Source organism: Niastella populi, from assembly GCF_002078015.1.
GTDB lineage: Bacteria > Bacteroidota > Bacteroidia > Chitinophagales > Chitinophagaceae > Niastella > Niastella populi.
On the sequence record NZ_LWBP01000196.1, the window covers coordinates 1 to 90,576 of the forward strand.

The following is a 90,576-nucleotide window of genomic DNA, read 5'->3' on the forward strand; positions in this document are numbered from 1 at the left end:
ATGTAAAGGCTGCTTTAATATATAAAGTAAGGCATTTGGTATATATAAAATATACGGGGTCATCAAAAATATACTTTAGCCGAAAGTATTAACGTGTAATGAACGTAAATGTTATTGACAATTATTCCAAAGTCAAACCATCTTTATTTTCCTTGCCCATATCCCTGTTAATTGCAATAGTTTTATTTTTATTCAACAGGGATTCTTTACATACCGATAAATATGTACAGATTCAAAAGGACAGTTTCCTTTTTATTAATTATCATTTAGGCCAATTCTCAGATATCATCTACAATATTACCCAATTAGGGGATGCTTCAATTATTTTGTCGTTTTTAAGTATTTTCATTTTGTATGCGCCTAAAATATGGGAGTCATTAATATCTGCATCGCTGGCTTCTCTTATATTTTCTGTCGGTTTAAAAAATATATTCCGGGTGCCCCGACCTGCCGTGGTATTTGATAATAATTGTTTTGTTATCATCGGAAAAAAAGCTGTTGGACATGCCAGTTTACCCTCCGGACACTCAATTACAGTCTTTACAACATTTACTGTTTTGTTGTTTGCATTTATGCCCGAAAAGCTGCCTTCTAAAATTTTATGGGTTCTTTTTACAATCATAACAGGATTCACTATTGCGTTTACAAGGGTAGGCGTAGGAGCACATTATCCGCTTGATGTTATTATTGGCAGTATTATCGGGTATATCTCGGGACTGGCAGGAATCTTTATCAGCCGGAAATATAAAATCTGGTCCTGGGTTAACCATAAAAAATACTATCCGATTTTTATTTTTTTAATACTGGCTTGTTGTGTGTCATTGATCAACCAGATAATCTGCAAAAATTTGATAATATTTTATTTGGCATTAATCGGCTTGATTGTTCCATTTTATAAAATAGTTTATGCGTTTATTAAAAAATAATATAAACATCGTTCACTTTTCTTTATTAATAAGTTGTCTTAATTTCTTATTCTTTCATTTTCCATTTTTCAAATTTGTTTTTAATAATATCGATCATAAAAGTCTTAACGGTATTACCATTATTATTTGTTTTATTATTCTAATGCTGGTTGCAAATTCCTTTGCCTTTTTTTTGATTTTCTTTTTATTCCGCTTTGTAGGAAAAATTATCCTGGTATTATTCTTTATTGTCAACGCAACTGCAGTTTACTTTGTCAATACTTACGGTGTTATAATAGACGAAAGTATGGTCGGTAATGTACTGAATACCAAATATGCTGAGGCGGCTGGTTTTTTTTCGCTAAAATTACTATTCTATGTAATTCTGCTTGGTGTTATTCCTGGCATTGTTATCATTAAAGCCAAAATAGTAAATGTAACATTCAGGCGATTTTTAATTATCACTTCAGCTGGTTTATTATTTATGTTAATTGTAGCGTTTGCCAATTCAAAAAACTGGTTGTGGATTGATAAAAATTCAAAAACATTAGGCGGGCTTGCAATGCCATGGAGTTACACAGTAAATCTTTCTCTTTTGTTTGTACATAAACAGCAGGAAAATGAAAAAGAAATATTATTGCCAGATGCTGCCATCAAAGATAACCAGAAATCGGTTGTAGTCTTAGTGATAGGAGAATCCGCCAGAAGTGAAAATTTTTCTTTATACGGGTACAGTAAAAATACAAATCCCCTTCTTTCAAAAACCCCTGGTATATTTCATTTTAATGCTACCTCTTGCGCCACCTACACCACTGCAGGTGTAAAGTGTATTTTAGAACATAAAAATACCGGCAAGTTGTATGAGATTTTACCCAATTATTTATATAGAAATGGCGTAGAGGTTGTGTGGAGAACTACAAATTGGGGAGAGCCGCCCGTTCATATAAAAAACTACCTGAACAAAGAAGCGCTGATGAAAGATTGTAAAGGCGATGGATGCGAATACGATGAAGTTCTTTTGAATAACCTGAAAGCGCAAATAGCAGCAAGTACAAAAACTAAGGTATTGATAATATTGCACACAAGTACAAGTCATGGACCTGAGTATAGCAGGAAATATCCACCTCAGTTCGAAACTTTTAAGCCCGTCTGCAATAGTGTTGAATTAGCAAAATGTTCTAATACTGAACTGGTAAATGCTTATGACAATACGATTGGGTATACCGATTATATTTTGCACAATGTGATAGAAGATTTAAAACAATTAAAGGAATATAAAAGTGCAATGATTTTTGTTTCCGACCATGGCGAATCTTTAGGAGAAAAAAATCTATACATGCATGGTTTGCCTTTGAGTCTGGCGCCGAAAGAACAATATGACATTCCTTTTATAGTTTGGACATCTGATAACAGTTTAAAACAACAGAAGACAGAAAATTCATTGTCACAAAACCATGTCTTTCATAGTGTTTTAAATTTTTTGGGCATACAAAGTCCTGTTTATAATGAGGAATTGAACATTTTTAAATAGCGGACGCAAACTAAAAACCCCTTCAGATCCAACGATCTGAAGGGGTCCTCTTTCAGCTTATTCTACATTTCATTTAATTTCTTAACGGCTTCCAAACCGCTTTGCTAAATTTCGACTTCCTATAAATACAGAAAAACCTTTTACCAAAAGGTAAAAAGTAAATTACCGGATATTTTTCCGTATTCTGCTTAGTGATTGCTGTGTTACGCCGAGATATGAGGCAATATACGACAAGGGAACACGATTAATGACCGAGGGATAATTTTCCAGAAACTCTACATATCGGGTGGTAGCATCCTGCGATATTACAGGACCTTTTCTTGATTTTTGGTACATACATAGCTGTACCATTTTATTTTTTATATTGTCCCACCCCACGATAATATGGGAGAGTTCCTCCCAATCTGTTTTGGAAAAAACAATAAGGCTGCAGTCTGTAGCGGCCTGAAGGTACTCTGAAGACGAAGTGTTTGCCTCAAAGTTCACGTAATCACACACCAGGCTGTTTTCCATGATAAAACAACGTGTAATTTCTTCTCCCTTATTGTTATAATAACAGCCCCGGATAACCCCGTCAACAATAAAGCCAACCTGTTTCGGAATTTTTCCGGCTTCAGAAAAGTAGTTGTCTTTCTTTATAGTTAGTGCTTTTCCTTTATTTACGATAAGTTCAATTTGTTGTTTGTTGAGGCTGCCAAATTTCAAAATGTATTGAATCAGTTCTTCCATGAAAACAGGTTAAAATGATGGTGTTCCTGCGAATTAAATCCTATCTGGTTATCTCTTTCCAATTTGTCATTCCGGCCTTCAGATCTCTTGTTCGACATCCAAAATTCGGGTATTAAACAGAGGAGCTATTTACCAAATGGTAAAAAATAATTTATGTGACTACCTTTGCGCATTGTGCTCAGGGGGCCCAATTCCCAAAGTTCGTATAGAATCTTATTTACTGACCTACCCTCCCCTGGCGGATCGCAGGATTCCGGGATTTAAGCGGCAGGGAATATTTTAATAGATGACACTAAAATACATTTCAGGACCTGGAAAAGAGAATTAAAATGAATTAGCCTTAATGAACTTTAGTTGAGAGCCTGTTAGAACAAGAGAAGAAGACCGGAAAAAGATAGTTATAGATAGGTTGTTCTCATTTCTTGGTCAATTTATATCTCACATGTGTTGTTAGGTCGGAAGGTATTACTTCAACAATTTGAATATCATAAATGTTTTGGTCAATACCATCAAATAGCCGGATGCCACTTCCTAAAAAAACAGGCGCAATATGAATGAAAAATTCATCGATAAGCCCTGCGTTGAGAAATTGTTGAATAGTATTGGCGCCTCCTTGTATTCTTATATCTTTTTCTCCGGCTGACTGTCTTGCTTTTTCTAATGCACTTTGTATTCCGTCATTGATGAAATAAAAAGTTGTTGTTCCCTTTTGAACCCACGGTTTCCGTTTTTCATGTGTTAGCACGTAAACATCTGTTTTGTATATATTCTCTTTCCAATGCACTTCGCCTTCTTCAAACATTCGTTTTCCCATGATATAGGAACCTGTTCTTGCAAATACGTCATCAATTAATTTACTGTCGGCACCATATTCATCGCCGCCTTCCATATTGATGTGTTTCCAAAATGCCTTTTGTTTAAACATCCAGGTATGAATTTTACCTGACACACCCCCCATTGGATTGCCCGGCCCCCTGTTTTCGCCGGCCAGAAAACCATCAAGCGATATTCCGCTATCAAAAATAATCTTACTCATATGCTTATTTATTAATTAGTGCTTTAATGTAGTGCTGAAGTCTGTTTAACGTTTGCTTACCCCCTTCAATGGCATTTACTTTTCTGTTAAGTTCATCAATGATCTCTTTAGACTTGAATGTTGATTTCATCGTGAGTAACGTTTTTCCCTCCACCTCTTCAAATGAAACCGTGACCTCAAAATTATATTCTGCGTCACTACCGGAATGTTTATAAGACAAAAGTGACGGTTTGATCACTTCTACATACGTTATCTTGTTATCCCAGTCCTTCCCCCATCCATGCATCAGAAAATCCCATGTTTTACCGGGTTCTACCTGCATCGATATGGTAGTCAGCGAGAAACCGTCTGGCCCCCACCATTCTTTAATATGCTCAGGGTTTGTCCATACTTCCCAAACCAAATCTCTTGGTGCATCAATAAGTCTTGTATGTATGAGCATATTTTCTTCTTGTCTGAATGTGTTGTATTCCATCTTTCTATTTTTTCTTTTTTTGAATTTTTGCCAGATAATCCTCTAACGAGTCAAATTTTTTGTCCCAATATTTCCGGTATTGATCTACCCATGCTGTTACTTCATTTAATTTTTCCAGCCTGGCTTCGCAATATCTCTCTCTGCCTTGTTGCTTAATCACAATAAGACCACATTCATTAAGGAATTGTAAATGCAGCGAAACTGCTTGTCGGGTAATATTAAATTCTTTGGCAATAGCGTTAACATTAAGAGATTCACGAGCCAACATATCAATAATTTGCCTACGGGTTGGATCTGCTATTGCCTGAAAAATATCTCTTATTGGCTTCATAATGCGCAAGGGAATTCTTGCAAATTTATGTGCAAGCGTTGACTTGCGCAAATTTTTTTGATATTTTAATTGTGTCGAAAATATCGAGCAGCTTGATTAGGTATGATAAATATATTCTTCTTTATAAAGAGTCCATGTACCCATTCAATATATTCCTGTGGGTATTCTCCTTTGGCAATGTAACCATTGAAATTTCCCATTCGTCTTCAAAATGGCCATTTATCAGTGTGCCGGAATAACGAATTTCTGAAGCTGGCTAGTTTTTGTCTATTACGGCGATATTGGGCCATAAAGGGTAACACCAGCTGCATCAATAGTATTTTTCGCTTTTTGGGGCCAATACAGAAAGGTTGCAGTATTTTGCTTAATAAACGCTATTCCAACCATGTCTAATATCGCACATCAAACAGATTGGAAAACCGAACCAATGCCCGATGAGACTGACAATTTACATTTTCACCGAATATTTTCGTCAGAAGAGTTCGAACGTGTAAGACTGGGCTTAGTTCCAAGAGAAATGGAAGATAAATGGTTCATTTATTACGAAAACCACATACTAAATATTCATCGTAGCTGGACAGGATTCCATATCTATAAAATTATCATGCAACCCCAGGAAGATAACACGTATGTGGTTACTAAAACAATAGTCAACAGGAACAAGGCACAGTATAATCAGCAAAATAATGCGTACGATGTTGCTTTCCTGAATTACCTTATTGCCCGCCTACTACTAGGAAAAGATGTTCCTTTTCCTATGCCAACGAATATATCCGAAGAAAACAACGCAATTTATAAGCATTCAATGGTTGGCTACGCAACGCCTGATACCACAAACATTGCAGGAAATGAACCGGTACAGATCAATTCCGGTGACAGACTGAGAGGTTGTCTGGCTGGCGGCGCCATCGGTGACGCCATAGGTAGCTTTTATGAAGGCCAATCGAACATAGAAAGGATAAATGCAGAGATGGTTCATGGTATAACTGACGATACGCAACTTACATTGGCTACCTGCGAATCCATTATCGAATCCGGACAGGTATCTGCAGCCAGCATTGCACATTACATGATCACCTGGTATAATAAAGGAAAATTGACCGGGCTTGGCGCCAGTACTCTGAAGGCACTGAGGGATTTACAGATGGGAGCTCATTGGGCGCTTGCCGGTCGGTCGGGAGAGTATGCTGCAGGCAATGGAGCCGCCATGCGCATCGCCCCACTTGCTTTTTTTATCAACCCGGAAACAGATAGAACACTTATTCGTGACGTGTGTAGTATCACGCATAAGAATGATGAAGCGTATGTTGGAAGTCTGGCAATCCTCTATTCTTTACATTACATTATAACAAACAAGTGGTTGCCTGGAATTAGTCTGCTGGAATTAATTACGCCCCAACTGCCGGATACCGCGGTACGGGATAATCTTTTAAAATTACAGGCAAATTCCTCATTAGGTATTCGCGAAGCGGCAGGTTTAGTGGGCACATCCGGACATGTTATTGAATCGGTACCTTTTTCCATTTTTGCGGCTGATAAGATCAGGGAAAGCAGTTTTGAAGAGGTGCTTACTGAAATCATACTTTGTGGCGGAGATACAGATACCAATGCTTCGCTTGCGGGGCAGATCATGGGCGCATTTATTGGATTGTCAAATTTTTCCAGGAGCGCATCCGGTATGTTCGCGAATATCAAGGAGTGCACCTATATTCTCGATACTGCACATAAATTGTCGAAAATGTTGAAAAAGCAATAACTCCGTTGAACGATGGACACCCTAAAACGAGACAATTGTTAATTTGCTTATTATTCACGCAGCTCAGAAACTACTTAATACTTCCCGACTCACAGCGTCCTTGCATATTTCACAAGCAACAGAGGGACAAATGCTTCATAGTTGGTATTGCAGTCTGTTGTCAACTGGTTTTACCGGGAAGTTGATGGTAATGTATGTTCACGAGCCATCTCTGCTCTCCATAATCTGCCGTGGGAAAACCATTAGTGGCACTTGGGAAGAGTTCAAGCACCGGCTGCCCCTGTTATTGAAGAAATTTGACTTCCAATCTTCTTTTATAGAGTCGGAAACGGGTCTTGCCGATGAGTATGTAGTATCTAAAACGAACAGCAGGTCGATGCTTGCTTATATAAATCAAATGAAAATTCATCTGGAAATTCATCTGGAAATTCATAGTCGCAGATTTGAAACTTATGAAAACATTTCACAGGATCTTTTGGAAGAAAGTATGATGAATTATCTCTATCAAACAGGCAACAAAAGTAACCCTTATAGAACTGCTATTGAATTTTGGAAAGATCAAAATGTAATATTATAAGCATGCGACATGTAACCAACAAAAATATATGGATCTGCTACTTTGTAGATTTCAGAGGCACCACCTACGTGCTGTATGGAACTGTTGACAAAACGAACAACACCTTATCGATTAACCTAAACAGTAACTCCAGCGTTGACATCGGCAATAGAGAATACAATTTCTAATGTCAAGCATATTTATATGGATACATTCAATGTTTGCAAGCTTCAACGCTGGATTAATAAGAATAGGGTTGACCACTTGATTTTGAACGACAAAATGGCAAAATCAGATCAGGAAGCTGAAAAGCATTTCCTTTTATATAGTTTTACAGCTGCCTTGGTAAAATATCAGTCATTGTTGAACGAAGAAAATAAAGGGAGATAAACAGACAGGAGGAAGCCGATTAAAACACATAGCATGCTTATCTGTCTTTATAAATTCGATTTCCTTCAATTGTGCGATAAGCAATAACCTTCATATATAGAACAGATGAATATTATATATTATGTCGCAAACCTCCTTGTGTTGCCACCTGCAATGTTCTTTGCCTATAATTTTTATAAATTCAGGGGAATGGAAATAAATTTTCGAAAACTTTGGATAAGTATAAGCATAATATCTTTAACGTTTATCGTAACAAGTCTTCAATTTGTTTTTCCTGAAATAATTAATACATTAGACCGCAACAAGGACGCTTTATTATCAGGTGAGGTATGGCGGTTGATTAGTCCTCTTTTTATCCAACCAATGGGAATATGGCAGTGCCTGTTTAACGGTGTTTTCTTTGTTGCATTTTTGCCGGTTGCGGAACATTTTTACGGTCGGCGTGTCGTGCTGGTCTATTTTGGGGCAGGCTTAGCGGGACAAATCGTTAACTTCTACTGGAATGCAGGCCGCGGCGGTTCATCGACAGCCCTATATGGAACCATGGGCTCATTGTTTATGTATATACTTCTTAACCGTAAAAATTTTCCACGGGGTTATATTTTAATACCAATGGCCGGTTTTTTGGGCGCAACCGTATTATGTTTTTTTGAAGACGGTCATGCTCCATCTTTATTGGTTGGTGGAGTTCTATCTTTAGCAATTCACCGAAATAGCCGCGTGATTTCGAACCAAAAAGAGCATTCAAATTTAACGACTTGAAGACTCCTGTAAATTTTTGTCGGGTGGGCTGGACAATTTCTAACCTGTTTATAAAAGATTTATTAGAAATTTCAGGAGCTTACGCATGGATTAAATATTTAACATAGGTAGGAGTTGTGCTCGCGCAAACGAAAAAACTTATCCATACTATTTTGACTTGGTGATACATTTAGCATTCCCAAAAAATTTTGTGGAATGTTCGTTTGCGATTCATTAACTTAGAAATAATTAAATTAATTAAAAGAAAGAATATGAGAGATAAAAATTCCATGAGTCAACTTGTGAAGTATTCTGGGCTCGGATTAGTCATTGGCGCCGTCGTGGGAATGATTATCGGAATGGTGTTTGGTTTAGAGAATGTTGGCCAAGGATTAATTTTTGGGTCGTTGATTGGAATTGTGTTCGGTCCTGCTGTAAGCATAATGATAGATGAACTCGGCAAGAAATAGAATGTTTTTCTTCTAATATTAATTATTGTTTATTTTAATGACTTTTATTGATTCTGTCTCAGCAGACATCGACGTCAGATAATCACTTATTTTATCAACCGTAGACAATTTAGAATCCGACGAAACTATATTGCCAGTGTTACCTATCATTATTTAAATCGAAAAGGATTCGAACTTTCACAACATTCACGGGTTTTCTTTGACTATGCGAGAAAGGTGATACAACTGCTTATCAGGCAATTGAGCAGTAGTCAAAGAATGGAGTTCAGAATCTGTTGATAACATAAAAGCCTTTTAAGCCATTAAACTTTATTTCGGGAAGCAAGAAAGCTCAATGAGGAAAGTAAGCAATATGATCCTGAAGATTATGTTCCTGATCTGGAAGAAAGAATCATTCGAATAACTAAACAGAAATGATACGGCCATGAATGAAGCACATAAACAATTTCAGGAAGTCTTCGATGAACTCTATGCGCTTACAATACACAAGAAAATGAAGTTCCTGGAAGCCCTAATGTTTTATTTTACAATTACCTCTCGTGGAATATGGTCAGATGATAAACCATCTGATGCTGAAAAAGTAGAAGCATTCAAATGGTTGAACGAGTTATCGCATAGAATTTGGAATTTACTGTTTGAGCTCCAACGAGGTGAAGACAGCGATAGTATCACCCGACTGCATGATAACATAAAGTTTTACGGGGAACAGTCTGGTTTATTGAGAAGCCATTTGCTGCCGACAACTTTAGCTGCATTCGAAAATTTTAAAGCAAGGATGTAGTGCCTGGCTGTCAAGAATGGAGAGATAATAACTGCTCAACAAACGTTTTTTATATAAAAATATAAGGATTCCCCAGGATACCGTTTATGATGTAACCTCTCTACCAATGCTCAGAATGAAATTTATTGTTGACACAGATGGGCAAATTCTTCGGGAGTATAGAATGCTATATAAAAATGAAAAAAGCCTTGAAACTCTTATCTGTAAATAATTTCAAGGCCTTTTAATTATGCTGGACAACTTAATCACCTACCAACCATAATACGTTGCAAACCCATTCCATCTATCCCGTTTTACTTTAATAAAACGCTTTTTCATCCATTGCTTTCTGTTCCTGGAAACAAGTTTCCAGTTGGCAGGATTCTTAACCTGGCTTGTGCCATCCGCCAAATACATATGTATATATGGATTGTCAATACAGGATTTCCAGAAGTTTGGATGCCATCTACAGCGGGGGCAAATTGCATATAAGTTTTTCCTTACCAGATTATAGGTCCGGCGGTGGGTTGTCTTTTTCAAACAATGGTGACGTTTCATGTGTAGTTATTTTGGTAACTACAAGCCGTCGAATTTCTTTTTCATGGAACTTATTATGATTGATTTAATAAAAAAAGGTCCTGATTTTTGTCAGAACCTTTCTTATTCGTCGGGTGGACTGGATTCGAACCAGCGACCCCTTGCACCCCATACAAGTGCGCTACCGGGCTGCGCCACCACCCGAACTTCAATGCACCAGTATTAAAAAATGAGCTTCTGGGCTGATTTTCAATACCCTTACATCGCTTTTGGGGTTGCAAATTTAGCTTAAAAAATTGATTTCCTGAAAAATATGGTATAAAATGATAAAATTTTTTATCTCTCTCCCCCGGTGGATCGGATTTTTTACGAAGATTAGATCTGCTACACTCCCACCCTTATCAACGGTATGCTGTTCAATTTACTTTTTCCAACATAAAAGCCGGCTTAATTCAATTCCTGATCCAGGTCTATGACCTCAAAGAGTTTTGCCGTGGGCATGCCCAACTGAAAGATTGCATGGGCTCTTGTTTTTTCCACCACAGGTTCTTTGCCCTGCAGGTTGTCGTTATAAATACTGTCCCACGTTGGTTGAAATTTGGCAGAAAATTCCGGGAAGATCTTATCGGGATGGAATTGGGCGAGTTTTGTAACCATCTCCCCTATTTTCTTGCCTGGAAACACATGGGCATACCGACTTTTTTGTAGCTAAATGGTAGCTTAGCCGCCTGGGTATTGTACACGGACCCTCCCAGACCACTACACGACTTTACTGCGGCATGACCAGTCGCATACAATACCCGGACTGGTTTTAGACAATGCGCTGAGTGGTCCCCTGCAAGTCTGCTACCATTAAGGTAGCGAAAACATACCTGTAATAATAGTTCAGAGAGGATTCCATGACTATTCAATACGGCTTTGGATGCCTTTATACCAGGGTTTCCTTCCCGTAAATGTCCCGTAAAGGTCTCGTAAATGTCCCGTAAAGGTCTCGTGAATGTCTTGTGAAGGTCTCGTGAATGTCTTGTGAAGGTCTTGTGAAAGTCTCGTGAATGTCTTGTGAGGATCTGGCGATATCCTGTGTAGTATGGACGAAGAGCAGATCAATAAATGCTTGTATAACCTCGTGTAATATACTAAAATTAGTTTATGATGCGTTCCATCCGCCATAATGTATGCAAAGGTTCGAATTACCTGCTGAAAGCGAACTTTCTGCCGGCGATAGCAGTATATGAGAAATCACCTGATACTATCGCTCAATTTGATCGTATTCACTGCCTGGCGTGCTGTTGCAGGCCGCGGTCACTGCTGATCGATCCTGCATTCACCTATACATCTTTTGGGTTTGAAGAAGCCGGTAACCAGTATCAGCGCTCCAAACAAAATAGCGGGCCAGCCTCCCTTATGGGCATAAACGATACCTGCCCCCATAAAAAATGCTCCCAGCAGCCACCGCAGCAGCCTGCTGAACCAGGTGATCAGTTTTTCATCTTTATTCATTGCTGATCGTTTTTAATATGTAACGTGAAGATAGCGGTTACGCAGGCCAGGCATGGTGATAAAGGTCACTGTAGCCACCAGGTAACACCCTGCCATTTGCAGCATCAGGGGTTTGCAGGGGTTCATCGCTCTTTTATACTGAACCGGGAAAAAATTGAAATACGACTACACGCCATGCTTTTGTAAAAGGGAAGATGATCGCGGTTTATCGAGAGGCAAACGCAGAAAAATGATTTGACAAATAGTTTTTAAAAATTCGCCCCCGTCAATGCTTGCAGGGGCGCACCATATATCCCTTTGAAGGGAACCCCATTTCCCCGATTTGTTTGTCCTTTGTAATTTCTATAACTATCCGGCCTCCCTGGCAGTAACTTTTAGCAGCACATATCAAACAAAGGAATATTAATTGAAAACTTTTCATGCCCATTTTTTGATGTGAGGTCGCTTAGAACTCAAATATAGGCGATGTTTATCTTTCCCGATGCAGCATGAAGGAAACCGGATAATAAGTTATTGAAACAAAGAAAAATCCCCGCTGCTTTTAACAACGGGGATGTATTTTATATTTCAAAAACTCAAAAAGCTACCACCTTTCTACCGCCAGCTTATGCGTGCTTACCAGGGCATTTTTTTCATTCAGAATGCGTATATAGTAAAAAGCCTGTGCCGTAATGGTAGGGATCTGTAATAGTACGGTTTGTCTTTGTGTTGTCAGCAATACTTTCTGTTTAACTACTTTTCTTCCCAGCGGATCTGCCAGTTCAATCGTGTATTTACCGGTGGGCAGGTCATTGAACTGAATATTTACTTCATCGAACAACACAGGATTGGGATATACCCTGATGTTGCCGGTTTTTAAAAGTGACTTGCCAAATAACATGACAGATGGGATGAGTTTTTTAGTGGCGAGCACATTACTGCTTGCCAGGTCGGCAATGCCATACAGGTCCTGTATGGCGGGCGAAGGCGAAGCCTTCCAGGTTGTATGGTCAACAATAAAGGATGCCGCTGTGTAAATCGAACTGCTGACAAGCAGTTTCCCGTTTTCGTTTATTGCAGCTCCATTGGTTGTAAATGCAGCCGGTAAACCTGTAATGGTTGCAAGGTAGGTTGCCAGCCTGGTTTCGATCTCGATCTTATAAACGCGGTTGCTGGCAGTAATTAGATAAAGGTTGCCTGCATCATCGGCAACCATATCGCCGCCAAGGTTGCTGCAGGTATTGTATACTGAGTTTTCCTTGTTACCGGGATCGTCTTTCAACCCGCCCATGTCGGTAAGAGATGGGTTGTTATTTGTTGTAAAGCGAATCAGCCGATTTTCGGAAGTAATAGTATAACCATACCCATCAGGCGTTATTACCAGCCTGTTAACAGGATCGTTGATCTTAAATGTATAATTCCCTGCCTTGCTAAAAGACAGGTCGGGCCCGGCAAAAACTTTCATGGTGGAAAGATCGATATACCTCAGCATGTCATCGCTCATAGACACATAAAACAGCCGGTTCGTTCGTTGGTCGAAAGCCATGGCTGCAATTCCGGAGTTTCCCCTGGGTGCAGCAGGATTATTGACCACAAAAGCGATGGGCAAAACCGGCGAGGCTGTTTTATCGCTAAACCTTTTGGCTGCCACATCATAATGAAGCAGCCCCCGGTCGTTCATGTTTAACAGCATCTGGCTTAATTTCCCCGTTCTCATATTCAGGGATCGCAAGGCAACCCAGTCGTTGCTTCCCTTACTGGCAGATGTGATGGCATAGGTGATCTTATCTGACTGACCGATAACAGCGGCCGGAAAGACAGCAAGCATCAGCATATATCTGATCATTTTGCACATAATCTTCTGTTTTAGACTTTATGTTTTAAGATGAGGCCGTATGGCAAACCGGAAATACGTTCTTTTTATGACAGAGGTGTTCTAAATGGGAAATATGACCTGAATTGGGAAAAGAATAAGGAACTAAAAGCTGCCGGATCAATTAAAGGATAATTGAATCAGCTGATCATATGGCTTCGCCACTCACGATCACAGTAACGGTAGATCAGCTTCTTACAAATTTAAATATTTTTATTTCACTGAAGCAAAATAGTTAATATGATCAGAAATAATTGGTTACAAACAATCCTGTCATAAAAATGATATCTTTAATCAGTTATTCAACATAGTTTCATTACCAACCAGACAGATATGAAATATTGGTGTTCGCTATCTTTCATTTTAATTTCATTTATTGCCTGCCAAACAAATACTACAGAAAGCTCCTTTATAGCCATTGAAGGGATCGATTCGACATACAGGCCGGGCGATAATTTTTTTAATTATGTAAATGCCAAATGGAACGATACGGCACAAATACCCCCCAGCCAGTCGGGCGTTGGCGCCTACCGGTTCATGAACTTTCAGCAGCGCCTCAGGTTGCAAAGTATCCTTGACAGTGTATCAAAAAGTAACAATGCGCCGGGCAGTCTTGAACAAAAGATCGGTGATTTCTATGCTTCAGGGATGGATACGAACAATATTGACCAACGCGGTTTTGAGCCGCTCAAAACCGGGTTACACCGGATCAATGGCATCAACAGTATTGCTGAGCTGATGACATTCATGGCAGAGCAGGCTAAATTGTCGAATGTATCTCTTATTGCATTTCATGTTTTACCCGATCAGGAGAATAGCAGCATGAATATGGGGCACATTTACCAGGCAGGTATCGGCATGCCCGACAGGGACTATTATTTCAACAACGATTCGGCCACCGTTTCCATCAGGCAGGCTTATAAAAAATACATTGGTGATCTTTTTACGTTAACCGGAAGCGATCCGGCTCTGGCAACCAAAAATGCTGAAATCGTTTATGATATAGAAAAGCAACTGGCTGCTTCGCATAAAACCAATATTGAAACGCGTGATGTAAAAGGCAATTTTCACAAAACAGCCCTGGCCGATCTGAATAAACAACAGGCGAATGTAGGCTGGACAACCTACTTCAACACCCTGGGAGCCACCGTAGATTCGTTGAATGTGGCCCAACCCCGTTATTACGATAAAGTGAACTCGCTCCTGAAAACGATCCCTCTTGCGAACTGGAAAATATACACGAAAGCGAATTATATCAATAATTATGCAGATTACCTAAGCAGGCCTTTTGTAAATGCATCCTTTGAATACAACAAAGCACTAACGGGGCAGGCTTTGCAAAAACCTCGTGGCGAGATGATGGCCAGCGCGGTGGATAGCTACCTGGGTCATGCTTTAGGCCAATTATATGTGAAACTGTATTTTTCCGATTCGGCTAAAAAGCGGATGCTCGAACTTGTGAATAACCTGCAGAAGGCTTTTTCCAACCGGATCGACCGGTTGAACTGGATGAGTGACAGCACCAGGCAAAAAGCTAAGGAAAAATTATTTGCCATTACCAAAAAGATCGGATATCCCGATAAGTGGCGCGATTACAGTCAGGTAACCGTTGTGAGAAATAGATATTTTGAAAACGTGGTATCGGCTGCTGCAAACAACGTGCGGTATAATCTTGCCAAACTGGGAAAACCGGTCGATAAAACCGAATGGTTCACTACACCATCTACTGTAACCGCTTATAATAATCCATACGCCAACGAAATTGTTTTCCCTGCCGGGATACTGCAGCCCCCCTATTTTGACAATAACGCCGATGACGCGCTTAACTATGGAGGTATCGGTATGGTTATAGGGCATGAGGTAACGCATACGTTTGATGACCAGGGTGCCCAGTTTGATAAAGACGGGAACGTAAAAAACTGGTGGACAAAGCGGGACTACGAAGCATTCAGGTCAAAAACGCAACAGGTGATTGACCAATACAGCAAATTCACCGTGCTTGACAGCATTCATGTGAAAGGTGAGCTTACCGTAGGAGAAAATACTGCGGATATAAGCGGCGTTGCCGTGGCGCTCGATGCTTTTAAAATGACCAAACAGGGACAGGATACCACAAAGATCGGCGGGTTTACTCCCATTCAGCGATTTTTCATTTCAGTGGCCAGGATCTGGCGGGTAAAAATGAAAGACGAATACCTTCGCTACTGGATAAATAATGATCCCCATTCACCACCCATGTGGCGGGTAAATGGCCCGCTCATGAACAACCCCGATTTTTACCTGGCTTTTAATGTGAAACCTGGCGAGATGATGTACCTCGACAGTAATAAACAGATCAGGGTCTGGTAATATGGAGATCCGGTTCATTTGCTCGTCAACTATCTGTTGCAGGCAATGCATCCATCGTAAAATGATGGTGATCCAGAATTATACTTACTGAGGCTTTCGGGTTATCTGACCACAGCCGGCAAAATATATTCTGTAATAATTCTGTTTACCTGCGGATGAGCATAGGACTGTCCATAGGCGCTGGCTGTTACTACAATAACCAGTGGCTGGTCTTTAAAAATTACGATGTGGTTTCCTCCGTTACCTGCACAATAAAAAGCCTCAAATGTTTTATTTTTAACCAGGAAAGTTTTATTCCAGAACAGGTAGCCATAATATTCATTGTTTCTGCCGCTTATGTGCCTGTGTTTTGTAAATGTCTTATTTACCCATTCCTTTGGGATAAGTTGCTCTCCATTCCATTTTCCCTCATTTTTATATAACTGCCCATACTTTGCAAAATCCAACGCGTTCATTTGAATGCCACCGGCTGTATTAGGCACTTTTTGCGGTGTATATTGCCACTTATAATTAGTAATGCCCAAAGGTTTAAACAGCTTCTCATTGGCATATTTTTCGAGTCCGCCGGGTACCCGCTTATTTAAAATATCACCCAGGAGAACGACTCCTGCAGTAAAATAATGCCAGCCTTTATTAATGGTGTCCTTTTTAATAGGTAAGTCTAATGTAAATTTTACCCAGTCACCTGTCGGATACATATTTTCTTCATTGCCGGGCGATTTACCATCCGCATCGTTACCATCAAAAACAGCACTCATCGTAAGCAGATCTTCAAGCGTTTCATTTTCTTTTTGTAAGGAATAATTTTTATAAGAATGTAAATTGTAAAATTCTGCCAGTTTTTGATCTTCCGATTGTAAATACTTTTCATGGATGGCTATGCCCGTTATGGTCGATGCAAACGATTTGCCCACCGACCTGGGATTATGCAGGGTATTACGGGTTTCGCCATTGAAATATTCCTCAATTAACAGTTTTCCATTTTTGATGACAATGATGCTATTGATTTTCTTAAAAACACCTTCCGCTATATTGCCTTTCAATTCTTTGATCCTGTTTTTATCAAAATCATCGTTTGCAACCTCAAAACCGTTATATGCTTTAACCCGGCCAAGCCTGATTTTTGATATATCAATAACCGGCTTTCTTTCAACAACCAGGTTGAGTTCACCCGCGGCAATTAATTCACCCGGTTTAACCTCATCCATTTTCAGGTAAGGTCTTATTTCCATCTTCAGGGTATGGCTGCCCTCCGTTAAAGCACTGTCGCCGCCGTAATGCATAAACCTGTTCCAGGAAGATTCGCTCCATAGTCCATATCCATTGTCGTTATTGATAAGGGGTTTGTTAATGACAGTTGCACTATCCTGAATTTTGGCATAAGGAGCTCCGGGGTATAGGTTAGTTGTATAGATCAATTTGCCATCGACAAAGAAAGCAAACTGATAGTTACCGATCTTAACAAGTGAATCGGCCGGTAAAGCAGGGGCTATACGATGTAAATAGTTTGTTATTGAATTACCCATAAAAGCAACAAAATAAAGATCGCTTTTATTGGTTAGCTTATAGGTATTTGCAAAATCACCCTTTTTCAGATGAGAAAGCGGGATGTGCTTTGAAGTAAAAAAGATCTTACCTATATTATCACGGTGCAGCCCGGAAGTTATGCCCTCCGTTCTTACTATGTTTTCCGTTTGGGCATATATATGTGATGAACTGATAATAGTTAACCATGATATTAAAATAAAATGATTCATGTTAAAGTATGTAGCACAAATCTACCTTTGCGGCTGCAACAAAAATAGAATGAAATTAACATCAGCCGGGTTTAGTGCTGTATTAGTTTTTTGTATGTAAGCGGAGTAACGCCCATTATCTTTTTAAAACACCGGTTGAAATGACTTTGGTCGGCAAAACCGCATTCAAACGCTATTTCGGTCAAAGGCAATTGTTTATTGGACAATAAAGCCAGGGATTTTTCTACTCTTAATTTTCTTACATATTCTCCCAGCGTACAATGAAAGTATTTTGGAAAATACCTTGAAAGGTGAACCGGATGGATGTCTAAGGTTTTCACCAGGTCTTCAAGCGTGTGACTTTTACAACACTCATCGTGCAGGATCTCCTTTACTTTACCTGCCCATGCGGGATCATTGTTAGGTTTAACCTCATAATTGCGAAACAGCAATGATAATACCTGCAGAAGCAAACTTTGGATAGAAAGGGACGCTACGTCGTCGTAGCTCTTTGTTTCTTTGAATATTTTATAGAATAAAAACCGGGTATCAGGATCTGATATCTTAATGCTTCCCTCCAATGCAGCTATATTGAAAGAAAAATTCCTGAACCAGGTGTTTTTCAATTCAAGATGAAACCCTCTTGTAAAACCTTCCGGTTTTATATTATAATGAGCTTCCTGCCAGTTATGAAACAGTAAGCTGCCTGCCGAACAATTGTAGATCTCTTTTTTATTGCCTTCAATTACATTTCCCTGGAGAATAAAAGTAAAGTAAGCGTTTTCGTGATAATGCCAATCTACTTTGGGAAGTGTGTATTCGGTATCGGTTAAAGTAATACCATTCAGGTGAATAGTCTTATTTGTTTGCCCGTAAAACTGTCCGGTGTGTAAAAGGTTCATTAAATTTAATTAGTTAGTAGCAACTTAATAAATTGAGGTACCTACAAAATACGTGATAAAATTGTATGATGATTATTTCTCTGCCCTGATGAATTGTTGGCCCCGTAAAACGTAAATGCCGGGTTGGTGATCGGGCATTGAAAAAGAGCAGGCATTTTTTTCTTCTTTGATCCTGTTGACCGTTTCGTTGTCATACATAACGGAATTATTTACTTGTAACCGGCTGATAACTACCTTACCCTCATTTGTTACAGAAAAGGTATAACGGTAAGAACAGGTTACTTTCCGTGTTCTTAAATCAGATGAATATGTACCACTGTAGAAGCCTGTGTGTTCCTCATTGTAATAAACACTCTGTGCTGCAAACAGTTTCTTGCCCGTATTCAAATTCCAGATCTCATGTTTGGTAAATTTATTACTGAAACTTCCTCCCGGCGACCCGCCATAACTGTGGGAGAACTGGGTGGACCAGCTTAATACCACTTCTTTCAAACCCTTTTTGTCAATTTGAACAGTTTGAATGAAACAGGTATCCCCGATATAACTATCTCCCTCTCGCGCTATGGACAACGTATCCCAGCTTTTTCCATTTCTGTAAATAAACAACTCCTTCCCATCGCCGTTGTTATCAACCAGTAAACAGACTCTTACCGAACCATCGGTTGACCTGCCAATTTGCGTTAAAAAGCCGGGGGTGCCTGTTTGTTGGCTGTAAAGGGAAACGGATATACTGGTTAGCAGGAATAAAATTACAGGTTTCATATAAGTTAAATGCGTTATGCAACAGGGTTATAGTTTCCGGTTTCCAAAATGCGGAAAACAACAGAGACTATCAATAGACAACCTGTTATAAAATATCTAATGTTACAGGCAATACAATTTACCGGTCTGATTTTAGTTTACATTAAACCAGACTCATACCGGTAGCAGCAAAAAAAACCTATTTCTATTACTTCATAAATTTCCTGTTTATAACTTTCTGGCCGTTATGTATTTTTAACAAATAAACACCAGGTAAAAAGCCGGTCACATCCACTGTGGTGCGGTTACCGGTAAGTGTAGAAGTCAATACCAGTCTTCCCAGGTTATCAAAGATCAACATCCCGGCATCTTTGTATTGTCCGGTTTCAATATTCAGAAGTTTACTTATTTATTGCCAATTTCTTCTGCCAGGCCAATAAGTATACCTTCTATGCCGCGAATGTAGCATAGCCGGTATACATCCTCATATTGAACCACTTCACCAACGAGTTGGGCGCCATGTTTACTTAACCTGGTTACCATTTCATCGATATTTTCAACATTGAACATTACGCGCAGGTAGCCGAGTGCATTCACTGGTGCATTGCGGTGATCTGAGATGGTTGAAGGGGTGAGAAACCGGGAAAGTTCGAGCCGGCTATGACCATCGGGGGTAACCATCATGGCAATCTCAACTTTTTGAGCGCCCAGTCCGGTAACGCGGCCAGCCCACTCCCCTTCTACATTGCCCCGCCCTTCGAGCTTTAGTCCGAGCTCAGTGAAAAATGATATGGCTTCATCGAGTGATTCTACAACGATGCCTACATTGTGCATACTTAGCAATTTGCTTTTTGCCATTATGTTATATTTTATGCGTCAGGTATTTTTCATTTTTGTACCGGTAATGAAACCCGGGTAAAGATAAAAAAGCCCGGAAATTTTTTCCCGGGCTTTTTTATAGCCAATTAACCCAACTGTAAATGTTTTTCGCTGCGGGTTATGCTTTATCAGTTAACTATAAAAGGATTGAATGTTTCCATTTTTACGCCCCTGTCGCGTAATACGATGGTATCTTTAAACATATGCGCCGTTGTACCAAAATCTGCCTGGTACTGCAGGTATATCACATCGCGCTTTTCATTCCCCCACATATCGCCCTTCTTTACCAGCGCACCTGCGCCCGTGATGGCATAAGATGCTGCCGCGGGGCTGGAGATCGTGCATTTGCCCTGGCTATCGAAACGCAGGATCAGCTGGAACGGCACATTGACATTACCCCGGTTCTTTGCATTCAGGGATACAGTTACTTCGTTCATGGCTGTCGTTACCAAACTGCATAACTCATCTTTTTCAACATATTGGGCATGATACATTACCGTTGTATCCAGCGCGGTATTGCCGCCGGTTCCTTTTACATTATCCAGGCCCCTGCGCAAATAGATGCCATGGTAAGGATTGATATATTTGATTGCATAAAGAATATAATCTTTTGGCGGGGTTATCCATTCGCCGGGGTTTCGCCTGTCGGCATCCTTGTTGCTGCTTTTACCACTGAGTACTGAATCCGCATTTTGTACACCGGTTATGCGCAGCGGAATAACAAAGGTGTTTTTTACAGCACGGGGATCCTGAAAAAATGCATCTGTTAGCTGAACTTCCAGTGCGCCCATTAATTCGCCTGCAGGAATGACGATCTTTTGATCTTTCGCTGCCGGCAGCCTGTAGTAGTTATCTGGCATGTACAACACATTATCGCCTGTGGCCGCATCAAATTTAAGCTGGCGTGCTAGGGCCGTATCAACCACCACACTCAATGTAACGTCTTTTTTGTTTTCATACACGCCGCCCATCGCTGCCATGATAAGGCATTTATGGTCGTTGTCGAGTGAGTTATCAAAGATATCTTCCCCAAGCACCAGGGTTTTAACTGGTGACTGATAGGGAAAATATACGGTTGTGTATTTATAATCGGGAAACACGGAATCTTTATTCGAACAGGAATAACAGATCACCAGAACAATGCATAACAACAATATTATCTTTTTCATCTGAAAAATTTTTAATGGTTTTTGGCCAGATGCCCGCCTGCCCGGCCGGGCAGGGAACTTACCATCCCCGGTTTTGTATCAGGTCTTCTTTCAGGACATCGTTATAAGGCAGCGGGCCGTAATACATATAGTCTGCATACTGCCTGTTTTCAACAGCACTTATTGTATAGGTATTATTATCAATGCGCACTCCTTTGGCTGGCTCCGTAATGTTTTCCTTCCACCGGCGAAGGTCCCAGAAACGGAAACCTTCAAAACACAGTTCGAGGCGCCTTTCGTTATGGATGAGGGTTCTCATTTCTTCTTTGCCGGTAATGGATGACAGGAAATTGTCGGGCTGCGTAATGCCTGCCCTTTTTCGTATTGCTGCAATGACATCGCGGGCTGAATAATTGTGTGTTCCTTTACCATCAGGGCCCCAGGCTTCATTGGCTGCTTCGGCATATGCCAGGAACATTTCGGTATACCTGATGTATGGTACGTAATGGCGCTGGGTGTTTGTACCTGCAGGATTCAGATTTACATCTTCACGCAACAACTTGCGCATATAAAAACCGGTGCGTGTGGAAGTGGAAATAGCATTTAATCCGTCATTCGAAGTACCGATACCGGTATAAACAGATGCGCCGCCGGGTCCCATCTTACTTCCATTTACCACAATGTAAAGTGCCAAACGGGGGTCGCGGTTGTTATAGGGATTGTTTGCATCATAGCCGCTGTTTGCATCGGCAATAGGATAACCATTGGCCATGGGGAAAGCATCTACCAGGTTCTGTGTTGGGTTCACCCGTCCATTCCCATATAACGTAGGTGGATAATTGTCTCTTTCGAGGTTATTGCCATCACCGACGTTCCCGCGCCACAGCACTTCTTTTGGATTAATGCCTGCCGCCAGTCCGTTTATTTCACCTGCATTGCGGCTTGCATACCAGTATACGCCGTTATTTGCCATACCTGCTATACCGCCGATCAGATCGAGCACCGCTGCGGCATCGCCGGCAGCCTTTGCCCATGTTACGGTCGTTGCCTGATTGAATGCTGCACTGGCAGCCAGTAACGATACTTTCGCCCTGATACCCCTGGCAATACGCGCTGTCATCCGTTGCGCATTATACGCCCCAAATACGCGGTTGTAATCGGCCAGCGTGGTTTTACCTGCGTATTTTGCCGGGATACTAGCGGCAGAAGCAATGTTCTCGTAATCGAGCGGCAGATAACTTTCTGCCATGCCCAGGTCGGTATAGATCTGTTGCACGCATTCTTCAAATGTATTTCGCGGCAGTTTGAAGTTTGATTTACTATCGAGCGGCTCCGTGATGATGGGCACGCCCAACAGTCTGTTATCCGCCGACCAGCCGCCATGCGCCTGTAACAGAAGATACATAAAGAGTGCCCGCAACCCATGTGCTTCTCCTTTAACCCGGTCGTTGAACATTTCTTTGGTGAATTGTCCCGATGTTGCCCAGTTTACTTTGTCGGCTTCGGCTAAAATTATATTCAGGTACTGGATGGCGGCAAAAGCGCCGGTATACTGGTCCATCGGATTGTTGATAGATGACCAGTTACCGGTTGCCATCAACCGGAAATTGTTGTTTGGATTATTCGACACCGCATCGTCTGTGGCCACGTCATTGAAGGAGTAACTCCCCAAGGGCAGCCGTACATAGCCATTCAACAACAGGCCTTCTGCAAATGCAGCGTCGTTATATATATCGTTTAGCCCGCGGTTATTTTCATCGGCGGGAGAAAGTATTTTTTTGCAACCGCAGAGAAAAATGCCTAAGGCAAACAGGTAATTCAAATTAGCTTTCATAAAAATTAATTATTTGGAAATTAACCCTAGAATTCACCTTTAACACCAAAATTGAAAAAGCGGGTTTGTGGCAGTGTACCAATATTCAATTCCATAAGCTCCCTGTTCTTGGCGATCGTGAGCAGATCACTGCCGCTGACATACAGGCTCAATCCCCTTACAAATGACTGCTGCAATATTTTCTGCGGGAAAGCCCAGGTTAACTGCACTTTGGAAATATTGATTCGATCGGTACTGTACGTCCAGAAATCGGAAAACCGGAAGTTGTTACCGCTGCCGAGTGTCGACAACCGCGGATAACCGGCTGCATGTTTTGTAGCTTCCGTCCAGCTATTGCGCACAACCGCTGAATATTTAACGGCGCCGGTCACCCAGTGGTAATCGCCGCTTCTGATGCCTGTACCACCGAACGATGCGGTGCCCAACACAAAAAGAGTGAGGTTTTTCCATTGCGCGGTAACATGTATACCACCTGTAAAGGGACTGCCCCAGCGGCCTATCATCACTTCATCTTTCTCGTCAATTACCTTGTCGCCATTCTGATCTGCATACCTGATATCGCCGGGTTTTACCGTTCCGAACCTTTGTATTTCATGATCATCTATTTCATCCTGACCGGCAAACAATCCCCGGCTTTGCAGGCCAAAGATTGCATCAACCGGTTTGCCGGCCCGGTTGCGATAGCTATCGGGAAACAGCTCATCGCGTTTCAGGGCTTTTGTTGCAACATAGGTGCCGGCCGCCCCGATAGTAAGTTTTACTGCGCCCACGTTTTCATGAAAGTTCACCTGGAAGTCGAACCCCTGGTAACGGTTGGCCGCGAAGTTGGCATAAGGAACAAAAGATGTTTCGGGAAAACCGGTAAAAAAGTAGCCGGGATACAGACTGTAGTTCTGTACCGGCATTCCATCTTTCTTTATATAAAACAAACTGGCCAGGAAATCGAGTTTGCTTTTAAACAATGACCCCTCCACACTTACATTTATTTCCTTTCTTTTAGCATAGGTAAGAGCCAGGTTTTCACCACGCGATATGGTGGTTGTGCGGTTGGTGTAAGTACCATCTGCCCAGGAATAGAAAGCCGTAGGTGAATAAACGGCATTGTATAAATAGTAACCGTTAGCGGAAAAATCGAGATCGGTATTCACAATACCGGCAGCTGCCGTCAGTTTCAGGCGGTCGACCACACCTGAGCCTTTCAGAAAACGTTCTTCGTTCAACAGCCAGCCGAGGCTTACGGTTGGTGAAAAAGCAACGCGTGTGGCTGCAGGCAACCTGGTGCTATTGACAACCGCCCCGGTGAACTCAGCATAATACTTATGATCATAATTGTATGCCAGTTGCAAACCGGCATTGGCATTGGTGCGGTACTGGTAGTCGCCGGTCTGGCGGCGCCGCAAGCCATCAGCCATCAGCATGGCAGACAGGTTATGTTTTTGCCCGAAGGTATTTACATAGTCGAGGTGTACGTTGAAATCAATCAGTTGATCGCTCCACGTATTGCTCAGGTTCTGCGTGCCGGGTTTACTGTCTTTATTGAACATGGCCAGTTGAGCGATGGTATCTCCGGCTGCAGTGCTTGTCCAGGTGGGTACATAGATGGCATAACTATTATTTACAGATTCATTATATGTATTGGAATAATCAATGCTCATTTGTCCATGAAATGACAATCCTTTTAATACATTTTTAAGATCAACGTCGATGCCGCTTGTGTACTGGAACTGGCGGCTGGTAAAAATATTATACCCGGCGGCATACACATCGGAAATAGGATTCGTAAGGAATTGCTGTGTGCCGCTCAACAGGTATTGGCCGTCGATAATATTACGGCTGCCGCTCACCAGTGTTTGAGCGTTCTTTGAGCCGGCGCTAACGGAACTAACAGGAATAAGCGGTGCAAACCGGTGCGGTTGTAAACTATCGGCCCGTTGCCAGTAATTGCCCAACGCATTCCTGTTCGTGTAAAAAACGGTTGATACATTTACATAGGTGCTGATGTAATCGTTTAATTTCAGGTCGATATTACCGCGTAGATTAAGACGGGTATTATGTTCTTTTTTGCCTTCGCCAAAATTCAGTAATGAATTCTGATTTTGAAAACCTGCCAGGGCATAAAAACGGGCCCGCCCGGTACCGCTTGAGAATTCGGCATTGGCTGAATGGGTATTATAAACCTTGCGCAAATAATCTGATGAAAAATAGTTTACATCGGGATAACGGTATGGATTGGAACCGGCAGCGTGCCGTGCAATGGTTGAATCGGCATACAATGCAGGCAACCCGTCATTTTTCAAAGCCTGATTATAAAAGCGCATATACTCGGCCGATCCAAGGAAATCGGGATATGATTTCGGTACGTTGATGCCGCTGTTGGCGCGCACATTGATGATGGCTGCACCGGCCCTGCCCCGTTTGGTGGTGATCAGCATTACGCCATTGGCAGCGCGGCTTCCATACAACACGACCGCGTTGGCGCCTTTTAAAAAACTTATTTGTTCAATTTCGTTTGCGGTTATATCGTTAACAGAACGGGGCACGCCATCTATAAGCACGAGCGGCGCGCCGATGTTCCAGAAGTTGTTGCCTCCCACAAATGCTGCCGATCCCTCCAACGGATAGTTTCCGAAATTTTTGTCGAGGTATTGTGGCGGGTTTATAATCGAAATGGCGCCGGGCAGCTCTTTTTTATCAACCGTTCTGTAAGCTATATGTACTGCAGAGTCGCGGCCGGGGGTTGGTATGTTTGGGTTGGCTTCCGTTTGCGCCTGCCCTTTTACGCTAACACCGCTATACAACGCACCGCAAACGAACATTCCGGCCAGGATATTTTTATTCATTATTTTCTTTTTTGGCGTTAAGTACTAACAGGTTTTTTGATTTCGGGATTTATGATTTAAAATCTCAAAATCTCAAAATCAGAAATTGCTCTCAGTAACCGGCGTTCTGGCTGAACGAGATATAAAGGTTTACATCGTTTATTTTTAAAGGCAGCCAGTAATTCTTGTCCTCAAACTTGCGGGTCACCAGTATCCTTTCTCTTATATTGACCGGTTTGCCATTTGCGTCGCGGTCGAAATCTATCGCGGTCTTTTCCCTGTACTTCAACTGCCCGGCAAGCAGCCACCGGCGCAGGTCGTTATAACGGAACTCTTCTTCAAAGCCAAGTTCCATGGCGCGTTCGCGAATGAGCTCACTCATAAACATATCCTTATCGGTCACATACTTTTGGGCCACTTTTCCGGCCCCGCAACGGTCTCTTATTTTGTTGAGCGCCTCTTCAGGTGTGATATAATTCGGCCCTGTACTGGTTGCCGAACCATAGCCATGCAATACTGCTTCGGCATACATCAGGTAAACATCGGCCAGGCGCATATATGACAGGTGCATATAGTTATTGGGGAAATTGTCGATATTATTCGCTGTCATGGGAGTGAGTTTCCGCAGCAGGTAACCGGTACGCCCTATTGCCGAATGATCGCGGCTGGGCCCGGTATTTGAGAGGTTGGCATACCTGAACTTTTCTTTGTCGGCCGGGGCAGACCCTTTTATGATCTGATCTTTGTCAATGACGATGTCGTGGTAAAAACGCGGATCGCGGTTAACCCATGGGTTGGCCGGGTCGTAGCCCGATTGTGGATCATCGATGGGCAGGCCGTTGGCCATGCCGTAATTTTCTACAAACCGCGCATTCGGTGATGCATACCCTCCACCTATATTTCCTTCGGCAAAGATCGAACTTGGGCCCCAGGGACAACCGGCAAACCACGAACTATACACCGGGTTTTGAAAAATGGCTTCCGGATAGCCGGGAATGAAACTTCCTCCATTGGTATAGAAAAGATCGCTGTAACGGGTATAATCGATCAGCCTCACCCAGGTTGCGCGGCTGTCGACCAGTTTCAGCAACTCAGCAAATGCATCAGCCGCTTTTTTGCAATACTCGATGCTGTAACCTGTATTACCTGTAGACGACCTGTTCATCAGCGGGCTGCCTGCATACAGGTAATTCTTACCCAGATAGCCAAGCGCAGTGACCTTTGTAATGCGCAGCTGGTTTTTACCCAGCGTGGCCTTACCGGCATCGGTATTGTCCCAGTCAACCGGCAACAGTTCGGCCGCCGCTTTAAAGTCGGCCGCCGCCCGGTCGGCCATTACCTGGTAATCAAGACGGGGCAAATTCAACTTTGCGCTGGGTGATAACACCGTATCGATGTATGGGAGCCCGCCCCAGTACGTCATCAATTCAAAATGGAACCAGCCTCTGAAAAACAATAACTGGCCTTTTATCAGGTCTTTCTCCTCCTGCGTACCAGCGAGTTTTTCAAGATTGGCCAGGCCTAAATTGGCTTTGTGAATGCCGTACCACGAGTTTGGCCATAAGCCTTTGCCGAATCCGGTAGTTGGGTCGGGATTATAATTGGGCGCATCCAGCCAGGAGATCCATTCACCGGTTGTCCATGACCACGAATCTCCGTTATCCAGTTGTTCATTCAGCCAGGTTACGCCGGTCTTGTGAATGATCTCATCGCCCAGGATCCAGTCGCAGGCCCAGGTTTTGCTGGTATATTCGGGTATCAGGGAATACAGCTCTTCCGTAAACCCCTGGAAATTTGTAAAATTTATATATGCATCCGTTGGTGAAACATCTGCGGCGGGCGCCCTGTCGAGATACCGTTTACAGGAAGAAAGCCCCGTTAATGCCAGCAGAAAAAAAACGGTTATAATCAGATATGAATACCTTCTCATATAGCAAGCTTTTAAAAAGTTACATTACACCCCAGATTGATACGCCTGATGGTAGGATACGCAGTGGCTGCGCCCATACTTACTTCGCGATCATCGGGCATTTTCGTCCATAATAACAGGTTATCGCCATTAAGGTAAATGCGGAACATGTTGATGCCTATATGCTGAAGCTGCGCCAGCTTAAAAGTGTAGGCGACCTCTGCGTTTTTCAATCTCAGGTAGGAGCCGTCGTACAAATAAGTGGTGCCGTAATAGGGCATTACGCTCGCATAACGCGGCATGGGCACATCGGCATTGGGATTGTCTTTTGTCCAGTAGCTGCCTTGTTTATACACATTGTCGTAGTGGTATTGCCCCGAAAAACTAACGAGTTGCAGGTAACGGTTTATGTTATTAACGCCATAGAACTGCACAAAGGCGCTGAACCCTTTCCATTCAAAACCCACAGTGGCATTATAGGTGTTCTGCGGCCGTTCGGGATAACCATAAGGAACGCGGTCTTTATTATCTATTACGCCATCGCCATTATAATCAATCATGTTCAGGTTACCGGGCAATTTCTGGTTGTCATAAGTATTGAGGCGGATGCTGCCATACACTTCATCCCAGGTATTATAAAAACCGCTGCTTACATAGGAATAAGCCTGGCCGATAGACTTCCCTGCCCTTTTCTGGTATTCATCCAGCAAAAGCGCGTCCTCTCCTTCTATGATCCTGTCTTTGGCATGCGTCATGGCAAAGTTTGCCCACAGCCTGATGCCTTTGGGTAATGTTTTATTTAATCTCAATTCAATTTCATATCCTTTGTTACGCACCTTACCTACGTTGGCTGTTGCAGGCTGTACGCCGAAATAAGAAGGCACCGAACGGGAAGTACCGGCCAGCAGGATATCGGTTCTGTAATCGTTGAACACTTCCACACTGCCTGAAATTAAACCGTTCAAAAAGGCATAGTCGAGCCCGAAATTGGTCTTTGTCACTTTTTCCCAATGAATATCCGGGTTGCCGCTGCTCGTGCGCGCTTCGGCCCACCAGGTATACGGACTGTTCTGGCCAGCCGACGAGCCCAATGGGGCATTGCCGCCATAGGTCCAGGTGGTCATATACAGCCAGCGGCCGTTTACATTATCATTGCCTACCTGCCCATACGAAGCGCGCAGTTTCAATGTATTCAGGAACGTCTGGTTTTGCATGAAGCGCTCATTGCTGATCATCCATCCTGCTGCTGCAGAAGGAAAGAAGGCAAACCGGTAGTTGGGGCCGAACTTTTCAGAACCGTTGTAGGCGCCATTGAATTCGGCGAAATACCTGCCGTCGTAATTATAGGTAACCCTGCTTACCCAGTCTTCCCGAAAATGCTCAAACTCACTGCCGGTAGCATATTTATCGCGGCTGAACATTCCCATGGCGGTAACATCGTGCCGGCCGAACCGCCGCGCATAGTCTACCTGTAACTGGTAGAACAATTTGCGATAGGTAGCGCCGTTTTGCACGGCGTCGGGATTGGGATTCCAGCGCGGGGGGATCCAGTCGAATTGATTGGTGCCTAAATACTGGCTGTATTTCTTTTCACCGGTTACGGGGTCGATGTATTCCTGTTGAATATTTCCATTGTCATAAATACCACCCTGCGATACGAATGAATTATCGAAGGAAAGCGTTCCCTTTGCTGCCAGTCCCTTAAGAAGAGCGCTGAGGTCCTGCCGTAAGGTAAAATCGGTTGTGATGCGGGTAGTAGTCGTTTTACGCACGCCGTTGTTACCCATTACTGCCAGGGAGTTTATGGTAGATACTGTTTCCAGCGGAAAGTATCCCCAGCCGCCGTCGGAATACCTGGGATAATAAATATTGGGTGCGTTATTATAAATACTTTGCCATATCCGGTACTCCCAGCTATCCTGTCCATAGGCATCCTGCTTTACACCATAAGAGCCGGCCAGGTTTGCGGTAAGTACGGTTGACCTGGTTAAATTGAAGTCGAGGTTGGTACGCGCATTCACCCGGTCGAATCCATAGCCGGGTTTATATGACTTTCCGTTATCTATTTTTTTTATGATATCGCCTTCATGCAGATAATCTACCGATGTGAAGTATTTAACCAGCGGAGAACCACCCGAAATATTAAGGCTGCCGTTGTATGACATGACATGGTCTTTCACCAGTTGTTTTTGCCAGTCGATGTTCGGATACCGCTCGGCCTCTTCCTGATTTGCGGGATGGCGATATTTTTCGAGTTCGGCATAAGGCACATAACTATACCAGGAAGACGGTGACACACCCAGCTCGCGCTCGATGGCCTGATTGCGGATCCTTATTGCATCGTATGCATCGTGTTTACTGGCAAGTTTTGAAGGGATCTTCACGGTGGCATTACCGGTAAAACGGATTTCCGCCTTTCCTTCCCTGCCCCGTTTTGTGGTTATAAGAATTACGCCATTGGCGCCTTTGACGCCAAAAACGGCAGTAGCGGATGCATCTTTTAAAACGGAGATAGTTTCAACAGAACCGATATCCACGCTGTTCATCGGGCGTTCGATACCGTCTACCAGAATCAGGGGATCGCTGTTATTCCATGTACTTTGCCCGCGGATGTAGATCCTCGGGTCTTCCGCTCCCGGCGTTCCCTGTGTTGCTACCGTTATTACGCCGGGCAAATTTCCCGTTAACGCTGCACCGAGGCTCGAAACGCCGCCTGTTCTTTGCAATACGTCGCCTTTCACCTGCGATATGGCGCCTACCAGGCTTTGTTTTTTCTGCCTGCCGTAACCTACCACAATCGTACTGTCCATCGATAATGAGGAAAGCACCAGTTTTACCTGAATGTATTGTTTGCCTTTCACGGCCACTTCCTGCTGTGTGTAACCGACATGCGAAAAAACCAGTACGGCCTTTTCATTTACCACGGTCAGGGAGAATGTACCGTCTGCTTTCGACATGGTGATATTTTCGGTGCCTCTTTCAGCAATGGTCACCTCCCCGATGGGATTGCCTTTGTCATCTGTAATTTTTCCGTTTACAATTAATGCAAACCTGTTTGATGCCGGTTTACCGGGCATTCCGAAATAAAAGCCGTTTACCATACTATCCGCGCGTGCGGGCAGCGATATGAGCGCGAGTGCAAGTATGTTCAGGAATATGGCCAGCAGGTTTTGGGGGGCAAAGCAGTGCCTGCGGAACAAAAGGTCCCGTTTACAATTTTTCATATCGTAGTTTATAATATTAAATAGAAGTCTGCCTGGCCCGGGAGCAGCAAACTGCCCGGCCAGCAATGAATGTCTTTGGTCTTCGCAATTGATGTGAAGTGGTAACTAAGAAATGATATGAAGTAGTATTCAGGTAATTTTTTTCATATGGCAGTAGTTAATGGTTAAAAGATAGTTTTGGCATTATGATCGTTAGTGACTAACGGCAATCGATTCAGGGAATTCAGTGACCGTCACTTTCAAAGTTAGTTAAGCCACTATAAAAGGAAGCGCTCGATTGTTTGAACTTAGGGTAAATATGTTCGATAGTACGGTCGTTGCTATTCAAAACCTGTCCAGTCAATTTCAATCCTGTTGTTATCTTTCGACACAACGAACAGATTATGAAGGTCCGGCTCAAACCGCAGCAGGGGAATTTTTACAGGTTGCCATTTGCCGGCGGCAGCAACCTGCATTTCAGCCAGTACCGGCCCCTCGCTGTCATTTATGCGTATTTGCAAAGTGCCGCCGTTTGGCGACTGTACCATTGCGGTAACCGACCTTAATTTCTTTTTTCCAAAATCGACATTGTTATATTGAACCCAGGCCCCGGCGCCCTCCAATATCGTTTTCCAGCCCTGAAATTTTTGAGCGGTATCAAGAAAAGCTATCGAGGCTCCCTTGTCAGCAATAGCACTATACCGGTCGGTTTGGATCTGTGTGTTGGCTTTTGTGACGCCAATGCCCCGGTAAGTAGGCACCACTTTGCGAATAGTGCCATCGGCGTTAAAGAACAGGCTGTCGGCCCGTATCGACCTGGCTTTGTCGAAAGCCGGAGAATAATCATTATGATGATAAAACAAATACCATTGTTCTTTAAACTGTATAATGGAATGGTGGTTTGTCCAGCAGCCAACCGGCGATTCATCCATAATAACACCGGTTATTTTAAAAGGGCCCAGTGGATTGTTTCCCGTTGCATACTCGAGCCGTTCGGTTTTATTTTCTACATGGGGATAGGTCATATAGTATATTCCGTTCCGTTCGAACAGGTACGGCCCTTCTTTCAGTCCTTTGTTTGGCAGATCGCCCAATACCACGGGACCGGAAGCAAGCTCCACCATATTTTCTTTCAACTTTGCGCCATAGATATGTCCCTGTGACCAGTACAGGTAGGCCTGCCCATCCTTATCGATAAACACATTGGGATCGATACCCCTCACACCATCGATGGGCAAAGGCTGCGGTACAAATGGCCCTTCGGGTTTTTCGGCAATGGCCACCCCAATGGTGAACCCGCGGACCCTGCTGGTATCTTTTGGCATGGTGGGGAAATAGAAATAATATTTACCGTTCCGGTATATACAGTCCGGCGCCCACATACTATAACTATCTGGCCTAACCCAGGGTACGCTGTTCTGGTGAACGATCATTCCATGATCTGTCCAGTCGGTGAGGTTGGAAGAAGAGAACACATGGTAATCTTCCATACAAAACCAGCCAACGCGGCCACGGCCTTCGGTGGCCAGGATATCATGCGAAGGATACACGTATACCCTGTCGCCAAATACCCGCGCGGAAGGATCGGCGGTAAACTGATCACGGATCAATGGATTTTGCGCATTCAGGCGGGTGGCAATAATAACAAGCAATACCTGCAGGCCCAGCATTATAATATGGTTGCGCATAGATGAGTTATTTACTTTTTAAATCGTTTACGGCTGCCGATAAAAAAATATAGGAGGCGCATATATCGATCACCACTTCATTTTCGCCCCATAAGAATGGCCAGTCTTCCTTGTTCTCGGGGAAATCGGGTTGCAGTAATAACAGCCCGGGCACAACGCCGCCGGCGATATAACTGAAATCGGCCCTGTTGATACCATACGTCACTTTTTTGGAGCGGGTTCCCACAGCGGAAACAAATGACAGGTTATGGTAGGGATGACAACCATAAATATAGTTCAGCCCCTTGTATATATATTCTGCACCAATAATATCCGGGAACAACGTATGCGCATAATAATTGGTTATTGCCCAATTGATGATCGTTGCATTACCGCCCCACCCTCTTGCCGTCATCGGCACCCCGAACGGGTTCAGCTTATTGTAACCGTCGCTCATAGTTTTGAACTTCACTACGTATTCGCGCATTTTGTTCTGATAATCCTTATCCATAAATGGATAAGCCTGCAATGCCACGGCCATGCCAAACTGCAGCGACCTGTCGAGCGCCGGGAAGATCATGGATTTGAAACGACTGGCATATTGTTCGTCTTTTGTGGCAACGAACAGCTGCAGGGCTGCCGCCAACTCGGAGTTCCTTCTGAAGGCTGCCATGAACCCGGTATCGCTGCCGGTCGTTTGCCTGGCATTCTCACTCCATAATTTGCGGGCGTACTGTAAACATCGCTGCGATAAGGAATCATTGTAACCTTTCAATGCCCGGTGAGCTGCAGCCAGGGCGGCAGCGGTATGATAGTCGAGAAACGGGCTGCGGTTCGTAAAAGCCCACCTGTCGTCCTTTGTGCCGCTGGACCTTCCATCACTTTGCCAGGGCTTCAGGCTAGAATTATAGGGAAGATTGTCTGTTTCTGTAGATGCATCGCCGAGGTGATGGTATTGATGCAGGTACGGTACAATAATGCCGCGTACCGGGTGGCCGATATTTTTCACTTGCGCCACCAGGTTCAGGGTGCCATGTTCTATCTGCTGTAACAGATCGGGTTTTCCGTCGGGACGATGGATATCTACATACCGTGTTGCCTGATCGATAAAAGTTTCATCGCGGTTCAGTTGTAGTTTTTCCCATGCAGCCACAAAACTTAAAATGGCGCTGCAATGCGATCCGGTTTGAATGTCGAAATCACCGGCATCGAACCAGCCGCCAACCGCCAGCCCGGGTATGCGTTCGTACGGTTTGTATTTTGTATCGGTAACCGGCCCCATTTTGTAACCATCGAAATGCTGATGGTTCACGGGCGCCTGCAGGGCATCATCGAGGAACGGAACGCCATGCCAGATGCGGTAGGCTTCATTCACCTGCATGTGGTCCATTTGCACCGGGAACCACACATCCAGTGTCGGGTGCCAGCTATCTTTATAAATATCCTGCCCTATCGTAAAAACATTTGTTTTCTGATCGCCATATTGAATAAAATAAAGTCCGGGCTCTTTTACAGCGGTGAAATCGAACTTTACATAATTATAACGCAGGTATTGACCCCATGGCTTTGTTTCCGCTTTTAGTTTTTCTACCGCAGTGCCGTCGGAAGTGACCTGAAATAGCGATGCTGACGGTAATGGCAGATCGTTTTTATCCAGTTCAATAACGGCTGTTTTTTCCTGCAGCGGCCGGTAGCCAACCTGTGAAAATGCGATCATGGGCGCGCGCTTCCAATTGGGTATTGCATTGGCCTCGAGGTACCAGCTGAGCACTTTCCCGGTCTTATTTGCCGGCAACAGACTGCGTACGATGAACCACCCGTTCTGCGCCAGGTTTCGTCCGTCAAACAGCATCAATGCCGCATCAGTTGAATGGATCTTCACCAACCGCTCCGGATCTTCCGGTGCCAGCACGATCGTATTACCGGCGGCCAGTGGTTGCGGAACGATAAATTCGTTCCTTTCCCTGTCATCAAAAGTAGTATGCCCTGCAAACTGGGGTATTCTATGATCGGCAGATGCTATTTTGGTTGAACCGGCAGGGTACAATGGGAAGCTGCCTGCTTTTCCATCGACCAGGTAGCTCTTTTCAAAATAGGCCGTAGGTAAGAACTCGAGATTGAAGCCGGCCTTGCCTTCCAGTTTTTCCGGCAACGGTTTATCGAGGAATACACTGATCTCCACGCCATTGTCTTTTGCCATTACAGTGATCCTTGAATTAAAACCAAACTCATCATACCTCAATGCGGTTTCTATGCTGTTTTTTTGCCTGTCAACTTTCCTGCCGGTCAATGCAGGCACCAGGTCCCACTGTTCAGGTGTATGCTGTAAACGTACTGCGCCGCCGGTAGCGGTTCTTACGCCGTGATGGATCAATTCGATACCAGCGGTCTTTTCATCGAAGAACATGCCGTTGTACTGGCTGTTGAAGACCAATATATTTACGCCGGGTGTTTCAAAATAGGCCGAATCGTTCAATTGCAGTTTTTGTGCATAAGCAACCGTTGAAACAAGCAGGCAAAAAGCAATGGATAAAGTTTTCATATCGTAATAGTTTATGCAGCTTCATCGAGGATCACCGGAACAATTCCTGTGCAAAATTGTACAGGTTATTCCGCCATACCGGCCAGGTATGTCCGCCGGGGTATTCGCTGTATTGGTATTTGATATTCATTTCATCGAATTTGGAAAGCATGATCTTACAATTGTTGTAAGCAATGTCTTCCTTTCCGCCCATGGCGATCCACAGGCGTTTCAGGTTGTTGTTGATGGTTGCCGCATTGCTTTTCATGAATTCATATTGGGGCGCGTATAGCGCAGGTTGATTTGCCCACCAGCCCGAGCTGAAAACTCCCAGGTACGAAAACTGCTGCGTGTTTTTTATGCCGGCATACAATGTTTGCAACCCGCCCATCGACAAACCGGCAAGCGCCCTGTTACCCGCATCTGTTGCTGCCCGGTAGTTCTTTTCTACAAACGGTATTACCTGCTGTTTCAGATCATTTTCAAAAGTTCTCAATGCCTGTTCATTGAATCCGGCGATGCCGGTGCTGAAGTTGCCATCCATCATAACGATGAGCATGGGTTTTGCTTTTTTTTCAGCAACCAGGTTATCGAGGATGATATCGGTTCGCCCCTGTCTTACCCAACCGCTTTCATCTTCGCCACCGCCATGCAACAGGTACAACACAGGATATTTTTCATTGGAATTTTCATCATAACCGGGCGGAGTATAGATGAATAAGCGCCGCCATGAGTTGGTAACGTTTGAATAGTATCTTTTTATTCTTACATCGCCATGCGGCACATCCTTTACAGCATAATAGCCTCCGCCGCGGAAAGGAATTTCAATACCGCTTGCCATGCGGCCCATGCCATAGAAGGTTTCACTGGCAGGATCGGCTACCGCAACACCATCGATCAGCAAAGAATAGTAATGAAAACCTTCACTTACAGAGTCGGTAGTAACTTTCCAGTATCCGCCGGTATCCTTTACCATGTCGTACTTTTTAACCAGGTCTATCTGCATTTTTTGCGCGTTTGGCGCTTTGGTGCGGAATACAACGCGGTTGTCGGGCAGGATCTGCGGATAAGCGGCCGATCGTACGTTTGTTGATGCCGGTGAACCCAAAATCGTATACTTCATAAAGGTGGAGGTATCAACCGGTTTAAACAGGAATTGGGAGAACATGTACAGGCCGTTCTTCCAAACCTTAAAATCATGTACGCCGGGTTCAATATAATAGATGTGAGGTACGCCGTGTTCATACAGGTAATCGTGTGTACGTTTGCTGAATGCGATCAGCCTGTCGTTATCGCCGCAGGAGATCCATAACAGTTTGAGTTTCTTTTTTGCCGCTTCCGGGTCAGGCACCAGTTCTTCCGGCTTTTTAGTGTTTGGGGCCGAAGAGAAACCACCCACCCAGGCAAACTTATCCAAATTGCCGAGGCCGAAGTTCAGCGATTGTCCGCCGCCCATTGAAAGCCCGGCTATGGCGCGGTGCTCCCTGCTGGTAAGTACCGGGTATTTTTTTTCAATAAAGGGAATGAGGTCATTCAGCAGGTCCTTTTCAAAATCGGCGAATGCCTGTACTTTATCGGGCGCCATAATATTACCCGTGGCGCGATCGTCTTTCATAGCCCTGCCGTTAGGCATCACCACTATCATTGGCTCAATTTTACCTGATGCATACAGGTTATCGAGGATCACCTGCGGCCTTCCTCCTTTCAACCATTCCTTTTCATCGCCGCCTATGCCATGCAACAGGTATAAAACCGGGTACTTCTTCTTTTTTGAAAAACCCGGCGGGGTATAGATGAGCGCTCTTCTCGTTACGCCAACCGATTTCGAATTATAACTGACGGTATCGATCTTCCCCTGCGGAATGCCGGTGCGCAGTGAATCGAAACCGGCCGGCGCCTGTTGCTCCCGCTCCTGTGCATGGATCAACGAACCGCTTAACAAGAAGACTATGGCAAACAATAATTGTTTCATATATCCTGGTATTTTACTTATGACTTTAACGGCTTATTTAAGCATCACTCCTGCTTTTATCTGCGTAAAGGAATGCGGCGGGAATGTATATGTAAACTGTTTTCCCTTTGCGTCAAACACTTTTTTAACGGGAACGTACTGATCCTGTTTATCGTATTCATATACTTCGTTCAATGAAGCGCCGGCAATAAGGCTGGCTTCGGCTTTACCGGTAAAGCTGCCGGTTACAGGTACGATGCCGGCGGCAATTGCCTTCTCTTTGTGCCGGTTCACTACATTGATGTAAACTGTATTTGTTTCTTTCGACCAGGTGGTGGTAACATCGAGGTAAGGAATGTCGTTAAATTTCGGCGTATTGAACTTATCGCAGTAAACATCGGTATCTACCGATGTTCCGCGGCAATTATTTGAAAACGCCCTGAAAATATAGAACAGGGGTGTTTTAAACGTTCCCTTTTTGTTGTCATTTGCCAGTAACGAAGTGAGCAGGGTAAAATTCGCCATCTTAACCACATCGGCATGGCGCAGAAAAGAATTGAAACATTGCGCAACAGGTAGAACAGATAGCGTATTTCTCGACATCAGCCCCCACTCGTCTACCGTAATATAAATTGGTTTTTTGATGCCGTTCTTTACACGTGCCGTTTCTATCTGGGCTGCCGGTATTGTTATCTTTTCTTCAAAATCCATCGCACTTTGCCCGATATAATTATAATAATCATCTGATCTTTCCCAGTACCGGTGGATAGATAAATAATCGATCTTGTCGCCCAGTCCCTCCAATACTTTCCGGTTCCAGTCGATCCATATGCCTGTAGGTTCATACCAGGAAGAACCGGCGGCCACCAGTTTGATAGTACTGTCAACCGACTTCATGGCTTTGGCCGCTTCCCGGCCAATTTTTACGTAATCTTCTGCCGTTTTGTAACCAAGCTCCCAGGGATAACCGTCTACTTCATTGCCGAGGTCCCAGATCTTAACATTGTATGGTTCCTTATGGCCGTTTTTGGCGCGCAGGTCTGAGTAATACGTTCCCTTTGGATAGTTACAGTATTCCAGCCAGTAAACGGCATCTTTTATATCGCCCAGACCGAGGTTCACACACACCACATTTTCACTGCCTATCGCTTTATTCAGGGCAAACCATTCATCGGTACCCACATGATTGTTGTCTATACCGCCCCATGCCAGGTTGATGCGCGCCGGGCGCTGTGACCTGTCGCCGATACCGTCCTGCCAGTTATAGCCCATTAAAAAATTCCCGCCCGGCCAGCGCATATTGGTGATCTTTAATTCTCTCATGGCTTCAATATAGTTCTTCTTAAAGCCATTCTCATCGGCCAGTGGCGAAGCAGGATCGTATAAGGTCCCATACAGCGTATTGAACTGTACCGAATCGGGCAAACCGAATCTTCTACCGTTAAACTGTATCGGTTCCATAAATACCCCGTAGATGCCGGGATCGATTTCGCCTATGTTCCTTTCAATATTTATTTTAATGGTGGCCTCCTGCGCAGGTAGCAGGGAAGGCAGCAGGATCAATAATGCGAAAAGTCGTTTTTTCATTTGAGACAGGTTTTGATTGTGTGTTACTTAATAACCACCTTCACCACTTTCAGGTCTTTTTCTGCAGAACTGTTTCCATATAACAATTCGTATTCGCCTGCAGCTACTGTCATTTTCCTGGAATTGCTATCAAAGAATTCAAACGCGGAAGGCGGCAGGCTGACAACAGCCGTGGTGGTTTTGCCGGCAGCAAGGGTCACTCTTGTAAAACCCCGTAAAGTTTTCAGCGGACCATCGCTATCGCCCGTTTTTCGAACATACACCTGTACTATTTCCGTTCCGTTGCGTTTGCCGGTGTTCGTTATGGGTATGGATAGATCGAGGTTTTCGTTGTTGCGGATCTCCGTTTTGCCAGGTTGTGCAGTACCAATGGAGAAAGTGGTGTAACTTAATCCAAACCCAAACTGAAAAAGCGGATCGGCCATATAACGGTAGGTTCTGCCTTTCATGGAATAATCTTCAAAATCGGCCAGTTGCGTGGTATCGCTGTAAAAAGTAACGGGCAATTTACCCGAAGGGTTGTAGTCGCCGAACAATACATCGGCAATGGCCTGTCCGCCCGATTCGCCGCCGTACCAGGCCTGCAGAATGGCATCACAGGTTTCAGTTTCAGGCGCCATTCCGATGGCCGAGCCGGAGCAATTGACAAAGATCAGTTTTTTACCTGCCGCCTTCAGTGCTTTTAAACAATTGCGTTGTACTTCGGGCAATTGAATATCTGTACGATCGCCGCCTTTAAATCCCGGGTAGGAGACCGGCATTTCTTCTCCTTCCAGCAATGTGGAAAGGCCGCCGGCAAATATTACCACCTCAATGCCTTTGAGTTTATTGATGAGGCCGCTAAAATCAACATCCACTTCCCTGCCAAAATCAAATTCAATATTCGCCTGCCAGTTGTTCAATTGGGCAAAACGCACTTCTATTTTATATTTCTTACCACCCTCTACCTTGTAGGGGATCCTTGAAAGCAATGTGCGCCAGTTATTCGTTCTGTTCACCAATGTTCCGTTTACATACAATTGCATGGAACCTGTGGCCCCGCATTTAAATACAATTTCCTCCGTTTGGGCCGCAGCGAATTCCGTTTCATACAATGCCGAAAAGTTTTCGAGTTGAACACCGGATGCAAATTCGTGCTGACCGGCGGTGGTTAATTTTAGCGGATTGGTTATCTGTTCCGTAATAACGGGTTCGCCTTTCAGCTCACGATTGTTCCAGTAAGTGGCTTTGAAACCTTTTTTGCCGTCGATGGAACATTGTGAAAAATAGCTTTGCGTTACTTTATTCTCCACCAGGTCGCAGCCCTTATCGTACAATACACTGCCGGCCGGCATTTTACTGCGCAGCCCATGGAGGATGTTGATCGTTCTTACCGGTTTGCCATTATAATTTCCCCAAAGCATAGGATCATTGTCGGCATTGGGACCTATTACAGCTATTTTTTTTAAGTTTCTTTTTAAAGGAAGGGTATTATTCCTGTTTTGCAGCAAGGTCATCGATTCAAGCGCCATATCGAGGGCCAGTTTTCTATGCGCTTCGTTATTGACTACAGACATGGGGATGTTCGCCCAGGGAACCAATGCATCCTCATCCAGATCGCCCAGGTCGATTCGCCCGATCAACACCCGCAGCAGGTGTTTGTCGATCTCCTGTTCGGTGATGAGGCCCCGTGAAACCGCTTCCGGCAGGCTTTTGTAGGCATAACCTTCCCAAACACATTCCACGTCGGTACCGGCCAAAGCACCTTTGGCGGAAGCATGTACCGCGTCGGATGACACTTTATGGCTGGTATAAAAATCGGTGATGGCGCCACAATCGGAAACAACCACATGTTTAAAGCCCCAGCTGTCGCGCAGGATGGTTTGCAGCAACCGGTTGTTGCCGCAACAGGGCTCGTCATCTAACCGCTGGTAAGCGCACATTACCTGGCGCACGCCGGCATCGATCACCAGCGATCTGAAGGCCGGCAAATAGGTTTCATACAGGTCGCGCGGCTTTACCTGGTACAGGTTTAACGTATGCCTGCTCCATTCAGGCCCCGAATGCACGGCAAAATGTTTTGCGCAGGCAAGTAACTTGCGGTACCTTGAACCGGCAGGCCCCTGTAACCCTTTTACCACGGCTACCCCCATACGTGAAGTAAGGTATGGATCTTCGCCATAGGTTTCCTGGCCACGCCCCCAGCGGGGATCGCGGAAAATATTTACATTGGGGGTCCAAACCGACAAGCTGAGGAAGCGCCGGTTTTCCTTTCCATTCCGTAATGCTTCATGATATTTTGCCCGCACTTCATCTGAAGTGGCCTCAAACACCCTGTACACGAGCGAATCGTCGAAAGAGGCAGCCATGCCAACAGGTTCGGGAAATACGGTAACGTTATCATTATTCGCCAGGCCATGCAGGGCCTCGCTCCACCAATTGAATTTTTTTATGCCCAACCGGGGTATGGCCGGCGACTGATCGAAGAGCAACGAGGCTTTTTCTTCCAGTGTGAGCCGTGTGATCAGGTCTTTTGCTCTTTCTTCCGAACCCAGGTTCGGGTTCTGGTAAGGCAGTTTCTGGGCAAAGGCGGGAGTTGAAAATAAAAAAGACAGGAAAATGGCGCGTAAAAGTACAAATCGGGGAATTCCGGAATTGAACGCCACTTGTTTTTCCCGGTACCCAATGGCCTGTTCTTTCCCTGCAATAAAAAGGATGTCATTTCGCATAGCAGCATCGTATTGGCAAAAAATTTTTGTACGGAAATCAAAAAGGTCAGTCGTACATTTAATAACAAAAATAGCCGGGCGCCCAATCGCGGCATGGGCCATTTGTGCGAAAGACTAGCTATTTTGTTCGATGAGGACACCATAATTACCTAACTGCTTAAATAACGATTGCCAATATGCTGAAATATATTTATATATTTTGGGGTTCCTTATTAATAGCTTACCTCAATACCCGGGCGCAAACCGGGCCTGTCAACTTCACTTCCCTGTCTACCCGCGACGGTTTGTTGTCCAATTCGGTAAATACTATTATAAAAGACCGTTATGGGCTCATGTGGTTTGGCACAGACGACGGGCTTGAAAAATATGATGGAACCAATTTTACCGCCTACCGTTACCAGCCTGGCGATACCACCAGCCTGCGCACCAATGAGGTGTTGGCATTACATGAAGACAGGTCGGGTAATTTGTGGGTTGGGACCAGCGGCGGCGGGCTCAGCCTGTACGACCGTAAAAATGATAAATTTTTACATTACCCGGTAAAGACCGGAACGGCCACGCTTTCGGGCAGCGACGTCATCAGGGGAATATGCAGCGACTACCGCGGCAAAATATGGATCGCTCAATACGAAGGATTGTACATGCTTGACCCCGAAACCCAGTCGATCTCAAAACACCTGCTGCGCGATGCAGCCGGCCGGCCGGTAAAAACAACCCTTTTAACTGTTTATGAGGACAGTAAACAACGTTTGTGGATCGCAACCGACAATGGGCTTTTCCTGTACAATATCAGGTTGAACAGTTTCAGGCTGTATGAAAATGATAAAACAGACGAATACAGCCTGCAGGTGAACAGGATACGAGCGGTTGCGGAAGACAAATGGGGCAATATATGGGTAGGCACTTCAACCGGGTTGAGCAGGCTGAAACCCGATGGATCGGGGTTTATACATTATAGCTATTTAAACGGTAATGAGATCAACAGCATAGCCGCCGACGACCAGGGGTTATTATGGATTGGCAGCTTTAACGGTTTATATGTTTATAATGTCCAGGCCGGAACATTCTCGGTTCATACCCATGAAAATGGCAATCATCAAAGTTTAAGCAGCAAACTGGTGCGGTGTATCTTTATCGACAAACAGGGCATTTACTGGTTTGGCACTTTCCAGGGCGGCATTTGCAAGTATGACAAAAATCTTAATTTATTCAACCTCACGTTAAGCAGCAGTTTCCAGGAGAACCGGTCGAACATCGCCGTTATCACCTCCATGGCCGAAAACAAAAATGGCGCAGTGTTATTGGGAACGAACGGCAACGGATTATATGAATTCGACCGCAGGAAAGACAAAGTGATCCCTGTACATGTTCCGCTGAAAAATGTACCGGCCGGTACGCTCACTGTCCTCGCCCTGCAACGCACCCGAACCAATAAGGTATATATAGGCACGTATGGCCATGGCGTGATCATCGCCGACCAGCACACCGGCGCCTGTAAACAACTGGTGAAAGGAAACGGCGTAAACGGCCTCACCGGGAACGACATTTTTTGTTTGTTCGAAGACAGTAAGGGAAATATCTGGATAGGCACCAATGGAGACGGCATTACTGTAGTGAATGATGACCGGGTAATGGCGCGGTATTCTCCCCAGCCTGCGGGGAGTGGCGTGGCGGCGTTGCCTATCAATGGCTATATACGGGCCATTGCAGAAGATGCCGGTGGCAATATATGGATAGGCACCCATGGCGGCGGTATAGCTGTGTACGAGCCGTCGACAGGAAAGTGGACCATCTACACGCAGGAGAACAGCCAGTTGCCGGGCAATAAGATCCAATGTCTTCACCGCGACCGCAAAGGGAAAATGTGGATCGGTACTTTCAGTGGTTTGGCCACTTTTGAAGCCGGTAAGCACCTGTTCACCCCTTATACAGAAAAAGACGGTTTGCAAAACAGCATGGTTTACCAGATCGTAGAAGATGCAACTGGCAGGTTATGGCTCTCTACCAATACCGGTATAACCCAATTCGACACAGATACAAAACGTTTCCGGAACTTCTCGCATCTGAATGGCCTTCAAAACTCAAATTATATTCGGGGCGCCGGTTTGAGGTTAGCCGACGGCGAACTGCTTTTCAGCGGCCTGGAAGGCTTCAATCATTTTTATCCCGACAGGCTTACCGTTAACCGGAATGTGCCGCAGGTTATTTTAACCGACCTGAAGATCTCTAACAAACCGGTTGCTGCCGGAAGCGATGCGCCAATCAAAGAACATATATCGGTTGCCGATGAAATACGGCTGAATTACAAACAAAACTTTGCGCTGAACTTTGTAGCGCTTAACTATACAATTCCGAGGCAGAACCACTACGCTTACAAACTCGATGGTTTTGACAGGGACTGGAACTATGTTGGCACCGCCAGCCAGGCCTCCTATACCAACCTCGATCCCGGCGAATATACCTTCAGGGTAAAAGCCGGTAACAACGATGGCATCTGGAGCACAAAAGACACGATCATAAAAATATATGTGAAGCCTCCTTTCTGGCGTACCGCCTATGCTTATATATTTTATGTGCTCGCGATCGGCGGACTGCTTCTTTACAGCAGGCACAAAGGCATTTCAAGAATAAGAAAGAAGTTTGCCCTGGAACAGGAGCGGCGCGAAGTTAAACGCGTACAGGAGCTTGACCGGATGAAGCTGAAATTCCTTACCAACCTCAGCCACGATTTCAGAACGCCCATTTCGTTGATCATGGGGCCGGTTGACCAACTGATCGAAGAAGAGGCTACTACCGGCAGACTCGAAAAACTGAATATGATCAGGCGTAATGCAAGAAGACTGCTGAACCTCGTAAACCAGCTGCTCGACTTCAGGAAGATGGAAGAGCATGAATTGAAATTACAGTTATCGAAAGGCGAGTTTATTTCCTTTTTAAAGGAAGTGACTGATTCTTTCCGGGATATGTCGGAAAGAAAACATATCAGCTTCACTTTCAAAAGCTGTATCGACCGGCTGGATGTTTTTTTTGATCGCGACAAAATAGAGCGCATTCTTTTCAATTTATTATCAAATGCATTCAAGTTCACCCTCGGGGGCGGCCATATTACCGTGGAACTGCAAAAAGCCGAAAGTTCAGACGACCAGGAACAAACCTGGGTGTGGATCAATGTAACGGATACAGGTATTGGCATTCCAACGGATAAGAAAGACCTTATATTCGACCGCTTCTTTCAAAACGATACCAGCGCCTCCATCCTTAACCAGGGCACCGGTATTGGTTTGTCGATAACCAAAGAGTTCATAAAATTACATGGGGGGAAAATTCAGGTAGAAAGCGAGCCGGGTAAAGGGTGCGCATTTACTATCCAAATTCCGCTGAAGCGTGTTCATGAAACAGCGGTTGAAAGTCAACAGGCCGCGCAAAAAGAACAGGATGTGCCCACCCCCCGTGCAAACAGGTTACCTGCTGCTGCGGAAGAAGGCAATATGAACGATGCGTTGCCTGTATTGCTGGTGGAAGACAATGATGATTTCAGGTTTTACCTGAAAGACAACCTGCGCGGCAGGTATAAAGTCATAGAGTCGGTCAACGGCAAAGATGGCTGGCAGAAAACGCTCTCGCAACATCCGCAACTGATAGTAAGTGATGTAAGCATGCCTGAAATGGATGGTATTGAACTGGTTAAAAAAATAAAAGCGGATAAAAGAACCAGCCATATTCCTGTGATCCTGCTAACGGCTATGACGGGCCAGGAACAGCAGATCAAAGGGTTGGAAACAGGGGCCAACGACTACATAACCAAACCGTTCAATTTTGAGGTTTTGAATGCCAAAATAAAGAACCTGCTGCAGTTGCAGAGCACGATGCAAAGCACTTATACGAAGCAGTTAAAATTTGCGGCACCGGAAGTGGAAATAGATTCCCCGGATGAAAAATTACTGACGACAATCGTGGGCTATCTTGAAAAAAACATCACCAACCCGCAATTGTCGGTAGAAAGCTTAAGCAGGCAGATTGGCATGAGCAGAAGCACCCTGTATACCAAACTGCTTGAGCTCACCGGCGAAACCCCGGTAGAGTACATTCGTTCTTTTCGATTGAGCAAAGCGGTTGCATTGATGGGGAAAAGCAATATGACCATTTCGGAGATCGCTTACCAGGTTGGGTTTACAACACCTAACTATTTTGCGAAATCGTTCAAAGGAAAGTTCAATATGCTTCCTTCCGAATTCATTGCAAAAATGCGAAAGGCAAACCCGGGCGGTGACAGTTAAAGGGAAGCCAGGTGCTTCTCCAAAAGAAAAACCCGGTTCCGTTCCCGGATCGTAAAAAACAATTTCAAAAAAATTGTTCCCGGCATTTATCATATGCCCACCGACCCCGCTTTTTATTTTTGGGTAATTCCTTTCCATTCATCCGTTCGGAAAGGTACGGCCGGCAGGCCTTCCGAATTTACCAGGTTGCATTCGGGATTGTCGGCCCATGCATATCGAACGGCCACCGGTTCCACCACTTTATCAGAACAGACAATCACTTCATTTCCTTTTCCCGGAGCCATCATGGCTGCTGCCCAATAAAATTGTTTGTCTTTACCGGCAATGGCAAAACCCGTTATTTTCTTCGAGCCGTTTGTTGAAAGGCCCAACCCCGTGTTGGCAAAACTGACCCTGATGCAGCTGCCATCTTTCCGGAAGGCCTGAAACGTTGGGCCCGTTGCGATGCATTCCTGTTTATAAACCATTTTATTGGCAACCAGGGCCAGGCGGCGGCCCACTTCCTGTTTATTTTTCGGATGGATATCATTCGCTTCGCCAATATCAATGGCGCAGGCCATACCGGTATTAGGCTGTGAAAGTGCCAGCGTTTGCGCTTCCCTCAGTTCAGCCCATTCGCTTTCAGACGGAAGCGGTTTTGTTTTCATATAATTGGCCAGCTGAACAAATAAAAACGGAAGATTTCCCTGCCGCCAGCGTTTTCTCCAGTCGGCGATCAGCATGGGAAATAATTTTCGATAATGGTAAGCCGCCGCTGCATTCGATTCGCCCTGGTACCAGATAAAGCCCCTGATACCATAAGGAATAACCGGGTGTATCATGGTATTAAAGAGTACAGTGGGGTAATACTGATAGTTGAGCATTTTCGGAAGCGCAGTTTCAAGATCTTTTTTAAACGCCCATTTTCCACTTAAAGAAATTGTAGAGCACCCATCCGTAATATAAATATCATCTGCTGCATTCAAACCGCCTCCGCCCCATAACATGGCTATTCTTACAGCAATGGCATTTTCTCCGCTCCTGGTTACACTGGCAGGAATGGTATAGGAATGTGCCGGACTGGCATTCCATACATTTTTACAAATTTCGTGGCCATTAAAATAAAGCGAGTAGTTCATTTCAGGATGGCCCATGTTAATGGTAACATCTTTTCCGGCAAAGGATGGCGGCAGCGATATTTTTTTCCGTAACCAAACCATTCCTTCATGATAGTCAACCCCGGGCTCTTTTATCACATCCGGCATTTCAATGGTTTTCCAGCCGGCATCATCATATTCCGGAACCGTAACTATCTTATCTGTATTATTCTGAGGGTTATATACAATGTGCCAAAAACGTATCAGGTTCAAACTGTCCTGCACAAAATCTTCCCGGTCGGGCATAAGCGTATCATTACTTAAAGTTCGTGCTTTGGTAATAGGTGAAGTAAGCAGCATTTCCCTGCTGGTCCATGCTTCTATCGGCGTTCCGCCCCAGGTGCTTTGTATAATGCCAACCGGAACGTTTTGGTCGCGGTGAATTTTACGGGCAAAATAGTAAGCAGCTGCAGAAAACGTTTTCACATTTTCGGAATCACAAACTTTCCATTTGCCGGCTGATATATCGGTTTGCGGTTTTACCTGCTTGCTGTGTTCAACAACCAGAAAACGTATTTGCGGAAAACCGGCGTTTGCAATTTCCTTATTTGCATCTTTAGCCTGTTGCACCTCCCATTCCATGTTCGACTGACCCGATGCCAGCCATACATCGCCGACAAGAATGCCCTTTAGTTTAATGCCGGAAGCTGGTTTTTCCGATTCAGCAATTTCAAGTACATAAGGTCCTCCTTCCCTGAAGATGGGAAATTTTACCTGCCATTTCCCTTCCTTATCGGCCCTGGCGGTAGCCTTTATATTTCCCAGTTTTGCCACCACCAGGGCGCCCGGAGTTGAATTCCCCCACACCGGGATATTGATGCCTCTTTGCAAAACCATACTATCACCGAACACTTTCGACAAAACGATCTGGGCATGAGCAGCTGTTCGAAGAATGAATATTGTTAACAGGGGGAGCAATACATGTATACCGGATCTCATTATTCTTTATTCGTATGTTATTGAAATTATTCAAGCACCATTACAAATCCACTATTGGGGTTAAGCGTAATGTCACATTTTTTTTGTGTTGCCGCATTCAGTACGGCTTTCGAAAATAATTCGCTGCCTGTTCCATCGGAGAACAGCGTTGCCTTGCTTTTTTTAAATGCTGTAATATCAAGGATTACTTTCTTTTCATTATTATCTCCATTGATACCCGCTATGTACCAGCGGTTGCCGCTTCGCCGTGCAATGACGGCATATTTGCCCGGGTAGCCATCTAAAAATCTTACATCGTCCCAGTTGCCGGGAAGCATTCTTAACAATGCTTTCACCTCGCCGGGCACCTGCATCATTCCTTCGGGCGCCTGCGCATAATGCTGTATACCCGATAAGAACAATACCGAAAGGGCCAGTTCGAAGGCAGGCGTGGTTCTTCTGATACAGTCTGAGGATGTAAGTCCCGTCAGGTTCATGGGCGTAAAATCCATAGGGTCGAACGCGTTCCTGGTGAACGGCAACATAGCGCAGTGATTGGCCTGCTTATCGGCTGCCTTCTGATCAAACGTTACCATCTCCATTCCATAAATGGCTTCGGCTGTCATAAGATGCGGGTATGTTTTTTGCCAGCCTCTCGGCAATGTAGCGCCATGAAAGTTCACAAGCAGCTTATATTTTGCCGCATCATTCAAAATATCGATGTAGTATTGGATCATGCTTTGACCATCTCCGCCAAAGAAATCGATCTTTATGCCTTTTATGCCCATTGCCTGCAGCCGGCCGAATTCTTTTTCCCGCCCTTCCTTCGTAAGCAACAGGTTTTTAGGATGATATTTGATCGTGTTCCAGTCTCCTGCGGAATTATACCATAAGATCAAGCCAACCTTTTTTTGTTTTGCATACGCCGACAGTTCCGCCACCTTATCATATCCGATCCTGGTATCCCAGTCTGCATCTATGAGGCAATACTGCCATTGCATGTCATGGGCGTAGTCGATATATTTTATTTGTTCGTCAAAGGTAATGTGGTCATCCTTGCTATTGATCCAGCTCCAGCTGGCTTTTCCGGGTTTTACAAACGAGGCATCTTTTAACGCCGCTGCCGGCGCCAGATCGGTACCCAATGTTGACTCTGCAATCGTTTTTAAACTCCCGATGGTTATAATGCGCCACGGGGTAAGCCACGGCTTATTGTTTTGCGGCAAATAGCCACCGCCTGTAAACACTTCCCTCGGATCGGCAAAGCCAATTGAATAAACGGAAGCGGCCGGGTCATTGATCAGTCTCGTACCGCAGTAAGTACCATCGAGCGCCGCTTCGGTGATCAGCACCCATATATCATTTGTTTTAAACAAAGCAGGGTACACCCAGCCCGACTTCAACGGTGAGGCAGTGCCAACGGCAATGTTCTGCAAATAATGTTCTTCATAGGACGGGTGGCAATGCTCATAACCTGTTTTTGCTTCACTCATCGGTTGCAGCCAGGCAGTTGTTTTGCTGTCAAATTCAAATGAGGAAACTTCTTTAACGATTGTTTCGTTGCTTTTTACCCAGGGAAAAGCATACCGGAAGGCCGCTCCGTCGTTGGATAGCCGGAAAATAATATCCATTGCTCTCTTTTCTTCATTCACAAAAGACATCACCAGCTGGCGGGCCTGGTAAACAATGCTGCTTTTTTTTGCATTCTTTGTTTGATAGCGGTCTGTTATATGTTCCGGCTTTGATATGTTTGCCAGTTTCAATCCCTGTGTAAAATCATGGCCTTTCATCATTACTCCTAAAACCGAAGGCTGAATGACGTTAGTGCCAGACTTTTGGATACTGTATTTTATTTCACCTGCCGGCGACAGGAATACATGTAGTGAAAGAGACCTGTCGGGACTATGCAATTGAGCAATTGGCTGCGCCTGCAGGTGATTACCTGGTCCGGTGCACCAGCCATTCATGCCAATAAGAAGCCATACCAAAAGAGATGTATTTCTCAAACTCATTTTCAAAACTGTTATTATTAAAATATCTTTATTTAGCCCCCGCCAAAAGCGCGTCAATCGTTCGCTGGTCTTTTACCGTATTGTTTTGCCTGTCCAAAGCGCCTCCTGTATCCCACCAAAATGGTTTTATTCCGCGGGCCAATGCTTCTTTGGTAACAAATGTTATCCAATAGTCCACCGAAGTGTTATGCAATGCCAGTTCTTTGGGAACATGCGCTGAACCATCGCGCCGGTAAGCGCCATACTCGCCCATAAGCACCGGAATGCCTTTATCAACAAACTTTGTTTTGATCTTCTCGAAGTCGGCAATATGTGCGCTCTCTTCTCCGTACGTAGGGTTTCGATCGGTTTCGATAGTTGAATGATTGCCGCTGCCCCAGTAGTAAACCATTTTACCCCAGCTTACGTCTTCGTTAAGGAAACAAAACTGTGACGGGGTGTAATTATGCACTTCAACCATCAGCCGGTCAGGCGCAGGGTCTTTCGGCAGTGTATTCATCAGGTCTGCTGTCAACGTTGCCGATGTATTGGGTCCCTGAAGTATAAGAACGCGGTGGCTGTTCCTTCCACCGGTGGATCGAACGGCATCAATGAAGGTCTGATGATATAACGCCAGCACGCCCATCTTTTCAGCATTATCGGCAGCCGGTTCATTCGCACTGGCAAACATCAGGTGCTCATCAAAGTCGCGCATGGAGGTAGCGATCTGCTCCCATAATGCTTTCTGTTTTGCACTCACGGAGTCCTGCTTTAGCTTACTAATGTTATTTTCCAGCCAGCCGCCATCCCAATGAATATTCAGCATAACGTACAGGCCGTTATTGACACAATAACCAACCACCTCTTTTACCCTGTTCATCCAGCTTTGCTCTATGTGTGCTGTGGCTTTGTTATCAACATGCGTATTCCATGCACATGGTATCCGAATGGCAGTAAAGCCCAACTGCTTTACTGCTTTTACATACGACTCGGTGATCAGCGGATTGCCCCAGGCCGTTTCTCCGCCTATAGCTTCCATTGTATTCCCAATGTTCCACCCCAATTTGAATTTTGAAGCCAGTTGCACGGCGGTGCTCATTCCGGCGGAATCTGCTGCTTTGGGCGATGTGTTATAAGAAGGATACATGGTAGCCCCCTGTGTAACCATTACTCTTCTTGCCTGTCCGTTTTCGGCGTTTACTGCGAGCGATACGGAACGGGTAGCGCCAGAGCCGTTGGCACCTGCTGTTAACGTGATGGTGGTGTTGCCGCTATTGCCCGATGATTGACTTAACTGCAGCCACGAAGGAGCCGCATTACTGATACTCCATTTTGCATTTCCGTTAATTGTAATTTCTGCCGTTCCCCCTTCTGCGGGAAGGCTGATCTGCGAAGGAGATGCGGAAAGTTCCGGAGCCGGCGAGCTGCCCTTTTTATGACAGTTGGTAAAAAGCAGTACGGCCATAACAAGCCCCATGATCCTGGTTAGCTTTACGAGCTTCATTTTTTTTGTATTCATAGTGGAAGCAATATTGTATCGTTTTACAAACCAACTGTTCGCACGTTATAGCGAACTCAATTGTATGTTGTAAAACTAGCCGCTGGTTCGTTGATAAAGGGCGCTCAAATGTTGCAGGTTATGGCAAAATATGTTGCAGCTGAATGATTTTCACGAGCTTTTTCCTCCCCCACCGCTTTTATTATGGTCTTTCTGTTTCACTAAAAGGCATCCCAACAATATGGGGCAAAACAGGCGGTAACCAATCCCTGTTTTTACCGCATTTTTATCAATTGACGATCAATTACTTTTTCCCGGCCAGGCAGGCAATCTTATTTCGCAGCGGTAGCAGTAGTTGTTGGAAAATCTGACCAAAAAAAGGCCGCCCAAATTACTTTTAGGCGGCCTCATTACTGAATAGCGGCGATCTAATGCGTATCGTAGTACTCTTTTGTTATATAATTGTAGATGTACCAATTACTGGCATCTTTTTTAGCAATGAGTTGCATTGTGCTGTCGGTAAGTGTTTTTACAGCCATTCTCGCGTTCCAGTTGGCTACCTGGCCGCCCTGTGCTTTGTCGTGCAAAACCTGGGCATCAATAGTTGCCAGCTCATTTGTAGCCGGGTACAACATGAATTTACCTGTTCCCGAATATTCGGGGAACATTTTATTATCGGCGCTGAAATTTGCATTACCAATCAAATCAAAGGTCATGGTACCGTAATCGCCAGCCGTAACGCCGGCCCAGGGAATATCTTTAAATGCAGGGTCCCATACCCATCCCGGGCCCGCAAAGTAAAATGGCCCTTTAAAATATTTACTCACCCCGTTTGCATCCAGATCCAGCACCCATGTTCTCGATTTTCCCAGTCCGCCGGTGAGTTTGATCCACATGGGGTCGCTTACTGTCTTTTCATCAATGGTATTTATAGTTACAAGCGTTGTATCGGCCAGCACAAGACCACCCGCACTTTCCACACCGTACACAAATTTGTAAGTTCCGGGGAAAGGAACATTGGTAGTGTCTTTTAATTTTATTGACTGTCCAAAAGGAGTAACCCAATATGGAGTAAGACCCGGCGTTAAACTTGTTAATACAATATCATTGGGGTTTGCCGATGAGGGTTCGATGGTGAACTTCAGATCTGACTTGTTGGCCAATGCACCCAATTCAAATATTTCAGGCCTGCACGAAGAATACAGCAGTGCTGATCCTAAAAATGCAAGTACTATTATTAAATTATTTCTCATTTCCTTTTATTTTTCGGTTATGACATGCGTATTACCAGCCGGCATTTTGCTTCAGCGTACCTGATGATAAAGTGATCTGGTCGTTAGGTATTTGCTGAAACCCGCGGGTTGCTTTTATGTTTGCCTCGAATTTTGAAGCTGTAGGTGGATTTGAAGTACCATCCTGGAAGTATGATACAGTTGTATTTGCAGCAATTGTGGAAGCGGCCACATCGATGCCCTGGCGTAACAGATCCCAATACCGCAGCCCTTCACCCGCAAATTCCAACCGGCGTTCCGCCAGAATTTCTGCTTCGGAAACAGCAGCGGCAGGAGCAGCTGAAGGATCTGCTCTAAGACGTACCTGGTTATAATAGCTTACGGCGTTGGGACTTCCCAGTTCTGCAGCCATCAGCAAAACATCTGAATAGCGAATGACGAAAAAGTCCTGGTACTGTCCGGTTTGAAAATTGGAAACAATAGAATTTCCATTCTGATCGCACTGCATGGCATATTTTTTCATAAAATATCCTGTGTATTCGCGGCAATCGGCTGATTTGGTGTAAGCAAGATTTTCGTCGGCTATCGATATGATGGTAGCAAAACGGCGTGTATCGGTTGAAGGATAAAGATTATAAAGCTTAGGATCAACAGTACACGCACCCCATCCGGCCTGGTAAGGATAAAGGCTTTCCGAACGGATTCCTTCCATTACCATCCACCTGTTACCGGTAGCATCTGCAGACCAGTTATCTGTTGAAGAATATTTAATTGCGAATACTACTTCCGGATTATCTTCACCGGCATAAGCAACATTTTTTGCTGTTGAAGCTGCAGGCCATAACGTGGTAAAATCGCTTACCAATGAATGTCCGCTATGGGCAATTACATCTTCTACTGCAGTCAAAGCCGTAGCTGCTGTTTCGCCGCCAATAGTACCTTTCCCATACAAACCAGCGTAGTATAAATAGGCGCGTGCCAATAAAGACTCAGCAGCCCATTTGGTTATTCTTCCGCCGGGTACGCTTTTGTAATTAGCCGAAGGGAGACTATCCGATGCTTCACGTAAGTCGGTCATGATCTGGGTAAACGTTTCTTCCGGCCCGGCTTGCGGCACATTGGCAATGGTAGGTGTTGTTACCAGGGGAACCTTTTCGAACAATCGAACCAGGTCTAAATAACAGTAAGCACGAATGAATTTCGCTTCGGCAGCATATTGTGTTCTTAACGCAGTACTGTCGCCCCATGCAACGTTGTCCATATTCTCCAGTAATACATTACAACGGTAAATGGTTTGGTAATACGCTTTCCAGCCCCCGCTATGAAAAGAAACATCCGAAGGTGAAATTGATTTATCAAATTCATCTACCATTGCCCATCCATACCCGTCGAAAGTTCCTGTGCCGCCAAAACTGTTGTCAGAGAAAACTTCCAGCAAAGCAGGGATCGCATCATTGTTATAGATCTGGTTAAGTCCATTGAAACAACCTACCAGCGCAGTATAAGCTTCAGAAGGCTTTTTATAATAAGAGAGCGTGGTTTGCTTAGCATCCGTCAATTCGGTCGTAAGAAATTTTTTGCAAGAACTGAATGCTATTATTGCAGCAACTGCAACAATTATATTTCTATATCCTTTTTTCATGAGTTTTGCTTTTTCTCAATTAGAAAATAATGTTCACTCCAGCCATATAAACCTTGGGGCGTGGATAAAATCCGTTGTCAACACCCTGTCCAAAAAAATAAGCGCCGCTTGCATCTGCAACAGAAGCCCCAACCTCAGGATCCATTCCTCTGTATTTTGTAAAGGTGACCGGGTTTTGAGCAGCTACATATAAGCGAAACTGGCTTAAATTTTTCCATCTAACGATCTTAGCCACGTCGTATCCGAGCGTAATGTTTGAAACCCTCCAATAGCTTCCATCATGAATATAGAGATCGGTAAATTCTACCCAGTTAGAACTGTTTTGCGTTATGCGGGGCATTGCATTCGAAGTACCCTCACCATGCCAACGGCTAAGCATATCGGTTGTCATGTTAGCCCATTGACCAGGCGAACGATATGACTGAACTATTTTATTTCCTGCAACGCCATTGGTTGTAACGGAAAGATCGAAGTTTTTATAGTTTGCCGAAAAACGGAAACCAAAAATATGATGCGGATTTGGATCACCGATATTGGTTTTATCTTTTGCATCAATTACTCCATCACCATTATAATCTACCAGTTTCAGATCACCGGGTTGTGCATTCGGTTGAAGCATTCCGTTTTTACCGGTCCAGGCAGCCACATCGGCATTATTCTGAAACACCCCTGCAGTTTTATACCCCCAGAAATAACCTATAGGGTTTCCTGCGGCAGCACGGAAGAATTCAGGGCCATTGACAAATAAACTGTTTGTACCGCCGTGAATGATGCCATCGGCAGTTGGAATATTGTTCACCACATTTTTATTGTAGGCATAAGAACCGGAAACATTATAGGTAAAACCGTTCCCGATATTTCCGTTATAACCTAACTGAAGTTCTATTCCTTTATTGGTAACATCTCCGCCATTGATGTATGGTGGATTGCTGACACCGGCAGTTGCCAGCAAAGGCGCTGCAATTAACCAGTCTTTGGTGGTTTTGTTGTACAGGTCAAGGCTCACGTCAAGTTTATTATTCAGGAACCTTGCATCGATACCGATATTGGTTTGACGGGAACTTTCCCATTTAGTATTTTCCACACCAATTGTTGAAGGATAGGAACCCTGTGTTAAAGTAGTATTATCACTGCCAAAATTGTATCGGGCGTTTGATAAGGAAATTAAAGACAGGTAGTTGAAGGCAGATATGCCATCATTACCGTTGGTGCCCCAGCTTGCCCTTACTTTCAGGAAGTTTAGCCAGTTTTTAGTTGATGTCATGAAATCTTCATTGCTTGCTACCCAGCCGGCAGAAAATGATGGGAAATATCCCCATTGACGGCCGGGAGCAAACATGGTAGAACCATCTGCACGGAAAATAGCAGAGACCAGGTATTTTTCTTTGAAACTGTAATTTACACGGCCGAAGAAAGAAGATTGCGCATACACTGCATTGGCATTTCCGCTCAGCGATATGGTATTGGTAACGGTTTGCCTGTTGGCTGCAGAAGTATCTGAGCTCATTGTAACAGAAGTTACCGTCGAATTACTCAGATACCCACGGTCAAAAGAACCGAATAACGTAGCGCCTGTATTACTTCCGCTCAACCATGTTCCCTGGTATTTCCTCATCGCACTACCGGCTAAAACATCAAATTTGTGCTCATTAATATTGAAAAGATAGTTTATCGTATTATCAAAGTTCCAGGTATACCCCTGAGAGCCGCCCTGGCTGATGTTTTCATAATCGTTAAAAGCATAGATCGATAACTTATCGTACACAGGCCTGTAGCTATGATTAGCCGAAGAAGAATAATTCAACCCGAAAACCGTTCTTATTCTTAAGTTTTTGACGGGCTGAAGCTCTGCATACACATCTCCCAGCAATCTTTGTGTTTTGCTTTCATTCTGATTATTGTATTGCATCAAGGCATAAGGATTCGCTTCGGTATTGTTCCATACTCCCCCATTATAGATAGTTGAATTGATACTGCTCAGGTATTTGCCTTTTTCATCGTACATAGCCAATAAAGGACTTGTGCCTATAGCCGCGGCCAACACGTTACCGGAATACAATCCGCCATCGGCAACGCCTTTTTGGTTGATATAAGAAAAAGTAAGATGCTCGCCTATTTTCAATACACCGTTGTACATTTTACGTTCGGTATTTGCACGGAAGTTGATACGTTTATAATTTGAGAGATTTTGACTGCCGATGATTCCACCCTGTTCCATATACGACCCACCCAACGAATAAGTTGATACGTCTGATCCGCCATTAGCGGCGATCGTGTAATTGCTGATCGGTACATTGGAAGAAAAGATCTGGTGAAGCCAGTCGGTACCGTGAGCAGGTAAAATGCTGCTTCCTTTGGCTAAATCGTCAATTTGCGCCTGTGTGAACAGCGGTACTTTACCGCTGTTAATGGCTGCCTCGTTCTGCATGGTTGCGTATTGCTCAGCATTCAGCAAAGGCAGTTTACGAGCTATATTTTGAACACCATAGTAAGCATCGATTGAAATTTGCCCGTCTTTTTTACCTGACTTTCCGTTTCGTGTGGTGATCAGAACAACTCCGTTTGCACCATTGATACCGTAGATGGCGCATGAGGCGGCATCTTTTAAAATATCAACTGAAGCAATATCTGCATTGTTTAAGTAGGTAATGTCATTGGTAATAACCCCGTCAACAACATAAAGGGGATTTGAGTTTCCGATGGTTCCGGCGCCGCGGATATTTACTTTAAAACCACCGCCGGGTTGCCCCGAAGTAGAGGTAATGTTAACCCCGGCAGCCTGCCCCTGCAATGCCTGCAAAGCATTTGTTGTATTTAATTTGGCGAGGTCTTCGCCTTTAACCTGGGAAGTAGCGCCCGTAACCAGTTTTTTCTTTTGAGTGCCGTAGCCGATAACGATGACGTTTTCCAGTTGATTCACAGCTTCCTGTAATTGTACAGTCAGGTTGCCTGTACCAACTTTAATTTCCTGGCTGGTAAAGCCCACAGCACTGATCTCAAGAACGTCTTTAGGTGATGCTTCGATCGTAAACTTTCCGGCATTGTCCGTAACAGTTGAACGATTGGTTTTCTTCACCGTAACCGTTGCCCCGGGAACCGGCGCGGCATGTTGATCTGCGACGGCACCACTCACCTTTGTGGATTGCGCAAAAGCATTGGTGTTTAAGAGGAATACAAGTAAAATACTCCACAGCATCATTTTTCGCAAGCGAATCGTTTTGGTTGGTTTCATATTTAGTTGTTTAGCTTAACTACAATTTTATCACTGTCTTTTTTCCCTTATACAACACTTCTTTTTCACTTCTTAAATCAAAATCAAGGGGCTGCGCCTCTTTTGGTGTAATGACATTGATACGAAACGTTCTTTTTTGCAGCATCCCATGGAACGATCCCCTGCAATCGCCAATGGTTACCGTTTTTGCCGCTTCATTATACTCTATATGTATAGTGGAAAATGCGCCTTTTTCGTAATCATAGTTCGTCCCTTCATCTTCATACAGATTGAACGAGGCATTTGCGCCTGTGTATACGTTCAGGGTGATGGTATCGGCCGGTTTTTCGGAAGTGTATTGTAACGCCGGTCCGAAAGGAACGATGGAGCCTGCTTTTACAAATACGGGCATACGTTCATAAGGCGTTCCGGCATTAATATGCTGCCCCCCCGCATACCATTTGCCTGAATAAAGATCATACCAGCCGGCACATTTTGGCAAATACAGCTCACGGCTGCGCTGCCTGTATTCATAAACAGGGTTTACCAGCAACGAAGAACCAAACATATATTGATCGCCGATATTTAAAACCGTTGTATCCTTTGCAAAATCCATTACCAGCCCGCGCATAATCGTATAATCTTCATGGTACGCCTGTGCTGCCAGTGAATAGATGTAAGGCATTAAACGGTAACGAAGGTTGTCATAATAAAGGAAGCTGTTATAGGCAGGATGCGCATCAGGAGCGATGTTGAAGATCTCCCGGTAAGGAAACTGTCCATGCGAACGGAACAAAGGAACAAATGCACCAAACTGGTACCATCGCGTATTCAATTCCCGCCATTCTTCCAGATCGTCAGCCGCGGGGTTTTCAAATTTTTCAGGCACCACAAATCCGCCGATGTCCATTGTCCAGTATGGAAGCCCCGACATGGAAAAATTAAGCCCGGCGGTTATCTGGTTTTTCATATCGCGCCAGGTTGAACCGATATCGCCACTCCATATAGCTGCGGCGTAACGTTGGGAACCGGCAAAACCTGAACGTGTTAAAAGAAACACGCGTTTACCCGGATCTGTTAGCCGTTGTCCTTCATAAATACCTTTTGCATTTTGTAACGGATAGGCATTCAAATATTCGGCAGCGCTGCCCAATGCCGTTGGCGACATCTGTTGTTTTCTTTTTTCAGGACTTACATTGGAAAGAATATCGGGTTCGCTGGCATCCATCCACCAGGCATCGATACCCTTGCTATAGATCTTTTTGTTGATAAGGTCCCAGAAGCCTTTTCGTGCATGTTCATTGAAAGCATCGTAGAAAGTAGAAACATATCCTTTGCCTATCCAGTCTCTTTGGCGGTCGGCGATGTTCCTTTTGTAAAGCCAGCCCTTCTTTTCAAACTCATTATAGGCTGGTATGCCTTCGTAAAACTTGGGCCATACCGATATCATTAGGTGCGTGCTGTACTTGTTGTGCAAAACATCGATCATACTGTCGGGAGAAGGAAAGCGGCTTTCATCAAACTCCTGGCTGCCCCAGGCTGCTTCTTTCCAGTAACTCCAGTCGAGCACTATATTGTCAATAGGAATTTTTCTTTTCCTGAATTCATCAACTGTCGCTACTATTTCAGCCTGCGTTTTATACCGCTCGCGGCTTTGCCAGAAACCCAGCGCCCATTTAGGAACGATCGGCGCTTTGCCGGTAAGCTTTCGATAACCGGCAATCACCTCATCCATGTTGCTGCCATGAACAAAATAATAATCAACCAGCTGACCTGCATCGGAAGAAAAGCTGAAGCTGTTCTGTTCTTCCAAAGGCAATGGTTCCTGCCATTTCAGGGAAAGATAGGATTCGCCGCCCTCGGGTGTCCATTCAATTTTCACCGGTATCTTTTCTCCTTTCTTAAAAGCGAAGGGAATTAATACCGGCGCGGGGTTCCAGGCCTTCCGCCAATGATCAACCACCAGTTTTCCGTTCAACCACATTTTCAACGAGCCGCCAAAGGTGAACCTGAATTGGTGAATCCCCGACAGATAACTGGCCATGCTGCCTTCCCAGGTCACTACGCCGCTTGCGGCGGTAAACGCTGCAGGCAGCAGCCGTTTTGAGTCGCCCTCGAACTCCATATTTATATTATCTTCCGCTCTTTCAGTAATTACCTCCTGCGGTTTTTGTTTGTTGTTGGCATACGAAGCCGTAAGCCAGCCGGCCTCCCCTGTTTTTGAGAACAATTGCATGGAGGTAAGTGGATGCAGGGGTCTGATGTCCCCGGCTGTCGTGAGTGAATAGTTATCCCACAGGATCCCATAGTTTTTGCCAGAGATCAGGAAGGGGATCGCCACTTCCGTATTGTTTTGAAAAAACTGCACCTGTTGTCCTTTATAATTATAAATACCATCCTGGTGCTGACCAAGGCCATACCATGCATCGCCGGGCGTGGTTTTAAAAGTTTGAATGAGTTTATAAGCGCGTTTCCCGTCAAATACCACCGGTTGAAAAGTTCTTCCCAACGGTCCTTTTTCGCTCAATATTATTTTGCCGTTGCGGTCAAGGAAAGAAACAGCCCCTGTTTTTGCATCAACAACGGCGGTAAGGGTGCTGGTTTTTAGACTAATGTTGTCTTTAGAAGGAATGATGGTCCAGGTAACCCCGGGACTTTTTTTGTAAACCGTAACGAGGCTTTCTCTGGCCGGCAATTCTTTTCCCGGCACTGCCATCACCCGTATAATATTGTCTGTAATAACTTCAAGCTTCACCGCCACCGGGGTGCCGGTAACAAGCGGATCGGTAAAAACGATCACTCCGTCGGGAGTTGTTTTATAGAAGGGAGATTCTGCCAGTAAGCTATTAATAAGCGAAGAACCGAGCATACAAAACAGTAGCAATCGTAATTTCATATCAAGCAATTCAGAGATTATAATTGCTGTAAAACTATTGATATGGTGCTTTACAAAGGGCCCTCATATGTTGCAAATGACGGCCTGAAATGTTTCAAAAATACCGGGAATGCTTCGGAGGAAGGATTCCCGGCAACTGTTGAAAGATCTGTCAATTAATGATGAAGACTCGTTCACCGTTTCAAAATTCTCCGGAAAACACCGGGCAGATGTTGCCAGGCAGGCCGGATGCAGGTACATGGTGGTAACTTCAAGACTGAGCTACATTTAACCATGGCAGGCATCTTAATTTGCTTAATTGAAGTATGGGTTTTGCAATCAAAAATTGAATTGTTTAATTATTTTATCTTCACTACCCTTATATTATCAAATGCGGCATTGAACCCGGTGGCTGTTGGGGAAGGCGAATTATTGATAAGCCAGATATGAACACTTCCCGACCCGGAACTTCCTAACAGATCCCTTAACGAAGGGGCCATTATACCGGTTCCATTATTCGTAAGGAACATCGATAACGGAATGGAAAAAGTTTGCCATCCTGAACTGGAATAATTGAAAGTATTTCCGTCTGCATCCTTCCAGGGCTCATAACGGCCAACATAAGCCGTATTATAATCTTTTACCACATAGATCGATCCGCCATTCCAGGGGGCAGGCACGTTCACTTCAAATTTCAGTGCATAGTCGCCAACAGGCACATCCAGACTGTCGACCGGTACCCATTGGGTACCATTGGTATTGATGCTGCGTCCTCCATTCCACCAGCTCCATTCGTTGGGACTTAACGGCGGGTCGGTCATGATGGCATAAGTACCCCTGTTACCCATAAAAAGCGGATCATTATTGCTGGTGGCGGTGGCTCCCCAGCTATAAGTGTTTACATCATCAAAATTGCACAGGGCGCCGGTGGTTACATCGTTCATATTAAATACGGTGGCGGCCGTTCCTGATTCGGTAGTGATCTCCAGCGGGGCGCTTTGAGTGAGCGAAGGAACAATAAACCCTACCGATGTACCGTCATCGGCTTCTTGCCAGTTGCTTACCGCCGAACCGGCGAATGTGATGCTTTTTATGAAAAAGAAATTCAGACCATATACGCGTACCGAATCACCGGCATTGGCGTTCTCGTTTGAGATTGCCGTAATGGTGGGCGGCGGCGCTACGATGTTAAATGTAAAAGTTGTTGTTCCATTGGGAGTAACATATCGTATAGTATTGAGTTGATCGGCAGCTATAGAAGGGAACGGGATCACCGCAGGCACCTGTACAGCGGCGGTGGCTTCTGAAAACAGGGCGCTGTTAAATGAGGCCGGAACGCCATTGAAAAGTATTTGCGTGGCGCCATTTAAGTTGTGCCCCTCCAATACGATCCATTGCCCGGGCAGCAGGCTGTTGAGCACAGTGTCGACGGGCGCCAGTGCATAATTGCGCACACCTGTTATTACGGGGCCGTTGGAGGTTTCTTTTTTACATGCCGGAAGCGACGAAACGATCACTGCCAGGCACAACAATATGAAGCAGTGAGCAGATCTATATAATATCTTTTTCATTATTGTCTTTTTTGTTTGACAGGAAAACTGGCCAGGATGTGCCACACCGGTACTTAGCGAACAAGCGGTGTGGCACATCTGCTTAATAATACGCTACCGGCGGTTCCGCCAATTTTGGATTTGCCGTTAATTCGGTAGCAGGTAACGGCAGAGTGAATGTGTTTACGGTGGCAGGTGTTATAGCTACATTGTACGGAGTTGGTGTAGCGATGCCATTGCTGTAGGTAAACAATTGCCGTTTTTGATTATTAATGGTACTGATGGCTTTGGGGGCATTATAATAGGACAGCCGAACAAGATCGAACCAGAAATGGCTTTCATAAGCCAGCTCGATCCTTCTTTCCCTGAACAGCGTATCCCCGGTGATCAACGGTGCAGGATCTACGCCGGCCCTTGTTCTTACCTTATTGAAGTACTTCAGCGCTTCTGCATCGGTAGTGGAAGCATTGTTGCCCAGGATAGCATCTGCATAAACAAGATACACATCGGCCAGCCGCAGGATGGCATTATGTTCTATAGACGACCACAGGTCCATGGTAGGTGAATTGTTATCGGCAGCGGTGCCTACTATATGTTTTTTAAGGCTGCATCCTCCTGATTTGAACCCGCCGCCGGCAGCATTCAGTTCGGGATAAAAATCGCCGGTAAGCATAAACGAAGCTTTCCGCCTTATTGAATCCTGTGCGGTATACATGGTATACAGATCGTAAGTAGGTCCTATGGCGCCGCCCCAGCCACCGCCGCCTGTTACCAGGTCGCCGCTGGGCGCATACTGCGCCTGTAGCGCATTGCCGTATGCATAACCCACTCCGGGCGCCCATTGCAACGCAAACAAAGATTCGGGGTTGTCGTTGTACTGTGTCCTGAACAAATTGTAATAACCGGGCAGCAGCGATAAGCCGCTTTTATTGCACACATTGCCGGCATACAGTTTAGCGCTGTCTAACAATGCCTGGTTGCGGGTCATGTTCTGGTCAAGACCGGCCCAGGTTAAATATACCTTACTCAGCATGCCCTGCGCCGACCATGTGGTTACCCTGCCGGGCGCATCTGAAGCCGGCAGATGCTGCGCTGCATACGTGAGATCGCCGGCAATGAACTTATATACATCGGGCACGGTGTTACGGCGTACCAGCGGTGAATCTATCAACCTGGTATTATCCTCAATTAAAGGTACGGCGCCCCACAACTGTACCAGGTGAAAATAGGCTGTTGCGCGAATGAACCTTGCTTCGGCCAGTGCGGCATTCACATCTTTTGCCGGAATGGTGGCAGGCGATTTTGACCTGATGGAATTGATGGTAACGTTGCAATGCGCAACGATCTTGAAAAAGCCACGCCAGGTATTGGCAAGCTGACTGTTGTCGCCGGTAATGGAGAAAGTTGTGAACTGCACCAGATCGGCATTGTACGGTTGCAGCAGATTGCCGCTTAAGATATCGCCTATGCCCAAATACGGAAAATAGATCCAGTCGAACCAGATAGGGCCGCCATACAAGCCGGCTGTAGCCAGCCTCAGGTCTGCGGCGGTCTGATAAAAATTATCTGACGTAACCTGTGACAATGAAGGGCGATCGAGAAAATTTTTCCGGCAACTCACTGTAACCGCCAGTACTAACAGCAGTGGAATTAATATTTTATATGTTGATTTCATATGGTTCTTATTTACTTGGTTAACGCAAGGTTGGCTCCTATTGTAAATACACGCGGCTGTGGATAAAAACCATTATCTACACCGGCCAGCAGCGGGTTCCACGAACCGATCTCGGGGTCCATACCCCTATACCTTGAAATAATGAATGCATTGGTTACATTGAAATATACCCTTAAAGAATGCATATGCACTTTCGATAACAGTTTCTCTGGTAATGTGTAGCCCAGCGAGATGTTCTTACACCGGAGAAATGTACCATCCTCTATATACCTGTCGGATATACGCTCATTGTCATTTCCGCTGCTCTGGCTTATTCTTACAATATTTGTTGAAGGGTTGGATACATATACGTTGTTGACATCGGTAGCCGACCCGTTTTTATCGATCAGCTCGAGCCGCGCATAATCGAGCACCGATTTGAAGTAACCGAAGTTCTGATTGGGGTTATCGCCGGTGATGCGCAATGTGTTCAATACTTTATTGCCGATATTGGCACTGAAGAAAACATTCAGGTCGAAGTTTTTATAAGAGAAAGTATTATTGAACCCGATCTGAAATTTAGGTATCGGAGAACCTAAATATGTTTGATCGCGCTGATCGATGAGCGTGTCGCCGTTCAGGTCGCGAAACTTTACATCACCAAGCCAAACACCGCCGGTAGTGGGCGTAATGGGTATTTTAACACCGGTAGTTGGGTTCACCGGAATGGCGGGATGGGTTTTGAAATCCTCTGCGCCCGTGAAGAGGCCATCGGTCTGGTAGCCCCAGAACTCACCAATGGATCGGCCCACTACCGATTTGGCAGCGATGGTAGTACCATAGTAACCATACAATGCCGCACCCTCTGAATTAAGCGCCAGGATCTTGTTGGTATTATGCGATACGGTCACATCCGTTTTCCAGGAAAAGTTTTTGTTCCTCACATTTACCGAACTGATCCGCAGATCGAAACCTTTGTTGCTGACAGCAGCTATGTTCTTGTAGGGCGCAGCCAGCGAACCTGGCGACCAGCTGGTAGAAGGGATGGTACCGGAATATAAAGGAAGGGGCAGGCTTAATAACAGTCCGTCTGTTTTACGGTCGTAATAATCAACTGAAAAACTGATGCGCCAGTTAAAAAATGCGCCATCCAGACCAACATTCGCGTATTTTGTTTTCTCCCATTGAACTAACGGGTTGGGTAAATTTCCTGCCAGTTGCGATATACCCGATAAACCGGTGGAAATGGTATTCAATGAAGCTACATAGCTGTTGTCGGCAATGTTCTGGTTATTGGTAAGCCCATAACCAACCCGCAGCTTCAGCTCATTTACGGCGGTCACCTGTTTAAAGAAATCTTCATTGTTGATCTTCCACGCCAGTGCGCCCGACCAGGTGGCTACCCAGCGGTTGCCGGGAGCAAATTTCGAAGAACCATCAAAGCGGATATTTCCCGTGAGCAGGTACCTGTCGTTGTAAGCAAAATTAAGCCGGCCGAAATACGACTCCTGGGCGTTTTGTCCTTTATCGCCCGTGTTGGTTGCCGTTGTGGCATCGCCGCTGTTAATGGCCTGCACATTGTTCGAAGGGAAATTCCTGCGGGTAGCGGAAACATTTTCGAAGGTACTTAGCTGCGCTTCATGCCCCAGCAGGGCATTCACATTATATTTATTGGCGAACAACCGGTTATAGGTTAGATAGTTCCTGAGCGTTGTATAATAGTTCTGCCCGTAGTTATATGTCGATGAATTCACTTTATTGGTAACATTGCCCATTGTGTAGGTGGGCGTAAAATGGTCCTGCGTACCAAAATCGAAACTGCCCGATACCTCATTCCTGAGCGTGAGGTCGCGGGTAAAGGCTATTTCCGCATAAGCGTTGCCAAAGATCTGGTTTCGCTTCTTCTGGTCTTTTATTATAAGCGCAATGGCATAAGGGTTCGTGGCATAGGCCCCATATATATTGGGATCATTACCGCCCCAGCTTCCATCGGCGTTCTGCACATTTACATCGGGCGTTTGCATAAGCGCCGTTGAAATTACGTTCGAGTTGGTAGTATTCACTTTTTCCCCGATGCGCACCAACTGCAGGCTGATACCGGTTTTGAGCCAACTGGTAGTTTTGTTGTCGAGGTTCAGCCGTACCGATGCGCGGGTAAAGTTCGATCCCAGCGCAATGCCCTCCTGCTGAAAATAAGAACCGGAAAGCAGGTACTGCGTTCTGTTATCGCCACCGGCTACGGTAATACTGTGATTTTGCATAGGGGCGTTCCTGAATAACACCTTCTGCCAGTTGGTGCCTTCACCCAGGTATTGGGGATTAGTGAATTGCGGCCGGAGATCGTATCCTATAACAGCCGATTTTTCATTCATGAACTGTGCATATTCCCGCAGGTTCATGGTAGCATATTCTTTTGGCAACTGCTGTTTACCGGCGTACATATCATAAGTTATTTTCGGTGCACCGGCCTGCCCTCTTTTGGTGGTTATAATGATAACGCCATTGGTGGCCTGTGAGCCATAGATAGCGGTGGCCGATGCGTCTTTTAAAACATCGATCGATTCCACTTCAGAAGGATTGATTCCTGCCAGCGGGTTACTGCCGCTGCCGCCTATACCGGTTCCGCCAATAATAACGCCATCGATCACATAAAGAGGCGGGTTATTACCAAAGGACGACAAACCGCGGATCTGTATGGAAACAGCGCCGCCGGGCTGGCCGGAGATCTGTTGCACTACAGCGCCGGGCACCTTACCCTGTAAGGCCTGGTCGATCGTTACCGGCTGCACTTTCCTTATATCATCGCCGGAAACGGATGAAATGGCCCCGGTAATGTCTTTTCGTTTTGATTTACCATAACCAATTACCACCACATCGTCGAGCTTTATGGAGTTCTGCTCCAGCTTTACTTCCACTTTAATGTTCTTACCTACCTTAATTTCTTTCTGCAGATAGCCGATCATGCTTATTATCAACACATCGCCTTCTTTTGCTTCGATAGTAAAAGAACCATTGTGATCCGATGAAGTGTTGGTGCCCGTACCGGTAATAAAAATAGTAGCGTCCTGAATGGGCCTGCTGTCGGCAGAAGCGAAAACTTTACCGGTTATCTTTTTCAAACCGTCTTTTTCCTGCGCCCGGCCGGGCGAAATGCCGAGGAACATACAGGGGATACTCCATAGCAGTACTTTTTTTTGTAAAATCGTTAGTAATCTCATAAGCAAACAATTACGTTAGCATTAAAAAATAAACTGTTGAATCTTGGTCTTTGAAATTTTCAGTAGGGACAGGATACTGCAACAAAAATCTTTTTGTGCGATTTAATAAGTTATAGTTTAAGTGAAACAGTTGTCAGGAATGGCATAAATAGCGCCCGGCAGGGCATTGAACAGCGAAGGGCATAGAACACCCCAAAATGGCATTGGCAGCAATTTCATATGAAGCAATTGAAGGTTAATTAATTGTTGTAAAATTATCATTATGGCCATTTATTCAGGGCCGTCAAATGTTGCAACTGATGGTACGAAATGTTACAAACGAATGGCTTTCACAGTTATTCCCACAAACAAAAAAGCAACGGGCGTTCTACAGCCCGTTGCGTTCCGTTTTGAAAAGGACGGCCGGAGCCTGACAATTTTTGCTTACTGTGCAGGACCCGCCCATATTTTTGGGGTTTACAAATTTATTCTCAGCTCTTTAATGGATAGCTGCACAAAAAAGGCTTTATGGTATATAGATCCGGCAATGATTGCCAGGGTATTATTCCACTGTCAATATAGCTGTTGCTACCGGCAGTGATCCGCTTCGGGCGGTGATGGTTATTTTTCCTTTTTTGTTTGTGGATTGTACAACCGCCAGGCATTTTCCCTGCCAGGCTTCCATACTATTCCCCTTTAACGGCGAGTGACTTTTCTGATCGCCGTTCCCTACCGCTACCAGCTTACCTGCCCCGCTTACTTCGAACGTTATCGTATTGCCGGCAAAAGGTGTGGGTATGCCGCCGGCATCGAGCATTTGCACGGCTACATAACTCAGGTCCTGCCGGTTCGCCTTCAATACTTTCCTGTCGGGCGACAGTTTTATTACAGCCGGCTCACCAGCGGTTTGAACAGCAAAAGCAACCTTTTTTCCATCCGCTGTTTTTCCTATGGCTTCCAGTTTGCCCGGTTCATAAGGCACTTCCCAAAAAAGAAAGGCTTCCTTTTTGATATCCCATTTACGCATTCCCAATGATTTGCCATTTAATTTCAGCTCCACTTCGGGAACGTTGGTATATACATGCACAGCCAGCGTATCGCCCGTCTTTTTATGATTCCAGTGAGCTTGTACCTTTGGCCAGCTCCAGAATGAGCAAAGATCCTTATCACGTGCCGTGGTATCGGTTTGTACGGCAAGGTGCACCATGGGTTCGTTGTTCCAAAGGGCTTTCCTGAACCAGTACGCCGGTTTGGGAAAACCGCACATATCTATCAGGCCGCAGTCGGCGCCCCGCCAGGGCCAGGTTGGCCATTTTTCCCAGAACTTACAACCGGTTCCTACATCGCCAATACCCGCTTCGCCGATGTAATCGAACCCCGTCCAGAGGAATTCACCGGCTACATAATCTTTAAGCTGTCCCTCGAGCCACTGTTCATAGGATCGCAACTGCCAGCAGTTACCGGGGTGGTAAGGATAGATCACCGTTTCGGAACCAAAGATCACGCGGTTGGGATATTGTTCATGATCCGCTTTATAGTATGCCTCCTGATAGTTATAACCCACCAGATCGAGTAATTCACCCATTCCGTAAGCATTCACATTGAGGATTTCGTTACATGCCGCCGTAAACGGACGCGTAGTATCATGTTTACGGGCGGCATCGATAAGCATTTTTGTGATCTTCAATGCATTCTCTTTGTTGTATTGTTCCCGCACTTCGTTGCCAATGCTCCAGGCAATAACGGAAGGATGGTTGCGGTCGCGCCTGATCCAGTTGGCAACGTCCAATTCATACCATTGATTAAAGTGTGCCGCATAACCGGCCGGGGTTTTTCCGTCCATCCATTCATCAAAGATCTCGTCAATTACCAAAAAACCAAGGCTGTCGGCAAATGCCAGCAATTCGGGTGATGGCGGGTTGTGGCTCATGCGGAGCGCATTACACCCCATGCTTTGTAAGATCTTTAAACGACGTTTATATGTTCCATCCAATACTGCGGCGCCCAGCGGCCCCCCGTCGTGATGATTGTTCACGCCTTTCAGTTTCACCTGTTTTCCATTTAAGAAAAATCCTTTAGCAGCATCAAAACGAAAGGTCCTTATACCAAAAGGAGAAACATATTTATCCGTAACAGCACCGCCCGATCGTACCTCTACCTGCAACCGATATAAGCCGGGCTGCTCCGTTGACCATAATGCCGGCCGGGCAATGCCGATATCCTGATCGATCTTTTGCTCCTGGCCGGGTTTTATCTCTGCCTTCGTTTCCGCCCGGCCAGCTTCCTTGCCGTGTGCATCTGTGAACGTTGTTATTACAGTGCACGATTTACTTATGTTATTATCATTACGCAATTCTATTGAGATCTCCACGCCGGCCCCTTCTTTATCTGCCTTAACCGTGCGCGCAAAAACACCCCATTGATTTATATGTAGTTTGTTTTTCGCAATCAGCCATACGTGCCGGTAAATACCCGAACCGGTATACCATCGCGAATTGGGCTGGCCGGTTGTATTTACTTTTACCGCAATAATATTCTCCTCCCCTGCCGGTTTCAGCTGCGCAGTAAGATCATAATAAAAAGAAGAATAGCCATAAGGCCGGGTACCCAGGTAGTGTCCGTTGATCCATACTTCACTGTTGCGGTAAACGCCATCGAACAGGATGGAAACGTTTTTCCCCGAAAAGCCAGGTTCGGTTTTAAAGTGTTTACGGTACCAGCCAATACCACTAAAGGTATAACCGCCGCCTGCACCGGTAGCACTGGCAGAATCGAAAGGATGTTCTATACTGAAATCATGCGGCACATCGAGCAGGCGCCATTTCGAATCATCGAATTCAGGCCGCTCGGCCCCGGGCCGGTCGTTCAACGCAAACCACCAGTCGAAATCGAATGGAATGCCGGTATTATTGATCTCCTGCGCAACAAGTGTACACCCAAGCAGGGTATGTATGATCAGTGAAATGATTTGTTTCATGGTTTACTGTTATTGATCATTTCCATTTGGGAGTAATGCGCTCCATTCGCCATTCAAACCCGTTACATTCCTCGATTGGAGATTTACCATTGCGGGTTGCGCATCAACGGCATCTATGGTAATAAAAATGAATAAAAAAGCAAACGCCCATTCTGCCGGCTTTTTTTTACGTTTATTCATTTGGTAAGCTTAGCTATAGTATTACTTAACAAGAATTTTTACCTTTTGAAAAATATTGCGGGATGAGTTACCTAACTGCAGTATGTATTCGCCGGCTTCGGTATTCCAGGCTTTTTTCGATTCGTCATAAAAAGCCAGGTCAGCTACTTTTACCTGTAATGTTACCGTTTTTGTTTCGCCGGGTTTCAGGAAGATCTTTTCAAAAGCCTTCAGTTCTTTTTCAGGGCGCAATACGGTACAAACGGGATCGCTTGCATATAGTTGTACTACCTCTGCGCCGTAAACGCTGCCCGTATTCCTGACGGTGAATTTTACGCTAATAACGTCATTCTTTCCATAAACCGTTTTACCGGCAGCCATTTTACCGATGGAAAAATGAGTGTACGAAAGTCCGTGGCCAAAGGGGAACTGCGGCTGAATTTTCTTTGTATCGAACCAGCGGTATCCTACCAGTATATCTTCTTCATAATGCACTTTCAGGTTGCTGCCGGGAAAATTGCCCAACGCATGCGCAGGCGATTGCGATAAGGTCACCGGCAGTGTGAACGGTAGTTTGCCCGAGGGGTTTACTTTGCCACTCAGTACATCAACAACGGCATTTCCTGCTTCCATACCACCGAACCACGACCATAAAACAGCCGGTACGCGCTGGGTAATACCGGCCAGTTCAACCGGAGATCCTGCAATTATTACCACAACCGTCTTCGGGTTTGCCTTTGCAACTTCCCTTATCAGTATCTCCTGTCCGTAAGGCAGATTCATGTTCTGCTTATCTGAGGACTCGGTATCATAATCGTGGTTCAACCCGCCGAAGATCACCGCCACATCCGACTCCCGGGCTATGGCAACCGCTTCATCGATCAGTTTCCAGTTTACGTTACCGGCGGCCGCCTGCCCGGCATTATTACCTTCATTGAACGTAGATTGTTTTTCATACCCGGGCGCATAGTTTATTTTCACCTTGCTGCCGAATTTCTGTTGCATGGCATCGAGCGGAGTGATCTCGTACAGGGTTTTTACTTCAGAACTGAGCCCGCCGCTGCAATGTTTGCGCGTGGCATTATCGCCAATAACTGCAATGGATCTTAACTTATCAAATTGCAATGGCAGCAGCTTTTCGTTATTTTGTAACAATACCGCCGCTTCAGCAGCGGAATGATAAGCAGCCTGCTGGTGATCACGGGTATTCATTTTTCCCTTTTCCCGCTGATGTGCATCGATCATTTTTGTATTGAACATTACGCGCAATACGTTACCAACCTTTTCGTCTACCACCGATAAGGGCACTTTTCCTTCTTCTACCGCTTTTACCAGAGGATTGGCAAAATACCATTGATCGTAATCTTTCAGATCGGTGCCCATTTCCAGGTCAAGCCCCGTTAATGCCGCTTTCACTGTGGTGTGTGCGGCCGACCAATCGGTCATCAGCACGCCTTTGAAACCAAATTCTTTCCGCAGTATCTGCCTGTTCAGATAGTCATTTTCCGAGCACCACTCGCCCCTGAACCTGTTGTAAGCCGCCATAACGGTATAAGCGCCGCCTTCCATTACCGCGGCCCTGAAAGCCGGCAAATAGATCTCCCGCAAAGCCCGTTCACTCATCGTTACGTCAACCGAATCACGGTGCTGCTCCTGGTTATTGGCCAGCCAGTGCTTTACGCTGGCTGCCACATTTTTCGACTGCAACGCTTTTATATACGCAACCGCCATTTTCGACACCAGCAAAGGGTCTTCGCTCATATATTCGAAGTTTCTGCCGCAGAGGGGCGAACGAATAATGTTGACGCCGGGGCCCAACAACACATCCTTTTTACGAAAAAGCGCTTCCTCCCCCAATACCAGCCCCTGCCTGTACGCCAGCTCAGGATTCCAGGTGGCGGCAAGCGCTGTACCGGGCGGAAAACAGGTTGCAGAATCATTGGTCCAGCCGGCATACGCCCAGTCATGCCTGTTAACCTCGGCACGCACGCCATGCGGCCCGTCGCTGGTTGCCCATTCAGGAATGCCTAATCTTTTAACACCTGAAACATTAAACTTCGAATTCGCGTGCAGCAGGCTCACCTTTTCCTGTATGGTCATCTGACCAATGAGCGCCTGGATCCTTTTCTCCGTAGCCTCGCCGGCCTTTGCCTGTTCCTGGGCATACGAAGTACAAACCATCGATAATAAAACCGTCGAAAAAAATGCTTTCATTGCTCTGTTCATATTTTTTTTTGCAACACCTGTTTTAATTGTACATCAAAAAGACGGGCGCTATGGAAACAGACCCGCATACTGTGTTAGTTAACACTTTATAGAAACAACCAAAAAACTACTGATAAGCTTTACATGTATTGACTGGGAGTAGAAATCATAAAAACCATGGCAGACCGGCCGGCAATAATGGCTCTTCATACAGCAATACAATGGTTCATCAATGCTGTAAAACTATCAATGAAGCGGCTGCAACAGGGGATGCCAATGTTGCACAATGGGGTACCAAATGTTACAGGGAACTGGTTTTCACCTATATTGTAACAGGGAGGGAGTATGCACTTTTATTTCTTCCTGCTGGCAACATACTGCGAGGGCGTAACATTAAACTCCTCCTTAAAGAATTTTGTAAAGTGTTTCGGGTTATTGAATCCTACCTCATACGCAACCTCGGCTATCGTCATGCCGCTTTTTTCAAGTAACCGGGCAGCCCTTTTCATCCTGATCGACCTGATGAACTCCAGGGGCGACCTGCCGGTGAGCGATTGCACTTTTCTATACAGCGTAACGCGGTTCATATGCATTTCGCGGCTGAGGTCTTCCACCGAGAATGCAGGGTTATCGAGTTGTTTCTCTACTATCTCCAACGCCTGCTGCAGGAATTTTTCATCAACGGAGGTCACTGTTATTTCCGATGGGTTTACCTCTATTTGTTTCTGGAACCTTTTCTGCAGTAATTTTTGCTGAGCCAGCAGGTTCCTGATGCGTGAGGCAAGGATCTCAAAAGTAAAAGGTTTGGTAATGTAATCATTCACCCCCGCCTGCAACCCTTCCAGTTGCTTCTCCTCGCTACCCATGGCCGTAAGTAAAATCACCGGGATATGGGCGGTAAGGGTTTCACTTTTTATTTTTTTCGCCAGTTCCACCCCGTCCATCAAAGGCATCATAATGTCGCTTACTACCAGGTCAGGATTAAGCTGTTTTATTTTTTCCCAACCTTCTTTTCCGTTCACCGCTTCTTCTACATGATATAATCCTTTCAGGTTGTCTTTTAAATAAAAACGAAGGTCTTCATTGTCTTCAACTACTATGATCGTTTTTCGCTTTCCGTGCTTCTGGTTTTCTTCCGTTATATCCTGTTCAGCTTCCTGTATTTGTACCTGGCTGATAGTGGTGCGAACGGCCGGTTCGTTTATTTTTTTTGCCGGCAGCAGAACGGTAAAACAGGAGCCTTTATCCGGTTCGCTTTTAACTGTTATGATACCGTTGTGAAGGTTTACAAACTCTTTCGTTATGGCGAGGCCAATACCCGTTCCCTGGTTCACCATACTTTCAGGAACATTGGTTTGAAAGAACCGCTCGAAGATCTTTTCATGCTGGTCTGCAGGAATACCAATACCGGTGTCTTTCACTTCAATGGCGAGAGCGCCTTCGCCTTCATTGTTTACAGGCGGATTGTATATGAGCCCGATGCTTACCACTCCGTTATTGTGCGTGTATTTAAAAGCATTCGATAACAGGTTGAATAATATCTTTTCGATCTTGTCCCTGTCGAAATAGATCTCAAGACTATCGATATTCGACGAGAATGAAAATTGAATTTCCTTTTTCTCTGCAATATCCATAAAAGAATGGCTTATATCTTTGCTGAACCGCACTATATCGCCAATAGAAGAATGCAGCTTTACTTCCTGAACCTCCATTTTTCTGAAATCGAGCAGCTGGTTTACCAGGTTCAGCAACCGTTTTGCATTCCGCTGAACGAGGTTCAACTGCTTTTTCTGTTCATCATCTGCGGTTTGTTTAATGATCCTGTCTAACGGAGCAATGATAAGGCTTAACGGCGTGCGAAATTCATGGCTCACATTTGTAAAGAACTTTGTTTTTAACTGCTCCATGGCATGGGCCCTTTCCGCTTCCCTGCGTTGTTGGGCTACTTCATAACGCATATGGATCCGCTCTAAAGTTATGCGCCGGATGAGTAAAAATAAACCAGCCGCAATGAAAAAGTATATAATATACGCAACCGATGTTCGCCAGAACGGCGGCTCGATATTGATCTGTAAACTTTTTACATCGCTCCAGGCGCCATCCCTGCTTAAAACTTTTACTTTAAAAGTATAATTGCCGGGCGCCAGATTGGTGTACGTAGCCCGCCGCTGGCCATCATCGGCATATAACCAGTCTTTATTGAAGCCTTCCATCATATAGGCATACTTAGCCAGGGAGCCGGGCGCAAAATCGAGCGATGCGAATTCAATGGAGAAAACATTTTCTTTATACTTCAGGTCAATGCCCTGTACCTGTGATATAGTCTGTTTCAACAGAACGCGGTCATTGACCAGTTGGCCCGGTTCTATTTTATTATTCAACAATTGCAAACCCGTAAAGAGTATCCTGGGACGATACGCAGATTGATGTATAGCAGCAGGCTCAATGATATTAAATCCGGAAGGCCCGCCGAAGATCAGTTCACCGGCCCTTGTTTTAAGGGCGGCATTCTCATTGAATTCCCGGTTTTGCAGGTTATTGCTTTCATCATAACCAATGATCGAAAAACTTAGGGCGTTATCTTTTTCGGCGGGAATGGCGTTGTATAAACCGCTGGGCGTAGAAAACCAGAATGTGCCATGGTTATCTTCCAGGAAATCCAGGATCATATAGGGGGGCAGGCCATCTGATGTACTGAATACCCGGAATTTTTTTGTTTGCTCATTGAACAGGTTCAGGCCTTCGCGGGTAACTACCCAAATTCGCCCCCTGCTGTCTTCTAAAAAAGAGAAAATGTTATTATTACTTAAACCGCATTTACCGTCGTTTTGCTGATAAAATACAGGGGCGCTCTTATCCTTTTCAAATACAACAATCCCCGACGCTGTGCCCACCCATAAACTTCCCTTCCTGTCCTGAAAAATGGCAGAAATATAATTCAGGCTTTCCGGGCCGCCTTTTATGTTATAATGTTTGAACCGGTTACTTTCCCTGTCGAAGAGATCCAATCCGCCGCCAAGCGTGCCTACCCATAAATTCCGTTCACGGTCTTCATATATTTCCCACACTTTATCATCGGTCAGGCTCGAAGGATCATTAACGTTATGCCGGTAATGCGTGAATTTCTTCCCGTCAAAACTATTGAGCCCGCCAAAATAGGTTCCGATCCAGAGTATATTGTTATGGTCGATACACAGGCTTACTATTACATTATTACTAAGGCTGTTTGAATTACGCGGATCGTGGAGGTATTGTTTGAATGTATTGTTTTTCCTGTTGAAACAGATCAGCCCCCCGCCGTTTGTCCCGATCCAGATATTTCCCTGTCCGTCTTCCACAAACCGGTTCACATCATCATACTGAAGGCTGCCGGGTTTCGATGCCTGTTGATGATAGTGCGGAAAATGCATAATGTTGCCATTATAATAATTTACGCCCTGCTTGTAAGTTCCCAGCCAGATAATTCCGTTATCATCCTTTAGCACCGAGGTAATGCTGTTCTGGCTAAGTGTTTGCGGTTCTTTGGGATCGTTGAGCAGATAAGTGGTGCGAAAATTATTTTTTTTGTCAATCATCGCAACACCACCGTGGTCGGTACATACCCAGATCAATCCATTGTTATCCTGAATGACCTCACTTACCAGGTTGCTGCTTAAAGCCGATGGAAAAGATTTTTCGTTGAACTGCCTGATGGAATTGCTTTGCGGATGAAAAAACATAACGCCGAAAGCAAAATTCCATAACCAGACGTCTCCGCCGCTATCAACGAAAAGCTTATGAAACGTGTTGGTTTTAATCAATGCCTGCAGCGCCGTACTGGAGAAAACAACTTTGTTTTTGGTTATATCATACTGTTGCAACAAACCGTTTTGATATACCACCCACAACATACCATCTTTTGTTTCCTGAACCGAAGTAATTTTTTCGGCAGCATTGAATTTGAAACCCGGCCTGAATGCTTTTACCTTTTTTTCTTCGGATGAATAAAGGTACAGATCAAGATCTTCGTATATGAACCAGTATCTTCCTTTATTTCCTTTTACAATGTCAATGATATTGCCGGAAGGTAAACCGAGTGTTTGAAGATAATCATAATACCGGGCCTCGAATTTTTCCGTTTGTGAATTATAGATACAGGGACCGCTCCTGGTTGCCACCCACATTTTTTTTCCCGGCAATTCGCGCAATTGAATGACACTATTATCCAACAGGGAAGTGCTGTCGTTAAATTTCTTATTATATACCTTGAAAGAATTACCATCATAACGGTTGAGGCCAGACATGGTGCCGAACCACAAAAAGCCATCGGTGTCTTTATAAATGGCATTAACCTGGTTATGGGATAACCCGTTATGGATATCGAGTTTTGAAAAATTATAATGCTCACTTTGAGCCAAAACAATAAAAGGCGGCAACAGCAATACAATCGAAATAAGAAAACGCATCTATACAAATTTAGCTACAAGGATTTTGCGTCGTCAGGCGCCAATCCTTTCCATATACCGGCAAAATCGCGTATCAAGTTAACAAAATAGGGTGGATCAAATGCCCTTTTTGTAATGATAATTATAGCGCTGCCGTATCTTTTTTCTTAAAGAATATTCATTCGTTTTTTTAAATGATCGACTGGGGACCTGTGGATGAATACAATACTTAACATGCTGTTGCTAATATGCATTTGGCGTTAACCGGGAATGCTTTGGAAGCATTCCCGGAACCGCCGTATGATTATCATTTAACAATGAGCTTCTTAGTAAAACTAAATGTGCTCCAGTTTATTCTTACAATGTAGTGTCCTGTCTTAAGCCGTGCATCTATCTCAATCCTGTTATTGCCGCGGGCGTTCTTTTTGTAAAGCATTCGTCCCTGGATGTCATAAATGCTGATGACCGCATTTTCGGAGGCTTCGGGAAGAAGGATCGAAAACCTTCCCTTACTCGCAGGATTCGGATACAGGCCAATAATCTGCCCGCCCGTATTGGCCTCCGGTGTTATCCTGGCGCCCGTTGAACCGCCTGCACCGGAAATGAACGGCGAAAGATAGCTACCGGCAATCACCTGTTGTGAAATGCCGGGGCCCTGCCAGGCTACAGCTATATTATCACCGCCGCCAGCTTCCTTATGGAGAACTTCAATATAGTATTTTTGTCCGGCCGTAAGGTTAATGGCAGCGGACTGCTGCGTGGCGTACTTATTCCATTCCCGTGAATTGGTCCACCCGTTTACATAAGCTATCCTTACGCTATTGGCCGGGTTGTCGCTGGTGCTGAGGTATAATTCTGTATTGTCATCGCCCGCAACCCAGAAAGTATAGCTTCCGCTAACGGCAGGATGGATATATCCCCGGATCCTGGTCCCATAGTTTTCCGCCCAGTTCGTGGGGCCTTCCAGGCTCTGGATCTGTTGTGTACCCGACGGGTTGTTTGGATAATTGGTGTCAGAGGTAAGGCTGCTAATTGCAGTTCTGCTGATTCCTGTCCAGTATTCTCTAAGTATAGAACCGGTTACGGTTAAGTTAAAGGTTTGTGTACTCTGGCATCCGCCGCTATTGGTGTAAGTGGCCACATAGTTACCGGCCTGGTTCATTTGAATGTTTGAAATGCCTGCTTCACGCGTTGCGGCACTAAAATTACCAGGTCCGCTCCAGCTCCACGATCCGCCCGTTACGGGCTGCGGGCCAAACAGCACGCTGCCGCCAGCAGTTACAGTAGCATTGGCTGTCTGCTGCCAGGTTCCGCCATTAATCTGTAGGTATGGGGTGACAGATGTAGGCGTACAGGCCGCAGGCTCCCAGTAAATAACACCTCTTCCTCCTCCGGCGCTCATATATACCCTTCCGGCAACGTTCATGTCCCCGATCAGCAATGGCGCGCCTGCAAATTCATGGGCATCGTCATTTAACCTTAGCCATGTAACCCCCTGATCTGTTGACCTGAAAAGCCCCGTAACACCCGACACGGTTCCCCAGATGAAAATTGTAGGATAGCCGGCTCCCGGCATCGCTTTTCCCACGCCAACCGTTTTGCAATATGTTACATTGGGAACAGTGGTATAAGCCACGCCGGCGTTGGTAGAATATTTTAATCCATTGCGGCCAAGCGGTACCCACACATGCCCTTCAAAACCAGGCACTGTACGAATGAGGACCGGTTCCCACGGATGGTTTGCTGTTGAGGCGCCCGGCGTGCCTGCCACGGAAAAACTGACTCCCTTGTTGGTGCTTCTGTACAGCTGGCCGGTAAATGGATGGAAGATGTAGAAATAATTCGAATTTACCTGATCAGCTGCCGGTACAGCGTCTCCGAGCGACACACCCGAACAGGCAGACCAGCTTCCTCCATTGTTGGTGGTGTAATAGGTTGTGGAAGAACCTGCAGGGCAATGCAGTATAGTGCCTCCGTCGGCGCTTACGGCTACCCTTCCCGCTGCGCCCATATTATTTGAGGCGGCCGTCCATGTAGCACCCATGTTGGTGGAATAGTAGACAACGTTTCCTTCATTGGCAATTCTAACTACTTTGTTTGGGTTGGCAGCAGCGTAAGCAATGCTATGGTTATTATACCCGCCCGGCGGAGAAAGTTTTTGCGATGGATAAGAGGTCAGCGGCTCATGCACGAAACCCGATACATCGCCGAAAGAGGAAATAAACGGGCCGCCGGGAATGCTTGTGCCGTCAAGCAACGCTGTTTCTTCAATTCCAACCACATCGTATTTCCAGGAAGTATTTGTAGCGGTGATATCTGAACAGGTATAAATACCGCCTCCGCCGATTACCCGCACTTTTGAAAGATTATCCTGGTCAAACTCGATACAGTCCATCCAGTTGATAGCGCCCCCGGCAGACCATCCCATGCCATTAGCATCATAGGTAGAATTGGGGCCGATCTTAAGGGTCCAGGTCGACCCTCCGTCCGTTGTGAGAAAAATGAAGTCGCCCCAGCCGGTGCCAAACTGGTTGTTCCAATACATACCGCAGGTAGAAACTATTACTCTGTTAACATTGGTGGGGTCTATACTTACGCCGCCGTATGAATAATCCTTCGAATGAACGGGGGTAACGTTCGTCCAGGCCCCGGTAGCAGTATTTAACTTATATAACTTTCCATCTCCATTCAGTGCCGGACCTTCACCATCTGCGTAGGTAACATACATGGTAGTTCCCTGCAATGCTGCCCGGTGCGGCATGAAGGCGGTGGTGGCGGTAATATCGGTAAAGGTTGCGCCCCCGTCTGTGCTGCGGTATATATTACCTGCGCCGGTACGGGAAACACCAATGTAAATGGTTTGACTCACTCCGTTTACCACACTGCCCGAAGGATCAAAAACAACAAAACATATTCCGTTACCATTAGCCGTGGCCGTTACCCCGTTCCAGGCAAGGTTCCAGGTAACGCCGGCATCTGTACTTTTCCAAAGCCCGTTTTCTCTGGTTCCGCAGAACAGGATGCTGCTGTTGTTGGGATCTACCGCAAGCCGTTCCCCGTTACCGCGCCCGCTCCCGTTTCCATGGGTTTTAAATTTGGCGGTAACATCTGCATAGGTGAACGTATTGCCTTTGTCGGTAGATTTCAGGATAGCGGTTCTTCCGTTGTTGATATAGGAGGTGCCGCAAAGCATATACACATTATTGGCATTCTGCGGGTCAAGGGCCATTGCATCAACGCCAATAAAGCCGTTTTCCGACTCATTAAGCCAATCGAGCAACTGAATCCATTTATTGTTTGCGGCATCCCAGCGGTAAGCACCGCCTACATCGGTACGGCAGTACCTGTCGCCCGATGTTTTGTGAGTAATGATCCCTGTTACAAATCCGCCACCGCCAATAGGTGCGTTCTTCCAGGTATAACCTGAAGTCTGGCCCTGTACCTGCAAAGCAGGAAACAAATTGATCACAAGAAATAAATACAGTAAGGCTCGTGGTTTTATGCCGGCCTTTAGGTACACTTTGGCCGGCACGAAACCGGGTAGATAAAAATGCAGCATAATCGTTAGGTTTTATGGCATAAATCTACCCCCATGTTCTATGCAACAGGGTTCTCCAATGTTACATAATATGGCCCAAAATGTTTCATCGTTCTCTGCAAACCTGCTTTTTAGTACACTGGTTCAGGAAAAAAGGTGCCATGAAGATTTCTCAAAGATCTTTAAAAGGGTAACAGGCATTACACCGAACAAATACCGGCAACAGCATCAGTCGGTTCATCCTTTCTAATTAATCTTAAATACAAGAGCATAGGTAAGCGCAGGCCTGTTTTCGGGCAGGGTAATTTCCAGTGCTTCATTATTTCTTTGAAAACGCAAATCACCGGCGCCTGTCATTTCCACTTTGGTTATTGCACCAGGCCGCAGTGCATTTCCTTCAGAAAGGCTTTTGATCTTAACTTTTCCATCTTCGGGCCAGCCGAATACGATCGCATATAACGTATCGCCCTTAACTGTAAAACGCATATCGGCCGCGCCGAAAGGTTTACCCTTGCCTTCGTTGAACCCGGGGCCCGATAATTGAGCCGTTTCAGTGGTAGCAGGCCCTTCGCCATATACCTTCCAGGGTCTTGTATCGAAGATACATTCCGCATTCAATTTCATCCAGTCCGCAATTTCTTCGAGGACGGCTTTTTCCTGGTCATCGATGGTGCCATTTCCTTTTACCGGAATGTTCAACAGCAGGTTCCCGTTCTTGCTAACTACATCGGCCAGGGTATGTATCACCGTTTTGGCCGATTTGTACGATCTGTTATCATACACTCTTTTATCGTAGTGCCACCCGCCGATACAGGTATCTGTTTGCCAGGTGAAAGGCTCTATTACATTACTTTGCCCGCGTTCAATATCCCACACCATGCATTTGCGCTGCATTTCATCGAGGATCTTTCCATTCAGCACCGCGTTGAGCTTGCCTTTATTACGTTTAATGCTCTGGTTATAATGATGGGCGGCGATGCGAAGGCCCACATCGTTGACCGTGTGGAACGGCAGTACCGTATCGTCGAAGTAGATGAGCTCGGGCTCATATTTATCTATCAGCTCAATGGTTCTTTTCAGGAACTTTTCGCAGTACGCTTTTGACGGAATTGACGCGCCGCCGCCCCAGTTCCACTGGCTGTGGATAACGCCATTGTCGTTAGAGCTTTTGCTGAGCGGGTGGTTTTGAGCATACAGTTCCTGCGGATCTAACCCCTCCCACCAGGCGCCTTTTCCGTCCTGTTTTGTCAACTTACCATCGTAGGGAATTCCTGCCATGGGCCCATTCTTATCTGCTCTTTGCGCCACCTCGAACCAGGTCCACGCATGTGCTGCATGCACGCTAACGCCAAAGGGTAACCCCAGTTTTCTGGCCGCTTTGGCCCAGCCCCCAATGATATCTTTTTTGGGTCCTACTTTCACCGAGTTCCATGACTGGTACGTTGAATTCCACAGGTCGAGGTTATCGTGGTGATTGGCCATGGCAAAAAAATACTTTGCACCTACCCGCTTGTACAAGGAAACCAGTTCTTCAGGATTCCACTGTTCGGCTTTCCATTGATGGATCACATCTTTGAAACCAAATTTAGAAGGATGGCCATATTGCTGAAGGTGGAACTTGTAATGATCGCTTCCTTCTTCATACATGCCGCGGGCATACCAGTCGCCATGTTCGGGTTCACATTGCGGTCCCCAGTGCGCCCATAAGCCAAATTTTGCGTTCCGGTACCATTCGGGCACTGTATATTGCTGCAGCGATTCCCATGAGGGTTGAAAAGGACCTTTTGCAACCGGGTCAAAATTTTCGAAGAAAGATGCGCCGGCCTGTTTCGACAAAAGATAGGCAGGCAGTGACAAACCCAGTTGCCTGATCAATGTTCGCCTATTCATTATTGTTTGTTTTATTTGGGTGTAACTCGAATATTTTTTTCATAACCAGCCATTTCTCGCCTTCCCCGGCCCAGGGAAGCGGTTGCTGGAACTTCCACATCAGTTGTTCCCATTCCTGCACTTTCCGGTTGTTTGCATCCAGGGCTTTTTTTGTTTCAAAAGAAAAATGCGCTTCCGTTTCCATGATCATAAACAACCGGTTGCCGGTGCGGTATATTTCCATATTGGCAATGCCGGCGGCTATTATGCTTTTCTTTATTTCGGGCCAGCCGTTTTCCGCCCGGTGCCAATGTTCATACTCAGCTATGAGCGCCGGATCATCCTTTAGATCCAGCGCGAGGGTGTATCGTTTCATGGTTATACTACTAACGATGTTTTAGATGATGAATAAGACCAGGATCATATACAAATGGCCAGGAGAATAAAAATGACAAAGAAAGGCGATGGCAGTAAGATAGTTTGCTCATTATTCATATGGCTCAAATGTAAATGTAAATAGCAACCTGTACATCGTTATCCAGGCGCCAGCAGGCATAGAACAAATTTAACCGCAGTATTCCTGATACAATAGAATGAATAAGACTTTGTTTTATACAAATCCGACTTTTTTAGGGCATCGGGGCAGGAAACGGTGTCATGAAGCAAACACGTGAAACAACTTTTTCGCCCCAGGGTTCATTGTTTAACCGTGTAGTATCGCAATACTCCCTATCCCTTTCTTTTGGTGGCATAATTTTTAAAATAATACTTATACATTTTTTCATTTAAAACTTACATTATGCCAGGAAAGAACAGAACGATAGGCGGCCGGGGGCTTGAACAGGGCGGCCCAAATTTGGGTAATGATATCAGCCGCGATATCAGCCGTGAGGTACAGTCTGATGACACTCCTGCTGAAGTAGTAAGAGACAAGAATAAAAAGGCGGAGAAAGCAAAAACGAAAGGTGAGCAGAAAAATCCTCAACAACAGCAGGAAAATGAAGACGAAATAGGACAATAAGCGTGCTTTTTGTGTCAGGTACTGCATTCAGGAAATTAACATAAAATTGGTAGCATTAAACTGGCTGCCAGGCGGCCAGTTTATTTTTGGTTGTAAGGAGAACTATTTAAAATTTCTCGCTTCCCCAAACAGATTACCGGTAACCGGTTTTTCATCGCCGCGGGTCAGTGTTGATAAAGCGGCCTGCTCTTTTTGTGTAGCGGTTAAACGCTTCAGCAGTTTTGAATAGTTATAACACGCAGCTACAACCACATGAATCACCTCCCCTTCAATTTGCAGTTTGCCTTCAACCATTATAAGCCGTGACTGCAGGATTTCCTTCCGGTAAAGATCGAACAGGTTTTGAAACACCACCAGGTTGGCCCAGCCGGTTTCATCTTCGATGGTCATAAAACATACGCCGCTTGCTGTGCCGGGCCGCTGCCGTACCAAAATTAGTCCCGATACTTTAACCAGGTCACCGTCTTTCAGGCCTGACAGTTCTTTTATGGGCGTAATATGTAACTGATCGAGTTTCTCCCTGATAAAACTTACGGGATGCGCCTTCAATGAAAGCGATAGCGAAGCATAGTCCTGCACCACATGTTCCGATTCGGTCATTTCGGGCAACTGAACCTTTTCATCTTTTGCTTCAGCAGGCTGCTGACCTTTGAACAACTCAATGGAAGTATCTTTTGTTGAAACCTCCCATAATGCCTGCCGCCGGTTGAGCCCTACACTACGGAAAGCATCGGCATCTGCCAGTTTTTCAAGGCACGTTTCTGGCAGCTGCAGCGCACGAATAGCATCGATGGAAGAAAAGGCGTTTAAACGATGGGCCACCAGTTTTGCAATGTCTTCTTCTTTTACTCCCTTCACCTGTCTGAAACCAAGCCGCAGTGCGCAGAACTTACCTGCTTTTTCTTCCAGCGTATTATCCCAGCAGGAATAATTGACATCCACCGGCCTTACCTCCACGCCATGATTTTTTGCATCAATAACGATCTGGGCGGGCTGATAAAAGCCCATAGGCATACTGTTCAGTAATGCACCTGCAAACACATCGGGATAAAAACACTTTAACCAACTGCTAACGTAAACCAATAACGCAAAACTGGCTGCATGGCTTTCAGGAAACCCATAACTACCAAAACCTTCCAGTTGTTTGAATACCCTTAGCGCAAATTCTGCGTTATACCCTCTTGCCGTCATCCCTGTGATCAGCTTTTCCCTGAATTTGGCTACCATGCCTTTCGCCTTGAATGTTGCCATGCTCCTTCGAAGCTCATCGGCTTCGGCCGGCGTAAAGCCTGCCGCTACAATAGCTATTTTCATGGCCTGTTCCTGAAATAAAGGAACACCCAATGTGCGGCCGAGGATCTCTTCCAGTTCTTTGGAAGGGTATTCCACCGGTTCTTCCCCATTCCTCCGCCTTAAATAAGGATGCACCATGTCGCCCTGGATGGGGCCCGGCCTTACGATGGCCACTTCAATTACCAGGTCGTAAAACGTCTTTGGCCGCAAACGCGGTAACATGCTTTGCTGCGCCCGGCTTTCTATTTGAAAAACACCTATTGTATCGGCATGGGAGATCATTTCATACACCGCAGGATCGTCCTGGGGTATATTGGCAAGCGTAAGGTCAAGATCGTAATGTTGTTTTGCCAGGTCGAATGCTTTGCGAATACAGGTTAACATGCCCAATGCCAGCACATCCACTTTCATGAACCCGAGGGCATCGATATCATCTTTATTCCATTCAATACAGGTGCGGTTATCCATTCTTGCGTTCAATACCGGCACCAGGTCGGTGAGTTTTCCGCGGGTGATCACAAAGCCACCGGTATGTTGCCCCAACTGCCGCGGAAAGCCCATGAATGCATTCGTTAGTTCGAGCACTTTTTGTAAATGCGCATCACCGGGGTCAAGTCCCTGCTGCCTGATCGTTTGCTCTTCTATTCGTTCAGCAATTGAATCCCAGATGGCGCCTGATAACCTGTTGATGGTATCAACAGAAATGCCCATGGCTTTAGCCACATCGCGCAACGCCCCTTTCTGATGCTGCTGGGTAACGGTAGCAACGATGGCCGCGCGGTGGCGCCCATATTTTTCATACACATATTGAATTACCTCTTCGCGCCGCTCGTGTTCGAAATCAACGTCGATATCGGGCGGTTCATTACGGGCCGAACTGATAAAGCGTTCGAACAGGAGATCGAATTTAGCAGGGTTTACACTGGTGATACCCAAACAGTAACAAACGGTAGAATTAGCCGCCGAACCGCGCCCCTGGCACAGGATGGCTTTCGACCGGGCAAAGCGCACTATGTCATACACCGTAAGAAAATAAGAGGCATAGTTCATTTGTTCAATGAACGCCAGTTCGTATTTTATTGCCGCTGATGTTTTTTCAGGAATATTGTCACCGAACCGCTCATGCGCCCCCTGCCATGCAAGCATGGTCAGTTCTTCCTGCGGGCTGCGGCCTCCGGTAGTAATTTCTTCGGGATATTCATACTTCAGGGAATCGAGGTTAAACTGGCAGGCATCGGCTATGAGCTGTGAATTTGCAATGGTGGCAGGATACTGCCTGAACAACCGCTCCATTTCCGATGGTGGTTTCAAAAATCTTTCAGCATTGGCATATAACCGGAAGCCCGCATTATTTATTGTGCATTTTTCGCGTATACAGGTTACGATATCCTGCAGCTCGCGGCGGTCAGGTTCATGATAATGCACGTCATTGGTGGCAACGAGCGGAATATGGAAGTCGTTCGACAATTGCGCGAGCCTGTAAATATATTTTGCATCGTATGCATAATAGCGCCGGGTAACGGCTATGTAAAGCTGCTTTAATGCCGTTCTGTATTCTTTTAAGTTTTCTATAAACGCATCATCGAACTCCCACCGTTCATTCAACTGACCGGGCGGCAATACGATAAATAACATTCCCGCTGCATGTTCAAACACATCTTTTTTATATAAATGGCACTCCCCTTTTTCTGCGCGTAAATTCCCTTTCGACAATAACCGGCAGAGGTTTGAATAAGCTGCATTATCTGTTGGGTATGCAAGTAAAGGGGCGCCATCGAGCAGGTTGAGCCGGCAACCAACGATCAGCCTGATGCCGGCTTTTTTTGCAGCCACATGGGCACGCACCATTCCAGCCAGGGTATTGTGATCTGTGACCGCTATAGCCTTATAACCCAGCCCGGCGGCATATTCGATCAGCTCTTCGGGATGACTTGCTCCGCGGAGAAAACTAAAATTGCTGGTTACCTGTAATTCAATATATCCCATACCTCATTTCTTTTTTTCAGGCAAAAAAACCATGCAGATACCAGCCATAGGTTTTTGCCGCATCATAATGCCCCGAACGGAACAACCAGAACCGCTGCCCGTGCTCATCTTCTACACTGTAATAATCGCGGTGTTGTCCCTGCTGCAGCCACCATTCCTGTTCAATACGTTCCGGCCCATCGGCCCTTACGATTTTATGCAGTTTACCTTTGTAACGGAAAAGCAACGGCGGATAATCAGGAACAGGCGCGGTTACTTCTATCGCCTGCGGTGCTGCCAGTAAATGTAAAGGCCGGGGATGATCCGTTCTCCAGTTGGTTGTTGGTTGCTCCTGCAATGAGATCACCTGTTTGAAACTGCGTTCAGGCCAGTAATGTTCATCGGGCAAATACCGGTGAAAGCACTTACTGCCAAAGCGCATAGTAAACCGGTCCAATAATTCTGATAAACCGGTATCATTCAAACCACCCTGTTGTTCCCATAATCTTTCCTGCCCGTGCCCGTGGTCTTCGATTTTCAATGCTTCAAGAATGAATAACTCGATGCCCAAAGCCGGTTCAATGGCTGATAATTTATTTTCAAATAATTTGAATATGTGCTGTGTATTCCGCGAGGGGCGGTTGGTGCCTATTTCTACCTGTATGGTTATATCATCAACCCGGTGACATTGTAACCGGGCACACCTGAGCCCTTTTTGTTCTTTTTCGAGCCGGTGACATAATTTCTTCAATAGCTCTTCGAGGGCAATTTCAATCCCCGTTAAAGTAACAATGGGTTCAAGGCAGGGTAAACGTTCCTGGTAAGGCGTTACGGGCACTACGGGCTGCATAAACTCAGGTTCATTACCGAGGGCCTGATCGAGTTTCAGTAAAAATGCCTGTCCGAACCGCCGCCGTAAGGCAGATCGCGGTATGCTTATGAAATCGCTTACCTGGTGAAGTCCTAATTTATAAAGGCGCTCTACCAGTTCCTGCTCAATACGAAGGGAAGCAGGTGGTAATTCAGCCAGCTCATTTAATTGCTTATTGTGTTCTATCACCGGCGATCTTTTTCCATACCGCGCAATGGCCCAGGCCGCACCAATGGTGTCGGCCATTCCCACCCTTACCTGGTAGCCCCGCTCCTGCAACCGTTTAATGATGGCTGTTAAATAGTCAACATCTCCGCCCCATAAATGCGCGCAGCCTGAGGCGTCGAATAGCAATGCATCAGTGCCATCGATGGCCACACAGGGCGTAAACCTGATACACCATTCCGCTAATTTTTGCAATAGTTTTTTACTTAGCTCAGGAATGGGATCAACAACATGAAGTGAGGGAATGATAACGCGGGCATCGGCCAGTACCATTCCTTTTTTAATTCCCTGCTCTTCCGCCAACCGGTTTACGGCGGTGATGATCAACCGGCCATGCCCGGGGGTGGCAATAACAAATGGAATTTGCCCAAGCGCCGGCTGCCGTTGAACAAACCAGTCTGTTTCGAGGTGATGAAACCAAATGGATACAAAACGTTTGTTCATGTTAACCTGTTTTTCTGTGAAGCTCTCTTATGGCAACAGGTTCCTGACCGGTAGCAACAAATTGCCCGTTCATGAGGGCTACTTTCCAGATACCAGGTCTTCCGTTCCTTACCTTCAACAACTCAACCTTCCAGCATGGGAAACCAACGCCCGGTAATTCACCGGGTATAATGCCGGGTTGTGAAGTTATTTTCCACCGGGTAAGGCAGGCATTCGTTGTGTAGCGTTCTTTTTTATTGAAAAGAAAACCTGTAACCTGGCTTTGCTCCACGGCCAGTTGAAAACGCCTGCTGGCCATAAAGTTTATATCAGCCATTTCGCCAACTACCGCAGCCAGGCCATGAAGTTTCAACGCTTCATCCACTGCCCAGGCAACTTCTTTTTGATTTTTAAGATCGATGAAAACAACCCTATGCGGGTCGATACCATAATGTTTCAATGCAGGCGGGAAAATTGTGCGGCAATCGCTGATCCACAGTACTACGCCATGATCGCCCATGAGGTTTGAAATAACGGGCGCAATAAAACCAGTGGCGGCTGCCTGGTTAACCATCCCGGCGCTCACCAGTTCATGTACGGCGCCTACGGGGAACCTGCCCTCAGGGAAAGCTTCATTGATGGGGCCCAGGTCAATATGCATGGGTATTTTGCCCAATGCAGCCCGGTATCCCTGTAATTCAAGGATCTCATTTTCAAGCTTTTTTATAATATCCGACTTTTGGTTGGGCATGTGTTGGCGGATTTTAAGGAAATCTCTAATACAAAAATACTAATTAATTTAGTAATAAATGCTAATAAAAGTGGCTGTGGTGAGCGGCGTTTTTTTCCTTAATATGGCAGTTATCTCATATGCCTTAAGGGTCAGACTTTTATTAACCAAAAGCCCTGTTTACCGGTAACATGTTCAGTGCGGCTTAGCATAATTTTTTTATATAGCATCATAAAGCTCCATAACATGAATATTAGTTCGGGTGTGAAAGGTGTTCCCTTAGTATATGTATCGGGCATTGTTCTATTGATCATAGTCTGTTTTTCTTCCTGTTCTCCTTCCAAACGCGGGTTGTTTGCGAAAAAGACGCCGCATGAATTATACGAAAAGCAATTGACCGATGCCGGTTTAAATACAACGGTGCTGGGAGCTTCATGGATCAGTGCGGCGCAAAAAGCGTTACAACAACCAGCCCCCGTTCAATTACCGTATAGGGAAACAGGTTATTTTGCCGCTGAGCGGCCATCTGCTTTCGGTTATGAATTTCAGGTACGAAGAGGAGAAAAAATTTCCGTCACGGTAAAACAGGACACACTTATTTCACTGCTGGTCTTTACCGACCTCTGGCGCAGGCAGGAAAATGGAGCGGCCGATATGGTAAGGGCGGCAGATAGTGTAAACCAGCCCATCACCTTCGAAGCGAACAAAGATGGTTCCTATATTCTTCGTGTACAGCCCGAATTACTGCAAAGCGGTGCATTCACTGTAATGATATCTACAGGCCCCTCCCTCGCCTTTCCGGTGGCGCCAGCTGAAAAGGCAACCGTAGGCAGTTTCTGGGGCGCCAGCCGCGACAGAGGCGCCCGCAAACATGAAGGCATTGATATATTTGGAAAACGCGGCATGCCGGTAGTGGCGGCGGCTGATGGTCGAATATCAGGTGTGCGTGAAGGCGGTATAGGGGGTAAAGTAGTTTTTCTTCACCCTGCAGGCAAGAACTATACGCTGTACTACGCGCATCTTGACTCGCAAACCGTTCGTGAGGGGCAACCGGTAAAAGAAGGAGAGGTTGTTGGTTTAATGGGTAATACCGGGAATGCAAAATCTACCGCGCCCCACCTTCATTTCGGAATATATACAGCCGGTGGCGCCATAGATCCGTTGCCTTTTGTAAAACCTGCGACTACTGAGCCCCCGGCCATAACCGTTCCTTTTGCCGTTCCGGGTAAATTCCTTCGCAGCACAAAAGTAACTGAAGTAGTTAACGCTTTGCAGGGTGATAAGGCAGCCCAAAAAATAAAAGCCAATACTCCGTTACGAGTGATCGGGGCAACTTCGGGATGGTATAGAGTTGAATTGCCGGAGGGAGGAACAGGGCTGGTAGCAGGCCGCGATGTAACCAGGGCCAACCAACCGGTGGGCTCACACCGGGTACCGTCTGAACAGTTATTGCTTGACGCTCCGGCCGACCCGTCGACCGCAAAAAGTTCTATTCAGGAGGGAACAACGATCGATGTGTATGGAGCATCAGGAAGCTATCTGTTTGTTGAATACAAAGGATTGAACGGATGGGTACGGAAACTGTAGGAATATAATGAACAATTCAAAAGAAACATTCTTATGAATTGCCTGGCTAATTATAGGATGTTCGTACCAGACTCAATACAGGCGTTTTGGCGTGATTGATGATCCGCTGAGAGAAAGGGCCAATAAAAAATGGATTACTGGGCAGGTCCAATCCCTGCGAAATAACTACCAGATCGGCATTTATAGCTTTAGATCTTTGCAATACGTATTCGGCAATATCGTTGCTTTTGCCATTGCTTAAAGCTATATCGAACTTCTCTTTGTTATATTGCTTTTTGGCCTCCTGAACTGTTTTTGATAAAATTGAAATGGTATTCTTAAGTTCTCCCGGCACTACGCCTAACAGCTGAAGCATACACTTTTGGGTATTGTGCCTGGTAAGTTCACAAATAACATCGAACAGTTTTGAAGAAAACAGCGTCGGTCTTACGGGGAACAGGATCTTGCGAAACTCACTCCACTTATTTTGTTCAGGGATCAATAAAACCGGGCAGGCCGCTCTTTTGATGGTGTAGTAAGCGTTTGAGCCGATAAAGAAATCCCTGTACCCCATGTCTCCGTGCGAGCCCATTATAACCAGGTCTA

At 45.3% G+C, this 90,576-nt stretch carries 57 protein-coding genes and 1 tRNA gene; 14 read left to right on the top strand and 44 right to left on the bottom strand.

Features of this window, described 5'->3' with window-relative positions; translation table 11 throughout:
• Positions 1–98: 98 nt before the first annotated feature.
• Both A4R26_RS21010 and eptA read left to right on the top strand, forming a co-directional pair.
• Complete coding sequence (locus A4R26_RS21010; RefSeq protein ID WP_081167990.1) at positions 99–926, top strand: phosphatase PAP2 family protein; 828 nt, start codon at positions 99–101, stop codon at positions 924–926.
• A complete protein-coding gene (gene eptA, locus A4R26_RS21015) occupies positions 907–2,436 on the top strand; it encodes a phosphoethanolamine--lipid A transferase EptA (protein ID WP_081167994.1) in 1,530 nt (509 codons plus the stop codon). The genes A4R26_RS21010 and eptA overlap by 20 nt, the downstream gene beginning before the upstream one ends.
• 162 nt (positions 2,437–2,598) lie before the next feature.
• Here the strand turns inward: eptA and A4R26_RS21020 are convergent, their stop codons facing one another.
• From A4R26_RS21020 to A4R26_RS21035, 4 genes are all read right to left on the bottom strand, one after another.
• The gene (locus A4R26_RS21020) at positions 2,599–3,165 is read right to left on the bottom strand and encodes a Crp/Fnr family transcriptional regulator (RefSeq protein ID WP_081167997.1); all 567 of its coding nucleotides are present in this window, start codon (positions 3,163–3,165) and stop codon (positions 2,599–2,601) included.
• Between the two features lie 415 nt (positions 3,166–3,580).
• Complete coding sequence (locus A4R26_RS21025; RefSeq protein WP_081168001.1) at positions 3,581–4,201, bottom strand: dihydrofolate reductase family protein; 621 nt, start codon at positions 4,199–4,201, stop codon at positions 3,581–3,583.
• Between the two features lie 4 nt (positions 4,202–4,205).
• Positions 4,206–4,676 carry an SRPBCC domain-containing protein gene (locus A4R26_RS21030; protein WP_081168005.1) on the bottom strand — a complete coding sequence of 157 codons (471 nt, stop codon included), beginning with the start codon at positions 4,674–4,676 and terminating at the stop codon, positions 4,206–4,208.
• A gap of 4 nt (positions 4,677–4,680) precedes the next feature.
• A complete protein-coding gene (locus A4R26_RS21035) occupies positions 4,681–5,058 on the bottom strand; it encodes an ArsR/SmtB family transcription factor (protein WP_242674976.1) in 378 nt (125 codons plus the stop codon).
• 334 nt (positions 5,059–5,392) lie between these two features.
• On the opposite strand from A4R26_RS21035, the gene A4R26_RS21040 reads away from it, so the two are divergent.
• The 7 genes from A4R26_RS21040 to A4R26_RS21065 all read left to right on the top strand — a co-directional run bounded on the left by A4R26_RS21040 (position 5,393) and on the right by A4R26_RS21065 (position 9,701).
• On the top strand, positions 5,393–6,763 hold the full coding sequence (locus A4R26_RS21040) for an ADP-ribosylglycohydrolase family protein (protein ID WP_081168009.1): 1,371 nt from the start codon (positions 5,393–5,395) through the stop codon (positions 6,761–6,763).
• Between the two features lie 43 nt (positions 6,764–6,806).
• Complete coding sequence (locus A4R26_RS21045; RefSeq protein WP_081168013.1) at positions 6,807–7,340, top strand: DUF6933 domain-containing protein; 534 nt, start codon at positions 6,807–6,809, stop codon at positions 7,338–7,340.
• A gap of 2 nt (positions 7,341–7,342) precedes the next feature.
• Positions 7,343–7,507, top strand: a complete 165-nt coding sequence (locus A4R26_RS35075; protein ID WP_165760359.1) for a hypothetical protein — start codon at positions 7,343–7,345, stop codon at positions 7,505–7,507.
• A 16-nt stretch (positions 7,508–7,523) separates the two neighbouring features.
• On the top strand, positions 7,524–7,709 hold the full coding sequence (locus A4R26_RS21050; RefSeq protein WP_081168016.1) for a hypothetical protein: 186 nt from the start codon (positions 7,524–7,526) through the stop codon (positions 7,707–7,709).
• A 105-nt stretch (positions 7,710–7,814) separates the two neighbouring features.
• Positions 7,815–8,471: a rhomboid family protein gene (locus tag A4R26_RS21055; protein ID WP_081168020.1), complete on the top strand. Its 657-nt coding sequence runs from the start codon at positions 7,815–7,817 to the stop codon at positions 8,469–8,471.
• 251 nt (positions 8,472–8,722) lie between these two features.
• Positions 8,723–8,920 (top strand): hypothetical protein, encoded by a 198-nt coding sequence (locus A4R26_RS21060; protein WP_081168024.1) that lies wholly within the window; start codon positions 8,723–8,725, stop codon positions 8,918–8,920.
• 424 nt (positions 8,921–9,344) lie between these two features.
• Positions 9,345–9,701 carry a hypothetical protein gene (locus A4R26_RS21065; protein WP_081168028.1) on the top strand — a complete coding sequence of 119 codons (357 nt, stop codon included), beginning with the start codon at positions 9,345–9,347 and terminating at the stop codon, positions 9,699–9,701.
• 646 nt (positions 9,702–10,347) lie between these two features.
• Here the strand turns inward: A4R26_RS21065 and A4R26_RS21070 are convergent.
• The 4 genes from A4R26_RS21070 to A4R26_RS21085 all read right to left on the bottom strand — a co-directional run bounded on the left by A4R26_RS21070 (position 10,348) and on the right by A4R26_RS21085 (position 13,551).
• Positions 10,348–10,421 (bottom strand) — tRNA-Pro (locus tag A4R26_RS21070).
• Between the two features lie 243 nt (positions 10,422–10,664).
• Positions 10,665–10,874, bottom strand: coding sequence for a hypothetical protein (locus tag A4R26_RS21075; RefSeq protein ID WP_081168031.1), 210 nt, complete (start codon positions 10,872–10,874; stop codon positions 10,665–10,667).
• A 645-nt stretch (positions 10,875–11,519) separates the two neighbouring features.
• Positions 11,520–11,717, bottom strand: coding sequence for a hypothetical protein (locus A4R26_RS21080; RefSeq protein ID WP_081168034.1), 198 nt, complete (start codon positions 11,715–11,717; stop codon positions 11,520–11,522).
• A gap of 583 nt (positions 11,718–12,300) precedes the next feature.
• Positions 12,301–13,551, bottom strand: a complete 1,251-nt coding sequence (locus tag A4R26_RS21085) for a T9SS type A sorting domain-containing protein (protein WP_081168037.1) — start codon at positions 13,549–13,551, stop codon at positions 12,301–12,303.
• Between the two features lie 351 nt (positions 13,552–13,902).
• On the opposite strand from A4R26_RS21085, the gene A4R26_RS21090 reads away from it, so the two are divergent.
• Positions 13,903–15,918 (top strand): M13 family metallopeptidase, encoded by a 2,016-nt coding sequence (locus A4R26_RS21090; RefSeq protein WP_081168042.1) that lies wholly within the window; start codon positions 13,903–13,905, stop codon positions 15,916–15,918.
• Between the two features lie 101 nt (positions 15,919–16,019).
• Here the strand turns inward: A4R26_RS21090 and A4R26_RS21095 are convergent, their stop codons facing one another.
• The 15 genes from A4R26_RS21095 to xyl3A form a co-directional block, all read right to left on the bottom strand.
• Entirely contained in the window at positions 16,020–17,675 is a 1,656-nt protein-coding gene (locus tag A4R26_RS21095; RefSeq protein WP_081168045.1) for a serine hydrolase domain-containing protein, read from the bottom strand.
• 71 nt (positions 17,676–17,746) lie between these two features.
• Positions 17,747–18,556, bottom strand: coding sequence for a helix-turn-helix domain-containing protein (locus A4R26_RS21100; RefSeq protein WP_081168048.1), 810 nt, complete (start codon positions 18,554–18,556; stop codon positions 17,747–17,749).
• A 72-nt stretch (positions 18,557–18,628) separates the two neighbouring features.
• Positions 18,629–19,318, bottom strand: a complete 690-nt coding sequence (locus A4R26_RS21105; protein WP_081168051.1) for a hypothetical protein — start codon at positions 19,316–19,318, stop codon at positions 18,629–18,631.
• Positions 19,319–19,505: 187 nt separating this feature from the next.
• Entirely contained in the window at positions 19,506–19,706 is a 201-nt protein-coding gene (locus tag A4R26_RS21110; RefSeq protein ID WP_341350291.1) for a T9SS type A sorting domain-containing protein, read from the bottom strand.
• Complete coding sequence (locus tag A4R26_RS21115; protein ID WP_081168057.1) at positions 19,703–20,155, bottom strand: VOC family protein; 453 nt, start codon at positions 20,153–20,155, stop codon at positions 19,703–19,705. The genes A4R26_RS21110 and A4R26_RS21115 overlap by 4 nt, the downstream gene beginning before the upstream one ends.
• A 149-nt stretch (positions 20,156–20,304) precedes the next feature.
• A complete protein-coding gene (locus tag A4R26_RS21120) occupies positions 20,305–21,345 on the bottom strand; it encodes a DUF5627 domain-containing protein (RefSeq protein WP_081168060.1) in 1,041 nt (346 codons plus the stop codon).
• A gap of 58 nt (positions 21,346–21,403) precedes the next feature.
• A complete protein-coding gene (locus A4R26_RS21125; protein ID WP_081168063.1) occupies positions 21,404–23,158 on the bottom strand; it encodes a RagB/SusD family nutrient uptake outer membrane protein in 1,755 nt (584 codons plus the stop codon).
• A gap of 26 nt (positions 23,159–23,184) precedes the next feature.
• A complete protein-coding gene (locus A4R26_RS21130) occupies positions 23,185–25,998 on the bottom strand; it encodes a SusC/RagA family TonB-linked outer membrane protein (RefSeq protein ID WP_242674977.1) in 2,814 nt (937 codons plus the stop codon).
• 91 nt (positions 25,999–26,089) lie between these two features.
• Positions 26,090–27,907, bottom strand: a complete 1,818-nt coding sequence (locus A4R26_RS21135; RefSeq protein WP_081168066.1) for a RagB/SusD family nutrient uptake outer membrane protein — start codon at positions 27,905–27,907, stop codon at positions 26,090–26,092.
• A gap of 11 nt (positions 27,908–27,918) precedes the next feature.
• The gene (locus tag A4R26_RS21140; protein ID WP_081168071.1) at positions 27,919–31,110 is read right to left on the bottom strand and encodes a SusC/RagA family TonB-linked outer membrane protein; all 3,192 of its coding nucleotides are present in this window, start codon (positions 31,108–31,110) and stop codon (positions 27,919–27,921) included.
• Positions 31,111–31,430: 320 nt separating this feature from the next.
• Complete coding sequence (locus A4R26_RS21145) at positions 31,431–32,777, bottom strand: family 43 glycosylhydrolase (protein ID WP_081168075.1); 1,347 nt, start codon at positions 32,775–32,777, stop codon at positions 31,431–31,433.
• 7 nt (positions 32,778–32,784) lie between these two features.
• Positions 32,785–35,298: a glycoside hydrolase family 9 protein gene (locus tag A4R26_RS21150; protein ID WP_081168078.1), complete on the bottom strand. Its 2,514-nt coding sequence runs from the start codon at positions 35,296–35,298 to the stop codon at positions 32,785–32,787.
• Positions 35,299–35,329: 31 nt separating this feature from the next.
• A complete protein-coding gene (locus A4R26_RS21155) occupies positions 35,330–37,249 on the bottom strand; it encodes an alpha/beta hydrolase-fold protein (protein ID WP_081168082.1) in 1,920 nt (639 codons plus the stop codon).
• Between the two features lie 33 nt (positions 37,250–37,282).
• Positions 37,283–38,815, bottom strand: a complete 1,533-nt coding sequence (locus A4R26_RS21160) for an alpha-L-arabinofuranosidase family protein (protein ID WP_081168085.1) — start codon at positions 38,813–38,815, stop codon at positions 37,283–37,285.
• 23 nt (positions 38,816–38,838) lie between these two features.
• Positions 38,839–41,523 (bottom strand): xylan 1,4-beta-xylosidase, encoded by a 2,685-nt coding sequence (xyl3A, locus tag A4R26_RS21165; RefSeq protein ID WP_081168172.1) that lies wholly within the window; start codon positions 41,521–41,523, stop codon positions 38,839–38,841.
• Positions 41,524–41,699: 176 nt separating this feature from the next.
• Between xyl3A and A4R26_RS21170 the strand changes: the two genes are divergently transcribed.
• Positions 41,700–45,800 carry a hybrid sensor histidine kinase/response regulator transcription factor gene (locus A4R26_RS21170; RefSeq protein ID WP_081168088.1) on the top strand — a complete coding sequence of 1,367 codons (4,101 nt, stop codon included), beginning with the start codon at positions 41,700–41,702 and terminating at the stop codon, positions 45,798–45,800.
• Between the two features lie 113 nt (positions 45,801–45,913).
• On the opposite strand, the gene A4R26_RS21175 is transcribed toward A4R26_RS21170, so the two are convergent.
• The 7 genes from A4R26_RS21175 to A4R26_RS21205 form a co-directional block, all read right to left on the bottom strand.
• Complete coding sequence (locus A4R26_RS21175) at positions 45,914–47,875, bottom strand: sialate O-acetylesterase (RefSeq protein WP_081168091.1); 1,962 nt, start codon at positions 47,873–47,875, stop codon at positions 45,914–45,916.
• Between the two features lie 26 nt (positions 47,876–47,901).
• The gene (locus A4R26_RS21180; RefSeq protein ID WP_242674978.1) at positions 47,902–49,866 is read right to left on the bottom strand and encodes a glycoside hydrolase family 97 protein; all 1,965 of its coding nucleotides are present in this window, start codon (positions 49,864–49,866) and stop codon (positions 47,902–47,904) included.
• Positions 49,867–49,894: 28 nt separating this feature from the next.
• Entirely contained in the window at positions 49,895–51,364 is a 1,470-nt protein-coding gene (locus tag A4R26_RS21185; protein WP_207625795.1) for a cellulase family glycosylhydrolase, read from the bottom strand.
• A 407-nt stretch (positions 51,365–51,771) separates the two neighbouring features.
• The gene (locus A4R26_RS21190) at positions 51,772–52,596 is read right to left on the bottom strand and encodes a hypothetical protein (RefSeq protein ID WP_081168094.1); all 825 of its coding nucleotides are present in this window, start codon (positions 52,594–52,596) and stop codon (positions 51,772–51,774) included.
• A 31-nt stretch (positions 52,597–52,627) separates the two neighbouring features.
• On the bottom strand, positions 52,628–54,133 hold the full coding sequence (locus A4R26_RS21195; protein ID WP_207625796.1) for a RagB/SusD family nutrient uptake outer membrane protein: 1,506 nt from the start codon (positions 54,131–54,133) through the stop codon (positions 52,628–52,630).
• Positions 54,134–54,236: 103 nt separating this feature from the next.
• Positions 54,237–57,449 (bottom strand): SusC/RagA family TonB-linked outer membrane protein, encoded by a 3,213-nt coding sequence (locus A4R26_RS21200; RefSeq protein WP_081168103.1) that lies wholly within the window; start codon positions 57,447–57,449, stop codon positions 54,237–54,239.
• A gap of 19 nt (positions 57,450–57,468) precedes the next feature.
• Positions 57,469–60,324: a TIM-barrel domain-containing protein gene (locus A4R26_RS21205; RefSeq protein WP_081168106.1), complete on the bottom strand. Its 2,856-nt coding sequence runs from the start codon at positions 60,322–60,324 to the stop codon at positions 57,469–57,471.
• A 109-nt stretch (positions 60,325–60,433) separates the two neighbouring features.
• Here A4R26_RS21205 and A4R26_RS35080 point away from each other — a divergent pair, with 109 nt between their 5' ends.
• Positions 60,434–60,595 (top strand): hypothetical protein, encoded by a 162-nt coding sequence (locus A4R26_RS35080; RefSeq protein ID WP_165760360.1) that lies wholly within the window; start codon positions 60,434–60,436, stop codon positions 60,593–60,595.
• Positions 60,596–60,662: 67 nt separating this feature from the next.
• Here A4R26_RS35080 and A4R26_RS21210 read toward each other — a convergent pair whose 3' ends face one another.
• From A4R26_RS21210 to A4R26_RS21255, 10 genes are all read right to left on the bottom strand, one after another.
• Positions 60,663–61,874 carry a glycan-binding surface protein gene (locus tag A4R26_RS21210; protein ID WP_133054746.1) on the bottom strand — a complete coding sequence of 404 codons (1,212 nt, stop codon included), beginning with the start codon at positions 61,872–61,874 and terminating at the stop codon, positions 60,663–60,665.
• A gap of 82 nt (positions 61,875–61,956) precedes the next feature.
• Positions 61,957–63,528, bottom strand: coding sequence for a RagB/SusD family nutrient uptake outer membrane protein (locus A4R26_RS21215; RefSeq protein WP_081168114.1), 1,572 nt, complete (start codon positions 63,526–63,528; stop codon positions 61,957–61,959).
• An 11-nt stretch (positions 63,529–63,539) separates the two neighbouring features.
• Positions 63,540–66,725 carry a SusC/RagA family TonB-linked outer membrane protein gene (locus tag A4R26_RS21220; protein ID WP_081168118.1) on the bottom strand — a complete coding sequence of 1,062 codons (3,186 nt, stop codon included), beginning with the start codon at positions 66,723–66,725 and terminating at the stop codon, positions 63,540–63,542.
• A 541-nt stretch (positions 66,726–67,266) separates the two neighbouring features.
• Positions 67,267–69,681, bottom strand: a complete 2,415-nt coding sequence (locus A4R26_RS21230) for a glycoside hydrolase family 2 TIM barrel-domain containing protein (RefSeq protein ID WP_081168126.1) — start codon at positions 69,679–69,681, stop codon at positions 67,267–67,269.
• A 9-nt stretch (positions 69,682–69,690) separates the two neighbouring features.
• Positions 69,691–69,861: a hypothetical protein gene (locus tag A4R26_RS35085; protein ID WP_165760361.1), complete on the bottom strand. Its 171-nt coding sequence runs from the start codon at positions 69,859–69,861 to the stop codon at positions 69,691–69,693.
• A 21-nt stretch (positions 69,862–69,882) separates the two neighbouring features.
• Positions 69,883–72,054 (bottom strand): glycoside hydrolase family 3 C-terminal domain-containing protein, encoded by a 2,172-nt coding sequence (locus tag A4R26_RS21235; protein ID WP_081168129.1) that lies wholly within the window; start codon positions 72,052–72,054, stop codon positions 69,883–69,885.
• Positions 72,055–72,398: 344 nt separating this feature from the next.
• Complete coding sequence (locus tag A4R26_RS21240; RefSeq protein ID WP_081168132.1) at positions 72,399–76,490, bottom strand: two-component regulator propeller domain-containing protein; 4,092 nt, start codon at positions 76,488–76,490, stop codon at positions 72,399–72,401.
• 286 nt (positions 76,491–76,776) lie between these two features.
• On the bottom strand, positions 76,777–80,028 hold the full coding sequence (locus A4R26_RS21245) for a T9SS type A sorting domain-containing protein (protein ID WP_081168135.1): 3,252 nt from the start codon (positions 80,026–80,028) through the stop codon (positions 76,777–76,779).
• Positions 80,029–80,253: 225 nt separating this feature from the next.
• Positions 80,254–81,897: an alpha-L-fucosidase gene (locus A4R26_RS21250; RefSeq protein ID WP_081168139.1), complete on the bottom strand. Its 1,644-nt coding sequence runs from the start codon at positions 81,895–81,897 to the stop codon at positions 80,254–80,256.
• A complete protein-coding gene (locus A4R26_RS21255) occupies positions 81,890–82,252 on the bottom strand; it encodes an L-rhamnose mutarotase (RefSeq protein WP_081168143.1) in 363 nt (120 codons plus the stop codon). Before A4R26_RS21255 ends, A4R26_RS21250 begins: the two co-directional genes overlap by 8 nt.
• Before the next feature lie 423 nt (positions 82,253–82,675).
• Between A4R26_RS21255 and A4R26_RS21260 the strand changes: the two genes are divergently transcribed.
• Positions 82,676–82,897 (top strand): hypothetical protein, encoded by a 222-nt coding sequence (locus tag A4R26_RS21260; RefSeq protein WP_081168145.1) that lies wholly within the window; start codon positions 82,676–82,678, stop codon positions 82,895–82,897.
• Positions 82,898–82,999: 102 nt separating this feature from the next.
• Here A4R26_RS21260 and A4R26_RS21265 read toward each other — a convergent pair whose 3' ends face one another.
• From A4R26_RS21265 to A4R26_RS21275, 3 genes are read right to left on the bottom strand one after another with little or no spacing between them, the layout of a single operon-like run.
• Positions 83,000–86,176 carry an error-prone DNA polymerase gene (locus tag A4R26_RS21265; protein ID WP_081168148.1) on the bottom strand — a complete coding sequence of 1,059 codons (3,177 nt, stop codon included), beginning with the start codon at positions 86,174–86,176 and terminating at the stop codon, positions 83,000–83,002.
• Between the two features lie 16 nt (positions 86,177–86,192).
• Positions 86,193–87,695 carry a Y-family DNA polymerase gene (locus tag A4R26_RS21270; RefSeq protein ID WP_081168152.1) on the bottom strand — a complete coding sequence of 501 codons (1,503 nt, stop codon included), beginning with the start codon at positions 87,693–87,695 and terminating at the stop codon, positions 86,193–86,195.
• A gap of 1 nt (position 87,696) precedes the next feature.
• Positions 87,697–88,425, bottom strand: a complete 729-nt coding sequence (locus tag A4R26_RS21275) for an ImuA family protein (protein WP_081168155.1) — start codon at positions 88,423–88,425, stop codon at positions 87,697–87,699.
• A 225-nt stretch (positions 88,426–88,650) separates the two neighbouring features.
• Here A4R26_RS21275 and A4R26_RS21280 point away from each other — a divergent pair, with 225 nt between their 5' ends.
• Positions 88,651–89,991 (top strand): peptidoglycan DD-metalloendopeptidase family protein, encoded by a 1,341-nt coding sequence (locus tag A4R26_RS21280; RefSeq protein ID WP_081168159.1) that lies wholly within the window; start codon positions 88,651–88,653, stop codon positions 89,989–89,991.
• 46 nt (positions 89,992–90,037) lie between these two features.
• Here the strand turns inward: A4R26_RS21280 and A4R26_RS21285 are convergent.
• The coding region (locus A4R26_RS21285) for a universal stress protein (RefSeq protein WP_165760362.1) at positions 90,038–90,576 on the bottom strand (539 nt) is incomplete at its 5' end.

Excerpts from the sequence above, each read along its gene's own strand:
- A4R26_RS21220 (WP_081168118.1), bottom strand. The coding sequence starts at position 66,725 with ATGAGATTACTAACGATTTTACAAAAAAAAGTACTGCTATGGAGTATC.
- A4R26_RS21010 (WP_081167990.1), top strand. The coding sequence starts at position 99 with ATGAACGTAAATGTTATTGACAATTATTCCAAAGTCAAACCATCTTTA.
- A4R26_RS21260 (WP_081168145.1), top strand. The coding sequence starts at position 82,676 with ATGCCAGGAAAGAACAGAACGATAGGCGGCCGGGGGCTTGAACAGGGC.
- A4R26_RS21245 (WP_081168135.1), bottom strand. The coding sequence starts at position 80,028 with ATGCTGCATTTTTATCTACCCGGTTTCGTGCCGGCCAAAGTGTACCTA.
- A4R26_RS21050 (WP_081168016.1), top strand. The coding sequence starts at position 7,524 with ATGGATACATTCAATGTTTGCAAGCTTCAACGCTGGATTAATAAGAAT.
- A4R26_RS21230 (WP_081168126.1), bottom strand. The coding sequence starts at position 69,681 with ATGAAACAAATCATTTCACTGATCATACATACCCTGCTTGGGTGTACA.
- A4R26_RS21115 (WP_081168057.1), bottom strand. The coding sequence starts at position 20,155 with ATGGCAAAAAGCAAATTGCTAAGTATGCACAATGTAGGCATCGTTGTA.
- A4R26_RS21215 (WP_081168114.1), bottom strand. The coding sequence starts at position 63,528 with ATGAAATCAACATATAAAATATTAATTCCACTGCTGTTAGTACTGGCG.
- A4R26_RS21140 (WP_081168071.1), bottom strand. The coding sequence starts at position 31,110 with ATGAAAAATTGTAAACGGGACCTTTTGTTCCGCAGGCACTGCTTTGCC.
- A4R26_RS21095 (WP_081168045.1), bottom strand. The coding sequence starts at position 17,675 with ATGAATCATTTTATTTTAATATCATGGTTAACTATTATCAGTTCATCA.
- A4R26_RS21100 (WP_081168048.1), bottom strand. The coding sequence starts at position 18,556 with ATGAACCTTTTACACACCGGACAGTTTTACGGGCAAACAAATAAGACT.
- A4R26_RS21020 (WP_081167997.1), bottom strand. The coding sequence starts at position 3,165 with ATGGAAGAACTGATTCAATACATTTTGAAATTTGGCAGCCTCAACAAA.
- A4R26_RS21025 (WP_081168001.1), bottom strand. The coding sequence starts at position 4,201 with ATGAGTAAGATTATTTTTGATAGCGGAATATCGCTTGATGGTTTTCTG.
- A4R26_RS21155 (WP_081168082.1), bottom strand. The coding sequence starts at position 37,249 with ATGAAACAATTATTGTTTGCCATAGTCTTCTTGTTAAGCGGTTCGTTG.
- A4R26_RS21175 (WP_081168091.1), bottom strand. The coding sequence starts at position 47,875 with ATGAGATCCGGTATACATGTATTGCTCCCCCTGTTAACAATATTCATT.
- A4R26_RS21105 (WP_081168051.1), bottom strand. The coding sequence starts at position 19,318 with ATGAAACCTGTAATTTTATTCCTGCTAACCAGTATATCCGTTTCCCTT.
- A4R26_RS21120 (WP_081168060.1), bottom strand. The coding sequence starts at position 21,345 with ATGAAAAAGATAATATTGTTGTTATGCATTGTTCTGGTGATCTGTTAT.
- A4R26_RS21130 (WP_242674977.1), bottom strand. The coding sequence starts at position 25,998 with ATGAATAAAAATATCCTGGCCGGAATGTTCGTTTGCGGTGCGTTGTAT.
- A4R26_RS21265 (WP_081168148.1), bottom strand. The coding sequence starts at position 86,176 with ATGGGATATATTGAATTACAGGTAACCAGCAATTTTAGTTTTCTCCGC.
- A4R26_RS35085 (WP_165760361.1), bottom strand. The coding sequence starts at position 69,861 with ATGAATAAACGTAAAAAAAAGCCGGCAGAATGGGCGTTTGCTTTTTTA.
- A4R26_RS21090 (WP_081168042.1), top strand. The coding sequence starts at position 13,903 with ATGAAATATTGGTGTTCGCTATCTTTCATTTTAATTTCATTTATTGCC.
- A4R26_RS21250 (WP_081168139.1), bottom strand. The coding sequence starts at position 81,897 with ATGAATAGGCGAACATTGATCAGGCAACTGGGTTTGTCACTGCCTGCC.
- eptA (WP_081167994.1), top strand. The coding sequence starts at position 907 with ATGCGTTTATTAAAAAATAATATAAACATCGTTCACTTTTCTTTATTA.
- A4R26_RS21065 (WP_081168028.1), top strand. The coding sequence starts at position 9,345 with ATGAATGAAGCACATAAACAATTTCAGGAAGTCTTCGATGAACTCTAT.
- A4R26_RS21210 (WP_133054746.1), bottom strand. The coding sequence starts at position 61,874 with ATGAAAAAGATATTATATAGATCTGCTCACTGCTTCATATTGTTGTGC.
- A4R26_RS21040 (WP_081168009.1), top strand. The coding sequence starts at position 5,393 with ATGTCTAATATCGCACATCAAACAGATTGGAAAACCGAACCAATGCCC.
- A4R26_RS21075 (WP_081168031.1), bottom strand. The coding sequence starts at position 10,874 with ATGGTTACAAAACTCGCCCAATTCCATCCCGATAAGATCTTCCCGGAA.
- A4R26_RS21030 (WP_081168005.1), bottom strand. The coding sequence starts at position 4,676 with ATGGAATACAACACATTCAGACAAGAAGAAAATATGCTCATACATACA.
- A4R26_RS21055 (WP_081168020.1), top strand. The coding sequence starts at position 7,815 with ATGAATATTATATATTATGTCGCAAACCTCCTTGTGTTGCCACCTGCA.
- A4R26_RS35080 (WP_165760360.1), top strand. The coding sequence starts at position 60,434 with ATGCTTCGGAGGAAGGATTCCCGGCAACTGTTGAAAGATCTGTCAATT.
- A4R26_RS21080 (WP_081168034.1), bottom strand. The coding sequence starts at position 11,717 with ATGAATAAAGATGAAAAACTGATCACCTGGTTCAGCAGGCTGCTGCGG.
- xyl3A (WP_081168172.1), bottom strand. The coding sequence starts at position 41,523 with ATGCGAAATGACATCCTTTTTATTGCAGGGAAAGAACAGGCCATTGGG.
- A4R26_RS21240 (WP_081168132.1), bottom strand. The coding sequence starts at position 76,490 with ATGCGTTTTCTTATTTCGATTGTATTGCTGTTGCCGCCTTTTATTGTT.
- A4R26_RS21125 (WP_081168063.1), bottom strand. The coding sequence starts at position 23,158 with ATGAAAGCTAATTTGAATTACCTGTTTGCCTTAGGCATTTTTCTCTGC.
- A4R26_RS21275 (WP_081168155.1), bottom strand. The coding sequence starts at position 88,425 with ATGCCCAACCAAAAGTCGGATATTATAAAAAAGCTTGAAAATGAGATC.
- A4R26_RS21270 (WP_081168152.1), bottom strand. The coding sequence starts at position 87,695 with ATGAACAAACGTTTTGTATCCATTTGGTTTCATCACCTCGAAACAGAC.
- A4R26_RS35075 (WP_165760359.1), top strand. The coding sequence starts at position 7,343 with ATGCGACATGTAACCAACAAAAATATATGGATCTGCTACTTTGTAGAT.
- A4R26_RS21150 (WP_081168078.1), bottom strand. The coding sequence starts at position 35,298 with ATGAAAACTTTATCCATTGCTTTTTGCCTGCTTGTTTCAACGGTTGCT.
- A4R26_RS21185 (WP_207625795.1), bottom strand. The coding sequence starts at position 51,364 with ATGAATACAAAAAAAATGAAGCTCGTAAAGCTAACCAGGATCATGGGG.
- A4R26_RS21200 (WP_081168103.1), bottom strand. The coding sequence starts at position 57,449 with ATGAAACCAACCAAAACGATTCGCTTGCGAAAAATGATGCTGTGGAGT.
- A4R26_RS21145 (WP_081168075.1), bottom strand. The coding sequence starts at position 32,777 with ATGCGCAACCATATTATAATGCTGGGCCTGCAGGTATTGCTTGTTATT.
- A4R26_RS21205 (WP_081168106.1), bottom strand. The coding sequence starts at position 60,324 with ATGAAATTACGATTGCTACTGTTTTGTATGCTCGGTTCTTCGCTTATT.
- A4R26_RS21190 (WP_081168094.1), bottom strand. The coding sequence starts at position 52,596 with ATGAGAAATAATTTAATAATAGTACTTGCATTTTTAGGATCAGCACTG.
- A4R26_RS21235 (WP_081168129.1), bottom strand. The coding sequence starts at position 72,054 with ATGAAAGCATTTTTTTCGACGGTTTTATTATCGATGGTTTGTACTTCG.
- A4R26_RS21180 (WP_242674978.1), bottom strand. The coding sequence starts at position 49,866 with ATGAGTTTGAGAAATACATCTCTTTTGGTATGGCTTCTTATTGGCATG.
- A4R26_RS21170 (WP_081168088.1), top strand. The coding sequence starts at position 41,700 with ATGCTGAAATATATTTATATATTTTGGGGTTCCTTATTAATAGCTTAC.
- A4R26_RS21085 (WP_081168037.1), bottom strand. The coding sequence starts at position 13,551 with ATGTGCAAAATGATCAGATATATGCTGATGCTTGCTGTCTTTCCGGCC.
- A4R26_RS21280 (WP_081168159.1), top strand. The coding sequence starts at position 88,651 with ATGAATATTAGTTCGGGTGTGAAAGGTGTTCCCTTAGTATATGTATCG.
- A4R26_RS21160 (WP_081168085.1), bottom strand. The coding sequence starts at position 38,815 with ATGAAAAAACGACTTTTCGCATTATTGATCCTGCTGCCTTCCCTGCTA.
- A4R26_RS21060 (WP_081168024.1), top strand. The coding sequence starts at position 8,723 with ATGAGAGATAAAAATTCCATGAGTCAACTTGTGAAGTATTCTGGGCTC.
- A4R26_RS21135 (WP_081168066.1), bottom strand. The coding sequence starts at position 27,907 with ATGAGAAGGTATTCATATCTGATTATAACCGTTTTTTTTCTGCTGGCA.
- A4R26_RS21255 (WP_081168143.1), bottom strand. The coding sequence starts at position 82,252 with ATGAAACGATACACCCTCGCGCTGGATCTAAAGGATGATCCGGCGCTC.